The organism is Helcococcus sueciensis DSM 17243 (genome assembly GCF_000423145.1).
GTDB lineage: Bacteria > Bacillota > Clostridia > Tissierellales > Peptoniphilaceae > Helcococcus > Helcococcus sueciensis.
The window spans coordinates 1-91,327 of sequence record NZ_AUHK01000003.1; the positions used below are offsets into that span (position 1 = coordinate 1).

Genomic DNA, 91,327 nt, shown 5'->3' on the forward strand with positions numbered 1-91,327 from the left:
CTACTGATACTAAGATTTCTAAACGTGGTTCTCCTTATCTTAGACGTGCTATTTGGCTCGCTGCTAGTGTTGCCGCCTTTAAAGATCCTGCTTTGTCTGTGTATTATCAAAAGCTTAGACAAAGAGGTAAGGCTCATGGTACAGCTATTGGTGCAGTTGCTAGAAAACTTACTAACATAATTTTTGCTGTTTTAAGAGATAACAAAGCTTACATACCTAATATTTAATTGTTATTAAATTTTTCTAAGCCTAAATTTTTAGGCTTGTTTGACGTGCCATAAATTTCAAGATAAATTATTTTTTATTTTCTCTTGACATTTGATAGCTGGTCTTAATACTATTATTGTTTTAGGTTCAGTAATAACTAATTTAAATACAAATATAATTTATTATCTATGCTAAACTTATAAATTTTATTTTTAAAATATATATCAATTCAATATATTCCTTATATTATTTATTATATATTTATTTGATTACGTTTTCAATATTTTTTTTATTTATTAATCATATATATTGTTTAAAATACTTTGCAAATCTAAAAAATTTATAAAAATTTCTTTATCAGTATTAGTAACTATCATTGAAACAAAAAATAGGAGAATAAATATCGAACTAAATATTAATTAAAATATTTTTCATATCTATCTCCTATGTTTATATAATTATAACTTATCTAAATATCATGAATACGTTTTCTTCGTTATAACATATTCTTATTTTTTATATAAATTTTTATTATTGATAAATTATATATTTTTGTTATATCAATTCTCTATTTTCTATTCTAAATATCTTAAATTCTTCTAAGTTAAAGAAATTTGTATCATGGCTTACTAATATTATAGTCGTATCCTTTGGAATTTTATTAAATATATAATTGTAAAAATTACTCTTAAGATGTGTATGAAGAGCAGCTGTTGGTTCATCAAGTATTAGCACCTCTGGATTGTTTATTAAGGCTCTGCTTATTGCAACTTTTTGCTTTTCTCCACCAGATAAATATTTTACCTTTTTGCCCAATAATTCATGTAAATCAAATTCATTACAAATTTCATTAAATCTATTTTTCTTTTCTTTACTATTATATTTCTTAGAATACATTAAAGGGATTGTTATATTATATTTTACAGTTTCATCATCTAATAGAAGATAATCTTGAAATACAAAACCAAATGTTTCATTTCTTAAAAGTCCTAATTTTTTTGAACTAAAACTTTTAATATTTTCATCATTATAATAGTAATTGCCATTATATTCATTATCTAACATACCTATGATTTTAAGAGTGGTAGTTTTACCTGAACCATTTTCCCCTTGAATAAGAACCTTATCACCTTTATTTATTTCAATATACGTATTTTCAAGAATTATAGTTTCATTAACATTTTTGTATGATTTTTTTAATATATCTATTTTAATCATTTTTACCTCAATACAAAATTGAACTTTTTATTTTTCTTAAAAACAGCAAATTATTTACAAAAAATATTATTATATATCCAAATGACATTGCTAATATAATATAAAACCTTGGATTAATATTAAAACCATTTAATACATTTAATATAATAAAATTATTCAATATAATAATCGTATTTAGTAATGCTGTTCTATAAAAAATATCTTTAATAGTTGCGCCATGTATATAATGAATTAAGTATTCTTTTCTTAATTTTGTAAATAATTCATGATAGAAATAGTATAGAGCATAATTTAGAAGTATGATATTTAATCCATTAAATACAAATATATACTTAAATATAAAGCCTATTTCATCGACTTCTTTACTTTCAATAATTTTTAGATTCGCAAAGGAATTATCAAATATATTTTGTAATATTAAAAGACTATCTTTATCTGATGTACCAACGGTATCTAAAATATTTAATATCTCCGATTTATCAAGACTATCATAAGATTTTATTAATTCATCCTTATTTATAATTTCATAAATATAGTAAGCTGAAGATATATCTTTCTCAGGTATTGTTGTAATCTTTGAAATCTTTTCATTGATAAATTTATTATTTATACTCTTAAGAGAAATATCATCAATAGGATATCCTGCAAACAAATAGGCTTTGTTATATTTACTATCCGATCTATTATCAAATATGCTTATTTTTTGTTGATACTTTTCTGAAAAATACCTACTAATGAAAAATGTGTAATTATATTTTCCAAAATAATCAAATAAATTACTTTTTAATTCCTTGTTTATATCATCAAATGAAATAGGTACAAGTTCTAACACAATATCTTTATCAGATTTATTTTGTATTTCATTATTAATGCCAAATATAACTGAATCAATTGAACTTAATATAGGAATAGATATAAATAAAATAATAATATTAAATAATACTATTCTTTTAAAATTCCTAAAAATATCTCTAATACCATAATGAAAAAGTCTATAAAACATATTTAGCTCCTTCTTCATCCACTGCTTTAAACATTATTATTGTTTTTATAGCAGTTATTAAAAATATTAAAATCAATAATATAATATTTAAAAATATCATATTAGATAAAACTAAGTAATTAGTTGCAATAAATGTTAAATATAGTAAGACCACTAAATCTGAAGCTATAAATATTATAAACAAATAAAATACATTAATCCTTATAAAATTAATCAAGAAACTTAAACTATCAGCACCATAAATTTTATTGATGTATACATCTTTTTTCTTTGAATTAGAAAATATTATTATGCTGAAAAATAGAATTAATAATATCGATATCAAACTAGTTGAAATGATTTTTTCATACAATCTACCAAATAAAAATATATTAAACGCGTCTTTTAACATTTTCAAATTGCTTTTTTTTATCAATTTAAAATTTGATTTTAATAAATTAATTGTAGAAGAATCAATATCTCCATTTTCACTAAATACATATAATTTAGTGATTTCATTAGAATCAATTGAAAATAGATTTTTAACTAAAATTATATCATTCTCATAAATAGAGGCATCATAATCAAAGTAATTTATAATTTCTGTATTAAATCTATTTTCCAAGGGAGTAAAATCTATTTCAGATTTTTGCATAAGATCCCTTATAGAACCAATATATATACTTACATTTTTATTTTGTATATAGTCATCATTTGAAAAATATCTAAATATATCTGCATTAAGAATTTTAGAAGAATTAATATAATAGTTATTATCTGGATTATATAAACCAATAATAGTTTCATCATTTGTTTCTGCAATTATATTAATATCCTTATAATTTTTAAGCTCATCTAGATTAAAGTCTGAATCATTCACTTTTTCAAATTCTAAATAATCTTTAGGCATATTATATTTGTTATTATAAAACGAATTACCAATTAAATAATTAAATCCCATTAAAAAAGCTAAATTAGCTATGAAAATCAATGAATAAACTCTTTTATTAAACTTCATAATTTTTAATAAACTAATTTATATTTAGTTTATCTATCTCCTATATTTATATAATTATCACCTATCTAATATTATGAATACGTTTTCTTTTTTTTATTATAATATATTTTTATTTTCATATCAATCCTTATTTTTGATAAATTATACATTTTATGTGCTAATACAAATTCACTATATTCCCTTTTTCATCTACATCTATTGCCAATGCATTCGGTATTTTAGGTAATCCTGGCATGGTTAAAACTTTATTTAAATAAACTACTATAAATCCAGCTCCGGATCTAATATTTAAATCTGTAACTGTGATTTCAAAATCAATAGGTCTTCCTATTAATTTAGGATTATCTGAAAGTGAATTTGGAGTCTTAGCTATACATATAGGTAAATTATTAAATCCTAGTGACTCTATTAAAGATAATTTTTCTTTAGCTTTCACTGAAAATTTAACTCCCTTGGCTCCATAAATTTCTTTTGCAACTATATTAATTTTATCTTCTATGGTATCTTCATCTTCGTAAATAAATTTTAGTTCTTGATTATTATTTTCAACTATTTTAACTAATTTATTTGCTAAATCTATAGCTCCATTTCCACCTTTTTCCCAAACTTCAGTAAGTGAAAACTCTACTCCTATTTCTTTTGCCCATTCTTCCATTAATAAAATTTCATTATCTGTATCGGAAGTAAATTTATTTAATGCAACTATAACTGGTAAATTATATTTTTTCATATTTTCAATATGTTTTTCGAGATTTTTAATTCCCATTTTTAAAGCTTCTAAATTTTCAGATTTTAAATTTTCTCCCAAAACTCCACCATGAAGTTTTAAAGCTTTGATAGTTGCAACTATTACAGTCGCTTTTGGTCTCAATCCTGATTTTCTACATTTTATATCTAAGAATTTTTCTGCTCCAAGATCTGCACCAAAACCTGCCTCTGTAACTACATAATCACCATATTTAAGAGCTGTTTTTGTTGCAATTACTGAATTACATCCATGAGCAATATTGGCAAAAGGTCCACCATGTATAATTGCAGGATTATTTTCCAACGTTTGTACAAGATTTGGATTTATCGCATCTTTTAATATTGCTGTAATCACACCTTCTATCTTTAAGTCTTTAATATAAATCGGTTGATTTGATTTATTAAATCCTATTAAAATATTTGATATTTTTTCTTTTAAATCATCAAGATTTTCTGCTAAACATAGAATAGCCATAATTTCACTTGCAACTGTTATTTCAAAGCCTGATTCTCTTTCATCTTTTTTACCATAATTGATTTTGATATTTCTCAAAGCTCTTTCATTCATATCTAATACATAATTAAATTGAACTTTTTCAAATTCTAATTCATTACCTTGAAAAATATGATTATTAATTAATGCCATAATTGCATTATGAGCTGAAGTTATAGCATGTAAATCCCCATTAAAATGTAAGTTGATTTCATCCATAGGTATTACTTGTGCATAGCCACCACCAGTAGCTCCACCTTTTCTACCTAAAACTGGTCCAAATGAAGGTTCTCTAAGTGCAACTACAGATTTTTTTCCAATTAAATTTAATCCATCTGAAAGTCCAACTGTAACTGTTGATTTTCCTTCTCCTGTTGATGTAGGATTGATGGAAGTAACTAATATTAAATTCTTTGATAAATCATTAAACTTGTCAATTTTTATTTTTGCTTTATAATCACCATATTTTATTAAACTATCTTCATCTATACCTATTTTTGAAGCAATTTCAGATATTTTAAGTTTATTTGCTTCTAAAGAAACTTCGTAATCGGTCTTCATTTGTACTCCTATTATTTTAGCGAAAAATGTCCAATATCTTTTCTATAAAAAATATTATCGCATTCTATTTTTTGTATGCTTTCGTAAACCTTAGAAATAGCATTTTCTAAGTTATCATCTTCTTCACAAATCAACAATAATCTTCCACCATTTGTATAAATTTTGCCATCTTTTTCTATAGTTCCCATATGATAGATTTTTGAAGTAAGATTTTCTAAACCTTTAATTTCGTATCCTTTTTTATAATCTTCTGGATAGCCTTTTGAAGCTATTACGACTCCTACTCTAGCTTTATTATTCCACTCTATTTCAATATCTTTTCCATCTATAATTGCATTTGAAATATCGTATAAACTTGTATTTAAACTTTGTAATACAATCTCTGATTCAGGATCACCAAATCTTACATTGTATTCAATAGTTTTTATACCTGATTTTGTTTTCATTAGTCCAGCAAATAATATACCTTTGAATTCTCGACCTTCATTCAGCATTGCTTTTGCAGTAGGAATAAGTATCTTTTCCATAGCTTCTTCTATATCAGTATCTGATATATTTTTGATAGGCATATATACTCCCATACCGCCAGTATTTAGACCTTTATCTCCATCAAATGCTCTTTTGTGGTCTTGAGCAATTTTCATAGGATAAACTTTTTCACCTGATACAAAAGCCATCAATGAAAATTCTTCTCCTTTTAAAAATTCTTCGATAACTATAGTATTACCCGCATTATCAAATTTTTTATGAAGCATTATTTCTTCTAAGCTGTTTTTTGCTTCTTTATAATTTTTTGGAATTACTACTCCTTTTCCAGCAGCTATTCCATCAGCTTTAATAACTATTGGAAATTTACAATTCTTTAAATACTCTAAAGCTTTTTCTATATCATTAAATATTTCATATTCAGCTGTAGGAATATTATATTTTTGCATAAAATCCTTTGAAAAAGCTTTACTTCCCTCAAGAATTGCAGCATTTTTTCTTGGTCCAAATACTCTAATACCTTTATCTTCAAGCTTATCTACTAGTCCATCTACAAGAAAAGCTTCTGGTCCTATAAATACTAAATCAATTTTATTATCTTTACAAAATTTAGATATTTCTTCCTCTTTAATATCTATACATTTTCCAAATTTATTTACACCAGGATTTTGACCTAGCATAAATACTTCATGATTCTCATTATTAAATTTTTCTGCAATAGCGTGTTCTCTACCACCATTTCCTACAACTAATATCTTTGCCATATTTTTCCCTTAATTTACTAATGTTTAAAGTGACGCATTTTTGTAAATACCATTGAGATATTATTTTCATCACATGCATCTATTGATTCTTGATCTTTAATTGAACCACCTGGTTGAATAATTGAGCAAATACCATGTTTTGCAGCTAAATCAACACTATCTCTCATTGGGAAAAATGCATCTGATGCAAGAACTGCACCTTTTGCTTTTTCACCAGCTTGTTCTAAAGCTATTTGACATGATCCAACTCTATTCATCTGACCAGCGCCTACGCCTATAGTTTGTCCATTTTTAACTAATACTATAGCATTTGATTTCACATGTTTAACTATTTTATATCCAAATAGTAAATCTTTCATTTCTTCTTCACTAACTTGCTTTTTAGTTACTGTAACTAATTCAGCAAAAATTTCATCATCATAGTCTTGAACTAGAATTCCACCTCTAACTGATTTTATTAATTGTGGATTGTTGTTAGTTTTTTTATTAATTTTATATATTCTTAAATTCTTTTTAGATTTTAATAATTCTAAAGCTTCATCATCATAATCTTCAGCTAATATAATTTCTAAGAATATATTATGCATTTCTTTAGCTGTTTCTATATCAACTTTTCCATTTATCGCTACAATTCCACCAAATATAGATACGGGATCAGCATTGTATGCTCCCATAAACGCATCATACACAGTATTCCCAAGTGATACCCCACAAGGATTCATATGTTTCAATGCAACACATACTGTTTCATCAAATTCTTGTAGTATATCAAGTGCTGCACTTGCATCTTGTATATTGTTGTATGACATCTTCTTGCCATGCAATTGTTCCGCATTTTGAAGAGCATAAGACGTGTTATTATCATCGATATAGTGAGTTGCTGATTGATGTGGGTTTTCCCCATATCTAAGCTCATCTTCTTTTGTAAATGTTAATATTAATTTTTCAGGGTTTAAATTATATTTTTGATTAAAATATTTAGCGATTACTGAATCATAATAAGCAGTTTTATTGTATACCTTAGCCGCTAAATACGCTCTTGTTTCTAAACTTGTATCTCCATTTTTTGTGATTTCATCAAGGACTTTATTATAATCAGTTATATCGGTAACTACTGTTACAAACTTAAAGTTTTTAGCAGCAGATCTTAACATACTAGGACCACCGATATCTATATTTTCTATAATTTCTTCATCAGTAACATTCGATTTTTTTAATGTTTCTTCAAATGGATATAAATTTACACAAACTAAATCTATGTATTCTATATCATTTTCTTTAATTTGTTTCTTATGATTTTCATCATCTCTTTTTGATAAAAGTCCCCCATGTACTTTCGGATTTAATGTTTTTACTCTTCCATCTAAAATTTCAGGAAATCCTGTAAAACTATCTATGCTAATACAATCAATATTATTCTCACTTAGATATTTTAAGGTTCCTCCAGTAGAAATAATTTTATAATTATTTTCAACAAGTCCCTTAGCAAATTCTACAATATTCGTTTTGTCACTTACACTAATTAATGCCTTTTTCATTTTTGCTCCTTAAAAACGTTTATCAATGTATTAGGATACAATTTATGTTCTAATTGATGAACCCTATTTGTTATTTCATTTAGATTTTCACTGTAATCAACGATAAATTTATCTTGTACAATTATTTCCCCATCATCTACTTTTTCATTTACATAATGAATACTAACTCCTATTTCATCATCTCTATTGTTATAAGCTCTTTCGATTGAGTTTATTCCTTTATATAGAGGTAATAAAGAAGGGTGAATATTGATAATTTTACCAGTATATTTTTCTAGAAAATGTGGAGAAATTATTCTCATATATCCCGCTAAGACTAAATAATCCATTTCTTTTACTTTATCAAGTATTATATCTTCGTATTCTATCTTTGAATTAAAATTTTTTGGATTAAATACGAATGTATCAATATTTAAATTTTTAGCACTTTCTATTACTTTTGCTTTTGGATTATCACATACTAATAATTTTATATTACAATAGTTTTTAAGTTCTTCATTTTGAACAAGATTTACAAAATTTGATCCTGTTCCTGAAGCGAAAATAGCTATATTTATCATACGATTTCTATTCCTTCTTTATCTGTAACTTCACCTAATATAAAACTATCATTTACCATTTCAAGCACTGTGTTTACATCTTTTTTATCTACTACTATTACAAGTCCAACTCCCATATTGAACACTTGATACATTTCATCTTCATTGATATTTCCTTTTTCTTGGATATATCTAAATATTTTAGGAACTTCATATGCTGATTTATCTATTTTCATTCCAAGACCGGATTTTAGACATCTTGGTAAATTTTCATAAAAACCACCACCAGTAATATGAGAAATACCTTTAAGATTAACTTTTTCCATTAATGGTAAAATATCTTTTACATAAATTTTTGTAGGAGTTAATAAAGCTTCTCCAACTGTTGAATCTTCAAATTTTTCATTTAAATTAATATTATTATCTGCAATAATTTTTCTTATAAGGGAAAATCCATTTGAGTGGAATCCTGAAGATTTTACACCTATTACAATTTGTCCAGATTCAGTATTTTCAGAGGATACCAATAAATCTTTTTCTTGAGCACCTACACAAAAACCAGCGATATCATATTCTCCTTCTTTATAAAATCCTGGCATCTCTGCTGTTTCTCCACCTATCAATGCCATATCGGATTGTATACATCCATCTGCAACGCCTTTTACAATTTGTTCTATTTGATCTGGGTTATTTTTACCGACTGCAAGATAATCAAGGAAAAATAGAGGTATTGCTCCTTGAGCAAGTACATCATTTACACACATTGCAACAACATCTATGCCGATGGTGTCATGTTTATTTAACTCAAATGCTAATTTTAATTTAGTTCCTACCCCGTCTGTACCACTTACTAAAACTGGATTTTTAAAGTCATAAGCAGATAAATCAAATGCTCCACCAAAACTTCCAATCATAGACATCATGCCTTTATTTCTAGTTTTTTCAACATGTTTTTTTATTTTTTCAACAGATTCATAGCCTTTTTCAAGACTTACACCCGATTCTTGATATTTACTGCTCATAATTAACCCCTTTGTTTTTTTAAAAATTCTTTCTGTATATTAGTTAATTCCTGATTAAATTTCTCTTCATTATCTCCTAAACCATCGACATATGATGCATTGAATATATCCAGTGATATTCCAGACTGGTCATTGTCAATATTGAGTCCGATTGATTCTTTAAGTCCTTCTATTGATAAGAAATCTAAAGAATCAGCACCAATTTCCTCGCAAATTTCATCCTTGGTTTTATTTGCTCCTCTAATTTCCTTAGATGTTTTCATATCAATTCCTGAAAAACTCGGAAACATAATCAATGGTGATCCTATTCTCACATGAACTTCTTTTGCTCCAGCATTTTTTAACATCTTAACAATTCTAAAACAAGTAGTTCCTCTAACAATCGAGTCATCAAGTAAAACAACTCTCTTATCTTTTACTACATCTGATAAAGCAGAAAGTTTCATCTTGACTGCTAATTCTCTCATATTTTGAACAGGGTTAATAAATGTACGACCAATATATTGATTTTTAATTAGACCCATTTCATATGGAAGACCTATTTCTTCAGCATATCCTGACGCTAATGAAAGTGATGAATTCGGGACTCCGACAACTATATCTGCATCTACAGGACTTTCTTTTGCTAAAATATTCCCAGTTTTTTTTCTTACCATATGAACATTTCTTCCTAAAATTGTAGAGTCTGGTCTTGCAAAATAGATAAACTCCATGGATTCAACAGTTATCTTACCTGGCTTAGTATATGATTTTACTTCATATCCATTATTATCAATCTTAACAAGTTCTCCAGCCTCGATATTATCTATAAACTCAGCTCCTAACACATTGAATGCACATGTTTCAGATGCTATTACAATAGAATTTTCTAATTTTCCTAAAACCAAAGGTCTAAAAGAATTTTTGTCAACAAGACCATACATTGCATTTTGGGTTAAAACCACTATAGAAAACGCTCCTTTTAATTTTGATACTGAATCTATTAGTTTCTCTTCAAAAGTTTTCTTTTTACTTCTTCTTAAAAGATGAATAATTAACTCTGCGTCTGATGCAGAATGAAAAACAGCTCCATCTTCTTCTAATGATTTTCTAAGACTTAGGTTATTTATCAAATTTCCTGACATTGTAATACCAATATGTTCATCATAAAATTTAAACAATAGAGGCTCAATATTTTGAGTAGTCTTAGTTTGTCCACTAGAATACCAGACCGATCCAAAAGCATTGTCTCCTGTCAAATTGGCAAGTATATTTTTGTCATTAAAAACTTGAGTTAATAGCCCAATATTTCTGTATCCCTTTAGTTTCTTATCATCACCTGACACAATTCCTGCACCTTCTTGACCTCTGTGTTGCATACTATGAAGTGCAAAATAAGTTAAATTTGCTGCATCTTTATTATTCCAAATACCAAACATCTATTAATTTCCCCTTGTAAAGTAGTTCACACCATTTGCGAATATATCTTGTCTTTCCTTAATACTTTGTGTAATATATAGGTTTTCGCCAGATCTTTCACTATGTCCCATCTTGCCTAAAATTAATCCATCTTCACTTATCATGCCCTCTATAGCATATAATGAACCATTTGGATTATATTTACCATTTAAGGTAGCATTTCCATCATTATCTACATATTGGAATGCAGCTAAATGTTTGAATTTTTCAATATTATTTCCTACAAGTCTACCTTCTCCATGACTTAGAACTACTTCATGCAATTTATTTACTTCAAAATTTTGTGTCCAAGGAGATGTGGTGTTTGCAACTCTTGTAATTGCAGTATCGGAAATATGTCTAAATCCTTCATTTCTAAATAATGTTAAATCATCCTTATCTAAATCTCTAATTTCTCCATATGGGATTAATCCAGATTTTATAAGTGCTTGGAATCCATTACAAATACCTAGTATTAATTTCTTATCTTCTAAATGTTTATGAATTGCATTTTTTACTTTTTCATTTTTAATTATATTTACAATAAATTTCGCTGATCCATCTGGTTCATCTCCTGCTGAGAACCCTCCTGGGAATGCGATAATATGTGATTTTTCAATTTGTTTTACAAATTCGTCAATTGAATTTTCAATATCATCATCTTTTGTATTTGTAAATACAACTTGACTTACACAAGCTCCAGCTTCTTCAAATGCTTTTTGTGTATCATACTCTGAATTAGTACCTGGAAATACTGGAATTACCACATTTACATCTTCTACAATTTCTTTATAATATTTATTATCAGTTTTTTGTACAGTTATATTTTCTACATTTCCTTTATCCAAATTATAGTATGTTGGATAAATGTCCTCTAATGTATTCATATATGAAGAAAGAACTTCTTCTTTTGTTAGTTCAATTCCATTTATACTAATATTTTCACTAACCTTACCTAAATATTCAAAATCTAGATCTTCATTTGCTTCTATCAATATTGAACCAGGTCTAAAATTAAGAATATTTTCAAATTCAATATCCATACCTAATTCATTACCAAGTCCCATTTTCAATAATCCTGAAGCTATCGATTCATGCTCCAATACATATGCAGAAACTACTTTTTTATTTAAAATATAATCGTTTAGCAATTCTAAATCTTTAATATATTTATCTAAATTAGGATATGAATTTTCTGACTTTTCTAAATCTAAAATATATAGTTTATTATCAATTTCTTTTAATTCTGGTGTAATTACATTTTTTATTTTAACTGGTGCACAAGCAAATGATATTAATGTTTCAACAACATTTAATTCATTAAATGTACCTGACATAGAATCTTTACCACCAATTGAAGGTCTTCCAAAAACTTTTTGAGCAAGTATTGAACCTAATAATGATTGAGTTACTTTACCCCATTTCTTTTCATCATTTCCTAATTTTTCAAAATATTCTTGGAATGAGAAATATAGATTTTCTTTATCTCCACCTATTGCATATATTTTAGCCACTGATATAAGCACAGAATATATACTTGATAAAAATGGTGAATATTTTGAAATTTTTGGAATAAATCCATATGTCAATGCTGTTGCTGTATCCGGAGTTGAATAAAGCGTAGGAATCGCTGCAACAGATGCTTGAACTGGTGTAAGTCTTGTCTTTCCAGCATATGGCATCATAACTGTCATTGCTCCAACAGTTGAATCGAACATAGAAACCATTCCTTTTTGATTTGCAATATTCAAATCGGCAAGTTCTTCTAAAATAGCTTCTTTTGAAACTTCTTTATCTTCAAATGGATTTATTTCATTATTATCTATAAGTGTTGCATTTGCTTCTTTTCTGATACCTGCAGTTTCTAAAAACTCAGCTTTGAAATCTACAACTTTTTCGCCATTATAATACATTTGAAGTCTATTCTTGTCCGTAATAGTCGCTGCATGTACATATTCCAAATTCTCTTTTTCACATTCTTTTACAAATGCATCATAATCTTCTTTTGCTATTCCAACAGCCATTCTTTCTTGTGATTCACTGATTGCTATTTCTGTAGGATTTAATCCTTTATATTTAGTTTTAACTCTATCTAAATAAATTTCAATTCCTTCTGAAAGCTCTCCAATTGCAACAGATACTCCACCAGCTCCAAAGTCATTACATTTTTTAATTAATTTAGTAACTTCCGGTTTTCTAAATAGTCTTTGAATTTTTCTTTCTTCTACAGGATTACCTTTTTGAACCTGACTTGATGCAGTTACTAATGAATCATCATTATGTTCCACTGATGATCCAGATGCCCCCTGAATACCATCTCGACCAGTTTTTCCACCAATCATCACTACGATATCGCCTGGTTTCAAACTTTCTCTCTTATAATTATCTGCTTTAACAGCTCCTACTACAGCTCCCACTTCCATAGTTTTAGCAATATATGAATCGTCATATATTTCTTTTACATATGTAGTTGCAAGGCCTATTTGATTACCATAAGAACTATTTCCGTGAGCTTTTCCTTTAGATATATCTACTTGCGGTAATCTATTTTGTAATGTATCTTCTCTTTTTTGTAAAATATTTCCAGATCCAGAAACTCTCATGGCTTGATATACATATGATCTACCTGAAAGTGGATCTCTTATTGCTCCACCAATACATGTTGAAGCACCACCAAAAGGTTCAATTTCTGATGGATGATTATGAGTTTCATTTTTAAATTGAATTAACCATTTTTCTTTTTCGCCATTGTTTTCTATTTCAGTGAAAAATGAACATGCATTTATTTCTTCACTTGTTTCAATATTTTCATCGCCCAATATCTTAGTGTGATATTTTCCAATAATAGATGCCATATCCATCAATCTAATTGGTTTTTCTATATGTAATTCATCACGAAGTCCTAAATAAAAATCAAAAGCTTCTTGCATTTCTTTATTGAATAACTTGGACTCGATTTTAATTTCTTTAAGGCTCGTTTCAAACGTCGTATGTCTACAATGATCTGACCAAAATACATCTAATACATAAATTTCTGTTTCTGAAGGATTTCTATTTTCTTTTTTAAAATATTCTTGAATAAATAATAAATCATCTATTTCTAAAGCTAATGAAAGCTCATCCTTTAATTCAAGTAGCTGATTTTCTGTATATTCTATAAATCCTTCTAAATTTTTCATTGGTTTTACTTCAGAATTTATATTAAAATCTAAAATATCTAAATCTTTTTCATGAGATTCTATTGGATTTATAAAGAATTCTTTTAATTCTTGTAATTTTTCATCACTAAGCTTTTTATCAAATACTACTAATTTACCTGATCTTACAAAAGCTTCTGTTTTATTATCAATTAATCTTAATGCTTGCATAGCAGAATCCGCTCTTTGATCATATTGTGCAGGAAGAGTTTCATAAGCAATGTATTGATTTTCTTTTAATTCAACACTTTCAAACACTTCATCAATCATTGTCTCTGAGAATATTCTTTCTTTGGATATTTCAAAGAGTTCTTCTTCTATATTGAATATGTCATAGATAACATATTCGTCAAGACTTAATAATTCAACATTAAATTCTTTATTAAGAGTTGTTTTTAAATTCTGTGCTTCTTTACTATATTCATGACGTTTTTTTACAAAGATTCTTTTAGTCAATTATGTCCTCCAAATATACAGTGCCTTCAAAATTCATGTGACCTATTTTTCTGTTGTGTCTTGCTTCCTTTTCATACAAATGTAAATATCCTTTTTTTCTTTGAATTAAATCGATGAAATAATCTTCATTTTGTCCTAGGATATTATACATAGTTGTCTCTTTGTTATATATTTTACCGACCGTAAGACCACATATAGCTTCAATATGGGCTCTAAATTGTGATTTGTTTGCTGACTGTTGCGTAATATGACCTGAGTTGTGAACTCTTGGTGCAATCTCATTAAAAATTAATTTATTGTTACTTAAAAAGTATTCAACAGTCATTACTCCATAATAATCAAAATTATCAAGTATTCTCTTTGTATATTTAATAGCTTCTTCTTCAATTTCTTCAGTTATATTTGCAGGTATATTAGATCTAAAAAGTATATTATTTCTATGCTCATTTTCAACGACTGCAACTATTTCTATGCTCTCTCTATCTTTTACTGCAACTACTGAAATTTCCTTATCTAAATCAAGTAATTCTTCAATAATTGTGTTTTCTTCTATTTCATCATTAGATTCAATAATCTTTTGACCTTTTCCATCGTAACCAAGAGTTAGAGTTTTCATTAAATATTTATCTTTAAGAACTATATTTTCATCATTCCATTTATAATAATTAACCGTTGGAATGTCTAATGATCTTGCAAATTCTTTTTCTGAAAGTCTATTTTGTGTAATTTCTAATGATTTTGCTGATTGTACAAAATTGTATTTTTTTTCTAAAATTTTTAATGCTTTTACATCTATATTTTCAAATTCAAATGTAATTACATCACTTAATTTACAAAGTTCTTCTAAGTTTTTTAAATCATTAAAAGCACTATTTATAAAAATATCGGCAAAGTGTCTTCCACAGCAGTCTTCGCTCGGATCAAGCATTGCAATTTTATATCCCATTTCTTTTGCGGACATTGCAAGCATTCTTCCAAGTTGACCACCACCGATAATTCCAATAGTGCTTTTAGGTAAAATAGTATTTATCATATCTGCATATCTTCCTTTACTATACGTTCTAGTTCATTCTTAAAATCAGTATATTTTTTTTCATATTCACTATCATCAATTGCCAGAATAGATAGTGCCGTAACTGCTGCATTTTTAGCTCCAGCTACACCAATAGCCATTGTCATAACTGGTACACCATATGGCATTTGAACGATTGACAGTAAGGAATCTACACCATTTAATGTGCTTGATTTTATAGGTACTCCAATAACAGGTAATGTAGTATTTGATGCTACCATTCCTGGCAAATGAGCAGCTCCACCAGCTGCTGCAATAATTATTGAGTATCCATTTTTCTTAGCATTTTTAGAGAAATCAAAAAGAAGTTGAGGCGTCCTATGTGCGCTCACTACTTTTTTATCATAAGGTATAGAAAATTCATCAAGTAATTTACAGGTCTCTTTCATTGTTTCATAATCTGAAGATGACCCCATAATAACTGCAACTTTTTTCATCATAACTCCTTAATTAAATAATAAATTAGTATTTAATTCCATAGATTAAGTATAGCTAAACAATAATTTTATTTCAATTTAATATTTATTTTAAAAATAAAATAAGTCATATAAACAAATTATCGCTGTTATATATGACCTTTTTAGATACTTAATCACTCTTCATTTAATATAAATTTCTTTAATTTAGTGAAAAATTTTATATTATATTTCTTAGCTATTACATGATATACAATTATTGAAGCTAAAATAAAATTAACAATCATAAAAAAAATACAAATATCTGATCTACTTAAAAAGAATGACGAATTATATTGTGATTCATACAATAATAAAAATATACTTGATAAATATAATAGTACCGCCACAATTATCATAAAGTCCTCCTATTTATACGTCCTTTGATAAAATTATACCACTATTTATGTGTATTTTATAGTTTCTAGAAGGAAAATCGTTATATTTAAATCAAAAATTTTCTCTTACTATTGTAAATAATTCCTCATTGATATAATATTTTATTGTGATATTTTATAATATTTGAATATTATGTATATCTAAATTGCATTTATATAATTGTATTTATTTTAAGGAGATTCTTTATGAAACTTGTATACAAGGGAAAAACAAAAGATGTGTATGAATTAGAAAATGGAAATATACTCTTGAAATTCAAAGATGATGTTACCGGTAAAGATGGTGTATTTGATCCAGGCGAAAATCAAGTCGGACTTTCAATAGAAGGTTCAGGAAAAGCCGGTCTTTCATTAACTAAATATTTCTTTGAAGAGTTAATCAGTGAGGGTATTAAAACTCATTATATCTCATCAGATATAGAAAATAATACTATGGAAGTCGTTAAAGCTTCCTCTTTAGGTAAAGGATTAGAATTCATATGCAGATTTAAGGCTGTTGGTTCTTTTTATAGACGATATAATAAATACATAGAAGAAGGTTCTGATTTAGACGCTTTTACTGAAATCACAATTAAAGATGATAACGCTAAAGATCCAACTATTAATAAAGAAGCTCTCAAAATATTCGGAATATTAACAAGTGAACAATATGATTACTTAATAGAAGAAACTATTAAAATTTCAAAAATAATTAGAAAAATTCTTAAAGAAAAAGATATAGATTTATATGATATTAAATTAGAATTTGGATTTGATAAAAAAAATGAATTAGTATTAATAGATGAAATTTCTGGCGGAAATATGAGAGCCTATAAGAATGGTGAATATATTTCTCCTTTAGAACTAACTGATTTAATTTTAGGAGATAATTAAGGAGCTTTTTATGACAAGACTTATTGGTACGACGGCTATTGGTATTAGATTACCTATTATTAAAGAAGGTGACGATTTAGTAAAAATTGTAAGTGACTGCTTTATGGAAGTTATTAACTATGAGAATATAGAAGTTAAAAATACTGATATAATCGGAATTACTGAATCTTTACTTGCAAGAGCTCAAGGAAATTATGTTACTTTAGAAGAAATTGCAAAAGATATTAATGCTAAATATACAAGTGATGAAATAAGCATTGTTCACCCTATTCTAAGTAGAAATAGATTTCTAAATATCTTAAAAGCAATTGCAATGACTGGAAAAAATGTTAAAATCTATCTTTCATATCCTGATGACGAAGTTGGTAATCAACTTATGGATAGATATGAAATTATGAAAAAAGGGCTTAATATTTATACTGATACCTTGACTGAAGAAGATTATATAAGAATACTTGGCGAAAAATATCTTCATCCTTTTACAGGACTAGATTATACAGAAATCTATAAGTCAGTATTTGAAAAGAATCAAGTGGATATTTTATACTCAAATAATTTAGATGATATTGCAAAAAATTCAGAATCAATTTTAATTGCAAATATCCACGATAGAGATTTCTTAAAGGATTTATTTATATCTCAAGATGTTAAAGAAGTTTATACTCTTGCTGATATAATGAATGCCCCTATTGACGGATCAGGTTTCAATGAAGATTACGGTCTTTATGGCTCAAACTTCTCTAGCGATGATGCATTAAAACTTTTCCCTAGAGATGCTAAGAAATTTGTAAATGATGTTCAAGAAGAAATTATAAATAGAACCGGTAAAAATGTTGAAGTTCTAATCTATGGGGATGGAGCGTTTAAGGATCCCGTTGGTAGAATATGGGAATTTGCAGATCCTATAGTTTCTCCTGGTTTCACAGATGGTCTTATAGGACGACCAAATGAAGTAAAAATGAAATATCTTGCTGATAATAATTTTGCTGATTTAACCGGAGAAGATGCTATTAAAGCTGTAAAAGAAATGATAAAAACAAAAAATGATGATGATAGTACCGATAATCAAAAACTTGGAACTACACCTAGACAATTAACAGATCTTGTAGGGTCATTGTGTGACTTAATGTCAGGTTCTGGTGATAAAGGTACTCCTGTTATTTATATAAGAGGATATTTTGACAATTATTCTGTAGATTAATATTTTATATTTGGATAACATAAGGCGATACATTAGAAATTCTGATGTATCGCTTTTAATATGAGCTATTAAATTTTAATATAAAATAGCTGCTTCAGAAAATCCTGAAACAGCTATTTATATAGTTTTATTTTAAAGTGCTTCTAAATAGTTTTTGTTTGCTTGATTCCAATCTAAAACTTCAAAGAAAGCTTTAATATAATCTGGTCTTCTATTTTGATAGTTTAGATAGTATGCATGTTCCCAAACATCAAGACCTAAAACTGGTTTCTTTCCATCTGCAAGTGGTGTGTCTTGATTTGGAGTAGATAGAACTTCTAAGTTTCCTTCTTTATTAACTACTAACCAAGCCCATCCTGAACCAAATCTAGTTGCAGCAGCTTTTGAAAATACTTCTACAAATTCTTCTAATGAACCAAAAGTCTTTTCAATAGATTCTTTTAATTCTCCTGTAAGTTCTGTTTTTTCGGGAGATAATAATTCCCAGAATAATGTATGGTTAAAATGACCACCACCATTATTTCTTACAGCTGTTCTTATATCTTCAGGAATTCTATCTAAATCAGATAATAATTCAACTAAAGTTAAATCAGCTAAATCATCATGTCCTTCTAATGCATTATTTAAGTTATTTACATAAGCTCCATGATGCTTATTGTAATGTATTTCCATTGTTTTAGCATCTATATGTGGTTCTAATGCATTATATTCATAGTTTAATTTTGGTAATTCAAATTTCATAATACTCTCCCTTAATATTTCTAAAATTTACTACATTCTATTGTTACCCAATATTTAATTATATAATCAAAAAACAATTCCTTTTTCTTTAATATTATCTTCATATATTTGTAGATAAATTTCGTTTATAAGTTTATCTGCAAATTCATAATACTCAAAATCTCCATCATTGTTTGGTAGTAATGGTGCATTTTTTTCACGTCGCAATTCATTTATATGATTTAAAATCTCGGAATATTCTTCTTCTTTTATTAATTTTAAAACATCAAGTTGCGCTACGGATTTTATTGTGTAGGTTTTATTTTTAATATCAAATTCAACTACTCCACCGCTTACCTTTATATCTTTTCCATATGGAAAATATTTATATTGTAATATATTATTTTTTTTATCTATAAGTTTATATGTTAGCATATATCCTCTTACTTTATTTGTAAAAATCCTACTTTTCTATATACTTTATCTAGCATACGTGATGTTTTTCTTCTAGAATTTTCTGCACCTTTTAATAAAATTTCATCTATTTTATCTTTATCTTTTATAAGCTCATTATATTTTTCTTGGAATTTTGATAAATCAGCAATGATTAATTCTGCTAAATCAGCCTTAAATGTACCATATCCTTGTCCCTTGTATTTTTCAATGATTTCTTGTGCTGATAAATCACTAAAAGCAGAATATAAGTCTATTAAATTTTTTAGACCTTTTTGTTCATCATTGTAATCGAAATTATTTAATGAATCAGTAACTGCAGACATTACTTTCTTTCTAATTGCATTTGCATCATCAAATAAGAAGATGGAGGCGTTCTTGTCTTCATCTGATTTACTCATCTTCTTTTCTGGATTTCTAAGTGACATAATTTTCATAGTACTTTGATTTATTATTGCATCAGGAACTGTAAATGTGTCTGAATATTTACTATTAAATCTTATAGCCAAGTCTCTAGCAAGTTCCATATGTTGTTTTTGATCTATGCCTACAGGTACAAAATCTGCATTATATGCTAAAATATCTGCTGCCATTAGCACTGGATATGTAAATAATGCAGCATTGTTGTTATCTTCTCCTCTTGCAATCTTATCTTTAAATTGTGTCATTCTTGATAGTTGACCCATATATGAAATACTATTTAAAACCCAATAAAGTTTCAAATGATCTGTATTATGAGATTGAATAAATAAGTTAACTTTTTCTGGATCTAATCCTAGAGCCATATAAATAGCTACGACTTCTCTACTTCTTCGTCTTAAATCTGCAGGAACTTGAGGTACTGTGATTGAATGTAAATCAGCTACCCCTATATAACAATCATATTCATCTTGTAATTTAATGAAATTTTTAATTGCTCCCAAATAATTTGCTATTGTAAGTTCTCCTGATGGTTGAACTAAACTTAAAACTACTTTTTTCTTATCTGTCATTTTTAACTCCATTCAAATATGTATTTCTAATAATAAAGTTTGCATTCAGTCTACCAATTCCTTCTAAGGATGGAAGATATGAAATTTCTTTGTCTTCTAAATAAGTATAATCAAAGTCACCGTAATATTTTCCGCCTTCAGAAGAAATCCCCAAATCAATTAATATAGCATTCTTTTTAAATTCTATTTCTTTAAAATGATTGGCTCTTCCAATTGCTGAAATAACTATATCATAATCTTTTATTTTATCTTCAATATTTTTAGTCTTCGAGTGAGCAACAGTAACTGTTGCGTCATTATCTATAAGCATATTGAATAATGGTTTTCCTATAATATTTGATCTATTTATAATCAATATATCTTTACCTTTTAAATCTATAGTTTCTTTTAGATAAAAAAGAGTTGCCACAGCTGTAGTTGGAACATTTACATATTCTTTATCCATATATAAATTTTGAGAAGATTTAATATTTAATCCATCAACATCCTTCGAAATATCTATATTATTTAAGATTTCTTTTGGATCGAAATCTATATCTAAAGGCGTAAATACAAGTATTCCATTAATACTATCATCATTATTCTGTTCGATTAAATATTTAAGAAGTTCTTCTTTTGAAGTATTCTTCTCGAAAAAAGATTTTTTTACTTCAACTCCTAATTTTCCCGCTTCTCTAAGTATGGATTTTTCAAATGATTTCGCTCCCGCATTGTCTCCAACTCTTATAGTAGATAATATAATTTTTTTATCGCTACTCTTAATTTGTTTTTTTAAATTTTTATTAAATTTATCATAGATTTCATGTATGCTTAATTTCATATATTCTCCTATAAACTATAAAAATCTCATAACTATTATATTATATCATATTAAAAAATTTCTAATTATAAAATAAACCCCAAAAATCTAAAATTCTTGGGGTTATATTTTTATATTTTACCATACTGGAATTGAGCTTCCTTTTAAATCTTCTTCTATTATTTTTTTCACTTCATCAGTTCTATATGCTTCTTCAATTATTTTAATCCATTCTGCATCTTTATCTTCTGATCTGACTGCAACTAAATTAATATATGGATTTTCATCTTCTATAGATTCTAAAACTAATGCATCTTTTGAAGGTGTAAATCCTGCGTCAGTTGCGATACCTGAATTTATTACTGCTATTTGATTTTCTGCTAAAGTTCCAGGAATATTCGCTGCTGAAAGTTCTAAAATATTTAAATTCTTAGGATTTGACTTAATATCTTTAATAGTAGGAATTAACCCAGCTTCTTCATTTACTTCTATAAGACCAGCTTGCTCAAGTAATTTTATAGCCCTACCTCCATTTGATACATCATCTGGAATTGCAACTGTTTGACCATTTTCTAATTCATCAAGTGATTTGATTTTTTCTGAATAAATCCCTATAGGTGCAAATACTGTATCAAATGCTGAAACTAAGTCATAATTTAAATCTTCTACTTCAGCATTTAAATAGCTATGATGTTGAAATGCATTTAAATCGATTTCTCTATCATTTAAAGCCGCATTTGGAATTGAATATGAATCAAAATATACTATTTCCAAGTTGATTCCTTTTTCCTTAACAACTTCAGAAATGTGTTTCCATACTGATGAATCTGACCCCATTAATCCTACTTTAAGATTTATTGCTTCTGATTGTAAATCTTTATCCTTGTCAACAGTCTTTTCTGTTTTCGAACTACATCCTACTAGTAATATTGCCGCTAAAATAATTGTTAATAATTTTTTCATGTTTTTCTCCTTTTATTTTAATGTGTTTTTTTTCTTGCTAAGTAATTTCCTACTGTTTGTATTAAACTTACGAATAAAATTATGATTATTACTGATACATATGTAATATCGTAAAATCTTCTATTGTGACCATATCTGATTACAAATGCACCAATTCCACCGCCTCCAACGGCTCCACCCATGGCTGTTAAACCAAGTAAACTGATAATTGTAATAGTTATTGCACGAATAATTTGAGGTATACTTTCTTGTATATAAACTCTTATAATAATTTCAAATGGTGATAAGCCCATAGATTGTGCAGCTTCTATTACACCTTTGTCAACATCTGCAAGAGCTTGTTCTACTTGTCTTACAAAAAATGGTATTGCTCCAACAATTAAAGGAAATATTGCACCTTTAACTCCTATATATGTCCCCATAACTGTTCTTGTTACTGGTATCAATGCTGTTAGTAAAATTACAAATGGTATTGATCTAAAAATGTTGATTATAGTATCTAATATTCTATTTATAATCTTATTTTCAAGAATATTTCCTGGTTTAGTGACTGTAATTATCACCCCTAAAATTAATCCTAAAAATACTACAAATATAGAAGAAACAACAAGCATTATCAAAGTTTCCGATAATGAAGTAAAGAATTCTGTTTTATAGTCTATTAAATTAGGTAAATATTTTTCTAATAAATTTGTCATGATATTACCTCCCATTTAATTCCATTTTCTAAAAGATATTTTTTCGCATTTTCTATAGAATCTTTTTCTCCATCTAAAGAAACTATCAATTTACCTATCATTTGATTTTTTATTAAATCAATATCCCCAAAAATTATATTGCAATCAATATTATATTTCTTTGAAATCGATGAAATAATTGATTCTTTAGTATTCGCACCAAGAAAATCTAAATCTAAGACTTCATTATATTCCTTTATTCCAAATAACGCTCTGTCTTTTTTAATTAAATTAATTATATTTTTCTTATTTGAATTTGAATTTACAAATCCTTTTGATATATCTGTATGAGGATTTGAAAATAAATTATATACATTATTTACTTCAACTATATTTCCATTTTCCATAACTGCAACTCTATCACAAATACTTTTTATTACTGCCATTTCATGCGTAATTATTATTACCGTAATTTTTAATTTTTGATTTAATTCTTTTATTAATTGTAAAATTTGTGATGTAGTCTGCGGATCAAGGGCTGATGTAGCTTCGTCACAAAGTAATACTTTTGGATTATTTGCTAAAGCTCGTGCAATTGCCACCCTTTGCTTTTGTCCTCCAGATAATTGTGATGGATATGAATCTGCCTTTTCTGGTATACCTACTAAATCAAGCAATTCTTCTACTCTTTTTTTAATTTCAGCTTTTGATAAAGATTCATTTTTAAGATTGAATGCAACATTTTCAAATACTGTAAGTGATTTTAATAAATTAAATTGTTGGAATATCATTCCTATCTCTTTTCTCTTTTTTCTTAAATCAGAATCTGAAAGTTCAGTCAAATCAATATCATCAAATATTATATTCCCTGTAGTAGGTCTTTCAAGTAGATTAATACATCTAACTATGGTTGATTTTCCAGCTCCACTATATCCAATAAAACCAAATATTTCACCATCATTTATTAGAATATTCGCATCTTTTACTGCTTCAACTTTTCCAGAAGTAGTGTGAAATGTTTTAGATATATTTTTTAACTCTATCATTTTTCCTCCATCACAATTGCTCTTTTATATTTTGTTTATGTTGTTCTTTTATTTTTTTAAGTCTTTCTGGATTTAAGATTAATTCTAAAGCAGTTTGTGCTAATACTTTTGCTCCAAGACCTATTGAATCTAATCCTTTTTCACTTTTTGCAGCTAATTTAAATCCTTCTGTATGACCAATTATCTCTGTGTCAGATATTGAAATATGCGGTTGTATTACTGGTACTACTTGTGAAATATTCCCTACATCTGATGATCCACCAGATTTATAAATATCAATAGGTGTAAATTCTTCTCCATAAGTATTTAAGACTTCTTCATATACTTCATCAAATAATGGTGTTGGAACTGTATTATCCACCCAATTTTGAAATAGACCAAATTTATATTCAGCTCCTGTTGCAAGTGATGCCGCCTTTACTATGTTTTCAAATTTGGTATATAACTCTTCAAGTGTTGGCTTGTAATTTGCTCTTAAATAAAATAATGCTTTTGCATAATCTGGAACAACATTTGGTGCAAGTCCACCATCAGTTATAATCCCATGAATTCTAACATCATCTGTTAAATGTTCTCTTAATGCATTTGTATTATTAAATACTGAAATCACTGCGTCTAAAGCATTAATCCCTTTTTCTGGAGCTGCAGCTGCATGTGATGATTTACCAAAAAACTCTACACTCACTGGTGCTACAGCAAGACTTGTTCTTGTCGCTTCATGTTTATATCCAGGATGCGCTCCTAAAGAAAAATCTACATCATCAAAAAATCCTTTATTTACAAATGAACCTTTTGCAGATCCATTCTCTCCACCTTCCTCACCAGGTGTTCCATAAACTCTAATTTCTCCACCAACTTCATCTATGACCGATTTTAATCCTACTGCTGCAAGTGAAGATGTAACACCAAATAAATTATGCCCACATCCATGTCCAAGACCTTGTAATGCATCATATTCAGCATAAAATACAATTACTGGACCATCTTTTTGAGATTTATATCTTGCATCAAATCCTGTTCTATGACCAGCTACATCTAGCTTTACCTCAAATCCTTCTTTCTTTAATTGATTTGATAAAGTTTCCGAAGCAAAAAATTCATAATTACTTACTTCAGGTTTTTCATGAATTTGTAATGCTAAATCTTTATATCCTTTTAGTCTTTCATCAACTGTTTGTTCTATTCTTTCTCTATAATCTGTCATATCTTCCTCCATATATTTTCTTTTTTAGCAAATCATTAGAGTCATTTTAGGAATATTTTTAATATATTTATTTCATTTATCAAATAAATAATAAAATGTTTATATAAAATAAAAAAATCCCGTCCTATAAAAAGGACGAGATTTAAAATTCCCGTGTTACCACCTTAATTCTAATTAATTTCACAATTAATTACTCTTCAAGTACTATCATACTCTAACGCTATAACGGGCGTGCCCGGAATATCCTACATATCGAATACCCAACTCAAAGACCATTTTCAATCAACTTCCGCTCTCCTACTCTCAGCATTATGTAGTCTCTCTGTGCAGCTTTCATTAATCTACTTTTCTTATCAATGTTTTTGCTAATGAAATTATATTAAACCTATTTATTTAATTTGTCAAATTTTTTTCTAAAATTTTATAAAAACATAGATTTTGTAAATAAAAAGACAGCAAATATTTAATATGCTGTCTTTAGTTTATTATTTGTTTTTTACCGCTTCCCAAGCATCTTCAAAAGTTTCTGTAAAGTCACCTAAATCACTATAAACTTCTTTTTCATCCATTTTATCCATATCAGGATAAATCACGTCGAAATTCTTAATAGATTTAACTGGTTCTAAGTCTCTTGCTTTCATGATAGGTGTTCCTTGTTCATCACCAGACATCGCTGCAATATCAGGTCTACAGAAGAAATCAATCAATTTTAATGCATTTTCATAATTTTTAGCATTTTTTGGAATTGCGAAATTATCTATCCAAAGATTTGTAACTGTTGGTAAATAGTAATCTAAATCTGGATTTTCAGCCATTGCTTCTCTAGCTTCTCCAGAGTACACAACTGCAATTGCACCATTGTTATTTACCATATGTTGTTTTATTTCATCTTGTAAATAAGCTGTTACTAATGATTTTTGATTCATCATTAATTCTTGTACTTCTTTTAATTGTTCTTCACTAGTTGAATTTGCACTATATCCTAAATGCCAATATCCTGGAGCCATAGAATCTCTTGAAGAATCTAGCATCCATATTTGACGCTCATATTTTTTATTAAATAAAATATCCCATTCATTCATATCAGCTGGATCTACTTTTGTTTTATTATATAAAATACCTACTGTACCATAAAACATAGGAATTGAATATTTATTTTTTGGATCAAATTCTTTATCTAAGAAAGTTTCTCCAATTTCATCAAAATTTTCAAGTTTTGAATGGTCAATTTCCCTTAACATATCTTCTTTTATCATTTTTTCTACCATATATTCTGATGGAACTATTAAATCATAGTCTGATGGAGAGCTTTTAACAACTGTGTACATATTTTCATTTTCGTCAAATTCTGAATATACAACTTTTATTCCAGTTTCTTCGTAGAATTTAACAAGTACTTCATCTTTAATTGTTCCTCCCCAATTATAGAAAGAAACTGTTTCTTGATCTTTTGTAGAACAAGAAGCTAGTACAAATGTTAATACTAATAATAGTGCTAATAATTTTCTTTTCATCAAATATTTTTCTCCTTTTTCTTATTAAATTGTCTAATTTGTGAAATATTAGATGCTATAAGTAATACCAATACAACTACAAACATTATTGCTGAAAGAGCATTTATTGTAGGCTCTATACCTTTTTTGGTCATTGAAAATATCATAGTCGAAATTGTATTTGTTCCTGGCGCAACATTGAAAAATGAAATTACAAAATCATCAATTGAAAGTGTAAATGCCATCATTGCACCGGCAATTATACCTGATTTTATTTCAGGAATAACTACTTTGAAAAATGCTGTCATAGGAGTTGCTCCTAAATCAAGTGCAGCATCTATAAGGTTTCTGTCCATCATTCTTACTTTTGGTAAAACTGATAAAACTACATAAGGTATTGTAAATGCAACGTGTGAAAGTATTAATCTTATCAGTCCTTTTGGAATATTTAATATTCCAAACAATACCATTAGAGAAATTGCAATTACTATATCCGGATTTAATACTGGCAAATCATTTAAGCCGAGTATTATTCTTCTTCTCTTTTTTCTAAATTCAGATAATCCTACTGCTGCTAAAGTGCCTATAATAGTTGATATTATTGTTGTTGCAATCGCAACTACTATTGTTGTTTCGACTGCATTCATAATGAATCTATCCTTAAATAGTTCTCCATACCATTTAAGAGAAAACCCTGTCCATACTCCAAATATTCTAGATTGATTGAAAGAAAATACAATCAATACAGCAATTGGAGCATATAGAAAAAGGAAGATTAATATTAAATACAATTTTTCAAAAATATTTGTTTTTGTATTATTCATGCTTACCTCCAGTTTCTACAGATTCTTTATCAAATAGTATTGAAATAAATATTACAATCATTAAAAATGTAGCTAACGCAGATCCATATCCCCAGTTACCTGTCTTTGAAAATGATCTTTCTATTACATTTCCTACCATATTTACCATTCCACCACCAAGAAGTTCAGATACTTCAAATGTTGAAATTACTGGTACAAATACCATGGTTATACCTGAAATTACCCCTGGCATAGATAATGGGAATATAACTTTTGTAAATGTCTTCTTTCTGTCTGCTCCCAAATCATATGCAGCTTCTATTAAACTATAATCTATCTTTTCAAGAGCTGTATATATAGGTAATATCATAAATGGTAGATAATTATACGTCATCCCTAAAACTACTGCCGATTCTGTATATAGAAAGGACTTGTATTCAATTCCAAACCAAGATAATAGGTTATCTAAAACACCATTTTGAGATAATATAGTCACCCAAGCATATGATCTAAGCAAGAAATTCATCCACATCGGAACCATTATTAACATCATTGCTAGTGTTCTATAATTCATATTTAACTTGGTCATAAAATATGCAAATGGATAAGCTATCAATAATGTGATAATAGTAGTTATAAATGCAATCTTAAAAGAAACCACGATTGATTTTAATGTAGTTCCTTGAAATATTTGTGCAAAATTAGCAAATGTAAAACTTCCATTTTTAGTAAATGCATAATATAAGACCATAAATAAAGGAACTACTATGAAAATTACTAGCCATAAAATATATGGGTATGCAAAGTCTTTAATTCTCTTCAATTTGTTCCTCCTTTTTCATTTCATGAATTGCATCAGGAACTATTAATAAACCAACTTCTTGGCCGACTTTTTTATCATATATTGAATGAACTTTGTATTCATAACCATTTACATCTACAATCATTTCCCAGTGTACACCTTTGAATGTAACTATCTTTACTACACCAGTAATCATTCCTTTTGAAGGGTCTACTAATTCTATATCCTCAGGTCTAATAACTACATCGATTCTTTCATTTTTTTCAAATCCTTTATCTAATGAATCAAATATATGGTCAGAAAACTTAACTTTATTATCTGAAACCGCAACTGCATCTAATATATTTGACTCTCCAATAAATCTTGCTACAAATTCATTTGTTGGTTCGTTATAAATATCGATTGGACTACCTATCTGCTGTATTCTACCATTGTTCATTACTACAATTGTATCACTCATAGTAAGAGCTTCTTCTTGATCGTGAGTTACATATATAAATGTAATTCCTACTCTTCTTTGTATTCTTTTAAGTTCATTTTGCATGGACTTTCTTAATTTCAAGTCTAATGCTCCAAGAGGTTCATCAAGTAACAAAACTTTAGGTTTGTTTACTAAAGCTCTCGCAATAGCAACCCTTTGTTGTTGTCCACCTGAAAGTGAATCGATTGAACGATTTTCAAATCCTGATAGATTAACAAGTCTTAACATTTCTTTTACTTCAGTTTCTATTGTCTGTTTATCAACTTTTTTTAATTTAAGACCAAATGCAATATTGTCAAATACATTTAAATGTCTAAACAAAGAATATTTTTGAAATACTGTGTTTATATTTCTCTTATATGGTGGTACATCTTTTATATCTGAACCATCAAAATATACATGACCTGATGTAGCAGTCTCAAATCCTCCTATTATTCTAAGCGTAGTCGTCTTCCCGCAACCTGAAGGTCCTAATAATGTTAAAAATTCATTTTCTTTTACGGATAAATTAATATCATCCAATACAACAGTATCATCAAATGTTTTTCTTAGATTTTTAATTTCAATTATATTCATATTTCCTCCAGATTAAAAATTAGGTGGATTTGATATCCACAATAATTTTGATACTCCATTATAATTATTTTTTATAAATCTTTCTTCCTCAGTTTTATAATAAAAAGTTTCACCTTTTTTTACTATAAACTCTTGATTTCCATAAAATAATTTAATTTCTCCCTTTAATACATATCCAAATTCTTCTCCTTCATTTGGATTGTATCTTCTACTCTCTCCATCTTTTTCAAAAGTAACTATTATTGGCTCCATTTCATTTTTAACAGAATTTGGAACTATCCATTCCATTTTATGTCCAAGTTTTTCATTTGTACCAACAAAAAAATCTTCTTGTTCAAATATTATTTGTTCATCTTCAGTTTCTGAAAAGAAATCTCCAAGATTAGTTCCAAGAGCCTCAAGAACATCTGCTAAAGTATCAACAGAAGGAGAATTTAAATTTCTTTCTAATTGAGAAATAAATCCCTTTGTAAGTTCAGATCTATCAGCTAATTCTTCCTGGGTTAGTCCCATTTTTTTTCTGATACTTTTTATTTTATCACCTATTTCCATGTCTTCTCCTTGCTATCTTTTATTAAGTAAAAAACTTAATATATTAAACACTTATACAAGTATAACAGATAAAACTCAAAATACAATACTTTTTTGTTTAAAATTTTATGTTTTTATATTATTTTTTTTCAGCGTTTTATCTGAAATATTTGTAAATTTTTTATTATGAAAATGTAAATCTCATCTTTGCCAAAAATCTATTATTTTGTGTTTAACATGTTTAATTGTTATATAATAAAATTAGGAGGAGATATGAAGACACAAATTATTGGTAAATCTAATATTAAAGCTAGTAGATTAATTTTAGGTTGTATGAGAATGGAAGATAAATCAATTGAAGAAGCAAGAGATATTATACAAAAAGCTTATGATTTAGGAATTAACCATTTCGATCATGCCGACATTTATGGAGGAGGAAAATCAGAAGAAATATTTGCTGAGGCGTTAAAACTAACGAATATTAAAAGAGAAGATATTATAATCCAGTCAAAATGCGGTATTAGAAAAGGACTCTATGATTTTTCCTATGATTATATAATAAATTCTGTAGAAAATATTTTGAAAAGACTCGATACTGACTATCTAGACATCCTGCTTTTACATAGACCTGATACTTTAATGGAACCAGAAGAAGTTTCCAAGGCCTTTTCTTATTTATACGAAACTGGAAAAGTTAGAAATTTTGGGGTAAGTAATTGTAATCTTGGTCAAATAAAATTATTACAAAAATACTCAAAATTCCCAATTTTAATCGACCAATTACAGTTTGGACCAGCACATACTCCAATGATTGATTCTGGAATAAATGTAAATATGAAAAATATAAACTCAATTAATCACGAAGATGGAATTCTAGAATATTGTAGATTGGAAGATATAACCATTCAGGCTTGGTCACCTTTCCAAGTAGACCTTGACCAAGGTCTATTTGTTAAACATACGGACTATATAGACTTAACAAAGAAATTAAACGAATTTGCAGAAGAAAAAAATGTTACACTTGAATCCATTGTAACTGCTTGGATATTAAGACATCCAGCAAAAATGCAAATGGTAGTTGGTTCAATGAATCCAAACCGCTTGGAAAATATTGTTGCAGGTGTAGATATTGAACTAACTAAAGAAGAATGGTACGAAATTTATAGAAGTGCAGGAAATGATTTGCCATAGAGTGGTCCTTTTATAAAAAAATATAGAGCGGCTTTGCGCCGCTCTTTTTGTATTCTCGGTTGTCTGCTTTATAATTTGAGTTGTTGATTATGGATCAAGTGGATTCTGGAACGAGTGGTATGCATTTAAAATACCATTTCTAATTTTTCAAATTTATTTTTAATTTCTCAGAAAGATTTTGACCATTTTTCTGTTTTTGGACAATTATTTTTAATTTCTCAGAAAAATATACCGCTTATGCAGCTATTCTACCAAATTCAGCATTTTTTGTTACATAAACTTAACATTCTAACTAAAGTTTTCTGAGTTTTCGAATTTATTTCTCAAATATCCGAAAAAGAGGCATTTTCCTTCGGTTTTTTGCAAATTATTTTTCAATTCTCAGAAATGGTATCTGAGTGGTACTCTTTTCATGAGTACTCCTTCTAAATGTTTACAAATTCTTTCGCATTCTTATTTGCCATTTCTACTATATCTTCTGGGAACCCCATTACTTCTAAAAGTTTTATTGCATTTCTTGTGTTTGATGGACCCTCTTGAAGTTTGTATGTAAAAACCACTTTATTGTCAATAATGTCTTCTTTGAAATGGATATTTCTAACTTTATCTTCCATCATTTTTGTGAGTTCTAAATCATGAGTTGCAATGAATGAAAGTGATTTGTGCTTATCAAGATAATCAATTATACTTGATGAAGCTGAAATTCTTTCAAGAGTATTTGTTCCACGAAGTATTTCATCAATAAAATAATAAGATTTATTTCCCGATTTAATATCTTCAATTATTCTCTTGAGCGACTTTATCTCTGCTATGAAATAACTGTCGCCATCGATTATGCTATCCTTTATCGCCATTGATGTTAGGACATTGCCTTTTTTCATTACAAATGATTTTGCAAATGCTGTATTTATTGATTGCGCTAGTATCGCACTAATCGCAATGGATTTAACATAAGTTGATTTTCCTGAAGCGTTTGAACCAGTAAGCAATATATTTTGATTAAAATCTACATCATTTGAGACGAAATTTTCAATAAGTGGATGAAATATTTCTTGTGCATTGATTCTATAATTATCATCAAATTCAGGAATTGAATAGTATGGATAAATCTTTCTCAAACTTAAAATTGCTATCGATGCTTCAATATTTCCAAACTCATACCAGAAATTATAAATATCTGATTTGTGATTTTCAATATTTTTCATTATTTTTGCGTATCTAATAAATGGAAGCATGAATACTGAATTTATCGTATATGTTAACGCTCCAAATTCACTTGTGATGTCATTATCAAAATAAATTCCACCCTTTGCAAGAGTTTTCACTTTATTATAAGACTCTTGCAGTCTTCCGTTGCCATTAAAATTAAATTTTAAGACTTTATTGCAAGTATTTATAGCAGATGCAAAGTAGTTTATACTTCTAATATCACCACTTTTTTTATCCATATTAGTTTTTGTATAAATAAAATTAAATACAACTATAAATATTAGCGGAAAAAGAAAAATACTGTTAAATACACTTGTAATTAATAAAATTAAAGGAATCATTCCTTGAATCAAATATCTAATATATTCAAAACTTTTTACACTAATATCTCAATTTAAAAATGGAATAAAACTACTAGAACCTCTTCCACCTAATTTAGAAAATTCATAAGAAACTTTTTCTCTTTCTTTTTCGTTATTTTCAAAATATGATATAATTTCCTCATCTTCATTTTTTGAACTATCAAGAGCTCTAAGTTTGAAATATAGAATTTCAGAACCAATATCGGAAAATGTATAATTAATTTTGTCATAGAATTTTTTCATTTCTAAATCATTCCAAGTAATATTATCAATATATTTACCTTTGAATTGATTTTTCAAAATAGAATAAGTGTTTATTAAATTTTCTTCATCATATTCTTTTTTAAATTCATAATTCTTAAACTTACCAAATTCATTTCTTATTTTTTGCATTATATACTTTTTTCTGGCCTTAGCAGTTACAACAATTATTAAAAAAACTGCCAACACCGCAATTGGTACTTCTATATTTTGTTTTAGAAATTCATATATTTCATTCATTAAAACTCCTAACTATTTGTAAAACCTAATTTCTATACATAGAAGCATATTTTCCATTTAATTCCATAAGTTCATCATGGGTACCTTCTTCTATTAAATGTCCTTTTTCAAGTAAATAAATTTTATCTGAATCTTTAATAGTTGAAAGTCTATGAGCTATTAATAATGTCGTTCTACCTTTTTTCAATCTATTTAGACCAAATTGAATCATATTTTCAGTTTCTGTATCTACATTTGCTGTAGCTTCATCAAGAACTAGAATTTTTGGATCTCTTACCATGGCTCTAGCAAATGAAATAATTTGTTTTTCACCTGCTGAAAATCCTGAACCAGATTCTCCTACCATACTATCGATTCCACCATTTCTTTGAAGTATATTTTCTCCACCAACCGAGATTAAAGCAAGTTCAGCTTCATTTTTACTGATTTTAGGATCAAATAATGCTATATTTTCAAATACAGTTCCTTGAAAAATATATGGATTTTGGAATACAATAGCCATATTTGAACGGACAGATACCATATCAAGCTCGTTGATGTCAACTCCATCTATTGTTATCTTTCCATTATTTATATTATAGAATTTATAAATTAAATTCATAATTGTAGATTTTCCTGAACCTGTATGTCCAACAAATGCAGCCGATGTTCCTTTTGGAATATCTAAAGATAGATCATGAATAACATATTCGTCTTCATTGTAAGCAAAGTTTACATTGTTAAATTTAATTTCACCTTGCATATTTTCAAGTTTTCTTTCACCTTCTTTAAATGGTTCAACTCTTTGAAGTTCAAATATTTGGTCAGCTGCTGATTTTGCTGATTGAAGTTGTCCAGCTTGATCCATCAAAGCATTGATATTACTATATAGTTTTGAATTATAATCAATAAATACGTACAATGTTCCTATTGAAAATAATTCTATACCATTTAATAAATATGAACCAAATACAATAATCACAGCTGCAATAACTACATTTGCTAAAGTATTAGTAAGATTGTTTGATGAATATCCCCATAAGGTAGCCATCTTCCAACCTTCTTTATTCCATTTTTCATTTATATCCGAATATTCATTATAGATTTCTTTTTCTTTATTGAAAGCTTGAATAACTTCCATATTTTGAATATTTTCAGCTAAATTAGCATTCATTTCAGATCTGTATTTTTTTAGATTTCCTTGATATGTCAATGATTTATTGAAAAAATCCATAAATACAAAATATAGTATAGGTGTTGCTATTATTGAAATTAAACCCAGTCTCCAGTCAATTATAAATAAAGTGATTAAAAGTCCAATTGTTCTAATAACAATTACTAATAATTGTGAAAATAGTAGTTGAAATAACATTCTAATATCTTTTGTATCATTTGTAATTCTATTTACTATTTTACCTATAGCATATTTATCAAAAAATTGAACTGGTAAACTAACTACATGTCTAAATGTATCTTTTCTTATATCTGTTGTAAGTGCATTTGATAATTTTGAAAATGAAATATATCCAAAATATGAAATCAATGCTCCACCAGCTATCGAAGCAAAATATCCTAATACCATAAGATAAAATCTTCTCTTATCAGGAGCTCCTATACCTTCGACTAATTCCCCATCTAATATCTTTCCAAGTATAATTGGTCCTATAAGTTCAATTAGAGTCGCTGTTAATGTTAATATTATTGATATTATTAATAACCATTTAAATTTTAATAAATATTCTAAAATCTTCTTATTTCTAAATCTCGCTTTAACTTTAGGTTCTTCTAAAATAAAGCTCCCTTGTAAGTTTTCTTTATTCATCTGAACCTCCTAGTTTTTGCATTTCATATTGTTCATAATACCATTTCTTATTTGCAAGTAATTCCTTGTGAGTTCCACTTTCAACAATTTTCCCTTTATCAAGGACTATTATATTGTCTGCATGTTTAACTCCTGAAAGTCTGTGTGCAATAATTATTGTTGTCTTACCTTTTCTTTGTTCACGAATATTCTTAATAATATTCTTTTCAGTTATTGCATCAACTGCTGAAAGTGAATCATCAAGTATTAGCGTTTCAGGATTCTTTATTACAGCTCTAGAAATAGAAACTCTTTGTTTTTGTCCACCAGAAATTGAAATACCCTTTTCCCCAATCATCGTTTCTAATCCATTTGGAAGAGTATGCAAATCCTTTGTGAAATCAGAAAATTCTATTGCATCCATTACTTCTTTTTCAGTAGCATTAGTCTTTCCAAAAGCTATATTATCATAGACTGATTTTGAAAATAGCAGATGTTGTTGTGGAACATATCCAAAACTATCTCTTATACTTTCAATACTATATTGTTCAATTGGCCTATCATCCATCAATATAATACCTTCTTCTACTGTGTAATATCGAAGTAATTGACGAACTAATGTAGTCTTTCCAGAACCAATTTTACCTACTACTCCTAGTGTTTCACCCTTTTTAATTTTCAAATTAATATCTTCTAATGCATATTGATTTTCTCTAGGATATTTAAAACTAAAATCTTTGAATTCAATATCGCCATTAGCTTCGTATTCTATTGCATTTTCTCTATCTACAACTTCTTCTTTATATGTATATACGTGATACAATCTCTCTATTGATGCTGAAGCTTCTTGTATAACATTAAATAAATCACCAAACGCAAACATAGGCCATACTAACATATTCAAGTATAGGAAAAATGTTGTCATTTGACCTAAACTTAATCTATTTTCTCCCATAAGAAATTGACCAAATAAAAGTGCTGCTACAAATGTAAAAGCAGGTATAAGTCTACTTGATGGAATAAAAAATGCATCTACTTTATATTGTTTATATGTATTTTCGTATAGTTTATCCACACTTTTATCAAATCTTTTTTGAGCAACTTCTTGTGTTGAATATCCTTTGATTACTCTTATACTTGTAATATTTTCCATTACACTTTCTGATATATAATCATAAGATTGCTGTATTCTCATAAATCCTTCATATAGTTTTTTCCCTAGTATTTTTGTAAAAAGCACTAGTAATGGTAAAAACATTACAGATAATAGAGTCATTGGCCATGATATCGTAGTTCCCATGATAATTATAATTATAAGAGGAAATACCGTAGCATCCATAGCAGCTAAAATTCCATATCCTGTTAGTGTTTCAATAGCACCAATATCTTGAGTTGCTTTACTCATCAATGATCCTGTTGAATTCTTAAAAAAGAATATAGGACTTTGTTTTAATATTTTTATAATAAATTTATCTCTGAAATCTTTTCCGGATTGATAGGAATGCCCAAATAAATAATAATGCCATATAAATGCTGATATATATTTAAGCACTATTACAGCTATAAATATTAAAACAATATTTCTAAGCAAATCAGCGGTTAAAGCATTATTTGTTACAGAATCTACGAATTTCCCAATTATTTGATTTGGTACAGTTACCACTATATTCGTAAAAAGTAATGCAAATATCCCTATCATATATTTATATTTATATTTTTTAAAAAACCAAATTATATGTTTTATATTTTTCATATATCCTCTTTTTTATAATATACTTCTATTCATCATCTACATTTATCTTTATAACTTCTAATGTAGTCAATGCATCCTCTACTAAAGCATCTATATCTAATTTTTCTTCTTCTTTTAGAATATCGTAAATTCTAGGTTTTGTTGCTGGTCTATCAGGTGCAAAAAATGAACAACAGTCATCATATGGTTGTATTGAAATATCATATGTGTCTATCCATTTTGCTTTATCAATTATATCAACCTTATCCATATTTATTAATGGCCTTAAAATAGGAAGATTTGTTGCCGCATTTACAACCGATATAGATTGAATTGTTTGACTTGCAACCTGTCCCAATGCTTCTCCAGTTACAAAACCATCATATCTATGTTTTTTAGCAATTTCTTCACCTATTCTCATCATAAATCTTCTAGCTATAACTGTAGTATATCTTGCCCTACATTTTTTATTAATCTCTGTATAAATGTTTAATAAATTTATTTGATAATATTCAATTTCTCCAATATAAATAGAAAGTTGTCTCGCTAAATCTTTTGCTTTTTCTTGAGCTCTCTCAGATGTAAATGGATATGAATGGAAATGTATAGCTCCTATTTCAACACCACGTGATGCTATTTCAAATCCAGCTACTGGAGAATCTATACCTCCTGATAATAATAGCAATGCTTTTCCACCAGTTCCTATAGGCAATCCACCAATCGTCTTAATTTTATCCATATACACATATGCTTTTTGACGGATATCTACATGTATTTCTTTTTGTGGATTCTTTACATCTACACTAAAATTATCGAAATTACGTAGAACTATTCCTCCTACCTTTGCAGCAATTTGCATAGAATTTAATTCAAAAGACTTATCCGCTCTATTCGCAATCGCCTTAAAACTTACATTTTCTTCTATATTTTCATTGTTTATTAATTCAATAATCCCATTTTGAATATCTTCAAAATTCTTTTCAACCTGAATAGATGGATATACATAAGATAATCCGAATACCATTCTTGTCTTTTCTATAATCGCATCAAAATCTTCTTTATTAACTTCTATAAATAACTTTCCATGATCTAGGAAATATTCTCCTATTTCAAAGTTTTCAATCGCTTTCAATATTTGTTTTATAGAATCATTTATGAATTTTTTTCTATTTTTTCCTTTTAACATGAGCTCACCAAAGCTCACTCCTAGCATCCATCTCATTTTATTATCCTTCTTATTGTTTCTATTCGTTCTTGTAATTTTTCTAAAAACTCTTTCGCTTCTTCTAATGTATTATCTTTAGATAGTGACACTCTTATACAGCCATTTTTATATTTCTCTTCTACATTTATAGATTCTATAACTCTACTTTTTTCACCTTTATTACAAGCAGATCCAGTAGAAATATATATTTCATCCATTTCTAAATAATGAAGTAAAATTTCTGCTCCAATCTTTTCTACACAGAAATTCAATATATATGGACTAGAATTTTCTTTTGGAGAATTTATAATTATTCCATTTAATTTTGAAATTTCTTCTCTTAAATAATTATTTATTTCTGATACTTTATTAAAATTATTATCAAGAGTTGAAGCTTTTGCAAATCCTAAGATTGCCTGAACATTTTCAGTACCAGAAAAAAGTCCTTTTTCCTGTCCTCCACCAAAATAAAGTTTATTAAATTTGTTTATATCTTTAATATACAAAGCTGCTATACCTTTTGGACCATGTATTTTATGTGAAGAAACTGTGTAAAAGTCAATATTATTCAAACTAATTTCAATTTTATTTAAGGCTTGAACTCCATCACTATGAAATAATACATTTGGATTTTTTTCTTTAGATATTTTTGCTAAATGATTGATATCATTTATACTTCCTAGTTCATTATTAACATGAATTATAGATACTAAAACAGTATTTTCATCGATTTTATTTAGTAAATCTTCTTTATCAACAAATCCATATTTATCAATCTTTATATATCTTACTTCGGCCACAGTGTTTAAACTTGCTTGATGCATACTACTATGTTCCGCTTCTGTAATTAAAATATTTTTACCTGATATATCAAAGGAATGGATTATTGAATTATTCGCTATCGTTCCACTCGGTACAAAATACAAATTTTTAGAGCTAATATTCATTTTTTTAGATATAGTTTTTCTAGCCTTATCAATTTCTTTTTCAGCAACTAAACCCAGTCTGTGAAGTGATGATGGATTTCCAAATACTTCGTCATATCCTCTAATCATTTCTTCTTTTACAACTTTATCGATTTTAGTTGTTGAGGCATTATCAAAATATATCATTTTAATCCTCCTTTATGATAATATAATACATGTAATTATATCAAATTAAGAAAGGTTCTACCATGATAAAATTAAATGATTATATTAAAAATTCAAATATTTTTAGTAAAAAATATATTGTTCTAGATATTGAAACATCTGGTGTATCTAGAATTCATTCAAAAGTTCTTGTTGCTGGTATTTTATTTTCAGATGGTAAATTCATACAATATGCCATAACTGATGAAAATGAAGAAAAAGAACTTCTAGAAGAGATTTCTCAAATACTCAATGATCAATATATAATTACTTTTAATGGAGATATATTTGATATCCCATTTATAAAATCTAGAATGGAATTTCATGGACTCGATCCTTTCATTGAGCAATCAAGTTTTGATATTAGAAAGTATTTAATCAAAAATAAATATATTACTGATATAAATAGCTTTTCTCTCAAGGAAGTTGAAAATTATCATGAAATTAAGAGATTTGAAGATTTTGAATTGGATTCTGATATAGATTTTTATACTTTTGAAGAATTCAAAAATGATAAATTTGAAAAAATATTACTTCATAACAAATATGATGTAATAAACACTAATGCACTACTCGATCTAGTAAATAAAATAGAAGAAAGTAAAAATATTTATCTAAATGAAAGAACTATTAAAATCGATTCAATATTCCATGAAAAAAATATTTTAGAAATAAAAGGAAATATTATCCCAGAGATAATGGATTATTTTATAGAAGGACATAATTATAGTCTTTATATTAATAATTCCTCATTTAAATTAAGACTTCACATAATTGAAGGATTTTTAGCAGACAATATTATGGGATTTGTTCATATAATTAATTATGAATCTAATTTTGTAGATACATCACCTTACAATTTAAGAAAAGATTTAATTCCTATATTTGATAATAGATATTATTTAGAAAATATTAAAAATTTAGTATTGAATATTTTTAAAAATATTATAAATAATTAAATTATAAATCAACAAAAAAATGCCCCTAATTAATTTATCTTTGAACTGACCTAAAAAGTTGACTAAAAAACAACTTTTTGGGTTCACTTTATCTTCATAGGGGAATTTTTTTATTCATTTTATAAAATCTAATTTAACAAAAATTAATTTTTTTATTGTAAACTATTTCAAATATTCTGCAAATTTTTCACTTAACACCAAAATTTCTGGCACTGACATCGTCTCACTCTTAAATACAATATAGTATGAGTTTTCATTATTCCAAAGTACATGGAGTTCTGCAGAATATGGATTATTATTTATATTCTCTAAAAGAACATCTCCATATGGTTTCATATTTAGAACTTTCAAATTTGGATAATCCTTTTTTATAGTATTTACAAAATCCGCATTACTTATTTTTTTATCAAAACATTTAATCTCTATACTGTAAGGATATGCTGTATTTTGGAATTTATGTGTTGCTTCACCTTTAAATATAGATGTTATAGACTTATCATTAATTGTATATTCTAAACCATTTAATTCCTTTGTAGAACTATTTTCAACATCAAATTGTTCTAAAATGAATTTAGTTACATCTGGCCTAACCGTTTTGATATCTTCTGTTTGTTCGCTAGATTTATTATTATTATTTTTTAATTTTCCAAATTGCTTATCAGCTTCAGTCACCCCTTCTTGGTTATATTCACCAGTAGCTGAACTTTCAACATCAATACTTTCTTCGCTATTACAAGCAACTAATAACGCTGCAATTAAAGCTATAATAAATATTTTAATTTTCATATGCATCTCTTTCTTTTTTCATAGTATATTATATTCTATACAAAAATAATAACCATATCAATTAAAATAAAAAAATAGCATATCCAAAATATATACTATTTCATGTTTTTTTAAATCAATCTATTCCATGTGTATTAAATAATCATTTCAAATATATAATATGTTTTTTTATTAATGTCAGATGTGATAATAAGATACTTGAAATAATCATCCTTATTTTTATTTTGTTTAATAGAATCTATAATTCTTAAATTATGTATATTTATTATTTGTTTTAATTTAGCTCGACTTAAAATTTCAGATATTAATTTCGTATCCTTATCCAATTCTATAACCTTATAGCATTCAGAACATTCAATTTTATATTCTAAATTATCTGAATCTAATTTTATTATTTTTTCACCATCTCCTTGAAACCCTCTATCTGATTCATATAAAACTTCAGTAGTATAAGACGAACTAATAGTCATATCCCATGAGTTTGATATATTTATCATATTATAATTAAAACACCAAAAAATTATTACAATAAGAAATACTAATCCAAACAAAAATAACCAAAAATATTTTTTCATATTACCTCTTTACTCAAAACCATCAAGATATTGTATCTATTATTTATTTTTCTATTATTATATATAATAATTATTATATAAACAATAAGGTGACTATTAATAGTCGCCTTTTTTATGAAATTTATATCATAATTGTATTAAATTGTTTTTGTTTATCGGTATTATATGAATGAATATTTCATATAATTCATATAAACTTTAATATTTGCATCTATTTATTAAGTTAAAAAACTAAATAAAGTTTATGAAAATCTTGATATAAAAAAGATAACAATTCATGGATTAAGACATACATTTGCTTCCATTTGTTTTGAAGCAGGAATGCAAGTTAAAGAAGTGCAAGGAATTTTAGGACACTCAGATTATCAAATAACATTAAATCTTTATACTCATTTAACTAAAAAAAGAAAAGAAGAATCAATAAATAAATTTAATAATTATATCCAAAAACATTTGTAAAAATATTAAAAAAAATATTTTGAGATGAATTTGAGATGAATTTAAAAACAAAACGGCTATTTCTAGCCGTTTTGAATGCAGTTGGTGGGCCATCGGGGACTTGAACCCAGGACCTACCGGTTATGAGCCGGGTGCTCTGACCAACTGAGCTAATGGCCCGAAAAATATTGGTGGACCTGGGTGGACTCGAACCACCGACCTCACGCTTATCAGGCGTGCGCTCTAACCACCTGAGCTACAGGTCCAAATTGGCAGGGGTGAAAGGACTCGAACCCTCGACATTTGGTTTTGGAGACCAACGTTCTACCAACTGAACTACACCCCTAAAACCTAAGTTTTGGTGCCTGGAGCCGGAATTGAACCAGCGACACACGGAGCTTCAGTCCGTTGCTCTACCTGCTGAGCTATCCAGGCTTAAACTTTTTACACCCACATCATGTAAAAAAAATAGAAGTCCTTAATGGCGGAGAAAGAGGGATTTGAACCCTCGCGTCCCGTTAAGGACCTACTCCCTTAGCAGGGGAGCCTCTTCAGCCACTTGAGTACTTCTCCATTGTGGCGGAGGAGGTGGGATTCGAACCCACGTGCGCTTTCACGCTAACGGTTTTCAAGACCGCCCCGTTATGGCCACTTCGGTACCCCTCCGTAATATGGTGATCCATCGGAGGTTCGAACTCCGGACACCTTGGTTAAAAGCCAAGTGCTCTGCCGACTGAGCTAATGGATCATATTTGGCTGGGGTAATAGGACTCGAACCTATGAATGCAAGAGTCAAAGTCTTGTGCCTTACCGACTTGGCTATACCCCAAAGATAGTGAACCTAAGATTATGCTAACCTATGGCACAAGGTTTAGAGATTATTCCCTATCCAGCTGAACTATAGGTACACATTATCAAAAAAATGGTGAACCTAAGAGGATTCGAACCTCTGGCACACGGCTTAGAAGGCCGTTGCTCTATCCAGCTGAGCTATAGGTCCACGTGTGGAGCGGGTGAAGGGAGTCGAACCCTCGCAACCAGCTTGGAAGGCTGGGGCTCTACCACTGAGCTACACCCGCAATAGTTTGGTGGAGGAGAGTGGATTTGAACCACTGAAAGAAAATCTAACGGATTTACAGTCCGTCCCCTTTGGCCAACTCGGGAACTCCTCCATTTTGGAGCTGGTGAGAGGAATTGAACCCCCAACCTATTGATTACAAATCAATTGCTCTGCCTATTGAGCTACACCAGCAAGTATAGTATATTGAAATATGGCGACCCGGAAGGGACTCGAACCCTCGACCTCCAGCGTGACAGGCTGGCATTCTAACCAACTGAACTACCGGGCCACTCAAATAAATATATATGGTGGGCGTTATAGGACTTGAACCTATGACCCCCTGCTTGTAAGGCAGATGCTCTCCCAACTGAGCTAAACGCCCATATATATGGTGACCCTACCGGGATTCGAACCCGGGTTACCGCCGTGAAAGGGCGATGTCTTAACCACTTGACCATAGGGCCACTAACGTGACTATTTTATTATATAAAAAAATTTTATCTTTGTCAAATTTTTTTTGTACCTAAGTCGCATTCATTTTCGATACCAATTTATAATACATAATTTTTTTCCTTTTGTCAAATTTTTTTTCTATTATTTTTAGGAAACCTGAAAAACGCGTCTAAATCATTCTCTTCTACTATTTTCTCATCCTTTTTATTAAGTTTTTCTTTTATTAAATTTAAAATATTTTTACTTCTTTTATTGTTTTTAATAGTATTATTTTTTTTATCATCATTTTTATAGTCTATATTTTCATTAATTATTTTTTTTAAAACAATTAATTCATAATCTTCATTTACTAATTCATTTTTTAATCTTATTAATCGCATATCAAAATCTTCTTCATCTATTTTATAATTTCTAAAAATATCATAAATTAAATCTCTTATGTTTCTATCATCTTTCATATACGGATTAATTAATAATAAAATTTTATTTTCTTGTACAAATATTTTATCTAAATCATAATAAATATAGCCTTCATCAATCATATATTTGTTTATTGCTTCCACACAATTAAATATTTGATTAAATAATTTCAATAAATCTTTCGAATTTATTAAACCTTTCAATTTATCTTTTAGAGTCAATAAATTACTATCATCTATAATCAAATTATTTTCTTTTATAATAAATGGAACTATTACATCAATATTATTGTTACTAATCATTTTTGTAATAAATTTATTTTCTTCGTTTTTATCAATTTTTATTTTAATCATTAATATACCTCAGTAGTTTTATCATTTCATATCCATTTGATGTTTTCATAAAACTTATTCCATTTTTATTGAAAGGAAATATTTCATCAATAATTTTATATTCAATACCTTCTTCATCAATAATATAATTTTTCCCATTTAATTTAACGATGCCTCTATTTAACGAAAATGATTTTGCTTCATTATATTTAAAATCAATTATATTATTAAATTCTTGATCAATATATCCCCATTTATTTTTCTTTACTGCAATATACTCACCATAAGAAAAATCTATATCATCATATTTTTCAGAAAATTTATTATTTTTTATATCGTAAATTATATATTTCTTATCCTTAAAAATTATTTTGTCATCATAGATTGCATTATTAAATTCATCTATTTTTACATCTTTAAATTCAATTTCTTTAATTATATTAAATTTATTATCTATTAACTTCCATTTATCATTAAAAATTAAAGCTTTGCCATTTGAAAAATTTGTCGCTTTAGAATAGATATCGCTTTGTCTTTCACCAGCTCTATTTACAAAATACATACCTTTAGAATCTTCTTTAATAAGATGATTCTCATAAAAGGGTTTAAAATTCCCCTTAAGATTAGATTTTATAATTCCTGAAGTTTTGTAAATTTTTGTACAATCATTATCTATAGCAGTATAATAATCTTCCCAAATTCCAGAAATAATATCATGTTTTTCAAGATTCAAATTTCTTCCATTTTTGTTAACAATCATCCATTTATTATCTTTTTTCACTATAAAATCATTAAAAATAGGAGAGTATTTTATATCTTCATATGATTTTCCAATAGATATAAACTTATTAAAAGTATTTTTTGAATATTCTTTATTTACTTCTTCATTTACTTTGTCTAAATAATTATTAAAATTTCTATAATCATTTTGTTCTAAATATATTTTCAAAATATCTGATTGAATTTTATTTATATAATCAGATTCAAAACTTATATTTTCTAATTCTTTTACAGCTTCATTTATATTAAAATTTTTCAAATAAGCATTTATTATCTTTTTATTCACTTGATTGTTCTCTACCATTTCTATTGACTTTCTATAATTTAATATCGCTTCATCATATACTTCTGATTCAAAGAATTTATCCCCTGTCTCTTCATATTTTTTAGCTCTTTCATTTATGTCATGCTCTTTGTAGATAGATAAAACTAGTATTAAACTCGCAATTATTATTAATGTATAATTAAAAAAGTTTTTCATATTAAAACTCCTATTAAAATATATGAAATTGTTATAAATGGAACCATTGGAATTCTTTTTATATCAATTTTTTTTAATATTATAAATATTGAAGATATAAATAAAATTACAGATAAAATAAATAAAAATAGAATAAAAACTTCACCACCTAGATAAAGTAAAATTGATATTAATAGCTTGATATCTCCCATTCCTATTGAATTTTTAAAATAAGAAAAAAAGAATAAAAATAATATAATAGTAAAAGAAATAATTAAATCAATACCTATATTATATTTAGATGTAATCACAGCTACAATTAATATTGAAAAGCTTATAAAATTTGGTATAGTATAGGTTTTAATATCAATAATTGACGCTATCATGAGTATAGATAAGACCAAGTGACAATCTAGATAAAAGAAGTTTAAACTTATTACATTAATAAATAATAAAAATAATAATATGGATTCTGCATAAATATATTTTTCATTTTTCATATATTTATAAAATAAAATTGTATTAATCAATAAACGCATCCTCCATAAATTTAAATTCTATATTTCCAATTTCTTTCAATCTAGAATAATCAAATTCTAAATCTCTAGATTCATTAGGCATCACAATAACAAGTTTTAATATAGGCTTTGTAAGATTTATAGTTTTTCCATTATTTAGACTTATACGATTTTTAACTTTATTTAAATTTGCAGTCATCTCTTTATGATAAATCTCTAATTGTTTGTAAAAATAGTCTTTAATAACTTTATTATCTGAATAAGACTTATCAAAAATATTTAATGAAAAAATATGACTAATTGTATTTGTTTCAGGATTATATAAATCTAGTCCTATACCTCTTTCAATAATCATTTCACCATTATTTCTTAATTTTTCAGCGAAATATCTTCCTCTTTCAAAATTTGATTTTTGCCAAATAGAATCTATTTTTTGTTTATATCTATTTATCCATGTATCTATTTCTACATATTGAATAATATTATTTTTAAAATTAAAAATATTATATTTATCTAAATTTATAGGATATTCAATTTTTATTGAAATTTTATTTCCATCTTCAAATAAATTTAGTTCACTTATTTTTATATCATCAATAGAGTTCAATATTCCTATTTTTTCGTTATTTGAGCCATTAATATTGTATATTTTACTTGCGAAGATATTTTTTACTAATTTCTTATATGCTTCCTTACTCATAATATTCATCGAATCTGTCGAAAGTTGCTTTTTTAGCGAATCAAATAAGTCATTTATATTAAAATCTTCAGATATTTCTTTTAAAATTATATCTTTGTAATTGTCAAATTTAACTTCTTGAGTAGCTAAATCATCGGTTGAATTTAATCTATCAACAATTAATGAATATGAAGATAAATCTAAAACCGTTTCATAAAGAGCTTTTTTAGTTATAGACTCTGTCATAAGGTTTAATGCTACTGTATTCACTATATAATATGAAATAACAAATATAAAAAGTACTAGACTTGCTTCGATTGTAATAAACGCACTATTTAAATGTCTTTTCATATAAAAGTCCTATATCGCTATCTTTTGTTCCAATAATAATATAAATTAATTCTTCATTATTTTTGATAATTTTACCTTTAGAAATATTATATTTATCTTCTTTATTTGAAAGTGTAAATTCATCATTATATATCTCAAATCTATAATCGTTTGTTAATCTAAAATGTTTTGGATTATAAAAATTAATATCATTAATTATTTTATTTTTTAAATTATCAGTATCATCAAATTTATTTATTAATATAAAATCATCATAGTTAGTATAGTAATAACCATATTGTCCATATTTTTCAGTCCAATTTTTATCTATATCTATATATTTATTTAGAATTTCATAATCCCCATCAAATCTTATATTTTCTTCTTTCTTTGAGCAAGAAATCAATAATATACAGGAAATTAACAATATAAAATAAAGAATTATTAATCTATTCCTCATTAATAACCTCCAGATATTTTTTCGCTTATTTTATCTAATTTAATGTACTTACTTAAAATTGAAACATCTATTTCTGTATCAATCTTAATCTTAATATTTGAAATAATTTTTGTAATATTAAAATCAGGATTTTTTTTCTTCATTTCATAGTCCATTACAAAAATCATTCTATTTAAAACACTTTCTTTATCTGTGTTTATTCTAAAAAAACTTACCAAAGTTAAATAATCTTTATAATTAAATGAAAGTCCACTATTACTTCCTTTAGAATTAATTTCTCTGCCTCCAATATCAGCAGTATATTGATCTATAATACTATTAATTTTAATTTTGCTATCCGTTTTCTTTTCTGAAATATAATTATGAATTTTTGAATTGAAAGAATTTGTAATACTATCAGTTTTTTTAGTAACCATTACCTCAACTTTTCCTACCAAATCCTTGAAAAACGACTCAAAATTAACTTCATTTATATCATTCAATTTGGATATAATATTCCCCTTAATATAGTTAAATACATCTAGTTTAATATTCTTCATAGTGTCCGAACTCAATAAAATATTATTTTCAATAGAATTAAAACTTTCATTTATTTGTGATTTTAAATCTTCTATAGGACTATTAATATTATTTGCAATTATACTCTGTATTGGATTTATCATTTCAGAAATAATAGTTTGTGCTACTCCATCAATTGTTTGTTTAGTAAATTCATTTAATTTATTATTTAAATATTCCACACCTTGATTTGAATATTTTTCTATATCATCATAAATATTATCTATTGTGTTACTAGTAATTTCTTTCAAACCCTTATTTGCTAAATTTGAAAGTCCACCAATGGAAACTTGCCATGTAGACTTATTTTTATAAGCTTCTACATATTCATTTTTATTGATAGTATTAACATCTATTGCAGATTCTGAAATGCTCATCATTCCTAAAATTACCGTCCTTAATATCGGAACACCAAAACCAGTCCAGCCAGCTATAGCCGAAGCAACCAATGTCGCTTCCCTATTAAGATCAGAATTCGTGTATGCATATATTGAGTTTAGAAGTAACCTTATAGCAAATATCGAATTTTCCACACTTGATACATTTGATTTTAGTTTTTGATTACCAAAAAGTATATATTCCATTTGAGAATAAAATTCATCATTACCTTCTAGTTTATTATTAAAATTATCTACCAAATACATAGAAATATATAAATTTTCAAGCAAATTCGTATCATTATAATTTATTATATTATTTGACTTATTTATTAAATCTTTATATTTTTTCGATGATGAAATTGTTGCAATATTTGTAGAATTATTTTTTAAATCAGAAAAATCTTCAAGATTTATAAAATCTGATATATATCCCATTTCTTTATCATCTTTTACATCTGTATATGTATCTGAAAGATTTTCTAATTCTGATTTACTTTTCTTAGCTTCTTTTGAGGCTTTTTTATCTATTTTTTGTTTATTCGTCTTATCATTTATATACTTATATAATTTATAGTTATTTAAAGAAGGTAAATTTACTATATTTGATAAATCAAAATGTAAATCTTGATTAAATTTATTTATATCAATATTAAAAGCATCATTTTCTTTTAAAATTTTTATATTATTAGTTAATGTATTTTCATGAGAAATCATTTTATTAAGAATAGATTCAATATTTTCTTTTGTAAATTGTAATTTCATAGATTTATAATCACTTTTGAAGTTATTCTTTACATCTGAATCATCAAGTTTATTTATCTCTTTTCCCCAGTTTTCTAAAGCGTCTTCAAGTGATATAGTCTGATTATAAAAAGATTTCAGTAAAGTTATTATTTCATGGATATTTACTTGCTGAGATACTAATTTAGTTTCAAACTTTTTATTTTCCTCATTATATTTTTTGATTTTTTCTTCAATCTCTTTACTTATATCTTTTATTTTTTTATTTTCTTCATTTAATTTTTCTTTTAAGTCCTTATCAGAAGCATCTTTCAAAATCGATTTCAATTTGAGATATTCTTTTGAATCTTTAATTAATATTTCTAATCTTTTATTTAAATCTTTATATCCATTATTTATTTCTTCAAATTCAGTATCATATTTAACAAAAAGCTCAGAAATTTTATCAAAATTTACATTTATTTTAGAATACTCATTTTCATAATCAATTTTTTTATCAATTACATTTGTATAATCTTTGCTAGATTTTACTAAATCTAATAAATTCAATACTCCCTTACTTATTTGATAAGGACCATGCAAACTCATATAATCAATTATCTGCTTTTGAATATCGTCTAATTGAATATGACTTAATTCATTGTTTACACTTATCGAAGACTCTTTTAAATTTACTTTATAAAATCTACTACTATTATTTTCTAAATTGTTTTTGATTATATCGTTCACGTATTCTTCCAGATATTCTTTACTCTTATCAATCCCAAATATTCGATATCTGTCATACAAATCCCTATTATAATTTGATAGTGCTGACTCTAGAGCAATTTCATTTACCAACTTAGTATCATTTTTTGCAAATAATATCTTTGACACATCAATAGTTAATATAGCAAAAGAATTAACCGGTAAAATTATTAGTGCTAAAAATATTGAAATAAAGCCTTTTATTTTTCTTTTCATCTTATCCTGCTTAAAAATTGTTTTAATGTGTCTTGTAGACTATATACAGCTTCCTTAACTGAAAATTTCTCAACATCAATATTGTTATTCTTGAATATATCCCTTACAAAATCTACATTTCTTGCTGTATCGCTTAGTTTGTATTTTGACGAAATATATTCTTTTTCATCAATATTTGTTGCAATTTTTATATTAAAAATATTAGATTCATCATAAATATAAGCCTTATTATCAGTAAATTTTAATATCTTATTATTTAGTCCTCCCTCTTCATTCTTTATATCTTCTTTATCAATTTTAGTTATAAATTCATCTGTACTAAAATTTACTATTAAATTTCTATTAGAAGAATAAATATTTTCGATTACGATAGTTTTAGAAAAAGTAATAACTGAAATTATAAAGAGAAAAGATATAGAAAGCATAATAAATGGATAAATCAATGTGGATTCTATGATTTCAATAGATCCAGAATTATCCTTTATAAATCGATTAAAAATTGTTAATATCATTTTCAAGTCTTGTAAAAATACTTTTAAGTAAAGCTTCCATACTATCCTTAAATATTACAGCGAGTATTATCACTACAATTAATATCAAAACTATCGCTATCATATTTATTTCTCCACTCTCGTCTTTAATGAATCTTTTTAATATTAATTTTCCATGTTTAAATTTTATAAATTTTTCTAACATATATTCTCCTATAAAATATTTAAAATAATTGGTACCATTATCATCAACATTATTCCCAAAAATACCATAATATTAGGAATTAAAAGTTTTCTATTTGCTTCTTGAGTTCTAATAATTATATGATTTTTTCTAAATTCATCACTCTCCTTTCTTAATAAATCGAGAGAATCAGTGATATTACCACTACCTTTTTCTAAATTTTGTAACAAAATAGATAAAAATTTTCGTATTAATATATCATCAGTTCTAGAAATCATTAAATTGTAAGCTTCATTCTCACTTAATCCATTTGATACCATAGTATTAATTCTATTTAAATATGAATTTTTTTCTTCTTTTTCATAATTTGAAACTATATTTATACATTCTCTTGTTGGTATACCTGATTGAATCAATAAACTAATTCTTGAAATAATATTGGGTAAATCATTTTTGATTGAATTTTTATATTTTGTATATTTTAATTTTATTTCAAAATCAAAATATAAATTTATAAAAATGGTAAAAATAAGAATTAAAAGAAATATAATAAAGTTGTTTATAATTGGATAAATCATTAAATTAATACTTGTAAGATAAAATGAGTATGCTATTTTTTTAGATGCAAAATATGTGATATTGTAGTTTAAAATCAAATCTCCAAATTGATTCCTAAGAATTATTTTTAATTTTGTATTAATTAAACGATTGGCTATTTTTTGATTTTTATATAAGTATTCAAAAAATGGTGCTATATATTTATATTCTATTCCTACATTTACAGAAAGTCTTTCTTCAATTTTTTTTATACTTTTATTATTTTTTAAATTATAAAAATTTAATCCTAAAAGCATAAAGATTGAAATTATTGAAAATATGTATTTAATTTCCATCTATATCTCCATATTCACTATTTTTTCACCTAATACAAACGAAAATAAAAGCACTATAAATACCGGAATTCTCACTATATAATCTGCAAAAGTAATTTTTTCATTAATACTTGTATTTAACATTAAAATTATCACTAAAGGAAGAATTATCATTATTAAGAATTCTTTTTTTGAATTGTTCACAATAGTGCTAATCTCTAATTCAAGCGCAATATTTTGAGTTAAAGCATCTTTACTTATATTTGAAATTTTAAAAATATCAATCCCTGAGTTAATAGCTATAATTAAGCTATCAATAAATATTGATACTTCTTCTAATTCAGTTTTTCTTTCAAATATTCTAAGACTATCCTCTATTGATTTTCCATTATCTATATCTATAAGTAACTCTTCCAAATATATAACAATGAAATTATCTTCATTAAACAGAGTTTTTAATTCGTTATGTGTATTTCTAAGAGAAATCAATAAATTATTTCCAGCCAAAATATTTGTATTAAATAAATCAAGAAATTCTCTAAATATTATTCTTTTTTGTTTTATATCTTTATCATTAAATAAATTTATTATAATAGTTGAAAACTTAATAGAAATAATCGGAGAAATTATTATAGAAATTAAAATTTGATTAAAAAAAACTTGTAGATAAACAAAAAATATAATTGTTGAAATAATAAAGGCTTTTAATTTGTTATTCAAAATTTTCCTCCAATTTATATTTATTAATAATCTCTCCAACTTTAACTAAAGCATTTGAAGAAGCATTATACTCATATATTGGATTTAGCACAGTGTCACCATTTTTATCTTGAATAATTTCAACTATTTCAGTAATTTTTCTAGTATTTTTTATTTTTTTTAAGTAAATAATGATTTCAATAGATGAATTAATCAATCTTTTTACAGCTTCTAAAGGAATATCATCACCAGCTCTTAAAACCATAGTTTCTAGGCGTGAAATCATATCCCTTGACGAATTAGCATGAACAGTTGAAAGAGAACCTTGATGCCCCGTATTCATGCTCTGAAGCATATCTAATGTTTCATCCGCTCTTACCTCACCAACTATGATTCTATCCGGTCTCATTCTTAGAGAGTTTTTAATCAAATCCTTCATAGTAATATTTCCACCGTGAGATACATTTGCTTCTCTAGATTGTAAAGAAATTAAATTTTGTAAGTCTATTTTCAATTCCCTAGAATCTTCTATGGTGATAATTCTTTCAGATTTATTAATGAAATTAGTTAAAGCACCAAGTAATGTTGTTTTTCCAGATGATGTTCCACCTCCAATCATAATATTGTATTTAGATTTAATAATTACTTCTAAAAAATCATAAACTTCTTTATCGAATAATCCCATATTCATTAAATCGTCAATTGTATAATTTTCATTTGAAAACTTTCTAATGGTTACCGCTGGATTATCCTTAGAAATAGGATTTAGTACTATATTTACTCTTGATCCATCATAAATTCTGGCATCTACAATAGGTTTTGATGTATTCACTTCTCTACCAACTTCTGATACTATTTTTTGAATTATTCTTTCATATTCGGAGTTATCTTTGAATTTATAAATTGATTTATACATTTCTCCATCTTTTTCCAAATAAATTTCATCATATGCATTTATCATTATTTCATTTATTTGATTATCTTCTAAAAGTCTTTCTATTATCCCTAGTCCTCGAATTTCATAAAATATATCTTTAGTTAACTCCGTAACATAATCGATATCTACTTCGTCATTATAATCTATAATATAATCAATTATTTTATTTTGAATATATGTTTTTAACTGGTTATCACTTAAAAATCTTATTTCATCTTGATTGATACTTTCTCTTATTTCTTCTGAATTAAACATATATATTTTGTGAATTCTTCTAATTTATCGAAGAAATCTTCTCCCTTCATAGATTTTATTTTTAAAGATTTTTTAGACTCATTTATTGAATATATATATTTATTTTCTAAAATTTTATTTAAAAATTCTTGCATACTAACTATATACTCTTCATCACTAATTTGTTTCACGTTATAAATTACTAAATCTGAATTTTCTACAATATACATATTTTTATTCGAGATAGTAAATGTAAGGTCAATAAAAATATAATCAAAGTTTAGTGTTTTTATAGTATTCATCACTTTTTTATAGTATTCATCTTTGTTTATTTCAATCGGAAGTTTAGATGCTGATAAATAAGAAAAATTTAAGAAGGAATTTGTAGATATATTTGTTTCATAATTAGAAAATATAAGATTATCAATGGTTATTTCATTTGATTCATAATATTTATAAAAATAATTAAAATTTATAACTAATTTTTTCTTTTCTTTAGGAAATGAATCATATATTTGTCTGACCATATCGTTGTAATTCGATAAATAAGAAAGGTTCAGTATCGAAATTATTAAAGGAACTTTTTCGCTTTCCTTTTTCTTTTGAACAATCTTATCTATAAGCTCTTTTATCTTATCTATACTTTTATATTTAAGATCATCATTATATAGACTTACACATATAATATCTAAGGATTTATCAGTAATTAATAAATTTTTATTATCATATTGATCATAAGATTTTATAATTGTTGAATTAATTTTATAATATTTTTTTAAATTTTTTGCTAATTGTTTTGCATACATTTTATCTTCAATTAATATCTCTATATCCATTACATTTACCACCTCTAAATTATATTATCATGTTTTAAAAAATAAAAACCGCCAACATTGTTACATTTTATTAACATCCCAATAAGTTTAGATTTTATTATACAAAAAAAGAGTAGAATTAACTCTACTCTTTTTATCTAAAACTACCTTCTTTTAGAATTTTTCTTGATTTCATTTTTTTTATTTTTCTTATCTAAAAATTTATTAATTTTAAATTCTCTTTCTTTATTTCTCAAATATCTTTCATACAGTTCTTGTGACAATTCACCATTTTTAATAGCCTGATGAATTGCGCATCCTGGCTCTGTTTCATGTTTGCAATCATTAAATTTGCAATTTGATGATAGTTCATTTATATGATTAAATAAGACATCGTCATTAATTTCTCTATTTGTAGATATGCCTTTAAATCCTGGTGTATCAATAATGTATGAATTAGTCTTGGTAGAATAATAGATATTTGAAGATGTAGTTGTGTGTTTTCCTTTCCCATCACTTCTAACATCTTGAGTTTCTATCGTTTTATTATCTAACAAATAATTAATCAATGTAGATTTACCAGCACCAGATGAACCCACAAATATTGCAGTTTCTTCTTGATTAAATAATTTTATAATATCATTCATACTATTTTCATCATAGATTGATGAGCTATAAATCTTAATATTAGGATAAACATTTTTTATCTCGCTTACTATTTTATCTGCTTTTTCTTTAATATCAGATTTTGAAATAATTACTTTAGTTTCATCTACCATACTACTAAATGTCAGCAAATATCTTTCAAATTTTGAAAGTGTAAATCTTTGATCTGCTGCAACTAGTATAAATAATTGATTAACATTTGCAGCTAGATTTTGCTCATTTTCATTAAATAAATAGTTCTTCTTTGTTGTATTAGAAGCCTTCGTAATAAGCGATATTCTTTCAAAATTCCTTAGAATAAAGTGTTCATCGTTAAATTTTGTTATTTCTACAAAGTCTCCAATAATATAATCTTCATTTTTAGAATCAATATTTATTTTTAGATAATCTGTAAATTCATTTGCTAGATCAAAATAATTTATTGTTCTATTTATAATTCTGTAAATATTCTTCACAGATGTGTCAAGTTTTCTTTTTTCAAAATATTTGTTTATACCGTAATCTATTTTCATTAATACCTCTTTCTTTCATAAATTGACAATACATTTGAATGAATAAAAGAGTTATGAAAAATTAAAAATAAAAAAAGTTCTTCCTAAAAAGAACTCTTTCATGTTATTTGTTAATAATCTAATTACTTTGTAAATTTACTAGTCACAGAAGAATATAGTTTAACAAAATTATTTATAACATTTAAGTCTTGAATTTGTTCTTTATCATTTAATGTATTGTATAATTTCATTTCTTTATCCTCCTTTTTTAATTTCTAATTTAATAATACAGGATTGTAAGTGATAATTCAAATTGTAGTAAAACATTATATACCATATCTATATTACAGTATTTATAAATCTATTAGAAACAGTTTTAACTTTCATATTCTTTCTTCTCTATATTAGATTAATAGATTCTAATAATTACATCTACATAAAATAAAACTAACTTTTTTTTACAAAAAAAATCTGCCAAGAATTAACTCAGCAGATTTTATCTATATTAATATTAAAATTCTCCCTATCCAAATAAAGCATTAACGATTAATAGTGTGATAAAGCCTACTGCCCATGCTATTGTGGATGTAATTGAATAACCTCTGATTTGTTCTTTAGCGTCATCAATACCTATTGTTCTATTTACAACCCAAAAGAACGAATCGTTAAAGTATGAGAAGAACATTGAACCAATACATGCTGATAATGTTGCAAATGTTGGGTCTACACCTAGTGATGTAGTTATAGGTGCTGCGATTGATGCCGCTGTTAGCATAGCTACTGTTCCAGAACCTTGAATAAATCTAATTATTGTAGCAATTATAAATGGAAGTATAATAGCTGGAATATTCGTTTTAGCTATTGTTTCTGCTATTTGTGTACCAACACCTGAATTTGTCAACACTCTACCTAAAGCTCCACCACCACCTGTTACAAGAATGATGATACCAGCTGATTGAATACCTTTCTCAAATACATGCATAGTTTCTTTTCTTGTAAGATTTCCTGTTAAGGTAAATATAGCAATTAATAAACCGATACCTACTGCAACAATTGGAGTTCCAAGGAATATAAAGAATTGTTGAATACTGTTTGCCTCAACACCAGATGTTTTTACAATTGCAGCAATTATTGTATTTATAAGAATTAATATAATAGGAACAATAATTGGTATAAATGATACTAGAGTTGAAGGCATTTCTTCCTTATCAAAACTTTTTATAACATTACTGCTTACATATTCTTGTTTTTCTGGTCTTACCCAACCACCATCTTCACTTGGTAATTGGTAGACTTTTTTACCATAATATTTAGCATATGTTAGTGTTGCAAGCATCATAGGTATTGCAATAACAATTCCCCATAAAATTACTAAACCAACATTTGCTTCAAAAATACCTGCCGCTCCTACTGGACCTGGTGTTGGTGGTACTACTGAGTGAGTAATTACTAAACCAGATGCCAAAGCTAAACCTATAGAAACTATTGATTTTCCAGTACTTGATGAAAGTGCTTTCGCAATTGGTGCAAGAATAATAAATCCTGAATCACAGAATATTGGTATTGAAACTAAAAATCCTGTAATTGACATTGCAATTTCTTCTTTTCCTTGTCCTAAAATTTTTAAGAATGTATATGCCATCCTTTTTGCTGCATTTGATTCCTCAAAAATTTGTCCCATCATCACACCAAAGCCAATAATTATACCAATACTTCCTAACGTACCTCCGAATCCATCGGTTATACTAGTCAGTATTAAATCATAAGGCATACCACCTGCAAGCCCAATAAAAATAGCAGCTATAATTAACGCTAAGAATGTATGGATTTTTGTTTTTACTATCATTGCAATTAATAGTACCAAACCTATTATTAAAGCAATAATCATTCTATCACTGTTTAAAACTAAACCTTCCATATTATCTCCTATTCTTTTCTAAACTTATAACCATATTTTGCCGCCAATCTTACAGCTTCTACCATACTAACTTCTGATGCTGTGTTCTTACCAGCGTGATTGTAAGCAGTACCATGGTCAACAGAGGTTCTTAAGAATGGCATTGAATTTGTCAATGAAATAGTCTTCATGAAATCATATGTTTTTGTAGCTATATGACCTTGGTCGTGATATAAAGATAAAACCGCGCCGTATCTTCCATCTAAACCTAAAGCAAAGATTGAATCAGCTCCTATTGGCCCTATTACATCATATCCTTGTCTTTGCGCTTCTTCTATAGCTGGCATGATTTCATCAACTTCTTCCCATCCAAATAATCCATGTTCTCCAGAGTGAGGATTTAATCCAGCAACCGCAATTGGACCTTCTACACCCAATACTTTTAATGCTTCTGTACATCTCTTAATATAATCTAAAACTCTATCGTATTTTACTAAGTCGATAGCTTCTCTTAATGATACATGTCTTGATAAGAAGAATACTCTTAAATCGTCAACTTCAAACATAGTAAGTGGATCTTTAACTTTAGAAATATCTTCAAACATTTCAGTATGTCCGATATATGGAACATCTGCAGCTCTTAATGATTCTTTATTAATTGGTGATGTAGCAACAGAGTCAACTTTTCCTTCCATTGCTAGTTCTCCCGCTTTCATAATGTATTTGTATGAAGCTTCACCACATTTAGCATCTACTACACCATATTCATAATCTTCAGTGATAATTCCTAGATTTATTAAATCTATTGTTCCATATTCAAATTTTGCTTCTGAAACATCTTCAATTTCATTAATTTCAAAGTTTAAACCCGTAACTTCCATAGCTTTTTCAACTACAAATCTATCTCCAACCAATACCATTTCTGCTGTTTCATATAATTCTTTTTTATCATAAGTTTTTAAAACGATTTCTGGACCTATTCCAGCTGGGTCACCTAAAGTTATTGCAATAATTGATTTTTTCATTTAATCCTCCAATTTTAATATTCTTTCTACACATTCTACCATTGCGTTTTCGTTTCCTACCATTCCACCTTTACTTACAACTTTCAATCCTGGATAAAGTCCACCAATTAGTCTTCCATATGCTGCTAAAGGCATTACTTCATCTTTTATTTCTATTCCTATGCTTAAAACCTCCTCCGCCAATGCTACTGTTATATCTCCACCAGATGAAAAGACACCTGAAAATGATTTGTTATTTTCCAATACATTTTTTGCAATATTTGCCAAACCTCTAGATAGAATCAATGAGATATCATCTACAGTTATCCCTTTCTCTTTAGATATGGATTTCAAATCTAATCTTTCATCGATATGATCGGGTGTTGTAGTAATTATTATCAAATCTGCATTTTCTAAGTTTTCTTTTACCTCTTCTGTGCAACGATTCAACTCTTCTTCAATAGTTTTCATACTCAATAACGAATACGGATTGACATCTACCTGATAGTAATTAGTTTGTTGCTTTAATTTTTTCAGTTGATCAATTGTAATTTGAGTAACAGAACCAATTACCGCTAAAGCTTTAGTAGAAATGCTTGAGCTTTTGTAAATAATATTTGTCAATTCCTTAGTAAATGGACCTGGGTCAACTGCTATGAAATCTATTTTTGAGTCAAGCGTAGCTTCTGCTATTTCCTTTATATGTTCATTGTTAATTGAATCAAATATCAATAAATCATAATCTTTGCTATACTCTTTTATTAATTCAACTAGATTTTCTTTTCCTTTTTCAATTTCATTTATGGAAATCGATTTAATCCTTCCGTCATAATCTTTCTTGAAATTCTCGTCTACGAAGTTACTCACAACAGGCATTTTCGGGTCTTTTCCAGCATCCGTATTTAAGAGTAAATTACCATTTACAAATAGTCTTCCGTCAACTACTATTCTTCCAGAATCAGGATATGATGGAACACATATACCTATAGTTTTTTTGTCAAAACTATCTTGATATGCTTGTAATTCAGTTCCCAAATTACCTCTTAATGTAGAGTCAATTCTCTTTGAATAAAGACAAATATCATGATTATTAAATAATTTCAGTTTATTAGATACTTCTCTATACGCTTGTGATTTAGTCATCGCTCTAGAATCTGTTGTTGTTGCAATGACATCTATATTTTCAGGAATTTGTTGTGCATTCGTCCCTAAAAAACTTGCCGCTCTTAATCCAATTTTTTTCATCAAGGAGCAGTTTGCATTTGCACCTGTTAAATCATCTGCTATGATCAATACTTTTTTCATAAATACCCCTGCTTTTCTAACATATTATTCAATTCTCCGTTTTGCTTATCAGTGAGAATATAATCAAAATCTTTTATCTTATAATAGCTATATAGTCCGTCCTTCTTATATTTAGAACTATCGCTAATCAAAACTCTAATCTTTGAGTTATCTAGCATTTTTGATTTTATTCTAGCCTTCAAATTGTTCGTAGAATAAACATTTTTATCATCAAATGCATCAGTACCTGCAAAACAAATATCTGCATGAATATTTTCAATTAAGTTATATCCGTCAATGCTCAATAATGTCAAAGTATTTTGTTCTAACAATCCTCCAACTAAATAAGTATTAACATTACTATACTTTGCAAGTTCATATGCTAAGTTCAAATCATAGGTAATGACTGTAATTCCTTCATATTTAACTATTTCTTCAACAAGGGCCAAACTAGTAGTCCCTGCATCTAAAAATATATCTAAATTGTTTTTCAGAAGTTTATTAGCTTTTTCTGCTATTATTTGCTTTAAGTCAATATTGTCAATTTTCTTTTCTGCATAACTTAAAGTCTTAACATGTTTTGTTAAACTAACTGCACCACCAAAATTTCTTTTTAAAAAATCTCTTTCTTCTAATACAGTTAAATCTTTTCTTACAGTCACTTCAGAAACACCCATTTCTTCAGCAAGTTCTGTAACTTTAACTCTGCCTTTTTCTGTTATTTTGTTTAAAATATGTGAATATCTATCTTCAGTAAACATAGAGCGCCCTTTCGATTAGTTTCTTTTATAAACAAATAATATCCATACGAATGATTATTGTCAAGAAAACATTGTCGTAAGGTTTCGAATTATTACAAATTTGAGATATTATTTCGATTTGATAAATCTGTTTCGATTTTAAAAAAGATTTAAAAAAAATAAATAGAGATATTATGTCTTTAAATATTGAAAATTAGATATTCTTTCTTAAGTAAGATATAGACAATATGTTAACATAAAAAAAAGAGTAGGTTTCGATTTCCTACTCTAATAAATCTATTTATTTACACTATCTAAAAAAAAATATTTTATAATTCCTCTAAAACGACAACTGGTCTTTACCCATTCTTCTAGCTTCTTCTTCTTTTCTTTCAAAGTAACATTTTGCACACATTGACTCATATTCAACTTTATGCTCACCATCTATGGCTACCTGTTCACCTTCAAATACGAATATGCCATCTATTTTTCTACCATTAAATACAGCTTTTCTACCACATCTACAAATAGTTTTTAATTCTTCAATTGTATGAGCTACTAACAATAATCTTTGAGCTCCTTCAAATCCTTCGGTCTGAAAGTCAGTTCTAAGACCATAGCAGATAACTGGAATATTTTTAAGTACTGCTATTTTCATAAGTTGATCTATCTGATCAGCTGTTAAAAATTGTACTTCATCAACTAAAACACAAGATATTTTCTCTCCATTTTGGATTTTAGTAAAATTCTCAAAAATATCATCATCTCTTTTAACCATATAATCAACTTTTCTAGTAACACCAAGTCTTGAGACTAATTTGTCATCACCTTTAGAATCAATTGCAGGCTTTAGAATTCTGACATTCATTCCTCTCTCTTCATAATTATAGGCAACTTGCATAAGTACTGTAGATTTCCCAGAATTCATTGCCCCATATCTAAAATATAATTTCGCCATTTCTCACCTCTACCTTATATTATATATAAATACACTTGGATAGTAAAATTTGATTTTGTTTTTACATAAAAAAATATCTGCTGAATCAATCAGCAGATATTTTAATTTCCGAATATTTATTTTACTATTCTATAATTTTTGTTACAACACCTGATGCAACTGTTCTACCACCTTCACGAATAGCGAATCTTAATCCTTCTTCGATAGCGATTGGTTGAATTAAAGTGATTGTAAATGTAGCGTTGTCTCCTGGCATAACCATTTCAACACCTTCAGGTAATGCAATATCACCTGTTACGTCAGTTGTTCTTAGGTAAAATTGTGGTCTATATCCTGAGAAGAATGGAGTATGTCTACCACCTTCTTCTTTAGTTAATACGTAAACTTCACCTTCAAATTTTGTATGAGGTTTGATTGAACCTGGTTTAGCTAATACTTGTCCTCTTTCGATATCATCTCTTGTTACACCTCTTAATAGTGCACCGATGTTATCTCCAGCTTCAGCTAAATCTAATTGTTTTCTAAACATTTCTACCCCAGTTACAACTACTGTAGATGGTTGATCAGTTAATCCAACGATTTCTACGTTATCACCAACTTTAACAACTCCTCTTTCTACTCTACCTGTAGCTACTGTACCTCTACCTGTGATTGAGAATACGTCTTCTACTGGCATTAAGAATGGTTTTTCAGTATCTCTTTCTGGTGTAGGAATCCATTCGTCAACATTTTTCATTAATTCTTGAATCTTTAATGACCATGGTCCGTCTGGATCAGTTTCTTCTAATGCTTTTAATGCTGAACCTACTACGAATGGTGTTTCATCTCCATCATATTCGTATTCAGATAACATATCTCTAACTTCCATTTCTACTAATTCAATTAGTTCTGGATCGTCAACTTGGTCTTCTTTGTTTAAGAATACAACCATTCTTGGAACCCCTACCTGTCTTGCTAATAGGATGTGTTCTCTTGTTTGTGGCATTGGACCATCAGCTGCAGATACGATTAAGATAGCACCGTCCATTTGAGCAGCACCAGTAATCATGTTCTTGATGTAGTCCGCGTGACCTGGTGTGTCTACGTGTGCGTAGTGTCTATTTTCTGTTTCGTATTCAACGTGTGATGCGTTGATGGTTATACCTCTTGCTCTTTCTTCTGGAGCTTTATCGATATTTGCATAGTCAACAAATTCACCAGTACCATATTTTTGATTAAGTACTTTTGTGATAGCTGCTGTAGTTGTTGTCTTACCGTGGTCAACGTGACCAATTGTACCAACGTTTACGTGTGGTTTCGCTTTAACAAATTTTTCTTTAGCCATTTTTTCCTCCTAAAAATTTATTATGACTTTTTACCTTCCAATACTTGTTCTTTTATACTTTGTGGAACTTGTTCATAATGGTCAAATTGCATTGAATAAGTTGCACGTCCTTGAGTAGCTGATCTTAATGATGTTGCATAACCAAACATTTCTGATAGTGGTATAAATGCATCTACTATTTGAACACCTTCTCTAGTGCTCATACCATCAACTCTACCTCTTCTGGAAGAAACATCTCCCATTACGTCTCCAAGATATTCTTCTGGAGTTACAATTTCTACTTTTTCAATTGGTTCTAATAAAGCTGGACCCGCTTTTTCAACAGCATCTCTAAGTCCCATTGAACCTGCAATTTGGAATGCCATTTCTGATGAGTCAACTTCGTGGTATGAACCATCATATAAAGTAACTATAATATCTAATAGTGGATATCCTGCTAATACTCCTGCATCACAAGCTTCTCTAACACCTTTTTCAACAGATCCGATGTATTCTCTAGGAACAACACCACCGACAATAGCATCGATAAATTCAACACCTTTGCCTGGTTCATTAGGTTGAATTTTCAATCTTACATGACCGTATTGACCACGACCACCAGATTGACGTACAAATTTACCTTCACCTTCTGCTTCTTTAGTTATAGATTCTCTATATGATACTTGTGGATTACCAACATTTGCTTCTACTTTGAATTCTCTTAATAATCTATCTACGATAATTTCTAAGTGTAATTCACCCATACCAGCAATTATTGTTTGTCCAGTTTCCACATTTGAATAAGTCTTAAATGTAGGATCTTCTTCAGCTAATTTTCCTAAAGCAATACCCATCTTTTCTTGAGAAGCTTTTGTTTTAGGTTCAATAGCTACAGATATAACTGGTTCTGGGAATTCCATGTTTTCTAATATAATTGGTTTATCTTGATCACATAGTGTATCCCCTGTAGTTGTATCTTTTAGACCGATTGCTGCAGCAATATTACCAGCAGAAATTTCTGTTAATTCATTTCTTTGGTTTGAGTGCATTTCAATTATACGGCCTAATCTTTCTCTTTTACCTTTTGTTGAGTTATACACATATGATCCTGATTCAATATGTCCTGAATATACTCTGAAATATGTTAATTTACCAACATATGGATCTGCAACAACTTTAAAAGCAAGTGCTGCAAATGGTTCATTGATATCAGGTTTTCTTTCAGATTCAACTTTTTCTTCTTCTTCAGTCTTAGTTGGTAATGTACCTTTAATAGCTGGAATATCTAAAGGAGATGGTAAATAATCTACCATTGCATCTATTAAAGATTGTACCCCTCTATTTTTGTACGCTGATCCACAAAGAACTGGATAAATATTTCTATTTATAGTTGCTTTTCTTATAGCTTCTTTTAATTCATCAGAATTGATTTCTTCCCCTTCTAGGAATTTCATCATAATGTCTTCATCTGATTCAGCTATAGTTTCTAAAAGTTTTTCTCTGTATTCTTGAGCTAATTCTAATTGTTCTGCAGGAATTTCAACTTCTTTCATTGATACTCCTGTTTCATCATCTGCATCATATACTACAGCGTCCATTTTAACTAAATCGATAATTCCTCTAAAATCATGAGCATTACCTATTGGTAATTCTATAGGAACTGCATTAGCTTTTAATTTGTCTCTGATAGTATTTACTGCCATTATATAATCTGCACCTGTAGCATCCATTTTATTGATAAAACAGATTCTTGGTACACCATATTTGTCTGCTTGTCTCCAAACTGTTTCAGATTGTGGTTCTACACCGCTCTTAGCATCAAATAATGCTACAGAACCATCAAGAACTCTAAGAGATCTTTCTACTTCTACTGTAAAGTCAACGTGACCCGGAGTATCGATTATATTAATCTTATGATTTTTCCAGTATGTTGTTGTTGCAGCTGAAGCAATTGTGATACCTCTTTCTTTTTCCTGATCCATGGAGTCCATTATTGCAGTACCATCGTGTGTATCACCCATCTTATGGATTTTACCTGAATAGAATAATATTCTTTCAGTTACTGTAGTTTTACCAGCATCAATGTGAGCCATTATCCCAACATTTCTAATTTTTTCTAAACTAATATCTGGCACTTTTCACTCCTTAATAATTAACTAATATCTGAAATGTGCAAAAGCTCTATTAGCTTCAGCCATTCTGTGCATTTCTTCTTTTCTCTTAACACTTGAACCAGTATTGTTAGCTGCATCCATAATTTCTTTACTTAATCTTTCTACCATGGTTTTTTCTCCTCTATTTCTTGAGAATCCAACTAACCATCTTAAAGCTAAAGTTTGTCTTCTTGCAGGTCTAACTTCCATTGGTACTTGATATGTTGCACCACCAATTCTTCTAGCTTTAACTTCTAGAAGTGGCATAACATTGTTTAAAGCTTTTTGAAAAACTTCTAATGCATCTTCACCTGTTGCTTCTGCAACTTTTTCAAATGCGCCGTAAACAATTTTCTCAGCAACACCTTTTTTACCGTCAAGCATTACATTGTTTATAAGCTTTGTTACTACCTTATCTCCATATATTGGATCTGGTAGAACGTCTCTTTTTGGAACGCTATTCTTTCTTGGCACTTTTCTTCCCTCCTTACCATAAAAAATAATTCATTGGTACTCGATTTTACTCGATAAGTGCTTGTTGATATATAAATCTAAACAAAAGCACTCTTATTTATTTAACTTTGTTAGATACTAAGCCTTCTTAGCACCATATTTAGATCTAGCTTGTTTTCTTCCTGAAACACCAGCTGTATCCAATGCTCCTCTAACGATATGGTATCTAACCCCTGGTAAGTCTTTTACTCTACCACCTCTTATAAGTACAACAGAGTGTTCTTGTAAGTTATGTCCGATACCTGGAATATATGATAGAACTTCAGCACCATTTGTTAATCTTACTCTGGCAACTTTACGTAAAGCTGAGTTAGGTTTCTTAGGTGTTACTGTACGTACTGATGTAGCAACTCCTCTCTTTTGTGGAGAATTACTTTTAGTATTTCTCTTTTTAAGAGTATTATAATTGTAACCTAACGCTGGAGTATTAGATTTTTTACTTTCGCTCTTTCTACTATTCCTAATTAGTTGGTTAATTGTAGGCATACCGTTCCCCCTTTCCTTTAGATTTATATATCAACAAGTAGTTGATTTCAATGAATAGCTGAAAATTGACGCAATTATCCATTGACTTAATTATTTTAACATTAGATATATTTAATGTCAAGTATTGTAATTATCTTGATTTATTATTTTTAGATATTTTTTTCTAACTATAAAAAAAATGATTCATCTAAATGAATCACTTTTTTTTTATATTAAATTATCCTGTCCTTATCGCTTCAATAGCTGATAATTTAGTTGCCTTTTTAGCTGGTAAATATCCAGATACTAAACCAATAAATGCTGAAAACACTAAAGCAAGTACTGGCAGCCAAATTGGTAAATAGCTTATTCCTTTAAATGCTCCAGGAGGAGTAAACTCTTGAAAATTATTTTGATAAAAATTATTAATTAATATCGAAGAACCAAATGATATTATTACACCAATTATTCCCCCGATAATACTTATTGACATAGCTTCAAATAAAAACATTCTTCTTATATATTTTATTTGAGCTCCTATTACTTTCATAACCCCGATTTCTTTAGTTCTTTCTTGAATAGACATAAGCATTGTATTTGTTATACCAATTGCTGCTACAAATAAAGCTATAGATCCTATACCCCCAAATACCGCTTGAACTAAAAGCATTTGTCCCTTTTGACCTTCTATCAACTCTTGATTTGAATATCCTTCGAGTTTATATTCTTCTTTTATGGTATCAAACACTTCTTTTACATTGTTTAAATTGTCAACCGTTACTTCAGCTTGTGAATAAGTAATCTTCGTATTTTTCTTTTTATTATTATTTGTAGGCTTATCATCAGGATTTAAATTTTTTTCAATTTTCTTTTTAATTTCTTCAATTTTTTTAGCTGTATCTCTTGAAACATAAATGGCGTTTTCACGTAATCCTTCTGCATTTTCTAAAGTTCCTGCAAATTTCATTTTGTATTCTTCGTATGTTTTTCCTGATACTTGACCCGTTACCCTATCTTCTATATTCTTTTCGCCTATTCCTATAAATACCTTTTCTCTTTGCCAATCAAAATCAGAAACCGGCTCCATATTACCACTTTTTTTATCGAATTTTACAACTTCAACCTGTTTACCTACTACAAATTCTCCTGCTTTTAGATCCTTTAAAGATATACCATTTTCAGTTTTAATATCTTTAGTTATATATTCTTTTGGAAATACTTGAATATCTGCAAATAATTCAATATTTTTAGTTTTAAATTGAAATCTGTCATTTAACGTTTCTACTGGAAGAACTGATTTTACATGTTTCATTTTTTCTATTTTTTTCAGAATCTCATCGGTTATTATACCTGTCGTCGGTTTAGATTCTGAACTTTCTGGATCTATGTAATTTGTTGAGTAAAGCGTAATCGTATTAAAAGCTCCTTGAGACTCTATAAAAGATTCTTGTTGTTTTTGAAACCCAAAACCAATTGAAAGCATTAAAATTATTGAAACAGCTCCTATCACAACAGATAAAACTGTTAAAAAAGTTCTCGATTTTCTTCTAAACAAATTACTAAAAGCTAATTTAAATAAATCAATATTACTCATTTAAATCTAAAAATTCTTGTTCTTTTTTATTTTTTGATCGACGACGCACAAAAAATGTAATTGCTATTATTAATATAGCTACTCCAATCCAAAGTGATGGTCTTTGATATAGTGGTGTTTGATTCATATTATCATCTTCAATTATTTGCCCTTCTTCTGGAGTAAATCCAGGATCTACTATATCGCTTTCTCCTTGAACTTCTGATTTAAAAGGAACTTCTTCTCTATGTTCTTTTCCTGTTGAATCTTCATATGTTATTACAACATTACCTTCTATAGTTCCACTTTTACTTGGAACTATTTCTGTATTAAAACTATCTGATGAACCTGGAGTGAAATTTCCTACAAAATATCTTTGATTTCCACTTATTGTAAAATCTTTACCTTCTACCGTAACCATAAATGTTGTTAAAGCATCTTTCCCTATATTGTAGAAATCCATGCTTAAATTGATTGGTTGCCCATCAACTCCTTCCGAAACTGATACATCACCATATAATACTTTTGATGTTTGAACCACAGGAATACCAATAATCTCACTAGCAGTGTATTCATTTCCATCTGCATCTTCATATTCAAATTTGATTTCCATAGAATAATTTTGTGCTTGAACATTTGGAGATGTCTTAAGTGTTATTTCTTTTGTATCATAACTTTCTGAATATATTCTTCCAATGTAAAAAGTATTTGAGGAGTTTACCGGTGTAAAAACTGATCCAGATGACTGTTCACCATTTGCTCCAACCGTTGAACTTGAACCATTTAATGTTATTTTAATATTCCTTACTGATTTTTCATAATTTGTGTTATAAAAAGTAAGATTTAATTTAAATTCTTCTCCAGCCTTTACCATTTCAGGTGTTAATGTATAATTTGAAACTATTAATTTTGGTTTATTCTTTACAGATACCAATTGTTCGCCATCATCTGGTCTTATTGTTTCTTCTCCCATATCATAATCTCCTATGCTATTCTCTCCAGTATTAGATTCATTTTCTGGATTATTTATATTTTCTTTTTCTGTTTCCTTTATTTTTTCTTTTTCCGTTTCCTTTGGTTTCTCTTTTTCTGTTTCTTTTTCAGCAACAGAATCTCTTTTTAATGATAATATGCTTTCAATAAGTTTTTTATCTATATCATCCGAAAATATGATATTTACTTTTTTATTTTCAATATTCATCAATAAATTTGAATTTGTAGTTGAAAATAAATCTGAATCTTTTTGTTTTAACAATATATTTGATTTAAAATTAGTGGTAATTAAATTTTGATTTCCATCTATTCTATTCAATAAAATTTTTGAAGAAATATTATCTGAAGTAAAAAACTTCGAAATATCTTGTTTCATCTTTATTTTTGATACTAAATAATTATTTCCTGATTTTAATTTATTTTCTAAGTATCCTTTTTGAATTGGATATTCAATATTTTCTAAAGACTTACTTTCATCATATAATTTTAAATCAATACTTTTAAAGTCTATTTCACTAGTAGATTTATTAGATATATCTGTTATTAAAAGATATTCTTTATCTATTCTTAAATCGTCTTCTTTAACAATAGATTTACTATCTAAGTCATAGAGAAAAGTTTTTATTTTTAATTTATTTAATATTTCTATTCCATTATCTTCCATTAACATTCTCCTTGACTGAAGTATTGTGAGCAATTCTTTCTATTTGTCCATCTCTCATATGAAAAAGTCTGTCTGCATATTCTGTCATCTCTTCATCATGTGTTACTATAATTACAGTTTGATTATTTTCTTTAGATATTTTTTTAATTAAATCCATAATCTCGTAACTTGTATGTGTATCTAAATTTCCTGTTGGTTCATCCGCAAATACAATTTTTGGATTTCCTACAAAAGCTCTTGCAATTGCTACTCTTTGCTGTTGACCACCTGATAATTGATTAGGTTTATGATAAAGTCTCTCTTTTAATCCAACTTTAATCAATATTTCTTTAGCCATTTTTTCTCTTTTTTTCTTTTCTACACCCTTAAACATCAACCCAAGACTTACATTCTCTAAAGAGTTTAATGTTGGTATTAAATTATAAGTCTGAAACACGAATCCTACATTTAAACTTCTAAATAGTGTAATTTGTGATTCGCTAAGTTTTTCAAGATGTATATTTTTAACTATTATTTCACCCTTATCAGGTTTTTCAAGTCCTGCTAATGCATTTAATAATGTTGATTTTCCTGAACCCGATGGTCCAAGCAAACAAATCATTTCTCCCTCATTAACACTCAAATTTATACCATTCAAAGCGTGAACTTTTTCGCTACCCATAGTGTAGATTTTATGTAAATTATTCACTTTTATAAGCTCTGACATATCTACCTCCAGATAGATTAATCTTCAATTATTAATATTTTAGCACAGTCAAAAATCTTTTTAATTACAATTTTGTAATAATAAATAATCTAATTTAAATATGTTATTTAATATAAAACTTCCAAAAAAAAAACTAAGACAGTCTTTCGACTATCCTAGTTTTATCCATTAATTAAACTATTCACTTACAACTTCTAAATTTTCATCTTCTGGTAAGTTAATTTTAACTTCAGAATATTTTGATATACCAGTACCCGCAGGTATTAATTTACCAATGATTATATTTTCTTTAAGTCCTATTAAATCATCTCTCTTACCTTTAATAGATGCATCAGTTAAAACTTTTGTTGTTTCTTGGAATGAAGCTGCTGATAAGAATGAATCTGAAGCAATAGATGCTTTTGTAATACCTAATAATATATTTTCGTATTCAACTTCCTTCTTACCTTCACTTCTTAATTGTTCATTAAGTTTAATTACATGTCTTCTATTTTGTAATGTTCCTATTAATAAATCTGAATCACCCGGATCAAGTATATTTACTTTTTGTAGCATTTGTTTGATGATGATTTCAATATGTTTGTCATCAATATCTACCCCTTGTAATCTATATACTTTTTGGATTTCTTTAATTATATAGTCTTGAACCGCTTGTGTTCCAAGTAATTCTAAATAATCATGTGGATTAATTGAACCTTCAGTAATCTTATCACCTTTTTCAATATGTGAACCTTCAGAAATATTTCTAGCGGTTCCTATACCAAATGGTAATAAATACTTAGATGTTTCTTCTCCATCATTTATAAATACTTTTATTCTTTCTTCTGAATCATCAATTGTAACTGTACCTGATTGTTTTGCTATTACAGCTTGTCCTTTAGGTTTTCTAGCTTCAAATAACTCTTCAACCCTAGGAAGACCTTGAGTAATAGCTCCACCTCCTGCTACCCCACCTGAGTGGAATGTACGCATGGTTAACTGTGTACCAGGTTCACCAATTGATTGTGCTGCAATAATACCAACAGCTTCACCAATATTAGTTTTCTTTCCTGTAGCAAGGTTTCTACCATAACATTTACTACATACACCATGTTCAGCTCTACATTCTAAAGCAGATCTAATTTTAACTTCTTTAATCTTAACTATTTCTGCTTCACCACCGAATTTTTCAACTTCATGTTCTTTTGTTATGATATCAGCCATTTCTTCATCAATGATTTCATTTTTATGAACTATAATTTCTCCAGTAGCTGGATTTAATATATCTTCAAACGAAGTTCTACCAACGATTCTATCTCTTAATTGTTCGATAACTTCTTTACCTTCAAGTATATCTTTTACAACAATATATGAATCTGTACCACAATCTTCTTCTCTTACTATTACATCTTGAGAAACATCTACTAATCTTCTAGTTAAGTAACCTGAGTCCGCTGTTCTAATCGCTGTATCAGAAAGTCCCTTTCTAGAACCGTGAGTAGAAATAAAGAATTCTTGTACTGAAAGCCCTTCACGGAAGTTCGCTTTAACTGGAATTTCAATAGTTCTACCAGTTGTTGACGCCATAAGACCACGCATACCACCTAATTGTCTAATTTGTCTTATAGAACCTCTGGCACCAGAATTTGCCATGATTGCAATAGTATTGGTCTTTTCTAAGTTTTTCAATAAAGCATCTGTTATTTCATCGGTAGCTTTTTCCCATGTACTAATTACTTGATTATATCTTTCTTCTTCAGTGTACATCCCCATATCTGTATGGTCTTCAATATCTACAACTTTTTCTTCAGCTTTTTTTAATATTTCTTTCTTATCTTCTGGAGTTATAATATCTGCCATACCAATTGAGATTGCAGCTTTTGTTGAATATTTAAATCCTGTTTGTTTGATATAGTCAAGAAGTCTTGCAGTTCTTATATTTCCATATTTATGGAATGATTTTTCAATAATTTGTGAAAGAATCTTAGAATCAACAATAAAGTCAATTTCTAATGAATATGGATCTTTCTTTCTATCAACAAATCCTAAATCTTGTGGTATTTCATGATTAAATATAAATCTACCAACTGTTGATTTTACTATCTTTCCATTATCTTCTTCATTTAATTTTACTCTTACACTAACTATGTCATGATATCCTATAACTTTGTTTTCAAGAGCTTTTATCATTTCATCGTAGTTAGAAAATACAAAATCTGTTTCTTTAGCTGTAAAATCAAGAGTTAAATAATATGATCCTAAAACCATATCTTGTGTAGGTGTTGTAATTGGCTTTCCATCTTTAGGAGCTAAAATATTATTTGTACTCATCATAAGAAGTCTTGCTTCTGCTTGAGCTTCTGCTGATAGTGGTACGTGAACAGCCATTTGGTCACCGTCAAAGTCCGCATTATACGCTGTACAAACTAACGGATGTAATTTGATAGCTTTTCCTTCTACAAGAACTGGTTCAAAAGCTTGAATACCAAGTCTATGCAGTGTAGGAGCACGGTTTAGAAGAACCGGATGATCCTTTATTTCTTCTTCAAGAGCTCCCCATACAACAGGATTTTTTCTTTCTATCATCTTTTTAGCTGATCTAATATTTTTAGCTTCATCATTTGCAACTAATCTTTGCATTATAAATGGTTTAAATAATTCTAATGCCATATCTTTTGGTAAACCACATTGATACATTTCAAGCTCTGGTCCTACTACGATTACGGAACGACCTGAATAGTCAACCCTCTTACCAAGTAAGTTTTGTCTAAATCTACCTGTTTTACCTTTAAGCATATCAGATAATGATTTTAATGGTCTATTTGAAGCACCTGTTACTGGTTTTCCTCTTCTACCATTGTCTATAAGAGCATCAACAGACTCTTGAAGCATTCTCTTTTCATTTCTTACGATGATATCTGGAGCACCAATTTCTAATAGTCTTTTTAATCTATTATTTCTATTGATAACTCTTCTATATAAATCATTTAAATCTGATGTAGCAAATCTACCACCTTCAAGTTGAACCATAGGTCTTAAATCTGGTGGAATTACTGGAATTACATGCAGACACATCCATTCAGGTCTATTTCCTGATTGTAAGAATGATTCTATAACTTCAAGTCTTCTGTAAATTCTTAATTTTCTTTGTCCTGTAGCAGTTTCTAATTCTTCAGTTAATTCATCATGTGTTTCTTTTAAATCTATATCTTCTAATAATTTTTCAATTGCTTCAGCACCCATTCCGGCTTCAAATTCATCACCGTATTCTAAATATAATTTATTATATTCATTTTCTGTTAGAACTTGTTTATAAGCAATTTCTTCTATATCACCTGGATCTGTGACTACATAATTAGCAAAGTATAATATTTTTTCTAAAACTTTTGGACTCATGTCTAAAACTAGTCCCATTCTTGATGGTATTCCTTTGAAATACCAAATATGTGATACTGGTGTTGCAAGCTCAATATGTCCCATTCTCTCACGACGAACTTTAGCTTTTGTTACTTCAACTCCACATTTTTCACAAATAACACCTTTATATCTTATTCTTTTATATTTACCGCATGCACATTCATAGTCTTTTACTGGTCCAAATATTTTTTGACAAAATAGACCTTCTTTTTCTGGCTTTAATGTTCTGTAGTTAATAGTTTCAGGTTTTTTAACTTCTCCTCTTGACCAGTCCCTCATCATATCTGGTGAAGCTAGGCCAACTTGAATTGAATTAAAAATTGTCATTAAGAAGTACTCCTTTCGTTAACTTACTTAATATATGATTGTTCTGGGTAATCTTCTTTTTCGTTATCAGCCATTCTTTCGATTTGACGATAATCGTCATAATCATCAGTGTTTTCTGCTAATACAACTTCATTATTGTTTTCATCTAATAATTTAACATTCAACGCTAAGGCTTGTAGTTCTTTAGTTAATACCTTAAATGATTCAGGTGTACCTGGTTCAGGTATATTTTCACCTTTAACGATAGCTTCATAAGTCTTAACTCTACCATTTATATCATCAGATTTAACTGTCATCATCTCTTGTAATGTATGAGCTGCACCATATGCTTCTAATGCCCAAACTTCCATTTCCCCAAATCTTTGTCCACCAAATTGTGCTTTACCACCAAGTGGTTGTTGAGTAACTAATGAATATGGTCCTGTTGATCTAGCGTGAATTTTTTCATCAACTAAATGGTGAAGTTTCAACATGTACATGTATCCAACTGTAACTGGATTTTCAAATTTTTCTCCAGTTCTACCATCTCTTAATTGAATCTTACCAGATTTATCGTAACCAGCTTTTTCTAAAGCTTCTTCTATATCATAATCCATTGCACCATCAAATACCGGTGTAGCTACATGCCAACCTAATTTCTTAGCTGCCATACCTAAGTGAACTTCAAGTACTTGTCCGATATTCATACGTGAAGGAACACCAAGTGGATTTAAAACTATTTGAACTGGATCTCCATTTGGTAAGAACGGCATATCTTCCACTGGTAGTATTCTGGATACAACCCCTTTATTACCGTGACGACCACACATTTTATCTCCGACTGATATTTTTCTCTTTGTAGCAATATAAACTCTTATTACTTGATTGATGCCTGGTGATAATTCATCTCCATTTTCTCTTGAATAACTCTTAACGTCTACAACAACACCAGATTCACCATGAGGTACTCTCAATGAAGTATCTCTTACTTCTCTAGCTTTTTCACCAAATATAGCTCTTAATAATCTTTCTTCTGGTGATAATTCAGTCTCACCTTTTGGTGTAACTTTACCTACAAGAATATCTCCCGCTTGAACTTCAGCACCGATTCTAATAATTCCATTTTCATCAAGATCTTTTCTCATATCTTCGCCGATTGATGGAATATCTCTTGTAATATCTTCTGGCCCTAATTTTGTTTCACGAGCTTCTGCTGAATGTTCTTCAATATGAACTGATGTAAGAACATCATCAATAACTAATTTTTCATTTAATAACATAGCATCTTCGTAGTTATATCCTTCCCATGTCATAAATGCTATAAGAATATTTTTACCAAGTGCTAATTCTCCTAAATCTGTTGAAGGACCATCTGCAATTAATTCTCCTGCTTCAACATGATCTCCAGGTTTAACTATAGGTCTTTGATTTATTGTAGTACCTTGGTTAGCTCTTTTGAATTTTAACACTTGATATTCATCATATTTTCCTTCTTCATCAGGAGTGTCTTTTAGTATTTGAATTTTTTCATCACCAACATATTTAACTGTTCCAGAATTTTTCGCAACTATTACAACACCTGAATCTTTTGCAGTTCTATGCTCAATACCTGTAGCTATAATTGGAGCTTCTGCCTTTAGTAAAGGAACTGCTTGTCTTTGCATGTTCGCACCCATTAGCGCACGAGTAGCATCATCATTTTCTAAGAAAGGAATAAGAGCCGCACCAACTGATACAATTTGCTGAGGAGAAACGTCCATATAATCAATATCTTCTCTCAAATACAAGTCGTTAACAGCATTAAGTCCTCTTGAAGAAACTCTGTCATTTATAAACACATTGTTTTCATCAAGCGGTTCATTAGCTTGTGCTTTTATAAATATATCTTCTTCATCTGCTGTTAAATAATGAATTTCATCAGTAACTTTTCCTTCGCCTTTGATTACTTTTCTATATGGAGTTTCAATAAATCCATATTCATTAATTCTTCCATAAGTTGTAAGTGATGTAATAAGCCCAATGTTTGGTCCTTCTGGAGTTTCAATTGGACATACTCTACCATAGTGAGATGAATGAACGTCTCTTACTTCATAACCTGCTCTATCTCTAGACAAACCACCAGGTCCTAAAGCTGATAATCTTCTCTTATGAGTTAATTCAGAAATTGGGTTTGTTTGGTCCATAAATTGTGATAATTGAGAAGAACCAAAGAATTCTTTTATAGCTGCAGCTACCGGCCTATTATTTAATAAACTATGCGGTGTAAGCATTGCAGTATCAGAAGTTGTCATTCTTTCTCTGATTACTCTTTCCATTCTTGAAAGACCAATTCTAAATTGGTTTTGTAATAATTCGCCAACTGATCTAACTCTTCTATTTCCTAAATGGTCAATATCATCAACTTCTCCAACATCTTCGTATAGATTTAATTGATATGAGAATGACGCAATTAAGTCTTCAATAGTTATGATATTTGCTGAAATTGTTTCTTTATTTTGTTCAATTAGCTTAACTTTTTCTTTATCAGTCATTTCATCTGTGAATAATTCAATTACTCTTCTCATTTCAGGATAAAATACTTTTTCTGATAATCTTAACTCTTCTAAATCTAATCCTTTAATTTCATCAAATACATTTATATCAACATAGTGATTACCCACTACTCTAACTACTTTATCATTTTCATCATTTGCATATATATCAACAGAATTAATACCTGCATTTTCAATTTCAATAGCTTTTTCTAAAGATATAAAATCACCTTTTGATGCTAATATTTCTCCATATTCATCAACTATATCTTTTGCAGCATATTTTTCTCTAATTCTATTTCTAATAGCTAATTTTTTATTAAATTTATATCTACCTGCTTTTGATAAATCATATCTTTTTGGATCAAAGAATAGATTGTGTAAAAGTGAAGTTGCAGCTTCAACAGAAGCTGGATCCCCAGGTTTTAATTTTTTATAGATTTCAATTAAAGCTCTATCCTTTGTATCAGATGTATCTTTTTCAAGAGTATCTACTAATACTTGTGATTCTCCGAATAATTCTTTTATTTCATCATCTGACTCTACAACTAAAGCTCTAATAAGAGTAGTTGCAGGAAGCTTTCTTGTTCTATCTATTCTAATAGTTAAAGCACCTGCTGCATCTGTGTCATATTCTATCCAAGCACCCCTGTTAGGAATAACTGTTGACGCAACAATCTTTTTACCATTTTTATCAAAATCTTCACTATAATATACGCCGGGTGATCTAACTAACTGAGAAACCACTACTCTCTCAGCACCATTTATAATAAAAGTCCCATTTTTTGTCATTAAAGGAAAATCATCCATCATAAGAACTTCTTGTTCTTTAAGTTCCTTAACTTTTCCATCATCAAATATAATAAGACGTACATCTACTCTCATTTTCTTAGAATATGTAACATCTCTATCTTTGGACTCTTGTTCAGAATATTTTGGTTCATCATCAAATTTATAGTTTAAAAATTCTAAATGAATATTTCCTGAATGATCAGTTATAGGAGAAATATCTTCAAATACTTCTTTTAGACCTTTGTCTAAAAACCATTCATAACTGCCTTTTTGAATATCTAATAAATTAGGCAAAGCCAATGCTTCTGGAATCCTAGAAAAACTTTCTCTTTTTCTTCTACCATACAACTCTGTATGATTGTTCATATATGCCACCTCTCATCGTATATAACAAGCGGATTACAACCGTTTAAACAGTAACAAACTTCTCAATAAAAATAAAAAATAGCGCAAATTTCCATTATTATTTTTTATTTAGTATTCAATAAATATATCAATAAAAAACAAAAAAGTCAACTTTTATTTTTTAAAAGTTAACTTTTTGTAATATATGAAACATTTTCATAAATTTAACCATAAATATCCATTATTTATTAATGATGAACTTCTTTTAAATAAATTAGTTTATAAGCTTTAGAAGAAACGCTTATCTTTTCTCCCTCTATATCTACTATAGCTGAATCATCGAATTGTTCAAATTCAATTATTTTTATCTTTTCTCCAATCTTTAGACCTATCTTCTCAAGATACTTTAATAATGTCCTTTCGTCTCTTATACGTCTTACAATATAATTGGTATTAATTTTTGCTTCTGACATATTTATCAAATCATCATTTGTTTCTTCATTATTAATATATATTGTTGAGCCATGTGGACAATATTCTGGATATCCTAAAAATTTGTTTAGTTTTTCTAACATATCGTCATTGGTAACTGATTGAAACTTTTGTGCGTGTTCGTGAACTTCTTTCCAATCAAATTCTAAAGTTTTTTCAAGAAAATATTCCCATAGTCTATGCTTAGAAAGAATTTTTTTAGTTATATCCTCCCCTTCTGGAGTTAATCTATTACTCTTCCCTTTTTCTACAAATCCTTCTTCTTTTAATTTTTTTAGCATCTCCGTAACTGATGATGGAGCTAAATCTAAGTTTTCACTTAACATTTTATTAGTAATCTTATCTTCAGTTTGCATTAATTTAAAGATACTAATTAGATATTCTTCTCTTTGGGGATTATATATTAGAGCTTCTTTTGTCATATTTTGCCCTTTCCACTTTTTTCTCTTTATATAGTTTAGTAAATATTAATACTGATAAATATGTAATAGTATTAATAAATGCACACATTCCTGACATTGACGCATTAAAATGAACTGCTAACAAATAAGCTATAGCACAGTTAAATACAGAAATTATTGCTGACAATATTAATGCATGATGCAGCCTTTTACTTAATATCAAAGCTGTCGCTGCTGGAGCAATGAAAAATGATATTACTAATATACCCCCAACATTATTAAAAGAAACAACTGATGTAAAAGATGTAAGTGTCATTAATGAATAGAATATAAACCCTGTTGGTATACCAAGTAACGCTGCATAATCTGGTTCAAATGTAGAAGTTTTTAACTCTTTATAAAACACTATTATGAATGTTAATATTATAAATAACATTATAGCACCATGCAAAATCGCTTTATGAACTTCTATTCCAAATACAGTAGTCTTAATTAAACTAGCAAATACTACTTCTCCGAGTAATACAATATCTATATCTAAATGTACTGAACTGAAATATCTACTTATTAATATTACAGCTATTGAAAATAAAACTGGAAATATAATCCCGATTGCATCCTCATATTTGGCAAGTTTTGACTTACCTAATAACTCAACTAATATAACTGTTAAAAGTCCTGTACTTGCTGCTCCTACTATTAAAAAAGGAGAACTTAAATCTCTAACAAAAAAGTACGCTATAACAATTCCTAATAAAACAGTATGGCTTATCGCATCTGTCAACATAGATATTTTTCTTAATATTAAAAACACTCCAAGCAAACTGCATGAAATTGAAGTTAATATTAAAACATAAAGTGAAATAATCATTGAATATCACCTCTTCTTCTAAAGATACCATTTTTACCTAATAAAAATGAAAGTCCACAAATTATTCCTGACACTATAATTATGCTAGGACCTGTTGATAATCCAGTATATAACATTGAAATATAAGACCCAATCAATACTGAGATTGATGAAAATATAGCACCTAATATCATAACCATTGAAAATTTATTTGTCCATTGATTTGCACTAATACATGGGACAATTAAAAATGAGCTTATCAATATCGCACCCACCGCCTTAATTCCTACACCTATAACTAATATAGTCATAAATAAAACTAAATAATCCATCAATTTTATAGGAAGTTGAGCAATTTGAGCAAATTCTCTATCAAATAAATAAATCTTAAACTCTCTAAATAATAAAAGTACTATAGATAGACAAATAACCGTCGCTATAGCAATTAATTTCACATCAAGCTCTAGTAAATAAGCCGCTTGTCCAAATATATAGTTTTGCAATCCTGATTGTGAAGCATTTTCGAAATTCGGATTACCTTGTATATATGATTTCAATACCATACCAATCCCAAAAAATCCTGATAAATATATTGCTAAATTAGCATCCAATCCAATTTTTGAATTTCTATTTGAATATTCAATTAAGAGATAAGCTAATGCTGCTGACAACATCGCACCTATTAAAAGTACAATAGGATTTCTTGTTTGAAACATCATATACGCCAATACTATCCCCGCAAATGTTGAATGTCCCATAGCATCACCAATTAGAGATTGACCCTTATATACATTGATGCTACCAACAACTGTAGATACTATAGCTAATAAAACAGTACCCATAGCGATGATTCTAAATGAATAACTAGTTAAAATTTCCATATTAAATCCTATATGCCTTTTCTAAATTCTCAGGAGTGTTTACTTCTAACATCTCTCCCTGTACCTTCACATCATTATTTAAAACTATTAAATAATCAAAGTATTTATTAAGAGTCATTAAATTGTGATGAACTGCAACAACTGTTTTTCCTTCATCTTGAAGTTGTTTGAACTTTTTTATAATAATTTCTTCTGTTGTTGTATCAACACCTGTCAAAGGCTCATCCAGAATATACAGATCTACTTGTTGCGCCAATGCTCTCGCCAAAAAGACTCTTTGCTTTTGTCCACCAGATAATTGAGAAATTTGTCTATCCTTGAACTCTAGCATCCCCATTTCTTCTAGAGCTTCTATAACAATTTCTTTATCTTTTTCTGTCGGTCTTTTCCCGATGGAAAGATGTGCATATCTTCCCATCATAACAACATCAAATACTGTTGCTGGAAAATCCCAATTAACTCCACTTCTCTGAGGAACATATGCAATCTTTTTACTTACTTGATTAAGGCTTTTACCCATAATTTTTATTTCACCTTTGTCAGGTTTTACAAGATTAAGTATCGCTTTTATTAAAGTTGATTTACCGGCTCCATTCGGGCCAACTATTGCTGTTCTACTATTCTCGGGAATGTGTAAATTCACATCTGTTAAAACAGTTTTATCTTGATAAGATACCTGTAACTCTTTAACTGTAATAATGGATTTTTTTTCCATATTTCCTCCAATTTTCTAATTACATATTATAGTAGATTATTTTAAATTATTTACGATTAAATCCACATTATGTCTATACATATCTAAGAAATTATCTCCAGCTTGCCCTTTTGGAGCTAATGAATCTGAGAATAATTCATTTCCATCTCCACTTACAACCTTAACATCGAATCCTTTTGATTTAACAATTTCTTGTAATTTCTTCATTCTTTCTGGATTTGTTGTTGACTCTGCAAATATAGCTTTTATCTTATGATCAACTATAAATTGAGCTGTTTTTTCAATATCTGAACTCGCAACTTCAGAATCTGTTGATATACCTTGTGGTGCTATAACTTCCATACCATATGCTCTTGAGAAATAATTAAATGCATCATGTGGAGTAACTAAATACTTTCCACCTTCTTCAATGCTTGCTAATTTTTCTTTGATTTCTTTATCTAATTTAACTAATTCATCACCATAATTATTTAAGTTTTCTAATATAGTTTCCTTTTCTTCTGGCAATAATTTAATTAATGCTTGTGCAGCATTGTGCATTGCCTTTTCGTATAATCCTAAATCAAACCAGAAATGTGGATCATCTACCATTTCACCATCTTGATCAAATTCTGAGATTTCTTCTTCACTAAAATCTGATGTTACATTAACACCAAATTCTTCTAGCACATCTACCATCTTACCTTCAAAATGTAAGCCATGATATAAAACTAAGTCCGCATCTTTTATTTTTGATAGGTCTCCTGGTTTAGCTACATATAAATGTGGATCTTCTCCCGCTGGGATTATAAGTTCAGTATTAACTTTATCTCCTGCTAATACATTAACCATGTCTTGTAAGAAAGTTGTTGTAACTGTAACTTTCTTCTTACCGTCATCATTTTGTGTTCCACTATTGCCTTTTGTACAACCAACTAATAACAGCACCAAAGCTAGTGCTAATACTAAAAATTTATTCTTCTTCATGCTTTCTCCTTATTTATTTTTAAGATGTAAATTACAAGTTTTTACATCTTTACTAATTTAGTATAGCATGTTATTTCGTCTTTGTAAAGTATTTTTTTAGGTATTCCTAAAACTTTATTTTTCCCTCTCTAATATAGGCTTTAAAAATTGTCCTGTATAAGATTCTTTCACTTTTACAATTTCTTCTGGAGTTCCACATGCTACTACTGTTCCGCCTCCATCTCCGCCTTCTGGACCTAAGTCAATTATATAATCCGCTGTTTTTATGACATCAAGATTATGTTCTATAACTACTACTGTGTTTCCACCTTCCACCAATTCATCTAATACTTTTACTAATTTATGAATATCGGCAGAATGTAATCCCGTTGTAGGCTCATCTAATAGATATAATGTATTTCCAGTTGATCTCTTTGATAACTCAGAAGCTAATTTAATTCTTTGAGCTTCCCCACCGGATAATTGTGTACTTGGTTGTCCAAGTTTAATATATGATAGTCCAACATCATTTAAGGTTTGTAATTTCTTTCTTATTGGTTCATGATTTTTGAAGAATTCTAATGCTTCTTCTATAGTCATATCTAAAACATCTGCGATATTCTTATCTTTATACTTAACCTGTAATGTTTCACGATTATATCTCTTACCACCACATACTTCACAAGGTACATAGACATCTGGTAAGAAATGCATTTCTACTTTTATTACACCATCTCCACCACAATTTTCGCAACGACCACCTTTTACATTAAATGAAAATCTACCTTTATCATATCCACGCATTTTAGCTTCATTAGTCATAGCAAATACATCTCTTATATGATCAAATGTTTTAGTATATGTTGCTGGATTCGATCTTGGTGTACGACCAATTGGATTTTGATCAATCTCAATTATCTTATCTATTTCTTCATAACCAGTGATCTCATCGTGTTCACCTGGCATAGGTCTTGAACCATGAAGTTTTTTCATAAGTCCAGTATATAAAATTTGATTTATCAATGAAGACTTTCCTGAACCAGATACCCCTGTAACTAGTGTCAGTACACCTAGAGGTATATCAACATCAATATTCTTGAGATTATTTTCTCTAGCACCTTTAATAGTTATTTTTCCTGTTGGTTTTCTTCTTTCATTTGGTACTGGAATAAATTTTCTACCTGATAAATATTGCCCTGTAATTGAGTCATCTTTTAAAATTTCTTCATATGTCCCTTTAAATATTACCTTTCCACCATGAACACCTGCTCCAGGACCTATATCCACAATTAAATCGGATTCTTTCATAGTATCTTCATCATGCTCTACTACGATCAAGGTATTTCCTAAATCAGTTAAATTTCTAAGAGAAGCTAATAATTTATCATTATCTCTTTGATGAAGCCCAATACTAGGTTCATCAAGAACATAAACTACCCCTACAAGACCTGCTCCTATTTGTGTCGCAAGCCTTATTCTTTGAGATTCGCCCCCAGATAATGTACCCGCAAATCTTGATAATGTTAAATATTCAAGTCCTACTTCTTTTAAGAAACCAACCCTTGCCTTTATTTCTCTTAAAATCGGTTCAGCAATTATATTATCTTGTTCGCCAAATTTTAACGAATTTATCCATTCAAAATTTTCATTTACTGATAAATCTGTTATATCAATAATATTTTTTCCATCTATAGTTATCGCTAAAATTTCTGGTTTAAGTTTTTTACCATGACAAACTTCACATACATTTTCAGACATAAATTCATCTATTCTATTCTTCATAGATTCAGATGAAGTTTGATCATGTCTTCTAGCAAGATTTTCGACTACTCCTTCCCATTTTAAGGTTCTATTTCCGGTGCTACTAAAATGTGATTCAAATCGAATATTCATGCTGTAATCTGTTCCGTATAAAATATCGTCAAGCATTTTTTTAGGAGCTTTTGAAATTGGAGTATCTATATCAAAACCATTTCTCTTTGCAATTTCTTTAAATATTTCATAATAATATGTTCCCTTTTTTGATGATGCAAATGGCCTTACAGCCCCTTCTGCAATAGATAATGACTTATCAGAAAACACCAATTCTGGATCTACTGACTTATGATATCCTAATCCATCACAGTTTTCACACGCTCCAAATGGTGCATTAAATGAAAACATACGTGGTGAAATTTCACTTAATGACATATGCCCATTAGGGCAAGATAATGTTGAAGACATTAAAAATGACTCTCCATCAATTACATCAATTTCGACTTTCCCATCAGCTAGACCTAAAGCCGTTTCAATTGATGATGTAAGTCTTGATTCAAGTCCTTCTTTTATAACTAATCTATCTACTACTATATCTATATTATGTTTTATATTTTTTTCTAAATTAACATCATCTATAGTAATATCAATTACTTCTCCATCTATATTTACTCTAGAGAACCCTTGTTTCTTTATATTTTCTAATAATTTTTTATGTTCTCCCTTTTTCCCTTTTATAATTGGAGCCAATAGAAGAATTTTTGTTCTATCCTCAAGTTCCATTACTTTGTCTACCATTTGGTCAATAGACATGGCTTTGATTTCTTCTCCACAAACAGGGCAATGTGGAACTCCAACATTTGCATATAAAAGTCTTAAATAGTCATAAATTTCTGTTACAGTACCAACTGTTGATCTTGGATTCCTATTTGTTGTCTTTTGATCAATAGAAATTGATGGTGAAAGACCTTCAATAGACTCAACATCCGGTTTATCCATTTGTCCTAAAAATTGTCTTGCATATGATGACAATGACTCTACATAACGCCTTTGTCCCTCTGCATAAATCGTATCAAAAGCAAGAGATGATTTCCCAGATCCTGATATTCCTGTGAACACTATCATCTTATCTCTAGGAAGCGTCAAATCTATATGTTTCAGATTATTCACTCTCGCATCTTTAATTACTATATTCTCTAAACTCATCTACTCCTCTATATTCCATATTCACTCTTAAGTTTCTTAATTTGATCTCTTAATTCTGCAGCTTTTTCAAAATCTAATAATTCTGCTGATTTCATCATTTCTTCTTCAAGATTTACAATTATTTGATGCAATTGATTAGAATCAATATCTGTCGTTCTAATGTCATAAACTTCTTCGTCTTCAGCTGCCATTGAAACTGTTGTAATTTCAGTAATATCTTTGATGATTGATTTTGGTACAATATTATGTTTTTCGTTATAAGCCATTTGTATACTTCTTCTTCTATTCGTTTCATCAATAGCTAATTTCATAGAATTTGTAATACTATCCGCATACATTATAACTCTACCATCAACATTTCTTGCTGCTCTACCAATAGTCTGAACTAATGATGTTTCAGAACGTAAAAACCCTTCTTTATCCGCATCCATTATTGCAATCAAAGCAACTTCTGGTAAATCAAGCCCTTCTCTAAGCAAGTTAATCCCTACTAAAATATCATATTTACCAAGTCTCAAATCTCTTAATATTTCAACTCTCTCAATTGTATCTATATCTGAATGTAGATATGTAACCTTCATTCCATGATCTTTCATAAAATCAGTCAAATCTTCAGCCATTCTCTTAGTTAATGTAGTTATTAATGTTCTATATCCCATTTCAGTTGTTTTTTGAACTTCATTTATTAAATCATCGATTTGATTTTTAGTAGGTTTTACTTCAACAGGTGGATCTATTAATCCTGTTGGTCTAATTATTTGTTCAACCTCTATTTCTTGATGTTCTTTTTCATAATTTCCTGGAGTTGCGGATACAAATATTGCTTGATCTATTAATTTTTCAAACTCATTAAATTTAAGTGGCCTATTATCAAGTGCTGATGGTAGCCTAAAACCATAGTCAACTAAGTTTTGTTTTCTAGATCTATCTCCTTCGTACATCCCTCTTACTTGCGGCATTGTAACATGTGATTCATCAACCATAAGCAACCAATCCCCTTCAAAAAAATCAAGTAATGTATATGGTCTAGAACCAGCAGGTCTTTGATCTAAATGTCTAGAGTAATTTTCAATTCCTGAAGTGAATCCGACTTCTTGAAGCATTTCTATATCATAAAGTGTTCTTTGTTCTATTCTCTGCGCTTCTAAAAGTTTATTATTTTCTTTAAACCATTGTATTCTCTCTTGAAGTTCTTCACTAATTGTTTCAACAGCTTTATTTATTCTATCTCTTGAAGTAACATAATGAGATGCCGGAAATACCATAATATGATTCATTTTTGCTATTACTTCACCAGTCAAATAGTTTAATTCAGTAATTCTATCAATTTCATCACCAAAAAATTCTACTCTATATATATTTTCTGTTGCTTCTGCCGGAAAGATATCTACAATATCTCCTCTTACCCTAAAAGTAGCACGTGCAAAATCTATATCATTTCTGTTGTATTGAATTCCTATTAATTTTTTTAATAATTCATCTCTTTCTAATTGCATACCTGGTCTCAATGATACAGACATAGTCTTGTATTCACTTGGAGAACCAATACCATATATACAAGAAACAGATGAAACTATGATTACATTTCTTCTTTCAAATAACGCTGCTGTTGCTGAATGTCGCATCTTATCAATTTCATCATTAACAGATGAGTCTTTAGCAATATATGTGTCTGTTGCAAATACATATGCTTCTGGTTGATAATAATCATAATAAGAAACAAAATATTCAACAGAATCATTCGGGAAAAACTCTTTAAACTCTTGATATAACTGATATGCAAGAGTTTTATTATGTGCCAATACCAATGTAGGCCTATTAACTTTTTGTATAATATTCGCCATGGTAAAAGTCTTTCCAGAGCCTGTTACCCCTTTTAATGTTTGAAATTTATCACCTTTATTTATTCCATCAACCAATGTATTTATAGCATGAGGTTGATCACCCATAGGCTTAAATTTTGATTTTAAATCGAATTTACTCATTTTACTACTTTCTTTTTTTAATGAAAACTTATTCTTTCAACAATTCAATTGCTTTTTGTAATTGTGTATCATCTTCTAAATTCTCAACTCCAATTTTTGTTACACCATCTGGTATTTTCACTTCATAATCTGGCGAAATACCTACTTTGTGTATTTGCTTTCCATTTGGAGTATAAAATTCAGCAACTGTAATTTTTACACCTTCTTTTTTTCCATTATTATTAATTGGATAAATTTGTTGAATAATTCCTTTTCCAAATGAAAGTTCTCCAACAATCAATGATCTCTTATTGTCTTGTAAAGCTCCAGACAGTACTTCAGAAGCTGAAGCTGAACCACCATTTATTAAAGTTATCATTGGAATATCCATTTTCCCATCTTTTACTTTAATATCTTCATTATTTTTATCATTTTTATATCTAACAGATATAACTGTTGCTTCATCCATTAAATAGTCAGCTATTTCTACTGTTTGGTCTAATAGACCTCCTGGATTGTTACGTAAATCAAGTATTAAACTTTTTGCTCCTTTACTAATTAAACTATCAACAGCAGTTTTAAAATCTTTTGCAGTTCTTTCTTGGAATCCAGTCAGTAAAACATATCCAATATTATTATCTAACATTTGTGAATGTACAGACTCAACTTCTATTATCGCTCTTGTAATCTTAAAATCTTTTACTTCTTGATTTTTACCTGTTCCACGAAGTATTGTAATATTTACATCTGTATTTGCTTCACCCCTCATTAAAGTAACTGCTTGATTTAAGCTATATCCATTTACAGATTCTCCTTCAATATGAGTTATTATATCTCCTGTACGTAATCCAGCCTTTTCTCCCGGTGTTCCTTTAATTGGAGATACAATTTCTATTAAGCCATTTTCATTTAATGTAACTTCAACACCTATTCCACCAAATTCTCCAGCAGTTTGTTCATTTAAAGCCTTAAATTCTTCTTCACTGTAGTATTCAGAATATGGATCTTTAAGTGATTCCATAACACCTTTATAAATACCAAGCTCTAGATCAACATCTGCATCATTTACATCTAAGAACTTTTCATTAATCATTTCTTGTAACTTTTGCACATTTGACATTACTTGTGAATAATCTATTTCTTTACTTTTATTTAAAGTATCAGTACCTTCATTAGTTTGAGTTTCATTTTTTCCACTTTGTATTTCTTCCTTAGGATAATTTAAAAAATTTGAACAAGAAGATAAACTCAAACTTAACGTTAAAATTGATATTGTTAGTAATAATTTTTTCTTCATATTTCTTCTCCAATATTTAATATATCTTTTATTATAACACTAATATAATATTTAATTAATTAAAAAATAAATATTTGCAGACTTTAATATAAAAAAAGACAGAAAATCTTTAATTAAATTTTCTGTCTTTTTAGTATAGTTTTCTATAATTTTATCTTAAATATGGCATTGGATCCACTCTAACTCCATTTTTCCATACTTCAAAGTGTAGATGTGATCCAAATGAATATCCTGTATCTCCTATAGGACCTATATATTGACCCCTAGATACACGTTGTCCAACATGAACTGGTGGTAATGTATCCATATGAGCATATCTTGTCCATAAACCATTTCCGTGATCTATTAAAACTTGATTTCCCCATCCAGCATAACTATATTCGGATTCAATTACAACTCCAGATTCAGCTGCAAAAATTGGAGATCCTGTATTAGCAGGGATATCTATACCTTTATGCGCTGGTCCAAATTGATATGTTGGATCCATGAAGTAAGCAGATATATATGTATTTACTGTTGGCCAAGCAAAGGTCGCTCCAGAATAACTTGGGGCTTTTTCTATTTGCTCTTCAACCTCTCTAGCTTCTTCTTTTCTCTTTGCTAATTGTTCAAGTAATTCTTTTTCTCTTTGTCTTTGTTCTGCTAATCTATTCGCTTCAATTTCACTTTCTAAACGTGCGATTTCTGAATTTATAGATGATTTTTGAGCAGATAATTTGGATTTTTCATCAAGTTTTTCATTAAGATGATTTTCATATTCTTCAAGCTTTGTATTTAGAGACTCTAAAAGTTCATAATTAGTTGCTTCATCTTTTCTTATTTGTTCTAGAAGCGCATTTTGAGCTTGTCTTTTAGTTTCAAGTTGTTCCTTTTCTTCTTTAGCATTCTTTTCAGCAATTTCTAGAGCTTTTTTCTTTCCATTTAATTCTGTAACTAATTTGTCAAGCTTAGATTTTTGTTCTTTTAGTGTTTGAATAAGATTTTGATCATATTCAGTAATAGTTGTCATCATCTTATTTCTACTTAAGAAGTCATTTATATCTTTTGACGCTAATAGAATTTCTACCTTTTCTGCATCACCTAACTTATACATAACTCTTAATCTGTCTCTTAATAATTCTGTAGTTGATTTAATATTTTCTTTAACTTTATCAATCTCAACTTCTTTAGTTTTTATATCATTATTAATATCAATTATTTGTTCATTTAGTTCATATATCAATCCAACTGATTTTTGTATTTCAGCATTTATAATACCAATTTTTTCTTCATAATCTAGTCTTTGTGATGATAAAGTATCAAGAATAGATTGAACAGATTGCTTTTCTGTAATTTGTTTATTAATTTTTTCTTGAACTTCATTTATAGCATTGTTTTGTTTATATATCTGACCATCAATGCTATTGACTTGATTTTGAGCGTTATTTAATTTTGTATTAAGGCTTGATGCACTTACATTAACTGTATTAAAAGAAATTGCACAAGCAACAATAAGCGCTGACGCCTTTATAAACTTACTTTTATCTGACATAATTAACCTCTCTGTCTAACAAATATTTCCTTATAGATAATACTGATCCTAATACCCCAATACCTAATCCTAATGACAATAATATTTGTAGCAAACTTAATCTAAATGTATGTGGTGTAATCAAACTTACAATTGGATAATTATTTGCTATTTGAACTCCAAAATGTTCATATACAAATGCATACAAATTATATACAGCTAGATAACTTAATCCTGAAGCTAATAAACTATAAAATATACCTTCAATTAAAAATGGTATTAATATATAACTATTTGTAGCTCCTACATATTTCATTACTGCAATTTCATGTATCCTAGATATAACCGTCAATCTAATTGTATTTGCTATTATAAATAAAGAAACAACCATTAATAAAACTACTAGTATTATCCCAAAAAGTTTAGAATAATATGATAACTTAGAAACTTGATTTACAAGGTCTTTATAATAGTTTACATCTTCAACTATTTCTTCATTTTCTATTTGTTTAACAAAATCATCTGCTTCATCAATATTTGTAACCTTAACTATAAATGATGCTGGTAATAATCCTTCTGCTTCAACATTATCAAGCAAATCAGCATTATCTTTCCAGCTTTCTTTCATGATTTCCAAAGCTTCCTCTGAAGATCTATACTCTACAGTTTTGTCTATATCAATGGAGTTTATTTTGTTTTCAAGCTCAGCAGTTTGAACTACTGTAGCTTCGTTTTTAATAAAGATTTCTACATCATTTACTTTAGTTTGAATTTTTAAGGCAATACTATTAACAGTCACCACAATTATTATAATCAATCCAGTTATAAAAAGAGTGAAGAAAATTGAAGTTATTGATGTAGCTCCTAAATTCTTATGTATCCATATACCTTTTATTCCTTCGATTAAGGTGTTATATAGTTTCCTAATCAATTTCATCTGCATAACCTCCAATCGAATCTCTTATTATATGTCCTTTATCGAAAGTAATTACACGTTTATTCATTTTGTCTACAATCTCTTTTGAATGTGTATTTATAATTATTGTAGTTCCAGTTTTATTGATGTCTTCAAAATATGTAATTATTTCCCAAGCAGTATCTGGATCCAAGTTTCCTGTAGGTTCGTCAGCTAATATGACTTTAGGATTTATAGCTATAGCTCTCGCTATTGATACTCTTTGTCTTTCCCCACCTGATAACTCATTTGGATAAGACTTAGCTCTGTGTGATAATCTAACCAAGTCTAGAACTTCATCTATTCTTTTTTTCTTTTCTTTTCTGCTGAATCCTTGTACATCTAGTACAAATTCTATATTTTCATAAATATTTCTATTCTCTAATAATCTAAAATCTTGAAATACCACCCCAACACTTTTTCTTATCTCTGGTATCATCCTTCTAGAAACTTTTGTAATGTCTTCACCATCAAGCATTATTTTCCCGCCATCTGGATCTATTTCTTTAAGGATTAACTTTGTCACGGTGGATTTTCCAGCACCACTAGGTCCTGTTATAAAAACAAATTCGCCTTTTTGTATATGTAAATTTATACTATCTAAAGCGACAATGTTATGAGAATATTTCTTGTTTACATAACTAAATTTTATCATTATTTTACCGTCCTGAAAGTATTATAGCACAAAAAGTTACAAAAAGGTTAAAATCCAAAATAATTTTTAACCCTTTTGTAAGTTTTTTAACAACATTTAAACATTTTGTAATAATTAAATTAATTAAAAATATTTTACAATTTTATACAAAAAAAAAGAGGAGAACAATGACCTGAACCCGTAAACACGGAATAATTTAATAATATTTTAAGCGGAATGTAATCTGTACATAACAGGAGACATTCCGTTTAATTTCGTCTTAATCCTATCTTCATTGTACCATTTAATATATTTTTCTATTTTCATTTTTAACTCATCATAATTTTTAAAATCTTCTCCATAGTACATTTCTTGTTTTAATATTCCAAAGAAGTTTTCCATAGGTGAATTGTCTAGACAATTTCCTTTTCTTGACATACTTTGTTTAATGTTCATTTTTTCTAGTTTTTTAGTCCAAGTACTATGCTGGTAATGAAATCCTTGG

78 protein-coding genes, 15 tRNA genes, 1 pseudogene and 1 other annotated feature are annotated in these 91,327 nt (G+C 28.2%); of the genes and pseudogenes, 6 read left to right on the forward strand and 88 right to left on the reverse strand.

All coding sequences use genetic code 11. The features are described from left to right. Positions 1-227: transposase (locus G534_RS0101300; protein WP_156896558.1), on the forward strand; the 227-nt coding region annotated here is incomplete at its 5' end. A gap of 535 nt (positions 228-762) precedes the next feature. Here G534_RS0101300 and G534_RS07605 read toward each other — a convergent pair. The 13 genes from G534_RS07605 to G534_RS0101365 form a co-directional block, all read right to left on the reverse strand. After that, on the reverse strand, positions 763-1,425 hold the full coding sequence (locus tag G534_RS07605; RefSeq protein WP_051177369.1) for an ATP-binding cassette domain-containing protein: 663 nt from the start codon (positions 1,423-1,425) through the stop codon (positions 763-765). 7 nt (positions 1,426-1,432) lie between these two features. Then, positions 1,433-2,428, reverse strand: coding sequence for a hypothetical protein (locus G534_RS0101310; RefSeq protein ID WP_027347516.1), 996 nt, complete (start codon positions 2,426-2,428; stop codon positions 1,433-1,435). Next, positions 2,418-3,425 carry a hypothetical protein gene (locus G534_RS0101315; RefSeq protein WP_156896559.1) on the reverse strand — a complete coding sequence of 336 codons (1,008 nt, stop codon included), beginning with the start codon at positions 3,423-3,425 and terminating at the stop codon, positions 2,418-2,420. Before G534_RS0101315 ends, G534_RS0101310 begins: the two co-directional genes overlap by 11 nt. Before the next feature lie 157 nt (positions 3,426-3,582). Continuing rightward, positions 3,583-5,226, reverse strand: a complete 1,644-nt coding sequence (locus tag G534_RS0101320; RefSeq protein WP_027347518.1) for a formate--tetrahydrofolate ligase — start codon at positions 5,224-5,226, stop codon at positions 3,583-3,585. An 11-nt stretch (positions 5,227-5,237) separates the two neighbouring features. Continuing rightward, positions 5,238-6,476, reverse strand: coding sequence for a phosphoribosylamine--glycine ligase (gene purD / locus G534_RS0101325; protein WP_027347519.1), 1,239 nt, complete (start codon positions 6,474-6,476; stop codon positions 5,238-5,240). 17 nt (positions 6,477-6,493) lie between these two features. Beyond that, positions 6,494-8,014, reverse strand: coding sequence for a bifunctional phosphoribosylaminoimidazolecarboxamide formyltransferase/IMP cyclohydrolase (purH, locus tag G534_RS0101330; protein ID WP_027347520.1), 1,521 nt, complete (start codon positions 8,012-8,014; stop codon positions 6,494-6,496). Continuing rightward, complete coding sequence (gene purN, locus G534_RS0101335) at positions 8,011-8,574, reverse strand: phosphoribosylglycinamide formyltransferase (protein WP_027347521.1); 564 nt, start codon at positions 8,572-8,574, stop codon at positions 8,011-8,013. Before purN ends, purH begins: the two co-directional genes overlap by 4 nt. Further along, positions 8,571-9,575: a phosphoribosylformylglycinamidine cyclo-ligase gene (purM, locus tag G534_RS0101340; RefSeq protein ID WP_027347522.1), complete on the reverse strand. Its 1,005-nt coding sequence runs from the start codon at positions 9,573-9,575 to the stop codon at positions 8,571-8,573. The genes purN and purM overlap by 4 nt, the downstream gene beginning before the upstream one ends. Positions 9,576-9,577: 2 nt before the next feature. Next, complete coding sequence (purF, locus tag G534_RS0101345) at positions 9,578-10,993, reverse strand: amidophosphoribosyltransferase (RefSeq protein ID WP_027347523.1); 1,416 nt, start codon at positions 10,991-10,993, stop codon at positions 9,578-9,580. Between the two features lie 3 nt (positions 10,994-10,996). Next, positions 10,997-14,665, reverse strand: a complete 3,669-nt coding sequence (locus G534_RS0101350) for a phosphoribosylformylglycinamidine synthase (RefSeq protein ID WP_027347524.1) — start codon at positions 14,663-14,665, stop codon at positions 10,997-10,999. Beyond that, positions 14,658-15,698 carry a 5-(carboxyamino)imidazole ribonucleotide synthase gene (locus G534_RS0101355; protein ID WP_027347525.1) on the reverse strand — a complete coding sequence of 347 codons (1,041 nt, stop codon included), beginning with the start codon at positions 15,696-15,698 and terminating at the stop codon, positions 14,658-14,660. Before G534_RS0101355 ends, G534_RS0101350 begins: the two co-directional genes overlap by 8 nt. After that, positions 15,695-16,174: a 5-(carboxyamino)imidazole ribonucleotide mutase gene (gene purE / locus G534_RS0101360; protein WP_027347526.1), complete on the reverse strand. Its 480-nt coding sequence runs from the start codon at positions 16,172-16,174 to the stop codon at positions 15,695-15,697. The genes G534_RS0101355 and purE overlap by 4 nt, the downstream gene beginning before the upstream one ends. Before the next feature lie 155 nt (positions 16,175-16,329). Continuing rightward, entirely contained in the window at positions 16,330-16,551 is a 222-nt protein-coding gene (locus G534_RS0101365; RefSeq protein ID WP_027347527.1) for a hypothetical protein, read from the reverse strand. 225 nt (positions 16,552-16,776) lie between these two features. Here G534_RS0101365 and G534_RS0101370 point away from each other — a divergent pair, with 225 nt between their 5' ends. Both G534_RS0101370 and G534_RS0101375 read left to right on the forward strand, forming a co-directional pair. After that, positions 16,777-17,463 (forward strand): phosphoribosylaminoimidazolesuccinocarboxamide synthase, encoded by a 687-nt coding sequence (locus tag G534_RS0101370; RefSeq protein WP_027347528.1) that lies wholly within the window; start codon positions 16,777-16,779, stop codon positions 17,461-17,463. A 10-nt stretch (positions 17,464-17,473) separates the two neighbouring features. Beyond that, entirely contained in the window at positions 17,474-18,664 is a 1,191-nt protein-coding gene (locus G534_RS0101375) for a coenzyme F420-0:L-glutamate ligase (RefSeq protein ID WP_027347529.1), read from the forward strand. Positions 18,665-18,796: 132 nt separating this feature from the next. Here the strand turns inward: G534_RS0101375 and G534_RS0101380 are convergent, their stop codons facing one another. From G534_RS0101380 to G534_RS0101440, 13 genes are all read right to left on the reverse strand, one after another. Further along, positions 18,797-19,405 (reverse strand): superoxide dismutase, encoded by a 609-nt coding sequence (locus G534_RS0101380; protein ID WP_027347530.1) that lies wholly within the window; start codon positions 19,403-19,405, stop codon positions 18,797-18,799. A 66-nt stretch (positions 19,406-19,471) separates the two neighbouring features. Next, positions 19,472-19,819 carry a hypothetical protein gene (locus tag G534_RS0101385; RefSeq protein ID WP_027347531.1) on the reverse strand — a complete coding sequence of 116 codons (348 nt, stop codon included), beginning with the start codon at positions 19,817-19,819 and terminating at the stop codon, positions 19,472-19,474. 8 nt (positions 19,820-19,827) lie between these two features. Beyond that, a complete protein-coding gene (trpS, locus tag G534_RS0101390; RefSeq protein WP_027347532.1) occupies positions 19,828-20,829 on the reverse strand; it encodes a tryptophan--tRNA ligase in 1,002 nt (333 codons plus the stop codon). Continuing rightward, positions 20,819-21,649, reverse strand: coding sequence for a bifunctional 5,10-methylenetetrahydrofolate dehydrogenase/5,10-methenyltetrahydrofolate cyclohydrolase (locus G534_RS0101395; protein ID WP_027347533.1), 831 nt, complete (start codon positions 21,647-21,649; stop codon positions 20,819-20,821). The genes trpS and G534_RS0101395 overlap by 11 nt, the downstream gene beginning before the upstream one ends. 117 nt (positions 21,650-21,766) lie before the next feature. Further along, the gene (locus tag G534_RS0101400) at positions 21,767-22,591 is read right to left on the reverse strand and encodes a MetQ/NlpA family ABC transporter substrate-binding protein (protein ID WP_027347534.1); all 825 of its coding nucleotides are present in this window, start codon (positions 22,589-22,591) and stop codon (positions 21,767-21,769) included. Positions 22,592-22,608: 17 nt separating this feature from the next. Further along, a complete protein-coding gene (locus G534_RS0101405; RefSeq protein ID WP_027347535.1) occupies positions 22,609-23,289 on the reverse strand; it encodes a methionine ABC transporter permease in 681 nt (226 codons plus the stop codon). Continuing rightward, positions 23,286-24,314 (reverse strand): methionine ABC transporter ATP-binding protein, encoded by a 1,029-nt coding sequence (locus G534_RS0101410; RefSeq protein ID WP_027347536.1) that lies wholly within the window; start codon positions 24,312-24,314, stop codon positions 23,286-23,288. Before G534_RS0101410 ends, G534_RS0101405 begins: the two co-directional genes overlap by 4 nt. A 10-nt stretch (positions 24,315-24,324) precedes the next feature. Next, a complete protein-coding gene (locus tag G534_RS0101415; RefSeq protein ID WP_027347537.1) occupies positions 24,325-25,518 on the reverse strand; it encodes a M20 family metallopeptidase in 1,194 nt (397 codons plus the stop codon). Positions 25,519-25,646: 128 nt separating this feature from the next. Then, positions 25,647-25,884 (reverse strand) — a binding site (T-box leader). Between the two features lie 119 nt (positions 25,885-26,003). Beyond that, positions 26,004-27,032, reverse strand: a complete 1,029-nt coding sequence (locus G534_RS0101420) for an ABC transporter substrate-binding protein (RefSeq protein ID WP_027347538.1) — start codon at positions 27,030-27,032, stop codon at positions 26,004-26,006. Then, positions 27,032-27,835: an ABC transporter permease gene (locus G534_RS0101425; protein WP_027347539.1), complete on the reverse strand. Its 804-nt coding sequence runs from the start codon at positions 27,833-27,835 to the stop codon at positions 27,032-27,034. The genes G534_RS0101420 and G534_RS0101425 overlap by 1 nt, the downstream gene beginning before the upstream one ends. Beyond that, a complete protein-coding gene (locus G534_RS0101430) occupies positions 27,828-28,637 on the reverse strand; it encodes an ABC transporter permease (RefSeq protein ID WP_027347540.1) in 810 nt (269 codons plus the stop codon). The genes G534_RS0101425 and G534_RS0101430 overlap by 8 nt, the downstream gene beginning before the upstream one ends. Continuing rightward, positions 28,624-29,673, reverse strand: coding sequence for a spermidine/putrescine ABC transporter ATP-binding protein (gene potA, locus G534_RS0101435; RefSeq protein WP_027347541.1), 1,050 nt, complete (start codon positions 29,671-29,673; stop codon positions 28,624-28,626). Before potA ends, G534_RS0101430 begins: the two co-directional genes overlap by 14 nt. A gap of 12 nt (positions 29,674-29,685) precedes the next feature. Beyond that, positions 29,686-30,225, reverse strand: coding sequence for a helix-turn-helix domain-containing protein (locus tag G534_RS0101440; RefSeq protein ID WP_027347542.1), 540 nt, complete (start codon positions 30,223-30,225; stop codon positions 29,686-29,688). 252 nt (positions 30,226-30,477) lie between these two features. Here G534_RS0101440 and G534_RS0101445 point away from each other — a divergent pair, with 252 nt between their 5' ends. After that, positions 30,478-31,395: an aldo/keto reductase gene (locus tag G534_RS0101445; protein ID WP_027347543.1), complete on the forward strand. Its 918-nt coding sequence runs from the start codon at positions 30,478-30,480 to the stop codon at positions 31,393-31,395. 425 nt (positions 31,396-31,820) lie between these two features. Here the strand turns inward: G534_RS0101445 and G534_RS07610 are convergent, their stop codons facing one another. The 6 genes from G534_RS07610 to G534_RS0101470 form a co-directional block, all read right to left on the reverse strand. Beyond that, positions 31,821-32,843, reverse strand: a complete 1,023-nt coding sequence (locus tag G534_RS07610) for a MutS-related protein (RefSeq protein WP_169513540.1) — start codon at positions 32,841-32,843, stop codon at positions 31,821-31,823. Between the two features lie 150 nt (positions 32,844-32,993). Beyond that, on the reverse strand, positions 32,994-33,467 hold the full coding sequence (locus tag G534_RS08315) for a hypothetical protein (RefSeq protein ID WP_051177371.1): 474 nt from the start codon (positions 33,465-33,467) through the stop codon (positions 32,994-32,996). A gap of 25 nt (positions 33,468-33,492) precedes the next feature. Further along, on the reverse strand, positions 33,493-35,268 hold the full coding sequence (locus tag G534_RS0101455) for an ABC transporter ATP-binding protein (protein WP_051177372.1): 1,776 nt from the start codon (positions 35,266-35,268) through the stop codon (positions 33,493-33,495). Further along, positions 35,261-37,000, reverse strand: a complete 1,740-nt coding sequence (locus G534_RS0101460; protein ID WP_027347545.1) for an ABC transporter ATP-binding protein — start codon at positions 36,998-37,000, stop codon at positions 35,261-35,263. The genes G534_RS0101455 and G534_RS0101460 overlap by 8 nt, the downstream gene beginning before the upstream one ends. Positions 37,001-37,025: 25 nt before the next feature. After that, a complete protein-coding gene (thiI, locus tag G534_RS0101465; RefSeq protein ID WP_027347546.1) occupies positions 37,026-38,201 on the reverse strand; it encodes a tRNA uracil 4-sulfurtransferase ThiI in 1,176 nt (391 codons plus the stop codon). Beyond that, a complete protein-coding gene (locus G534_RS0101470) occupies positions 38,198-39,295 on the reverse strand; it encodes a cysteine desulfurase family protein (protein ID WP_027347547.1) in 1,098 nt (365 codons plus the stop codon). The genes thiI and G534_RS0101470 overlap by 4 nt, the downstream gene beginning before the upstream one ends. A 62-nt stretch (positions 39,296-39,357) precedes the next feature. Here G534_RS0101470 and G534_RS0101475 point away from each other — a divergent pair, with 62 nt between their 5' ends. After that, complete coding sequence (locus G534_RS0101475) at positions 39,358-40,272, forward strand: ribonuclease H-like domain-containing protein (RefSeq protein ID WP_027347548.1); 915 nt, start codon at positions 39,358-39,360, stop codon at positions 40,270-40,272. Between the two features lie 162 nt (positions 40,273-40,434). Here the strand turns inward: G534_RS0101475 and G534_RS0101480 are convergent, their stop codons facing one another. Continuing rightward, positions 40,435-41,058, reverse strand: a complete 624-nt coding sequence (locus G534_RS0101480; protein WP_027347549.1) for a hypothetical protein — start codon at positions 41,056-41,058, stop codon at positions 40,435-40,437. A gap of 134 nt (positions 41,059-41,192) precedes the next feature. Next, positions 41,193-41,633, reverse strand: a complete 441-nt coding sequence (locus G534_RS0101485) for a hypothetical protein (RefSeq protein WP_027347550.1) — start codon at positions 41,631-41,633, stop codon at positions 41,193-41,195. Between the two features lie 243 nt (positions 41,634-41,876). Between G534_RS0101485 and G534_RS08915 the strand changes: the two are divergent. Then, positions 41,877-42,092, forward strand: a pseudogene (locus G534_RS08915) (tyrosine-type recombinase/integrase); the annotation flags it as partial. Between the two features lie 82 nt (positions 42,093-42,174). On the opposite strand, the gene G534_RS0101495 reads toward G534_RS08915, so the two are convergent. From G534_RS0101495 to G534_RS0101765, 54 genes are all read right to left on the reverse strand, one after another. After that, positions 42,175-42,251 (reverse strand) — tRNA-Ile (locus G534_RS0101495). Between the two features lie 9 nt (positions 42,252-42,260). Beyond that, positions 42,261-42,337: transfer RNA gene (locus G534_RS0101500), tRNA-Ile, on the reverse strand. Between the two features lie 4 nt (positions 42,338-42,341). Then, positions 42,342-42,417: transfer RNA gene (locus G534_RS0101505), tRNA-Trp, on the reverse strand. Positions 42,418-42,430: 13 nt separating this feature from the next. Beyond that, positions 42,431-42,506, reverse strand: a tRNA-Phe gene (locus G534_RS0101510). Between the two features lie 47 nt (positions 42,507-42,553). Continuing rightward, a tRNA-Ser gene (locus G534_RS0101515) sits at positions 42,554-42,644 on the reverse strand. 4 nt (positions 42,645-42,648) lie between these two features. Then, a tRNA-Ser gene (locus tag G534_RS0101520) sits at positions 42,649-42,737 on the reverse strand. Positions 42,738-42,743: 6 nt separating this feature from the next. Further along, positions 42,744-42,819 (reverse strand) — tRNA-Lys (locus G534_RS0101525). Between the two features lie 5 nt (positions 42,820-42,824). Further along, positions 42,825-42,900 (reverse strand) — tRNA-Gln (locus G534_RS0101530). Positions 42,901-42,994: 94 nt separating this feature from the next. Next, positions 42,995-43,071: transfer RNA gene (locus G534_RS0101535), tRNA-Arg, on the reverse strand. 5 nt (positions 43,072-43,076) lie between these two features. Further along, a tRNA-Gly gene (locus G534_RS0101540) sits at positions 43,077-43,150 on the reverse strand. Between the two features lie 7 nt (positions 43,151-43,157). Further along, a tRNA-Tyr gene (locus G534_RS0101545) sits at positions 43,158-43,243 on the reverse strand. A gap of 4 nt (positions 43,244-43,247) precedes the next feature. Continuing rightward, a tRNA-Thr gene (locus tag G534_RS0101550) sits at positions 43,248-43,323 on the reverse strand. A gap of 20 nt (positions 43,324-43,343) precedes the next feature. Continuing rightward, positions 43,344-43,420 (reverse strand) — tRNA-Asp (locus tag G534_RS0101555). Positions 43,421-43,437: 17 nt separating this feature from the next. Then, positions 43,438-43,513 (reverse strand) — tRNA-Val (locus G534_RS0101560). Positions 43,514-43,520: 7 nt separating this feature from the next. Then, a tRNA-Glu gene (locus tag G534_RS0101565) sits at positions 43,521-43,595 on the reverse strand. A 114-nt stretch (positions 43,596-43,709) separates the two neighbouring features. Continuing rightward, the gene (locus tag G534_RS0101570) at positions 43,710-44,357 is read right to left on the reverse strand and encodes a DUF6382 domain-containing protein (protein WP_027347552.1); all 648 of its coding nucleotides are present in this window, start codon (positions 44,355-44,357) and stop codon (positions 43,710-43,712) included. Beyond that, positions 44,350-45,597, reverse strand: a complete 1,248-nt coding sequence (locus tag G534_RS0101575; protein WP_027347553.1) for a WG repeat-containing protein — start codon at positions 45,595-45,597, stop codon at positions 44,350-44,352. Before G534_RS0101575 ends, G534_RS0101570 begins: the two co-directional genes overlap by 8 nt. Continuing rightward, entirely contained in the window at positions 45,594-46,106 is a 513-nt protein-coding gene (locus G534_RS0101580) for a prepilin peptidase (protein ID WP_027347554.1), read from the reverse strand. The genes G534_RS0101575 and G534_RS0101580 overlap by 4 nt, the downstream gene beginning before the upstream one ends. Further along, positions 46,099-47,124 (reverse strand): hypothetical protein, encoded by a 1,026-nt coding sequence (locus tag G534_RS0101585; RefSeq protein WP_027347555.1) that lies wholly within the window; start codon positions 47,122-47,124, stop codon positions 46,099-46,101. Before G534_RS0101585 ends, G534_RS0101580 begins: the two co-directional genes overlap by 8 nt. Next, on the reverse strand, positions 47,105-47,563 hold the full coding sequence (locus tag G534_RS0101590) for a hypothetical protein (protein WP_027347556.1): 459 nt from the start codon (positions 47,561-47,563) through the stop codon (positions 47,105-47,107). The genes G534_RS0101585 and G534_RS0101590 overlap by 20 nt, the downstream gene beginning before the upstream one ends. Beyond that, positions 47,563-50,205, reverse strand: a complete 2,643-nt coding sequence (locus G534_RS0101595; RefSeq protein WP_027347557.1) for a DUF5702 domain-containing protein — start codon at positions 50,203-50,205, stop codon at positions 47,563-47,565. Before G534_RS0101595 ends, G534_RS0101590 begins: the two co-directional genes overlap by 1 nt. Then, positions 50,202-50,717 carry a hypothetical protein gene (locus tag G534_RS0101600; RefSeq protein ID WP_027347558.1) on the reverse strand — a complete coding sequence of 172 codons (516 nt, stop codon included), beginning with the start codon at positions 50,715-50,717 and terminating at the stop codon, positions 50,202-50,204. The genes G534_RS0101595 and G534_RS0101600 overlap by 4 nt, the downstream gene beginning before the upstream one ends. Continuing rightward, positions 50,698-50,901, reverse strand: coding sequence for a Flp1 family type IVb pilin (locus tag G534_RS0101605; RefSeq protein ID WP_034595839.1), 204 nt, complete (start codon positions 50,899-50,901; stop codon positions 50,698-50,700). The genes G534_RS0101600 and G534_RS0101605 overlap by 20 nt, the downstream gene beginning before the upstream one ends. Before the next feature lie 8 nt (positions 50,902-50,909). After that, positions 50,910-51,773, reverse strand: a complete 864-nt coding sequence (locus G534_RS0101610; protein ID WP_027347560.1) for a type II secretion system F family protein — start codon at positions 51,771-51,773, stop codon at positions 50,910-50,912. Beyond that, positions 51,774-52,472 carry a type II secretion system F family protein gene (locus G534_RS0101615; RefSeq protein WP_027347561.1) on the reverse strand — a complete coding sequence of 233 codons (699 nt, stop codon included), beginning with the start codon at positions 52,470-52,472 and terminating at the stop codon, positions 51,774-51,776. Beyond that, positions 52,465-53,643, reverse strand: coding sequence for a TadA family conjugal transfer-associated ATPase (locus tag G534_RS07615; protein ID WP_034595840.1), 1,179 nt, complete (start codon positions 53,641-53,643; stop codon positions 52,465-52,467). The genes G534_RS0101615 and G534_RS07615 overlap by 8 nt, the downstream gene beginning before the upstream one ends. Further along, a complete protein-coding gene (locus tag G534_RS0101625; protein ID WP_027347562.1) occupies positions 53,622-54,458 on the reverse strand; it encodes a hypothetical protein in 837 nt (278 codons plus the stop codon). Before G534_RS0101625 ends, G534_RS07615 begins: the two co-directional genes overlap by 22 nt. Positions 54,459-54,601: 143 nt before the next feature. Beyond that, entirely contained in the window at positions 54,602-55,615 is a 1,014-nt protein-coding gene (gene rsgA, locus G534_RS0101630) for a ribosome small subunit-dependent GTPase A (RefSeq protein ID WP_027347563.1), read from the reverse strand. A 502-nt stretch (positions 55,616-56,117) separates the two neighbouring features. Further along, positions 56,118-57,512 carry a GntP family permease gene (locus G534_RS0101640; protein ID WP_027347564.1) on the reverse strand — a complete coding sequence of 465 codons (1,395 nt, stop codon included), beginning with the start codon at positions 57,510-57,512 and terminating at the stop codon, positions 56,118-56,120. A gap of 8 nt (positions 57,513-57,520) precedes the next feature. Further along, entirely contained in the window at positions 57,521-58,516 is a 996-nt protein-coding gene (pdxA, locus tag G534_RS0101645) for a 4-hydroxythreonine-4-phosphate dehydrogenase PdxA (protein WP_027347565.1), read from the reverse strand. Then, a complete protein-coding gene (locus G534_RS0101650) occupies positions 58,517-59,800 on the reverse strand; it encodes a four-carbon acid sugar kinase family protein (protein WP_027347566.1) in 1,284 nt (427 codons plus the stop codon). Next, on the reverse strand, positions 59,797-60,540 hold the full coding sequence (locus tag G534_RS07620; RefSeq protein ID WP_027347567.1) for a DeoR/GlpR family DNA-binding transcription regulator: 744 nt from the start codon (positions 60,538-60,540) through the stop codon (positions 59,797-59,799). The genes G534_RS0101650 and G534_RS07620 overlap by 4 nt, the downstream gene beginning before the upstream one ends. 319 nt (positions 60,541-60,859) lie before the next feature. Further along, entirely contained in the window at positions 60,860-61,477 is a 618-nt protein-coding gene (locus tag G534_RS0101660) for a thymidine kinase (RefSeq protein WP_027347568.1), read from the reverse strand. Between the two features lie 124 nt (positions 61,478-61,601). Then, positions 61,602-62,801, reverse strand: a complete 1,200-nt coding sequence (gene tuf / locus G534_RS0101665) for an elongation factor Tu (protein WP_027347569.1) — start codon at positions 62,799-62,801, stop codon at positions 61,602-61,604. Positions 62,802-62,821: 20 nt separating this feature from the next. Then, complete coding sequence (gene fusA / locus G534_RS0101670) at positions 62,822-64,915, reverse strand: elongation factor G (RefSeq protein ID WP_027347570.1); 2,094 nt, start codon at positions 64,913-64,915, stop codon at positions 62,822-62,824. 21 nt (positions 64,916-64,936) lie between these two features. After that, complete coding sequence (rpsG, locus tag G534_RS0101675) at positions 64,937-65,407, reverse strand: 30S ribosomal protein S7 (RefSeq protein ID WP_027347571.1); 471 nt, start codon at positions 65,405-65,407, stop codon at positions 64,937-64,939. Positions 65,408-65,524: 117 nt separating this feature from the next. After that, positions 65,525-65,932: a 30S ribosomal protein S12 gene (gene rpsL, locus G534_RS0101680; RefSeq protein WP_027347572.1), complete on the reverse strand. Its 408-nt coding sequence runs from the start codon at positions 65,930-65,932 to the stop codon at positions 65,525-65,527. 217 nt (positions 65,933-66,149) lie between these two features. Continuing rightward, positions 66,150-67,505 (reverse strand): ABC transporter permease, encoded by a 1,356-nt coding sequence (locus tag G534_RS08320; RefSeq protein ID WP_051177373.1) that lies wholly within the window; start codon positions 67,503-67,505, stop codon positions 66,150-66,152. Next, positions 67,498-69,141, reverse strand: coding sequence for a COG1361 S-layer family protein (locus tag G534_RS08325; RefSeq protein ID WP_051177374.1), 1,644 nt, complete (start codon positions 69,139-69,141; stop codon positions 67,498-67,500). The genes G534_RS08320 and G534_RS08325 overlap by 8 nt, the downstream gene beginning before the upstream one ends. Beyond that, the gene (locus G534_RS0101695; protein ID WP_027347573.1) at positions 69,131-69,847 is read right to left on the reverse strand and encodes an ABC transporter ATP-binding protein; all 717 of its coding nucleotides are present in this window, start codon (positions 69,845-69,847) and stop codon (positions 69,131-69,133) included. Before G534_RS0101695 ends, G534_RS08325 begins: the two co-directional genes overlap by 11 nt. 177 nt (positions 69,848-70,024) lie before the next feature. Continuing rightward, positions 70,025-73,570 carry a DNA-directed RNA polymerase subunit beta' gene (gene rpoC / locus G534_RS0101700; RefSeq protein WP_027347574.1) on the reverse strand — a complete coding sequence of 1,182 codons (3,546 nt, stop codon included), beginning with the start codon at positions 73,568-73,570 and terminating at the stop codon, positions 70,025-70,027. A 23-nt stretch (positions 73,571-73,593) separates the two neighbouring features. After that, a complete protein-coding gene (gene rpoB, locus G534_RS0101705; RefSeq protein WP_027347575.1) occupies positions 73,594-77,238 on the reverse strand; it encodes a DNA-directed RNA polymerase subunit beta in 3,645 nt (1,214 codons plus the stop codon). Positions 77,239-77,465: 227 nt separating this feature from the next. After that, a complete protein-coding gene (locus G534_RS0101710) occupies positions 77,466-78,131 on the reverse strand; it encodes a metal-dependent transcriptional regulator (RefSeq protein ID WP_027347576.1) in 666 nt (221 codons plus the stop codon). Continuing rightward, positions 78,106-78,981, reverse strand: a complete 876-nt coding sequence (locus tag G534_RS07635; RefSeq protein WP_051177375.1) for a metal ABC transporter permease — start codon at positions 78,979-78,981, stop codon at positions 78,106-78,108. Before G534_RS07635 ends, G534_RS0101710 begins: the two co-directional genes overlap by 26 nt. Next, on the reverse strand, positions 78,978-79,841 hold the full coding sequence (locus tag G534_RS0101720; RefSeq protein ID WP_027347577.1) for a metal ABC transporter permease: 864 nt from the start codon (positions 79,839-79,841) through the stop codon (positions 78,978-78,980). The genes G534_RS07635 and G534_RS0101720 overlap by 4 nt, the downstream gene beginning before the upstream one ends. A 1-nt stretch (position 79,842) precedes the next feature. Continuing rightward, positions 79,843-80,556 (reverse strand): metal ABC transporter ATP-binding protein, encoded by a 714-nt coding sequence (locus G534_RS0101725; RefSeq protein ID WP_027347578.1) that lies wholly within the window; start codon positions 80,554-80,556, stop codon positions 79,843-79,845. 36 nt (positions 80,557-80,592) lie between these two features. Further along, on the reverse strand, positions 80,593-81,522 hold the full coding sequence (locus tag G534_RS0101730) for a metal ABC transporter solute-binding protein, Zn/Mn family (protein WP_027347579.1): 930 nt from the start codon (positions 81,520-81,522) through the stop codon (positions 80,593-80,595). 114 nt (positions 81,523-81,636) lie between these two features. Then, positions 81,637-84,462: an excinuclease ABC subunit UvrA gene (uvrA, locus tag G534_RS0101735; protein WP_027347580.1), complete on the reverse strand. Its 2,826-nt coding sequence runs from the start codon at positions 84,460-84,462 to the stop codon at positions 81,637-81,639. Between the two features lie 8 nt (positions 84,463-84,470). Beyond that, complete coding sequence (gene uvrB, locus G534_RS0101740) at positions 84,471-86,447, reverse strand: excinuclease ABC subunit UvrB (RefSeq protein ID WP_027347581.1); 1,977 nt, start codon at positions 86,445-86,447, stop codon at positions 84,471-84,473. Positions 86,448-86,475: 28 nt separating this feature from the next. Next, positions 86,476-87,723, reverse strand: coding sequence for a S41 family peptidase (locus G534_RS0101745; protein ID WP_034595841.1), 1,248 nt, complete (start codon positions 87,721-87,723; stop codon positions 86,476-86,478). A gap of 151 nt (positions 87,724-87,874) precedes the next feature. Beyond that, positions 87,875-89,254 carry a murein hydrolase activator EnvC family protein gene (locus tag G534_RS08330; RefSeq protein ID WP_051177376.1) on the reverse strand — a complete coding sequence of 460 codons (1,380 nt, stop codon included), beginning with the start codon at positions 89,252-89,254 and terminating at the stop codon, positions 87,875-87,877. Continuing rightward, positions 89,244-90,170: a permease-like cell division protein FtsX gene (ftsX, locus tag G534_RS0101755; protein ID WP_027347583.1), complete on the reverse strand. Its 927-nt coding sequence runs from the start codon at positions 90,168-90,170 to the stop codon at positions 89,244-89,246. Before ftsX ends, G534_RS08330 begins: the two co-directional genes overlap by 11 nt. Then, entirely contained in the window at positions 90,157-90,843 is a 687-nt protein-coding gene (gene ftsE / locus G534_RS0101760; protein WP_027347584.1) for a cell division ATP-binding protein FtsE, read from the reverse strand. Before ftsE ends, ftsX begins: the two co-directional genes overlap by 14 nt. A gap of 207 nt (positions 90,844-91,050) precedes the next feature. Beyond that, positions 91,051-91,327 (reverse strand): IS3 family transposase (locus G534_RS0101765; protein WP_027347585.1); only part of this gene is annotated, 277 nt, incomplete at its 5' end.

Bases quoted from the DNA above. Each gene is read 5' to 3' on its own strand.
- G534_RS07605 (WP_051177369.1), bottom strand. From the start codon at position 1,425: ATGATTAAAATAGATATATTAAAAAAATCATACAAAAATGTTAATGAA.
- G534_RS0101310 (WP_027347516.1), bottom strand. From the start codon at position 2,428: ATGTTTTATAGACTTTTTCATTATGGTATTAGAGATATTTTTAGGAAT.
- G534_RS0101315 (WP_156896559.1), bottom strand. From the start codon at position 3,425: ATGAAGTTTAATAAAAGAGTTTATTCATTGATTTTCATAGCTAATTTA.
- G534_RS0101320 (WP_027347518.1), bottom strand. From the start codon at position 5,226: ATGAAGACCGATTACGAAGTTTCTTTAGAAGCAAATAAACTTAAAATA.
- purD (WP_027347519.1), bottom strand. From the start codon at position 6,476: ATGGCAAAGATATTAGTTGTAGGAAATGGTGGTAGAGAACACGCTATT.
- purH (WP_027347520.1), bottom strand. From the start codon at position 8,014: ATGAAAAAGGCATTAATTAGTGTAAGTGACAAAACGAATATTGTAGAA.
- purN (WP_027347521.1), bottom strand. From the start codon at position 8,574: ATGATAAATATAGCTATTTTCGCTTCAGGAACAGGATCAAATTTTGTA.
- purM (WP_027347522.1), bottom strand. From the start codon at position 9,575: ATGAGCAGTAAATATCAAGAATCGGGTGTAAGTCTTGAAAAAGGCTAT.
- purF (WP_027347523.1), bottom strand. From the start codon at position 10,993: ATGTTTGGTATTTGGAATAATAAAGATGCAGCAAATTTAACTTATTTT.
- G534_RS0101355 (WP_027347525.1), bottom strand. From the start codon at position 15,698: ATGATAAATACTATTTTACCTAAAAGCACTATTGGAATTATCGGTGGT.
- purE (WP_027347526.1), bottom strand. From the start codon at position 16,174: ATGAAAAAAGTTGCAGTTATTATGGGGTCATCTTCAGATTATGAAACA.
- G534_RS0101365 (WP_027347527.1), bottom strand. From the start codon at position 16,551: ATGATAATTGTGGCGGTACTATTATATTTATCAAGTATATTTTTATTA.
- G534_RS0101370 (WP_027347528.1), top strand. From the start codon at position 16,777: ATGAAACTTGTATACAAGGGAAAAACAAAAGATGTGTATGAATTAGAA.
- G534_RS0101375 (WP_027347529.1), top strand. From the start codon at position 17,474: ATGACAAGACTTATTGGTACGACGGCTATTGGTATTAGATTACCTATT.
- G534_RS0101380 (WP_027347530.1), bottom strand. From the start codon at position 19,405: ATGAAATTTGAATTACCAAAATTAAACTATGAATATAATGCATTAGAA.
- G534_RS0101385 (WP_027347531.1), bottom strand. From the start codon at position 19,819: ATGCTAACATATAAACTTATAGATAAAAAAAATAATATATTACAATAT.
- trpS (WP_027347532.1), bottom strand. From the start codon at position 20,829: ATGACAGATAAGAAAAAAGTAGTTTTAAGTTTAGTTCAACCATCAGGA.
- G534_RS0101395 (WP_027347533.1), bottom strand. From the start codon at position 21,649: ATGAAATTAAGCATACATGAAATCTATGATAAATTTAATAAAAATTTA.
- G534_RS0101400 (WP_027347534.1), bottom strand. From the start codon at position 22,591: ATGAAAAAATTATTAACAATTATTTTAGCGGCAATATTACTAGTAGGA.
- G534_RS0101405 (WP_027347535.1), bottom strand. From the start codon at position 23,289: ATGACAAATTTATTAGAAAAATATTTACCTAATTTAATAGACTATAAA.
- G534_RS0101410 (WP_027347536.1), bottom strand. From the start codon at position 24,314: ATGATAGAGTTAAAAAATATATCTAAAACATTTCACACTACTTCTGGA.
- G534_RS0101415 (WP_027347537.1), bottom strand. From the start codon at position 25,518: ATGACAGATTATAGAGAAAGAATAGAACAAACAGTTGATGAAAGACTA.
- G534_RS0101420 (WP_027347538.1), bottom strand. From the start codon at position 27,032: ATGAAAAGAAAATTATTAGCACTATTATTAGTATTAACATTTGTACTA.
- G534_RS0101425 (WP_027347539.1), bottom strand. From the start codon at position 27,835: ATGAATAATACAAAAACAAATATTTTTGAAAAATTGTATTTAATATTA.
- potA (WP_027347541.1), bottom strand. From the start codon at position 29,673: ATGAATATAATTGAAATTAAAAATCTAAGAAAAACATTTGATGATACT.
- G534_RS0101440 (WP_027347542.1), bottom strand. From the start codon at position 30,225: ATGGAAATAGGTGATAAAATAAAAAGTATCAGAAAAAAAATGGGACTA.
- G534_RS0101445 (WP_027347543.1), top strand. From the start codon at position 30,478: ATGAAGACACAAATTATTGGTAAATCTAATATTAAAGCTAGTAGATTA.
- G534_RS07610 (WP_169513540.1), bottom strand. From the start codon at position 32,843: ATGGATAAAAAAAGTGGTGATATTAGAAGTATAAACTACTTTGCATCT.
- G534_RS08315 (WP_051177371.1), bottom strand. From the start codon at position 33,467: ATGAATGAAATATATGAATTTCTAAAACAAAATATAGAAGTACCAATT.
- G534_RS0101455 (WP_051177372.1), bottom strand. From the start codon at position 35,268: ATGAATAAAGAAAACTTACAAGGGAGCTTTATTTTAGAAGAACCTAAA.
- G534_RS0101460 (WP_027347545.1), bottom strand. From the start codon at position 37,000: ATGAAAAATATAAAACATATAATTTGGTTTTTTAAAAAATATAAATAT.
- thiI (WP_027347546.1), bottom strand. From the start codon at position 38,201: ATGAGATGGATGCTAGGAGTGAGCTTTGGTGAGCTCATGTTAAAAGGA.
- G534_RS0101470 (WP_027347547.1), bottom strand. From the start codon at position 39,295: ATGATATATTTTGATAATGCCTCAACAACTAAAATCGATAAAGTTGTA.
- G534_RS0101475 (WP_027347548.1), top strand. From the start codon at position 39,358: ATGATAAAATTAAATGATTATATTAAAAATTCAAATATTTTTAGTAAA.
- G534_RS0101480 (WP_027347549.1), bottom strand. From the start codon at position 41,058: ATGAAAATTAAAATATTTATTATAGCTTTAATTGCAGCGTTATTAGTT.
- G534_RS0101485 (WP_027347550.1), bottom strand. From the start codon at position 41,633: ATGAAAAAATATTTTTGGTTATTTTTGTTTGGATTAGTATTTCTTATT.
- G534_RS0101570 (WP_027347552.1), bottom strand. From the start codon at position 44,357: ATGATTAAAATAAAAATTGATAAAAACGAAGAAAATAAATTTATTACA.
- G534_RS0101575 (WP_027347553.1), bottom strand. From the start codon at position 45,597: ATGAAAAACTTTTTTAATTATACATTAATAATAATTGCGAGTTTAATA.
- G534_RS0101585 (WP_027347555.1), bottom strand. From the start codon at position 47,124: ATGAAAAGACATTTAAATAGTGCGTTTATTACAATCGAAGCAAGTCTA.
- G534_RS0101590 (WP_027347556.1), bottom strand. From the start codon at position 47,563: ATGAGGAATAGATTAATAATTCTTTATTTTATATTGTTAATTTCCTGT.
- G534_RS0101595 (WP_027347557.1), bottom strand. From the start codon at position 50,205: ATGAAAAGAAAAATAAAAGGCTTTATTTCAATATTTTTAGCACTAATA.
- G534_RS0101600 (WP_027347558.1), bottom strand. From the start codon at position 50,717: ATGATATTAACAATTTTTAATCGATTTATAAAGGATAATTCTGGATCT.
- G534_RS0101605 (WP_034595839.1), bottom strand. From the start codon at position 50,901: ATGTTAGAAAAATTTATAAAATTTAAACATGGAAAATTAATATTAAAA.
- G534_RS0101610 (WP_027347560.1), bottom strand. From the start codon at position 51,773: ATGGAAATTAAATACATATTTTCAATAATTTCAATCTTTATGCTTTTA.
- G534_RS07615 (WP_034595840.1), bottom strand. From the start codon at position 53,643: ATGTTTAATTCAGAAGAAATAAGAGAAAGTATCAATCAAGATGAAATA.
- G534_RS0101625 (WP_027347562.1), bottom strand. From the start codon at position 54,458: ATGGATATAGAGATATTAATTGAAGATAAAATGTATGCAAAACAATTA.
- rsgA (WP_027347563.1), bottom strand. From the start codon at position 55,615: ATGAAAATAGATTACGGTATAAACAAATATTTTGAAAAAAGAAAACTT.
- G534_RS0101640 (WP_027347564.1), bottom strand. From the start codon at position 57,512: ATGGAAGGTTTAGTTTTAAACAGTGATAGAATGATTATTGCTTTAATA.
- pdxA (WP_027347565.1), bottom strand. From the start codon at position 58,516: ATGAAAAAATCAATTATTGCAATAACTTTAGGTGACCCAGCTGGAATA.
- G534_RS0101650 (WP_027347566.1), bottom strand. From the start codon at position 59,800: ATGAAAAAAGTATTGATCATAGCAGATGATTTAACAGGTGCAAATGCA.
- G534_RS07620 (WP_027347567.1), bottom strand. From the start codon at position 60,540: ATGTTTACTGAAGATAGATATTCACATATTTTAAACAAAATAACAGAA.
- G534_RS0101660 (WP_027347568.1), bottom strand. From the start codon at position 61,477: ATGGCGAAATTATATTTTAGATATGGGGCAATGAATTCTGGGAAATCT.
- tuf (WP_027347569.1), bottom strand. From the start codon at position 62,801: ATGGCTAAAGAAAAATTTGTTAAAGCGAAACCACACGTAAACGTTGGT.
- rpsL (WP_027347572.1), bottom strand. From the start codon at position 65,932: ATGCCTACAATTAACCAACTAATTAGGAATAGTAGAAAGAGCGAAAGT.
- G534_RS08320 (WP_051177373.1), bottom strand. From the start codon at position 67,505: ATGAGTAATATTGATTTATTTAAATTAGCTTTTAGTAATTTGTTTAGA.
- G534_RS08325 (WP_051177374.1), bottom strand. From the start codon at position 69,141: ATGGAAGATAATGGAATAGAAATATTAAATAAATTAAAAATAAAAACT.
- G534_RS0101695 (WP_027347573.1), bottom strand. From the start codon at position 69,847: ATGTCAGAGCTTATAAAAGTGAATAATTTACATAAAATCTACACTATG.
- rpoC (WP_027347574.1), bottom strand. From the start codon at position 73,570: ATGACAATTTTTAATTCAATTCAAGTTGGCCTAGCTTCACCAGATATG.
- rpoB (WP_027347575.1), bottom strand. From the start codon at position 77,238: ATGAACAATCATACAGAGTTGTATGGTAGAAGAAAAAGAGAAAGTTTT.
- G534_RS0101710 (WP_027347576.1), bottom strand. From the start codon at position 78,131: ATGACAAAAGAAGCTCTAATATATAATCCCCAAAGAGAAGAATATCTA.
- G534_RS07635 (WP_051177375.1), bottom strand. From the start codon at position 78,981: ATGATTATTTCACTTTATGTTTTAATATTAACTTCAATTTCATGCAGT.
- G534_RS0101720 (WP_027347577.1), bottom strand. From the start codon at position 79,841: ATGGAAATTTTAACTAGTTATTCATTTAGAATCATCGCTATGGGTACT.
- G534_RS0101725 (WP_027347578.1), bottom strand. From the start codon at position 80,556: ATGGAAAAAAAATCCATTATTACAGTTAAAGAGTTACAGGTATCTTAT.
- G534_RS0101730 (WP_027347579.1), bottom strand. From the start codon at position 81,522: ATGAAGAAGAATAAATTTTTAGTATTAGCACTAGCTTTGGTGCTGTTA.
- uvrA (WP_027347580.1), bottom strand. From the start codon at position 84,462: ATGAGTTTAGAGAATATAGTAATTAAAGATGCGAGAGTGAATAATCTG.
- uvrB (WP_027347581.1), bottom strand. From the start codon at position 86,447: ATGAGTAAATTCGATTTAAAATCAAAATTTAAGCCTATGGGTGATCAA.
- G534_RS0101745 (WP_034595841.1), bottom strand. From the start codon at position 87,723: ATGAAGAAAAAATTATTACTAACAATATCAATTTTAACGTTAAGTTTG.
- G534_RS08330 (WP_051177376.1), bottom strand. From the start codon at position 89,254: ATGTCAGATAAAAGTAAGTTTATAAAGGCGTCAGCGCTTATTGTTGCT.
- ftsX (WP_027347583.1), bottom strand. From the start codon at position 90,170: ATGAAATTGATTAGGAAACTATATAACACCTTAATCGAAGGAATAAAA.
- ftsE (WP_027347584.1), bottom strand. From the start codon at position 90,843: ATGATAAAATTTAGTTATGTAAACAAGAAATATTCTCATAACATTGTC.